We start from the raw sequence: 115,343 nt of genomic DNA on the forward strand, positions 1-115,343 counted from the left end.
TTATAGTGAACAGGGAAGTGAAAGAATGCTACAATGAACGTGGTGATGAAAATTGACAAAGAATATATTTTTGCAAATTTATCAGGATTATTCGGGACAGATTCAGACAGGCGAATTGGCTCCAGGTACGAAAATGCCATCTGAAAATGAACTGGCCCGGGAGTATAACACTTCTCGCGAAACCGTACGTAAGGCACTCCATTTGCTTGCACAAAATGGGTATATCCATAAAATAAAAGCTAAAGGATCTTTTGTTCTGGATATGGGACGGATGGATTTTCCTATAGGAGGTCTGGTCAGTTTTAAGGAAATGTCCGAACGGATTGGGCGTACATCACGAACCATTGTACATGAAAATCAACTACTTCCAGTTCCAGATGACATAGCCAATCATCTTGAGATTGACAAAGACAAATATTTGGTCTGGAAAGTCGTTCGTGCACGTGAAATTGAAGGTGAATGCGTCATATTGGACAAAGATTACTTTCGATCAGACATTGTATCTGTGCTTACTGAGGAAATTAGTCGTGGATCCATCTACGAATATTTGGAGGGAGAGCTCCATCTTCAAATCAGTTATGCAAAAAAAGTCGTTTCCGTAGAAAATGCAGACGAAGAAGATCATAGGCTGATGGACCTTCAGAACTACACTCATGTGGTCGTAGTACGTAACTATGTTTATCTGGAGGACACCACGTTGTTCCAGTATACCGAGTCAAGGCATCGGCTGGACAAATTCCAATTTGTCGACTTTGCCAGACGTTCCCACGGTGGAGACAAGAGAGCAGAATTTTTAAAATAACGATCAATAATATAGTTAAGAAACCCCGTCTTTTAAGACGAGGGTTTCTTTTTTACCTTGGATGCAACTGCTGAGCAGCTTGTATACTGGCATTTGAGGGATTTGAATTTGCGTTTTATCCAAAAGCTGTTTATAGAATATTAAAAGGTTATATACTGTTTAGAATACAATTCCATGATCAATGCAATGGAAACGAGGTGTATGTTATTTATGTATAGAGTGGCTATCTGCGATGATGAGCACAAGCAGAGAGAGCTTGTTAAAAATATGCTGATTACTTTGTCGATAAAGACCAGTATAGAATTTAAAGTTGAATTATTCGACTCCGGAGAACAGCTGGTATCTCATTATCAAAACCATGAGTCTCCATTCCATATCTTAATATTGGATGTTGAAATGAGTGGCATGAACGGAATCCAAACCGCCCAAAAAATAAGGAGTTTAAATCACCTGGATGAACAGATTGTTTTTTTAACGAGCTACCCTGAATATATGGTGGAAAGTTTTGACGTAGTCACATTTCAGTATTTAATAAAACCGATTGCTCCCCATATCTTTGAGGAAAAAATGATAAAGCTGTGTCAATATTTTCAATCTCTCGATAAAAAATTCGTTATCATCAAGTCAGCTTATGAGGAAGTGCTTTTAAAATATGATGATATCATTAGTATTGAAGTGGTCAAAAGCTTAACCATAAAAAACAAACTGCATTTTGTAACCTCTACTCAAACCTATGATAGCAAAGGGATTCTTTCGGACTATGCTTCAGCATTAAAAGAACATAATTTTCTACAAATTCATCGTTCGATTATTATAAACTTAATTCATGTGAAAAAATTTGCTGGCGGTGATGTTTTGATGTCAAATGATGTGAAGTTACCTATTGGGCGTTCTAAAATAAAAGAAGTTAAAGATCTATATACCAAATTTATGATCATGAAGATGCATTAATATGATGGAATATAACTCCCTGCTTCTTAATCTTTGCGTTGTCCTTGTTATGTGCTTCCAAGTGAATTTTTACTTTAACTCGGTTTTTGATAAGTCCAATCGAAAGCCGAACAGATTCGTGTACTTCATTATTTTTGGGTTGCTGGATTCCCTATATTTAAGTGTTTATTTGGCTCCTACGATATCTTCGATTTTAGCATTACTTGTCATATTTAGTTTAGCGCAATCGTATACAGTGGAAATAAAGACAAAGATCATCTTTTCTATCCTTTATGCTGTATTGATAACCATCGTTAATTTTATATCTCTTTATATTTTATATGCTGTAGGCTCTGTTAAAATTAGCAACTTTAGCCATTTGAGTGAACAAGATCACTTGATATACTCTAAGGTTATGTTACTCAGCTGCATTATCATGTTTGCTGTCATTCAGATTATACGGTTATTTGCCAAACGAAGAACCTTCCCTTTGCAGCATCGTTACTATATTTTATTTTTAATCGTTCCCATCATAAGTTTATACCAGGTCAATGTTTTATCTGTTTATAGTGAAAAGAATATGTATTATTTTGGTTCTATTATTGGCTTTATTTCCTTAAATGTTTTTATCATATATATTTTTGATAATGTCATTGAAAAATTTCAATTAATGCATGAAAATGCTCAATTACAACATCAGATGGACTACCAAGATGCTAACTACGAAAAAACGGTTCACAGCTTCAAAAATATAAAAAGAATCATTCATGATACACACCAACAGTTTTTGTATATTGAAGAATGTATCAAGAGAAATGAATTGGCTGAGGCGAGTGAACATATTAAGGTTACCTTAGATAAAATCGAAGGAGCATATCAAAGGATTAATACCGGTAATCTGGTTATAGATGCTCTTGTCACGAATAGTCTTAATATTGGGCAAGCCAATGGCATAAAGATAGATACCCAACTTAACTTATATTCACAGAAAGTAAATATTGAACGTTATGATTTATGTGTAGTTCTAGGGAATATGCTGGATAATGCCATAGAAGCATCTAAAAAGGTCAAGATTGCTGATGACAGGTACATTCTTATTAAAATACATTCCAATGAGTCCGCGCTTTTCATTCACATCCTTAATCATGTGGAGAATGAAGTGGCTCATTTGCATAGTCAAAAATCAAACCCAGATGTTCATGGCATTGGCTTAACCAATATATCTAGAATATGTGACAAATATGGTGGGAATATGACCATTGAAACGAGAAATAAAGTATTCAATAATATGGTTTTATTGCCATTTTATAAGGACATTCCTTAGACATCATGTTGTTTAGGGATTGTTTTTTTCGTTTAAGGGTGTTTTTTTATATAGAATCCTCGTTCATTGTATGATCAGGTCAGTCATAAAATCTGGTGAAGCTATAAGAGGAGGAAATATGGAATGAAGAAAATAATAGCTGTGTTCGTTTCTGCTATGCTTTTTGTACTGCCGATGACGAATACTTTTGCTCAAGGCACTGATGAACCTATCAAGGAAAAGGCTCGCAGTCTGGCCTCGGAGCTGGTATCCAAATACGGTGTTAGCGGTGTGCAGTATGCCATTATGGATCATGGAAACATCGTATTATCGGATAGCGTGGGTGTAAAGAATAAAGCAACCAACGAGCCGATCACCAAAGATACGATGTTCGGTATAGGCTCTACAAGCAAAATGTATGTATCTGCTGCAACGATGATGCTGGTGGATGCCCATAAGGTAGATATTGATCAGCCATTAACAACATACATTAAGGACTTTAAAATGTCTGATGAAAGATACAAACAAATTACACCGCGTATGCTGTTAAATCATTCGTCAGGTCTTTATGGTGCTCACTATAAAAATAGTATGTTATTTAATAACAATGATACAGAAAATCATGATGAGCTCTTGCTAAGGTTGCAATCAGAAACTTTAAAATCAAACCCTGGCGAATATTCCGTATATACCAATGATGGATTTCAATTGCTTGAAATATTAGTTGAGCGGGTGAGCGGTCTAAGTTACACCGATTTCCTGGCAAAGCATATGAGTACCCCTTTGGGTTTGAAATCTACCAAAACACCTCTCGATCAATTTGATAGACAAAAGCTGTCCAAAACTTATTTTCCTGCGATTGAGGGGGCCTTACCGGTTGAAAATGCCAATGTCATCGGGACAGGGGGCTTATACTCCACCGCAGAAGAGGTGGCTATGTTTTCAGAAGTGTTAACGGGGAACAGACCCGATATTCTATCTGCCCAATCGGCGAAGTCCATGCAAAGTCATGAATATCGAAAAGGAATATGGGTACCTGAAGAGACAAACAGCTTTAATTATGGACTTGGTTGGGATGCGGTTCAGTTGGCACCGTTTAGTGATTACGGAATAACTGCGTTATCCAAGGGTGGGGATACTGTTTTGTATCACTCTACTTTGATCACCATACCAGAGCATCATATTTCTATGGCTGTGCTTTCATCTGGAGGGTCTTCCATCTTAGATAGTATTTTTGCTTCTAACATTTTATTGGAACTTTTAAAAGATAAGGGCATCATTAAAGACATCATACCTGAGAAAACATTTGAGCCTCCTGTAAAAGTGGAAATGCCATCTGATTTACTTTCTTATTCGGGATTATACGGTTCTGTGGGTACAACCATCAATGTAGAGATTAAAAACGGTGAGTTTGATTTACCTGCTTTCTTGGATGGATTCGTCCCGGCGCAAAAATATGTGTATACAGGCAATGGACAATTCAAAAGCAGTGATGGCAGTGTAGCCATAAGCTTTGACAAACAAAAAAACGGGAAAACGTATATTAAGGCTAACCTATATTTAGACTTTCCGGGATTAGGTCAAATGGTTATGGTGACTTATGAATATCAAAAGCTAGATGCCAATCCTGTAAATCCCACAGTTAAAAAGGCATGGGAAAACAGAAACGGGAGAATTTATTATGCTTTGGATGAAAAGATATCTTCCATATTTTATCTGGCCCCCTCATTTATAACGAAAAAAATATCCGTTGATCATGATGGATACGCAAGTGGTACTAAAATTGTGAATGAGAATAAAGCAGTAAATGCCGTTGAGATTCCAGTTATGAGTGGAAGAGATGCATTTGATCTGAATTTTTATACCAAGGATGGTTCGGAGTATTTAACCATAGATGGACAATCCTATATCAGTGAAGATGCTGCTAAACCTATCTTGGGAGGAAAATCAGTGCACACTGTACCATCTAATGGCCAAGCCACATGGTATAAAATAGATAAAAACTCAGCCAATAAAACGATGACCGTTGATTTTCCAACAAGCGGAGGGTTCGCTGTCTATGATGAAAACGGAGCAGTTGTACAATTTTCAACTGCTAGCAATAACAATTCGGTTGTACTGCCCAAAGGTGGCTTGATCGTTTTGGGTGGCAATGCAGGGGATGTATTTAAAATCAATTTGAATTAAGTGTGTAGTCGCTTCTGTAAATTCAGGAGCGACTATTTCATTCAGCAGATGAACCTAAATCCGTAATGGATAATTTTATATCAAAGGTTACGGGTGTTTTGCTGAATTTGTAATCCCAATCATCCTTTACTTTTTTCCACACCTGCGGTTCCTCAATATGCAAATGATCACCAAAACCGGCAACATCGACTTTATATTCTGACTGTAATTTGTGCATAAGAGACTTAATCCTGCTAGTCACTTGTTCTTCAAACTCTTTCTCAGCCTCCTTCATGTTTTGTGTCTCAGTCGGGTCGGCTTTATCATCCCAGTTTTCGATTAAACGTCCTTTGGATTCAATTTCTACGTGAAACGAGATATCGTTACTCTCAGTCACCTTCGTTGTTATTTTGCTTTTTACCGATTTGATTTCGTAAGTGATAGCTTCATTCCGCTTGTCATATGTTTTTACAGCTCCGCCCTTAACATCACCTGTAATCCAGCCAATACTCTCCACGTCTTGTTGGTCCAAACTGCCTATCCAGTGACCGGTATCTCCTTTAATAATACCAGCACCTGAAAATTCCAATTCCCCATCGGATTCAGTGATGTTTTGCAATATATAGCTTTTTTTGGAATGCATCATCCCATCCAATTCAGACAAATTGACCCCCCTCATTACCTTGCTGGTTCTGAAATGGTTACGAAGCATATACAGAATATGAATGGATGGGACTTCTTCCTTATATTTGGTAACTAAAGTACTAGCTGCTCGTCCCTTGCTTAAGAAGACCAAGCAACTCGGGCGAATATCATTATCACGAAGCGCAAAATCCATCAATTGCTGCATCGTCTGTTCTTTCGCCAAATCGGTAGCAACCACCATGACCTTTAGATGGTGGCCAATAACGGGGCGATCCAAACGGAGAGAGAGCTGCCGGAAGATTTCAAGCAAAGAATCTCCTGTGCCAGTTATGTTGTTATAGTTTGGCTCTTGTCCCCCTCCTCCGCCTTGTTGGTTTGGGCTTCCAGATGATTTTTTGGGGACGATTTGTACGCTGGCCGTAATTTTATTTTTCTTGAAGTAACGGCTACCTTTCTTCTCCAGATCCTGTTCCAATGGAGTGAGCTCCCCCTTATCCAGAGAAAGTCCTGTATATATGCTAAGTTCCTCTACTTCTTTGCTGCTCCAACAACCGACTTGAGTCACCAGAAGAATAAAGGCAAGCAGTACAGATAGGATAGGTCGTCTACACATTTTGCTTCATTCCCTTCTTCCTGATCATGAACACAATGGAGAGAAATACCGGAATCAAAATAAATAATAGGATTCCCATATATCCGATCGCATCGCCCAGGCTAAACACTTCCATCATACGAACAGGAGTCATTGTGGAGATAAAGATTAGCGGGATTAAACCGAAAACCGCATAACGATATTTAAAACCAAACACCTGTGAAACACCTAAGGATGCATTGAAGAAAAAACTGCAGGAATTACAAAACATTTGCATCATCCAGATCACTAGCAGTGGAAACTCTAGACGTTCAAAAAGAAATCCGGGGATTTCAAAACTGCGCATCAAATTAATGGTAGGCCAAGTACTTGTCACAGTGGAATCTACCGATAGCCCGCCGATGACCATAACTACGGTCAAAAAGTACAAAATTAAAGGGATACTGATCCCCACTACCATGGCCTTAAATGCTTTCTCGGGGTGTTGCATAAAAGCGACCAGTGTCATGACGACTTCACATCCACTGAAAACAAGGATAGTTGATTTCAGTCCCTTGATGACGGGTAAAACCCCTTCACTCAATACGGGACGAAGATGATCAATTTCAAAAATCCTTAAGCTAAAGAGAAAACAAAAAAGCAGAAAGAAAAGACTGATTGGAAGTACAATCTGGTACAGTCGCACGATGGGATTAATGCCTCCAAAAACTAAATAACTCCCTACCCAGATAAATGGAATCACAATCGCCCAGATGGGTGTGCCTTCGAGTAGAAAAAACATGGTCACTTCAGCTAACACACGTATTTCAAAGCCGGCAATGATTATAAAGTATATAATCAATAGCACGCTTAAGATTCCTCCCGGAACAGTGCCTACAATTCTTCTGGAGTATTGGTATATGGTGTTTCCGGGAAACTGTTGACTTAATTTCACCATGACCCAGACGACGAATATGACAATACCTCCACCGATGAGGACAGAAAGCCATGCATCAGGAGTCTGTACTTGTTCAGTTACACCCCTCGGCAGTGTCAAAATCCCTGCGCCCAATACGGTATTGGTCAGGAATACAGCCGCCTGCTTCGTTGTGATCTTGTCATCAGAGCGTCTAAACACAGTAGCTCCTCCTTCGTCTTGGCATCATGGTCTACGCCTTTTTTGCTGCGTTTTCATCATAACAGGTCTTCGTTTCATTAGAGATATAGGAGCTCGGATGTACATATCTTTCAAGTCGCTTAGACGCATCGGGGAAAAGGGAGTCACATATGGGACGCCGAAGCTTTTCAATTTCGTCAGATGGATACAAATCAACAGAAAGAACAATATGGTTCCGAGCATCCCCAGGATTGCTGCAAAGAGCATGCCGACGAAACGCAGTAGGCGCAAGGTAATGCCCGCACTGTATGTCGGTATCGAAAATGAAGAAATGGCAGTTACCGCAACCACAATCACCAGGAAGGGGCTGACGATGCCCGCATTTACAGCAGCGTCGCCGATGACCAAGCCTCCCACAATGCCCATTGCAGGACCAATGGGTTTGGGCAATCGGATGCCGGCTTCCCGCAGGATTTCGATCGAAATTTCCAGAATCATGACTTCAATGACGGAAGGAAAAGGGACGCCTTGACGGGTCTGAATGATGCTAATGACCAGCTTGGTCGGAATCAAACCGGGATGAAATGAAATAAAAGAGATATACAAAGCAGGGCCCATCAGCGCTATGAAAGCTCCAAAAAATCTCAGCAAACGTAAAAGTGAACCTGGAATCCAGCGTTCATAATAATCCTCGGGAGATTGAAGCAGCATACTGAAGGTCACCGGGACAATAAGTGCAAAGGGAGTCCCGTCCAGAAGAATGGCTATTCTTCCTTCCAGTAATGCATTAATGACACGGTCGGGTCGCTCTGTGTTGTGAACCTGCTGGAACGGACTTAAGTAATTGTCTTCAATGAGTTGCTCCACATAACCGGATTCAGCCAAAAAATCCATATCTATTTTTGATATTCTGCGGTTTACTTCTTCAAGAAGATCCGGATTCACAATATCCTTGATGTACGCGACAACCAGATCCTTTTTGATTCGGCTTCCCACTTGAAATTTCTTCATTTCCAGACTTTTATTTAAGCCCTGGCGTCGAAGCATCGAAGTATTTTCACTTAATACTTCCGTAAAACCGATTCTGGGACCCCGAAGTAGTGCTTCAGAGGTTGGTTCATTGACGGAGCGAATGGCGCCATTAGGCGAGCCTACCAGTAGTGCTTCCTTCATTCCTTCAATTAATAAGGCAGTATGACCTAAAAGGATGAACTCGTGCAGTTCCTCCATACTGGTAACTTCACTAATTTGCGTAAGTGGCATCAAGCTATCTTTTATAAAAGAGCTACTTATACTTTCCGGCTGTTCCTGTTGGTCCTGCTGGCCCTCAAACATCAAGACCTCCAATACCTGATTGCTCATAAGCTTTTCATCCTGCATGCCTTCTATGAAGACTAATACGGACCGAGCATGAAATTTTTTCAACATAAACTCACGAAAATGCACATCACTATTTCCGCCTATAGACTCTCGGATCGAATTTAAATCGGAATCGTAATTCCCTGTAATTTTAGAGTTTGGTTTATTCTGTTGATCAAGGTGCTCTTCGTTATTTTCATCGGAGAGCGGCCGACCGGAAGAATGTTTGGATTTCGCTCCCTTACTACCGACAAACGAATAAATCGAGGTGTTTATATAATAAATCCCTAAAGGAATAATCAACGCGAGGCCTGCTTGAAAGAGTATACTCCAGCTCGGAATATAAGAAATTATTTTAGACCACAAGATGACCACCTCCAAACGATTCAATTCTAAGATACAAGTTGTCCCTAAAGTATTCCTTATAAAGGTTGTATTTACACATGAACTGGAAAGATTCGTTCGATGACCAGAGCAAATGATCATCAACTACACTATTTTTAAATCTAATCATTACGGCAGATCTCACACCAAACACTTCTGTTTTTGTTTTAGGGCTATCTAGCACTGAGAGTCAGCGTAGGGAATGGTGCAAAACCCCTTGAAACGGAATAGGGAAATCCCTAAACATTCTTAATGCGAACCACATTGTGATTATAATCACATATAGCTCTATCTGCTGTATTAAAATAGAAGCATAAACAATATTCATTAGAAACGTAGAGATGTCGTCGGATAGGAAGTAGCGTCGAATGAATGGAGGAACCGGTATATGATAAACAGTAAAAAGAAGCTTGTGGTTATAGGGAACGGGATGGCTGGTATCAATACGGTCGAACAAATTTTAAAATTAACAGATAAATATGAAATTACAGTCCTGGGAAGTGAGCCGCATCCGAACTATAACAGGATCATGCTCTCTTATGTGTTGGAAGGTAGTAAAACAATAGATGATATCATACTGAACGATTTGCAATGGTATGCGGATCAAGGGATTACTTTATATACAGGAAAAATGGTTAAAAGTATCGACGGTGAGAACAAGAAGATTCTCACCGAAGACGGACTGGAAATTGATTACGATGTGGCTTTGGTGGCTACTGGTTCACAATCGTTTATTCTGCCTATTCCGGGTAAAGAATTACCGGGAGTTATTGGTTTCCGAGATATCGCCGATTGCTCGGCAATGCTGGAAGCGGCAAAGACCTATAAAAAGGCCGCTGTCATTGGTGGAGGTCTGTTGGGGCTGGAGGCAGCTAAAGGCCTGGTCAATCTGGGGATGGATGTTACGGTCGTTCATTTAATGGAAGATTTGATGGAACGTCAGCTAGACCGGGAAGCCTCTGCGATGCTAAAAGCAGAACTAGAACGCCAGGGAATCAAGTTTGCTATGCAAATGCAAACTTCGGAGGTGTACGGTCAAGATCGGGTACAAGGACTGCGGTTTTCTGACGGAAGCGAGCTGGAAGCGGATTTGGTCGTTATGGCGGTTGGGATCAAGCCTAATATTCAGGTAGCTGTGCAAAGTGGTATGGAAACGAACCGTGGTATTGTAGTCGATGATTTGATGAGAACCTCTGTGCCGGATGTATATGCTGTAGGGGAATGTGTTGAACACCGCGGAATCTGTTATGGTCTGGTAGCTCCGCTGTTTGAGCAGGGAAGTGTCATTGCCAAACATTTGGCAGGCGCGGAAACTGAAGGTTATATGGGATCGGTGGTTTCCACCAAGCTCAAAATTTCAGGGGTGGATGTTTTCTCAGCTGGCGAATTCATAACCCAGCCTGAACATACGGTGATTGTAGCAAAAGATGAGTGGAAGCGGACCTACAAAAAAGTGCTGCTTCGTGAAAATAAGATTGTTGGAACTGTACTGTTTGGCGATGTGAGTGAATCTGCTAGCCTGCAAAAATATGTACGTCAGCAAACATTGATGACAGATGAAATATATGGACAGCTCATGGGTACTGGATGCAGCAATCACGGGTCGAAAACATCATCCGCTGAAACGATGGCCGATGATGAAATTGTGTGTGGCTGTAACGGTGTAACTAAAAAGGCCATTGTTGATGCAATTAATGACAATGGATTGACTACAGTCGATGAAATTAAGGCATGTACCGGAGCAACTCGTTCTTGTGGAGGATGTAAGCCGGTCGTGGAGCAGATTCTACAATATGTTCTTGGAGACAGCTTCAAGACGTCAGCCAAGCAAGGAATATGTAGCTGCACAACATTGAGCCGGGACGAGATTGTGGAAGCGATCAAAACCAAAGGGCTGACAACTACGCGTGAAGTGATGAATGTACTGGGTTGGCATAATGATGAAGGTTGCTCCAAATGCCGGCCAGCGCTGAATTACTATCTGGGAATGATTAACCCGGATACCTATGAAAATGAGGGAGATTCCCGTTTTGTAAATGAGCGATTGCACGCAAACATTCAAAAGGATGGAACGTTTACAGTTGTTCCTAGAATGTACGGCGGTGTAACGACCCCAGAAGATTTGAAGAAGATAGCAGATGTTTCTCTTAAATACAACGTTAAGGTCGTTAAAGTAACAGGAGGACAGCGGCTTGATTTGATCGGTGTCCGTAAAGAGGATCTGCCTAAAGTATGGGAAGAACTCGATATGCCGTCGGGGTATGCCTACGCGAAGTCACTTCGTACGGTTAAAACCTGTGTTGGATCGCAATTTTGCCGGTTTGGCACACAGGACTCGATGGGAATGGGAGAAGTGTTGGAACGGAAATTCGAACGACTGGACTTCCCGGCAAAATTCAAATTAGCGGTTAATGGATGTCCACGCAACTGTGCGGAATCATGTACCAAAGATATCGGAATCGTAGGTAATGATGGAGGCTGGGAGATCTTTATCGGTGGTAATGGCGGTATTAAAGCACGGTTGGCTGATTCACTCTGTAAAGTGAAAACCGACGCCGAGCTGATTGATATTGTAGGCAGCGTAATGCAATTCTACCGGGAAACAGGGCAATACCTGGAACGTACTTCGGAGTGGGTGGAACGGATCGGTCTGGAAGAGATTCAGAAAGCAGTCGTTCATGATACAGCTAATCGCCAAGCTTTAGTAGAACGTATCGAATTTGCACTGCAACAGGTCGAAGACCCTTGGAAAAAGATCATCAATGATGAGGATTCACGCAAGAATTTATTCGAGGTTGTCACCCCGTCTATTGTGTAATTGTATCTAAAATGCCTGAGGAAGGGAGCAATCAAGCAAATGATCAAAAATGCCGAATGGCTTGTCGTCGGTCACAGTAAGGATTTTCCGATCAGAATAGGACGTACCATCCACATCAAAGGTGTCGAAATTGCTGTTTTTCGCACTTCGGAGAATGAGCTTTATGCTGTTGAAAATATCAATCCTCATCCCAAAAGAGGTCCTCTTACAGAGGCGATAGTATCTGGTCATTATATCTATGATCCTTTATATGACTGGAAAATTGACCTGCAGACAGGCATCGTTCAAGAGCCTGATCACGGACAAGTTAAAACGTTCGCTGTTTGTGAAGAGGGAGAAGAAGTAAAAATATCGCTCGAAACGGTTTAGTTCATCTGATGGAATACAAATAAAAAGGGCTCAACAGGACAATCCTGTTGGGCCCTTTTCGGCTTGGATCAGGTAATGGTAATGCCTGCACTCGCATAACCCACCACGGTGTTGAGGAGGGAGGCTCCTGTAGCCGTTGCTGAGAAGACCATAAGTAGACGGGTCTGCGCGGTTACGGGTATAGCCAATTCGGTAGTAATACCACTAGAGATCGTTCCCAAAGCAACAATGTCAGTCAGTGGGGGAGTCAATATAACGGTAGCTCCGGGAATCGCTGTGAAGGAATTATTAGGTGTTGGGGAACTAAACAACTGGGCAGTAATGCTAACGGATGATGCTAAGAGGGTCAGAGCAGCTGTTGTACTGAAGTAACCAGCAATAGAGGTAATTACGCCATCCCGTGGTACGGAAAAAGCAAAGTTAATAAGCGGTCCTACAAGCGTACCTGTGAGGTCAATGGTATCGCCTACGAGGCCAATACCTGTAGCTGAGCTTCCGAAGCCGATCAAACTTGTGGTTCCTACCAGCCCACCAAGAACAGTTGTCAGTGTAGCAGGCCCTCCGGAAGCAAACGGGATGATGGCTCCCGAGCCGGTGGCTCCGGTAATCCCTGTAACGCCCGTAACACCCGTGGCCCCAGCGGGTCCGACAGCGCCAACCGCGCCCGGTAGACCATCGGCTCCCGTAGCACCCGTAGCGCCGACTGGTCCGGCAGGGCCTTCCGGTCCAGCGGCCCCGATAGGCCCAGCGGGCCCAGCGGCGCCCACAGGTCCCGCAGGCCCGTCAAGGCCCACAGGTCCGGCCGCTCCGATAGGTCCGGGAGCCCCTTGTGGCCCTGGTCCACCTGCTGGTCCAGGCGCACCGCCGGGTCCCACCGGTCCTGGAGGTCCTGGAGGCCCTGGAACCCCTGGAGGCCCTGGGGGTCCTTGTGCACCGGGCTCCCCTGACAAGTATGTTTCACCTAATACGTTGCTAACCATCGTTCCAGCGATTCTGATCGCGTTGATTAAGCTGTCTTTAAGAGCAGGATCGAGGGATTCTTGTAAAACGATGGACAATAGCGCATCCAGCAATTGTTGCAGTGCAGTACCTACGCCGATCGGCGAGAAAGGTGTAGCTTCTAACGCAACAATAGCAAGCTCCAGCGCTGCCAGTAAGTCTGCCTTGGCCCCGCCGCGAAGCCTTAAGCTTTTCGCCAGAGACAACAGACGTCTTAAAACCTGTTGCAAGGAAGATACATTAGCCGCAGAAGGGTTTGCGAACACAATGGGGATAATCGCGGTTATTTCATTAATCAGCCTGAGAAGATCTTCGATACTTCTATTTACTCTTGTTGGTTTACAGTCTTCATCTTTTTTTGATGCACCACTGAACCTGAACGGTTTTTTATGTTTCATGCTCAAATATCTCCTCCTGATCGTTCTTCCTACAGTAGAGGTGACAGGTGGTTCATCGCCCCGTTTCGCAGATACTCATAATATATTTTCTGAAGCGAAAAGGGTGAATGACCAAGCAAAAATGATTGTTGAAGGCTCCTACATAAAATACACATAAAAAATACGGCCCCCCGAAAAGCTTGGAGGCCGCGTTGTATTGGCTATACTCATCTGATCTATGAAACTTGAAAATTCTTATTTAAGCATACGTACTAACAGTTCAGCCATCTCACCTCTGCTGATAGCCGCTTTTGGCTTGAGCGTTCCATCTGGATAACCGCTGATCCAGCCGGAGGATACTGCATTTTGGAATGCTGTGGAGGCCCACGCTGAAATCTGCTGCTCATCCTTGTAGGATTGCAGTGCAGTAGTGCTGGAAATGGATGTCTGATTCTGCATCGCGTGTGACAGGATCACCATCGCCTGTTCACGGGTAAGGCTTTCATCAGGTCCGAAAGTTTGAGCGGTTAGCCCTTGAATCCATCCCTGACGGTAAGCAGAATTCACAGCTGATCCAGCCCAGTGTCCCTTCATATCTGTAAATGAGGTAGAAGGGCTCTCATCTCCAGCAGTTCCCAATGCTCTGGTCAGTATGGCTACAAATTCTGCACGGCTTACAGCGCGCTCAGGACGTATGTTGCCGTCTTTATAGCCTTGTATCCAGCCTTTGTCTGCAAGAGATTGCAAGGACTTCGCAGCCCAATGGCCTTGTACATCTGGCCATACTTGAGCTAGCTCTTGCGAATCTGACGAATTGATTGGGGCATTTTGCACACGGGTATGACCGGTTTGAGGCTTTGCATCTGTGGCGATGGCAAAGGTACCTAACCCGGTCGTATTCAGACTCACACCCGACAAAATCCCTTTTGAATCCATTACAGCAGTACCTTTTAGAATCTCACGCTCGCCATTCTCATGAATAACAAGAATGGAGAACTGGGGCTCTGCATTGTGTAACTCACCTAAGGATTCGTTATCCAGCGGTAGAATGATGGTCGATGTCCCTGTCACATTAGCTTTGATGTCTGTAACCGGACCCATCAGCGTCAGGCTGGATTGTTGCTCAGCCCAATCACGGATCTGCTGTGCACGCTGTACATCTACCTGCTGGAATGACAATGTAACGTCCTGCTGACCTGAGGCCATGCTGGTTAAGGTGTCACTGGATATCCTCAGTGTTCCATATCGGGATATTACCGATGCACCCATCTTATCCCACTTATTCAGTAAAGAATGAGGAAGGAGAACACGACTCATTTGTTTTTCCTGCTCCAAACGAATGTCTGCGTATGCTTTGCCCTCACGAAGTGCTTGCTGTATCTGCTCATCCAGAAATGCCGGCGAAGGAACAAAGAGGGAGAACTCTTTCCCTTGTTCAGAAAATCCGATCTGTGGCACGAAAGTAGATAGATCCTCAGTCTTATCTTTGTTAGATTTGCCTGTATTCGCAATTACCTTGGCAGGAACGGTGACTTCTATGGCTTGCGTCAAAGCATGAGAACCATCACTTACCCTCATAACATCCAGCATGATAGTTACAACGGAAGGAGTACCTGCTTGAACAATAGTTCCGTCTGTACGCACGATGTCTGGCTGGCTACTGCTGCTGATGGTCACACGGAAACCATCAGGTACAACAGGCAACCTGAGCAATGTATCACTTGTTGTAGGAGGTGTTATGCTTGTGATGGAATCGGCAACGCGCTGCGCGGTTAACCCTTGCGGATACACTAGCCCTGACGGAGCGCTCTTCATGCCATTTACGTTCTGTAGCACATAGTAGGTGGCTCCTTCAGGAACGGGTATAAATGTATATCTACCCTCTCCGGAAGCAATTCCTTCCGCTATAAGCTCCTGCTGAGCATTGTACAGCTCAAGCCGTGCGTTCGGTAAGGCGCCTGTAACGATCACAGAGGCTATATCCTCATTGCCTGCTGCGGCTGTAACAGCACGAGGCAGCACGTTTATATGGCGTTCTGCAGGCTCTGCCGTCCAACCCCCGTTGTCGCTATAAGCATAGTTCAATACATATACACCAGGTACATTTGTATCAACATTCCCGCTACCTGAAAGCTCAGGGAGCAGGATATTGCCGTAAACACTGTCCAGTACGCTGGCTCCTGGATCAGTGAAGCTGTCGCCGGTTTCCAGAACAATTGGATTACTGCCGTTCAATCGTACGTAAGGTGTATTCGGCAATGCCTTCAGCACTGTGATCGTGAATGTTCTTTGTACAGAAGCTGCACCTTTAGAAATAATGGCAACTAATTGTACATTCGCATCACCGTCTGTATATTTAGGCCGATTCACCTGACCGCTGTTGCTGAGGATATCTGGTTGATCCGAAGACCAGTCAATCTGGGTGTCAAATGCTCCTGTACGAGGCAGAGCAATAGAATCCTTAATCCCTTGCGGATAATCCAAATTTAGAGTATTTGCTGCCAAATTTACGGCTTCATCAGCACTTACGGGCAGTGCGGGCACGAGCAGGCTGAATGTTTTTCGCAGATCAACCCCGCCTCGTGACACAACTGCTTCCAGCGTGATGGTCTGATCGCCTTGCACATAGCTTGGGAATGTTACATGCCCCGTATGATCCAGGAACTGGGGCTGAGTCGATGACCATGACACCTGAACACCATTCAATGCGTCTTTTGGCAAATATACGTCTCCGGTTACTGTAGTCATTGGCAACTCAAGCGCCCTGTATGCTGCGTCAACGGCTTCTGTATCGCTCATGGGCAGACGGAATACATGCGCAGTAAAATTCTTTGTTTTCGTTAAGCCTGCAAGTTGCAGGGTAGCCGTTAGGATAACGTCAGTATCTCCACTACTATAAGAGGGTCTGGTGAGTGTTCCATCTGATGCAATGACAAGAGGTTTGGACGAGGACCATTCGATCTGCGTACCACCATAACCGGATAATGGGAGAGATATATTTTCTGTCAGCGCAGACAAATCGCCAAGCGAGAGGGCACCTGCTGCTTGATCCAATGTATCATGTGCAGTTATCTTCGGTACGGTAACTTCGAAAGTTTGAGTATCCGAGGCGGTTCCTTTTGCAATCGTAGCTGTAAGTTTTACTTTTCGGTCACCCAGATCGTACCGCGGGCGTGTGACAGCCCCCTCATTCGTAATGACGTCAGGAGTATCCGAACTCCAGCTCACCGTCGTATCATTCAATCCAGTGAGGGGTAGTGTCAGATTTTGAGATACCGAATCAGCTGTATCTCCAGATGCAAAGCCTAAAGCAAGAGCGGCTTTTGCCTGTGCAACTCTCTCGGCATCGGTAAGTATAATCACTTTAACCTCTGAGGGAGTGCTCTCCCCTTTAGCATTCACAGCCTGAACCGTATAAATTGCTTCACCTGGCGGCAAGGCTGAAGTGTCTATGAATTGGGTTAAGCTGCCTGTATAGAGCGTTACGCTATCTCGTATGACTTTGTATGATGTTGCATAAGGAACAGCATCCCAGCTTAACTCCACTGTATTTCCATTTTTGGTTCCTGCAAAATGGCCCGGAGCCTGTGGAATAGGCAATTGCTCCCCATAAGCTGCGAATTCCATGATGGAAGTCCATTGATTGTTTCTTGCATTTCCTTGATCAATAGTTAATCGCAAGTATCGTGTAGTTACAGGGGCAATGCTCTTTTCAACATTAGAGCTTTCATTATTCTGGACGGTATCTACAGTCACCCAATTAATTCCGTTGCTGCTTGTCTGCAATCGGAAACTGTATGGATCACGTTGATCGTTCCATCCATAATGGACACCCATACCTGTAACAACATATCGATCTACGGTATACCAATCTCTCAGATCTACCTGGATCCATTTTTCACCATTGCTTGCCTGATACCAGCGGCTTGTTGGCTCGATTGACCCATCTACCGCTCTGGAGGGATCATAGGGTTGCGTGTAACCGCTTGAGCTTACAGGCTTGTGCAACACTACATTTTCCCAACCGGCAGCATGTGCCTCATTCGTCCCTATGAGCAGGAACGCACCGCCGATGAATGGCAGCAATGGAACCAGCAACCGATAGGGTTTCAATTTGTTGCGTGTGAAGTTATTGCCTTCGAGCACGCTATCACCTCTTCTTTATTAAATAGCACACTATTGAGCGTATTCATCTTATGGGCGGGACGGGTATGCCCCTTCGGTTGCGATGTAGTAGTTTACATTTGGCAACGGGGAAGCTCCGCGCAAGTCAGGCAATGCAAATGTGCTCACTCCATCGCCGCCAAAATTAGTGCCCAGCAGGCTAAATAATGCTGAATTCTGAGCAATGCTCAAGATCTGGCCCTCGCATTTTAGCCAACCTTTAGGAGCGAACATGTACGGGTACACCGTAATTTCCCCAATATAAGGCTCATAACCTGCATGTGCCTGTTTGGGACTGATTGCCGTTCCACCTAACAAAATGACCGCTAACAAACTCAACACAGCGGTTTTCTTCCAAAAATGATTCTTCATACCTACAACTCCTTTTTAGATTCGAATAATGGACCACGAATTCAACAAATTTGTGACATTAGTCATAGAATGAATAGATATTATCATGGATTTCTACATTTGACACTACAGTTCATCTATCAAATTCACCTTTTTATTCCTTTTGTGAGCAAAGAAATTTATTCCATCCCACCTATCGTCCATGCATCTTTTTTCTAATCCAGGTAAATCTATATACAAATCCTATGGAAGTAAAGGAGGAAAGAACGTGTGGCAGGTCATCGGAACTCATATACCCAAATGGAACGTATGGATAGAAGCTGTCTTTTTGTTCATCATACCTTTGATTATTTTTCTGACGGTACGACAAATTAAAGCGATGGATGGTCGAGAGAGCAGACGTATGGAACGATTAAAGCTTCTAGAAGAAGAAGACCGTTCGGAGCAGGCAGATCGCAACCCGTCTGTAAGTGAGGCAGAGAAGGAAAAGGGAACCTTTACCGAAGATTATGAGGCGAATATAGAAAAAGTCAGACAAGCCGTCTCGGAAATGTCGGATGTAAACGAACGATCTTTTTTTCTGGAAAAACTGAACGCTGTAGGCACGCTTTTTTTTGTGGATGGCTTAACAGATAAGGTTGGCATGGATCAGAACATTTTAAAGCCACTGATGGATTGGGGGAGTTCCGGGCAAGGGGGGGAAGATCTTCCGAGAGGAGAAGAGCTTCGGAATATGTTTATTCGTCAGGTCATGCTGGTATCGGAAACAGAGTATACGTTAGAGGTGCAGTTCTCCTTGCAAAAGGTGCTGTTCGGTTCTGTCATACTCATGATTCAGGGCATACCAGGGGCTTTTGTGTTGGGTACACCCAAAGGGAATACACGAGGGGTGGAAGACCCTATATCGGAATCGGTGCTGCGAGGACCACGAGTCGGTTTTACCGAGACCCTCAGCGATAATACCGCAATGCTGCGCAGACATGGAGAAAGTACGGAACTGGCCATGTCGTCCTTCAAAGTTGGAAAAAGAGTGGAAAAACAGCTAATGGTGGTGTATTTCAGAGACATTGCCGACCCGGAGCTTGTGGATGAGGTGAAGCGGCGGGTCAAAACCATTGATATGGATGAGGTATTGGAGTCGGGCTATGTGGAGCAGCTTATTGAGGATAATTTTCTTAGCCCCTTTCTGCAAATTCAAAATACGGAGAGACCGGATCGGGTCATGGCTGCATTGCTGGAGGGACGTGTGGCGATTCTGCTGGACGGTACACCTTTTGCGCTTCTTATGCCTGTAACGTATGGGATGATGCTCCAGTCCCCCGAAGATTATTATGAACGATGGATACCGGGTTCGCTTATACGATTTCTTCGTTTTATGGCAACTTTCATATCGTTGTTCGCCCCGGCGCTCTATATCTCCTTTATCTCGTTTCATCCCGGATTGATTCCAACCAAGCTGGTCATTTCCATTATCAGTGCGAGACAAGGGGTTCCGTTTTCGACGCTGGTTGAGGCCCTGATTATGGAGATTTCTATCGAAATTTTACGTGAGGCGGGACTTCGGCTCCCCAAACCCATCGGTCCAGCGATGGGCATCGTCGGCGGTTTGATTATTGGACAGGCCGCTGTTAACGCCGGGATTGTAAGCCCGATTCTCGTAATTGTGGTGGCCGTTACAGCGATTTCTTCCTTTTCAGCCCCTGTATACAGCGCTGGGATTTCCATGCGTGTCATGCGCTTTGGAGCCATGTTTACGGCGGCCACCTTCGGGTTGTATGGCGTAATCATGTTTTTCCTAATGCTGAGTATTCATATGGTTAAATTACACAGCTTCGGTGTGCCGTTCCTGAGTCTAACGGTCCCCCGTTCGTTGAAGGACTGGAAAGATTACTTCATACGAGCACCGCTGCAATTTATGAAAAATAGACCCATTCTTTTGAAGCATAAAGACCCTAAGCGACAAGGATGAGCTCAACACAGGAGGGAGCAAGATGGCCCGTGGGAAAAAAGCGGATAAAATTACAACGTTGCAGACAACGGCAATTGTGGTTTCCTTTATGCTGGCTGCCGGGTTGCTTACCCTTCCCAGAGTAGCAACTGAAGTTGCAAAAACACCGGATGCGTGGATATCTGTCATTTTAGCAGGGGGGGGCACTTTCCTGCTCGGATGGATTATGATCAAACTAAGTTCAAGGTTTCCAGAAAGTACCTTTTACCAGTATGTTCAGCGGATAACAGGCAAAGTCATTGGCAAAGGGATTGGTATGCTGATTGTTATTTATTTTGTTTGTATAGCCGCATTTGAAATCCGATCTGTGGAGGAAGTAACGTCGTTCTTTCTGCTTGAAGGCACTCCGGCGTGGGCAATTTCAGCACCTTTTATGTGGCTCTCTCTGTACCTATGCATGGGAGGAGTAAGCTCGTTAGGGAAAATATGCCAATTAATATTCCCGATTACGACGGCTATCTTTTTGTTGATATGCTTGCTGAGTTTAAATATTTTCGAATTGAATAATTTGCGTCCTGTCTTGTCGGAGGGGGTGATGCCAGTGGTTAGAACGCTCAAGACTACAATCCTGACATTAACGGGGACAGAGTCCTTGCTGATTATTTTTTGTCGGATGGAAAAACCCGAGAAAGCAACCAAGGCAATCGGACTGGCGATCGGGATCGCGGTCGCTTTTTATACAGCAACGCTGATCCTGTGCATTGGCGCTTTTTCGTTCGAAGGAGTCTTGAGCAGAACCTGGCCATTTTTAGATTTGGCTCGCAGTTTTGAAGTGGAGTACCTGTTATTGGAACGGTTCGAATCCTTGTTGTTGACCATTTGGATCATGCAAATTTTTTCCACATTTAGTATTGCTTTTTATTGCGCTTCGCTCGGAGTTTCTCAAATTTTGAATAGCTCTTATTCCAAGACGCTGTTCATTTTGCTTCCGATCATCTACTTCCTATCCCAAATTCCCAAAAATCTGAATGAGTTATTTTCTTTTGGAACGATCCTGGGGAATGGAGCTTTTGTTTTATTCGCTCTGCTTCCACTGCCACTTCTGCTTATTTCTCGCTGGAGGAAGGTGCGGTCATGATGAGGGCACGGTCGGGATTACTCGGAATGACCGCACTCCTAGTATGTTGTACACTTTCAGGTTGTTGGAGCAGCTCGCCGGTGGAGGATCTAAATCTGATGACAGGTATTGCTATGGATGTAGAGGCAGAATCTTCGCAAGAAGAGCAAATTAATCGAAAAGGAGGAGATTATCCAAAAAAAGAGTTAATCACTGGAACCTTCCAATTTGTCATCCCAGAGGAAAGCGGAGGCTCCAATAGCTCCTCCCCGCAAGCTAAAAAATTTTTTAATATTACGGAAACGGGGGATTCCGTTTTTGAAATGCTCAGAGAAATTTCATTGCGGACCAATCGACCTCCCATCGGGCAACATTTGAAAACGATTATTATCAGCTCCAGTCTGCTTCGCAAGATTCCGTTGTATGAGCTGCTGGACTTTTTCTTGGGGGATAATGACATTCGGCCCAGCGTACAGCTACTGATTAGTACAGACAAGGCGGGGAATGCGCTTCAGGAGAAAATTCCTGGTCAGATTCCTGCTTATATATTAAAGGATATATTCCAAAACCGTAAACGGAACGCGCGGTTGATAAAGCCCATGGCTTTGGCTAAAGTGATCGGACCCATGAAGGGTGAAAGAAGCTTTATATTACCTAATGTCATTACGGCGGAGAATGAAATCAAGCTCGCAGGTGCGGGAATCATCAAGGGAAAGACACAAACCTACGGTGGTTATCTGAATGAGTCGGAGGTCGAGGGTCTTATGTGGATCAAAGGCCAATTGGATGGAGGCGTGCTGAAAAGCAGCGATCCGAAAACCGGTAAAAATATAGCATATGAGATCAAAGCGGTGAAAAGCAAGATCAAGGCCATCGTTCAGGGGGATGACATTTCCTTTCAGGTAAAAATGACCTCAGAGGGACGCATTTCGGAGGTGCATATAAAGAATGAAAATTTGCGTAGCAACAATGTGCTTGGACAAGAAGAGAGTCTCTTTCAGGAGAAAGTGAATTCATTAGCTGAACAAACGTTAGCTAAAATGCAAAAGCTGAAGGTTGACGTCGGAGGTTTCGGAGAGGCCTTGAGGATTCAGCATCCTAAAGTTTGGCGTAAGGTCAAAGAGGATTGGGATACCACTTTTAGTACCATTCCTGTACGGTTTAGCACAGATATCCATATTGAAGATTACGGCTCTTCGATTACGACGGCAGACTAGTTTGCACGTACTTATTTTAGAAAAACCTTCAATACCACGAATCTACGTGACGTTGAAGGTTTTTTAGGCTATTCAAACAGGGACAGTGTTTCTTCCAGCCACGTAATATAGCTTTCTTCCCGATTAATGGCACGGCTCAGCACCAGATAATGCCCGAATTGGTTAGAGCCGGGGGATTGAAGATTCTCGTCCAGCTGTTGGAGGGATTTTTTACTTTCGTACAGATACTCCAGCTTTTCTTTACGTTTGGCAATCTGGTCCTCGAACAATCGCTTGTTCTCTTCCTTGGGGATGGCCGCTGAGAAATACAGCATAAGCATAAACTCATCTTTTTCCGTTTCCGGTAACTCCTTGGGGCTTAGCAGCCATTCGGTCAGCTCTTGGGTTCCTTTGGGGGTAATGCAGTACAATTTTTTTTCCAGCTTGGCTCCTGTAATGGAGGTCCGATATTCAATGAGTCCCTCTTCGGTCAGCCTTTTGAGCTCGGGATAAATCTGACTGTGCTTGGCGCTCCAAAATTGTCCGATTTCCTGCTTGAATTGGCTCGTAATATCGTAGCCGCTCATTTCCTCTTTGTGAACCAGGCCCAAAATGGCATATTTTAAAGTGCGTTTCAACGTAGCTCTCCTCGTAAAACGGTATTTGACACTAGTATACCACAGTGCTACAATTTATATGTAGTTAAAAACATGTTTATATTTACATGTTTGAATTGAATATTTATTATCTTTGGTATCCCATTCAATTCATGAAAAATTATAATTTAGGAAAGAAGGATGCAAGATGGACAAGTTTATCGGCAGCCACATGATTTACACCTATGAGAATGGTTGGGAGTATGAAATATATATTAAAAATGAAGATACGATCGATTATCGCATTCATAGTGGTATGGTAGGTGGCCGCTGGGTACGTGATCAGAAGGTCAATCTGGCGAAACTGGTGGAAAACGTGTATAAAGTATCGTGGACCGAACCGACAGGCACTGACGTGTCTCTGAATTTTATGCCTGAAGAAAAACGTATGCACGGCATTATTTTCTTCCCTAAATGGGTTCATGAGCATCCGGAAATCACTGTGCGCTACCAAAACGATTTTATTCCGCTAATGGAAGAATCGCGTGAAAAGTATGAAACGTATCCAAAGTATGTGGTGCCTGAATTTGCAGATATTACATTCATCGAAAATGCGGGTGTGAACAACGAACAATTAATTTCCCAAGCACCTTATGAAGGAATGACAGACGATATTCGTGCAGGTAAACTGCAAGTGTGATCAACTCTGTGCTGAAAGTGTAAAAGCCTGGCCTGTGATAAACAGTCTCAGGCTTTTTTGCATGAACTGGAAAGTAGATTGCTAATGGAGTGGTGGACGATATTTAGAATGAATAGTAGACCAGGCCATGCTCGATGAGATACGAACGACTAATCCGAGGGGGGAGGATGGTCGCTAATGGGGAGAGAATGTGCAGGTTCGCATGGGCAGTCAGATCGGATAAGGCAGATAGAGCCAGCTCTGTTTTATCAGGCCCCCAGTGATCAGCGTGGTGCTGAATATATTGCTCAGCCTCGGTTAAGGACAGACCCTTGAGTGAGGTAAACACGGAAGCCCAGCGGACGAGGTCAAAGGCGCCTTTAATTTCAGGTAACTCATATTCTGCCAGACCTTGAGCGCCGTTACACGACATAGTAAGCAAGCCACAGCAATGGTGTTGATAGGGTTTCGAGTCAGGAAATTGACGATAATCGTATTGAATCATTTCCATGGAACCAATGCGTAATTGGGTCGCTTGGGACGTTGTGGGCTGGGCAAGCGTCATGCTCATGCTAGAATGGCCTCCTTCTCGAGTTCACTGTAAATAGGGATGGAAGAATCATACGTCACAGCGGATGTAATGTAAATCACGAATACAAGTGTAAAATGAGGATATGTAGCGGAAAACGAGCTTTAATGCCAATGGAAACGGATACTTGCATCCATATCTCTTATTATCTTGGGGAACGTCTTTATATCACAAAAAACAACCCCAGATCTCCCGAGGCTGTTTCTACGTGAAATATAGTTCAGCATTTCGCAAAATGCTTGTTTGCTGGTCACACGGGTGTGACGTCTTGAACCGCTTCTTCTTCTTTCCAAATCACGTTCTCGCGATAGTTTGATCCCCAATCGTACATTGCTCTCAGTACCGGAATCAGGCTTTCGCCATGCTCTGTCAGTGAATATTCCACATGCGGAGGGACGACAGGATAGACTTTACGTAGAATGAGTTTATCTTCTTCCAGCTCGCGCAATTGGTTGGTCAGCATTTTTTGCGTAATATGGGGAATCAGCTTCTTCAATTCACCAAACCGCTTGGTGCCTTCCATACCGAGATGCCACAAAATAATCAGCTTCCATTTTCCACCGATGACGGCGAGAGTCAATTCCTTATCACAATTAATCAGCTTCAAATCAATCCGGTCTTTTACAGTAGTGATATTCATCGACCTCCTGTCCGTAGTTATTCCAAGTATACTATTTATAGTTACTATACGCAAAAGGATATACATCCATTTTGGAAACTATGCATACGTATATGGATACAGATCGACTGGACAGTGAAGCATGATGATTACGTAGGACCGGAAAACAGGAACGTAATATTCCTAATATATGCATAATTCCAGAAAACTGCGGCGTTAAGAAGGAATCACGATCGTATTAAAGGACTCTGGCTCCAGTTCCAAACGGTGTGTTGTTTCTCTGATAGACAGGTTCAGTACCCGAGATTCCCTGAAGGGGTTGGCGATGACTAGCACCTTTTGCCCGTCTGTATTTTGAAAAGCGACTGCATCTCCAGTCCATGAGCCGCGAAGTCCGATGCGTTGGGCACCCGGTAATACAAAATGAGAAAAATGCTTCATGACATAATACTCTGGATTCAGGACAGGTTTTCGATCCGTTGGATCAACGGTAATCATCGAATTTTGCTCCCAGCCCCATGTGCTCTTGCCTTTCGGTTCCAAAACCATATTCCAGTAAATATAAGCATTCACACCATTGGTGAAGTAGTGCTGGTACAGATTATATACATATTTGGCGTAGTCCCATGAGTTCTCTCCGTTACCGCATTCATTTTCGGTTTGCATGTAACGAAGCTCAGGATAACTGGCAACGGTGCGCTGAATGGCATTTTTGCCTGCCCACTGGTAGCCTACACCTTTAATATATTTGTAGGCTTCGGGGTCACTTAACACGGTATGGGCATACTCATCGAATCCGGTCGAAGTCTTTTTCATTAATTCCTCCCACGGATCGGGTGCGTTAATGGTGCCCAGCCAAATTTCCGTATCCAGTCCGTGTTCCTCAAAAGCAGGACCCAAATAGTCGCGAATAAATTCACGCAGTTGCTCTCCGGTCCATACACAGGAAGGAAACTTCTGATCGGCAATGACTTCATTTTGAACATGAATCTGATGGATCGTAATCCCTGCCTCCCGGTAAGCCTGAACAAATTTGACAAAGTACAATGCATACGCTTTCAAAATATCCTTTTCCCAGCGCAACGTGCCGTAATTGTAGGCTTTCGGTGATTTCATCCATGTCGGCGGACTCCAGGGTGAAGCGAACAACTTTAAGTCCGGATTGAGTTGTAACGCTTCTCGAATAAAAGGAATGAGATACTGCTGATCGCGCTCGATGGAAAAATGCTTCATCTCCACGTCGCCGTCTGTTTCATTGTGGCTATACCATTCCAGCGCGTAGTCACTCGCTCCAATAGGAAGTCGGCATATCGTGAATTTGTGCTCGCCCTCTGGGTGAAAGAGAGAATGAAGCACCCGATCTCGGTCGTCCTTTTCCAAATGATTCAGGGCCACATAACCTAATTCATTAAAACAGCCACCAAAGCCTTCTACAAGCTGATATGTTTCTCCTGTAAGGATTAGGTTGGCACTCTCTTGGGTATCGGTCAAATGGTGAGCTTGGGATTGCCAAGCTTTAGCTTTGGAAGTGGAAAACCACTGAATGGTTTGATTGCTCATGTGTTACCCTCCTGTCAGGCTTTTTGTATCTCAACTTATTATAGGGTAGGATCTTAGAGGAAGAGATGGTCTGAGCGATGACAAATTTGCCCTAATCCAAGGTTGAATTTGCGGATGGGAAGTTTCAGTAAATAAGAAGTGGTGAGAACACATAAAGTACACATGTTTTTGATATACTGGTGTCCTAGAATGACCGAAAGAGGGAAGTCGATTGAAGAAAAGAGTTCTTCTTGTCGAGGATGAAATACGTATTCGTGAAGTGATTGCGGATTATTTTAAACAAAATAATTGGGAAGTCTATGAAGCAGGCAATGGAAAAGATGCACTTATCTGGTTTGATTCGGTGCAGCCTGACCTGATTATACTCGATATTATGATGCCGGAACTGGATGGTTGGGAGGTATGCCGCCAGGTGCGCAGCCGTTCAGGTGTGCCGATCATTTTGTTGACAGCCAAATCCGGTGATGATGATAAAATATTAGGCTTTGAACTGGGAGCCGATGATTACGTGACCAAACCTTTCAGCCCCAAGGTGCTGATCGCCCGCGCCAACGCGCTGATGAAACGGGTGGAAGGACATGTGCAGCCAGAGTCGCATATCTTGCGGTTCGGTAGTGCCATTCTCAACACGATGGCTCATCGGCTTGAGGTGGATCAGGCAGAAGTCGAACTGACGCCCAAGGAGTATGAGCTGCTGCGGCTACTTATACATAATAAAGGCATCGTTATTTCACGGGATGCGATACTGAACCGAGTGTGGGGCATCGACTTTGAAGGAGATACACGAGTTGTCGATACGCATATCAAAAAGCTGAGAAGTAAGCTGGGCCGTGAATCACGCCATATCCGCACTATTTTTGGTACTGGCTACAGGTTTGAGGAGGAAGAATGAACAAACGGGGAGTTACCTTTAAGTTGTTCATTATGACGGTTGTGTTTTTCCTGTGTTTTTACGGTATGGTGATTTTAAGTCAATTGTTGTTTTTTGAAAATTTTTATCAGAAACAGAAGATTGGGCGTGTGGAAAGTCGTTTGCATAGCTTCGGTCAAAGTTATGTCCAGGAGGCTTGGGGATCGGGCAGGGTTTCGCGTGAGGCAGCTCGTTTTATGCTTCAGAATAAAAACCAGTTGGCGATTGTAACGCTGGACGGCAAAGTAAAGCTGGATGATGCGTTTCATATCAATGTAAGAAAAGCAGATGGTAAAATCGTTAAAATATCGCTGTCTCTGTTTATGAGTGAGTATGGAGATGAGCTGAGAGCTGCCCGGCTTCAGCCTGGCGATACGGTAACGGTTGAAGGTGAGGGATTGGGAACGGAAGGCATATCCTCCGCCAATTTAATTTATCCAACCGGCATACAGAAGCTTGGCTTCAAAAGTATAGGATCAACTTTGGAAGAGGCAAGCACAGGTGGCAGTGTAAGGTTTTCCGGTACGGTGACAGAGATTGTACTGCCGGATCTGAAAACATGGAGTCAGCGACAAGGTTTACTGTTTAGTGCGCTGGAGGAATGGTTTCCTTTATCACAGTCGCATCTGGAGAAGCTTAAGAATTTCGAAGTGTTGGAGGAAGATTGGACGGAACCTTGGACAGGGGTACGCAATGCAGTTATAGTCCATCCTGTTCGTCAGAGCACAGGCGAGATCGACCTCCTGTTCACTGTGACATCGTTGCAGGAAATCAGTGAGACGAATGAGGCTTTGCGCTGGTTTTATCTGTACTTAGGGATCGGAGGATTTGCACTCATTCTAATTTTGTCTCTGTTCTATTCTCGGATGGTGACCCGCCCGCTCATTGCTTTGAATAATACCGCCAAGCGGATGGCTAAGCTCGATTTTACAGCCCATACACCAATCCGGCAGAATGATGAACTGGGCAGCTTGTCCTACAGCATGTATACCCTGTCCCAGAACCTGGACACCGCTTTGCGCGAGCTTCAGGAGGCCAATCAGCAATTAGTGGAGGATATGGAACAGAAGCAGAGGATGGAGGCTGTGCAACAAGACTTTTTTGCCAACGCTTCTCATGAACTGAAAACTCCGCTGAGTATCATTAAAGGCTTCGCAGAAGGATTACAAGATGGGGTTAGCGCCGGGAAGCAGGATCATTATATGAAAGTCATTGTAGAGGAAGCGGACAAAATGGAGCGATTGGTCAAAGATATGCTGGACCTCGCCAAATTGGAATCGGGTACTCTCAAGCTTCGCAAGATGACCTTTATCTTGAGTGAGCTGGTGGAGGAGGTCGTGGACAAGCTATTCCATTTGTTGAAGGAGAAAAAGCTGGAAGTAGTCATTATCCCCGCCAATGAGATGCCGATCCATGCCGATGTAGGATGGATGGAACAGGTGATTATCAACTTTGTTGTCAATGCCATACGACATGCTGAGGAAGGAAGCTCAATCACGATTCGTATCGAAGGTGCTGGGGATATCAGTTTTTTTTCCATTGAAAATAAAGGTGAGACCATTCCTGATGATCAACTGGAGCAGATATGGGATCGCTTTTACCGGGCTGAGCTGTCCCGAAGCCGCCAGACAGGTGGGACAGGGCTCGGGCTGTCGATCGTCAAACGAATTTTGGATTTGCACGAATTCCACTTTAAGGTGGAGAATACCAAGGACGGCGTCCGTTTTGTTGTTATATTCGGAGGCTAAGTTATGGCAAAGGAGTTAAGAGTATGAAATGGAATTGGTTGCCCTCACTATGCACGATTGCAAACCTGGGGGCAGGGGTCTTATCCCTGTATTTCACGATTCATGAGCAATACATGACCGCTTTTATTCTCGTGGTGGTGGCTGCTTTATGGGATGTATTAGACGGTTTGCTGGCAAGGCTGCTGCATTGTTCCAGTGATTTTGGCAAACAGCTCGATTCGCTGGCGGATGTTGTCTCATTTGGGGTTGCCCCTGCTTTTTTGATCTTGTTATACAAGCTGGGAGATACCCATTGGGTAGGACCACTTGTGGCTGTTTTGTTTGTCATATGTGGTGCGGTAAGATTGGCAAGATTCAACCTAATGGCTTTTAGTAAAGGCTTTGTGGGTATGCCGATTACGGCGGCGGGAGTGATCTTGTCCTTTATGTTTTTATGGAGTGAGCATTTGAAGCCGGGGTTGTTGCTTGCGTTAATGGTAGTGCTGTCGTTCCTGATGGTTAGCCGTATTCCCTTCCCGTCCTTCAAAAAATAATCGGTCAGGAGGTGGCGCTCCTATGGAATGGGCCATCAGCATGATTACACAATACGGATATATCGCTATTTTTGCTCTTCTTGCTCTTGGGATTATTGGCCTACCGGTTCCAGATGAAATTATTATGGTGTTTGTCGGCTATTTATCTTCTATTATGGTACTGAATTATTCGGTGTCTATCTTAGTCAGCTTCATCGGTGCAATGACAGGGATGATGATCAGCTACACGCTAGGCAAAAAGCTGGGTCAGCCCTTGGTGGATAAGCACGGCAAGTGGGTTGGATTGACACCGAAGCGATTTGCAAGAGTTAAGGGGTGGTTTGCGCGCTTTGGGTTGTGGACCATTTTGTTTGGTTATTTTATCCCAGGAGTCAGACATGCAACAAGCTATTTGTCAGGGCTTAGTGCGATGCCTGTCCGAAAATATATGCTGGTGGCAAGCGCAGGTTCTCTGATATGGACGCTTATTTTTATCTCCATTGGTTATATTGCAGGGGCGAATATAAACTTTCATTAAGGTGACCCCAAAAGTAATGTAGCATTTTTCACGTATACCACCGATAATATAAATAAAGATGATATTGTACAACCAGTGAGGGGATCTGTATTGAATGCATTAATGAAGTATATTGAGAAGTTACCTGGTTTTCTGCAAATGATCTTAAATATCTCGCTATTTCTGGTCGGGCTGATTTTAAGCTTCTTACTTCTAAAAGAAACATGGTCCATTTTTTCTTATGTTTTTTTGTACACAGAGGCCGACAAAAATTACTATGAATTCACGGAAGAGCTGCTTGTATTTTTCTTGTATTTTGAATTCATAGCATTAATAGTTAAGTACTTTAAAACCAATTTTCATTTTCCATTACGTTATTTCATCTATATTGGGATTACGGCCGTCATCAGGCTCATTATTGTGGACCATGATGATGCTAAAAATACATTCTGGTGGTCCATTGCTATTCTAGTCATGGTAGGTTCTCTATTGATCGCTAACAGTAAATTGTTAAAAAGAGAAAGTTAATGCCGGGAAAGATTGCAAAGGGTGACAGTCAAGTGGGAGAGAGGGAATAAAGACGAATGGTAAGAAACTGGATGAATCATGCGGGCGTCAGGCGGATAGCCGTCCTTGCGATAATCGTTTTGCTGTTGTTTATGTTAAGAAGCATGATGAATATTATGTTGTTAACACTGCTTCTTACGATCTTGATTGGCAGTATATATAACGGAGTGAATAAGCTGGTCAAGCGGTTTGTCAATGTACCGTCAATGGTCGTACTGCTACTGGTGTATGGTCTGCTGATCCTGATTATGGTGTGGGGCGTTTACCGAATGGTGCCGCTAATCATTGTACAGGTCAAGCAGGTGTATCTCATGATTCAGCAAGCGTATATGTATCCTGATCGTAATCAATGGAACGAAACGATTATCGAATTTATGGACACACTGAATGTTCAGCGGCTATTTGAGCCTGGCCTGAGTGCAGTAATGAAGGTCAGTCAATTGGGAACACAGCTTCTGGTGTCAATTATTTTGAGCTTGTTCTTCCTGATGGAAAAATCCTATATTACACGCTTTACAGCTACGTTTGTAGATAGCAAGCTGGGCTGGTTTTTCAAGGAAGTGGGTCATTTTGGCCGTATGTTTCTGGGTACGTTCGGGAAGGTATTGGAGGCTCAACTGCTGATTTCACTTATTAACTGTATATTGACCACGATTGCGCTCTGGATTATGGGCTTCCCTAATCTGCTCGGTCTTGCGCTCATCATTTTCGTACTGGGATTGGTTCCGGTGGCAGGTGTGTTTATCTCACTGGCACCGCTCGGCCTGATCGCTTTCAGTGTCGGTGGCATTCAATATGTAATTTATCTGGTTATATTGATCGTGGTGATTCATGCGATTGAGGCCTATTTCTTAAATCCGAAGCTGATGTCATCCAAAACGAATTTACCGATTTTCTTTACCTTTGTCGTACTTATTTTCTCTGAGCATCTGATTGGAATTTGGGGCTTGATTGTAGGTATTCCGTTGTTTGTTTTCTTCCTTGATCTGATTGGGATAAAACGCAAGCAAGAGAAGGATACTTGATTCAGCAATACAGATTCCGCCCTAGTATAGTGACTATTGATATATCACAAATGCCTGCGAAACCGCAGGCATTTTTTTATTGCCCTTTTGTTCACAGGAAAAATCGCTGACGCTCATCCACTTTTTAATTCTCTTGTTAGCTATAGTACACTGAATATGCAAGATCAGATCAAGTTCGGAGAAATGAGATGATACGGTTGGAACAGAAAATTAAGGTATTGGCTATATCGGGTAGCCTTCGTCATAAGTCCTCCAATACAGCACTTATGAAGGCTACTATGGGGCTGGCTTCTGAAAATATGATGTTCACAGTCTATGATGGGTTGGAAGATCTCCCGCATTTTAACCCTGACTTGGATGTAGATGAGGGGCCAGCTTCCGTAAGAGGGCTACGGGAACAATTGAAACAAGTGGATGGAGTGCTGATCTGTACACCGGAATATGGAAATGGGGTACCGGGTGCTTTGAAAAATGCCTTGGATTGGCTTGTATCTTCAGGTGAATTTGTAAATAAACCAACAGCGGTCATTAGCGCGTCACCGTCTCCTATGGGCGGCCATCTGGCGCATGCCTCGCTGCTGCTCACATTGCAAATGATCAACGCAGAGATTGTGGAGAATGGAAAGGTCATTATTCCGCATATCACATTAAAGCTGAACTCAGAAGGCATCATTACAAACGCTGAAACTAGACAGGAAATGGAGGCATTACTTCAAGGGCTTGAGCAAGCATGCAGAGGACAGGTATAGGAAAATCCAAAGCAGATCCTTCATCATAGAAGGATCTGCTTATTTGAATGGCCACCTACTACATATTCAACGGCAGGAATTCACCAGTTATCTAATATTAGTTGTGTCCAGCAAACGCTCATAGACCTTTAATCGGGCATACACCGTTTCAAGTATCGGATATGACATATTACGATTAGCCAATGCCAGAAGTGTTCCGCTCATGCTGGCAACAAATATATACTTTTGCCAAATTTCACGCTGAATGTCATGGCTGTGTGTAACCGTGAAACCTGCTAGCACTTTTTCAGCTGTAAGAAAAAATCATTTCGGCCACGACCTTTTTGATACCCGCAGCATTACGGGTAAACGTACCTAAAAGCGATACTCATATCGCTACTTCGGAAGCATAAGCTCTAATAAGACGCCGTCAGACGTTTCTTCTTATTGCAGACCCAAGCATTAATGCGGCGCGAGAGCAAGATAATAGCGCATATCCTTATTCTCACAAGTTATCTTAAGATAAAAAGAACTGGTATCTAATTATAGGGAGATGAGGGAACGGAAATGATTAATGTAACGAAACTACTTACCGGTATGAAGGGAGAAGGCGATGATCTTCGTTATACCATTAAGCCGGGCCACAAACCTCATGGCGTTTCCGCGGGCAGAGGGCCTGTCGTCGTATGGAATTCGACACGGGCTTGCAACTTAACCTGTAAACATTGTTATGCGAATGCCTGTCCTGCCCATGATCCCGATGAAATGTCGACGGAGGAAGCTAAGGTATTTATTGATAATCTGGCCGCCTTCCAAGTGCCGGTACTGCTTTTTTCCGGTGGAGAGCCTCTGATCCGCAAAGATATTTATGAGCTGATTTCTTATGCGTCAAGCAAAGGGCTTCGGCCGGTAGTATCGACCAATGGCACATTGATTACCATGGACAGAGCGAAGATGCTAAAAGAAGCAGGGGTTAAATATGTCGGTGTAAGCCTGGATGGGCTGGAAGAGCGCCATGATGAATTTCGCGGGCGAAAAGGAGCCTTTAAGCAGGCGCTTCAGGGTATCCGAAACTGCTTGGTCATCGGCCAGAAGGTAGGGGTCCGGTTCACGATCAGCAGACATACATATGAAGACTTGGATGGTGTCCTTGATTTGATCGAGCGGGAAAATATTCCTCGGGCCTGCTTCTACCATCTCGTCTATTCCGGCCGCGGGAGCGCCCTGCAGCAAGAGGATGTTACCCATGAACAATCCCGGCATGCTCTTGACCGGATTATGGCTAAAACGGTGGACCTGCATGGCAAAGGCAAACCGGTGGAATTGCTCACCGTTGATAACCATGCGGATGGCGTTTACTTATACCAGCGGATGATGGAGCGCGACCCGGAGCGCGCAGCTGAACTGCTTGGCTTGCTTCAGAGAAACGGCGGCAACCGTTCCGGAATAGCCATCGGCTGCGTGGATTGGCACGGCAACGTCTATCCCGATCAGTTCACGAGAGATATCGAAATCGGTAATATCCGCAAGCAGAAATTCAGCGAGATTTGGCGTGATGCCGCTCATCCGCTAATGGTCGGCCTGCGCGACCGTAAACCGCTGCTAAAGGGACGCTGCAGAGAATGCAATTGGCTGGATATCTGTAACGGGAATTTCCGGGCCCGGGCTTCGGTAAGCGGTGATTTCTGGGCGGAGGACCCATCCTGTTATTTAAGTGACCGTGAAATTGGAATCGTATAACACTGGAAAGGAAGGCTGAATACGCATGCTCGTTTCCTGGAATGTGACCAAGAAATGCAATTTATACTGCGAACACTGCTATCGTGACTCGGGGCCGACATCGTCTGTAGAAGACCAGCTAACCACGGAGGAAGGCATCCGGCTCATTGATCAGATCAAGCAGGCTGGATTCAAGCTTCTCATATTCAGCGGCGGCGAGCCCTTGATCCGTGAAGATCTCTGCGAATTGATCGCGTATGCCTCGTCTATCGGCCTTCGTCCCGCACTTGGCAGCAACGGCACGCTTCTGACCGCCGCCAAAGCTGCGGAGCTGAAAAAAGCAGGGCTGGGGGGCATTGCGATCAGCATAGACAGCGCCACGCCTGAGTATCACAACCGGTTCAGGAATGCGCCAGAAGGCTGGCAGCAAGCATTGGAGGGCATTCGTTATGCCCGGGAAGCCGGGCTGAGAGTGCAGATTAACATGACGCTGACCGAGGGAAATATGGATGACTTCGTGCAGGTTGCCCAGCTTGCCGAGGAGCTTCATGTGTCCTCTCTGCACCCGTTCTTTCTCGTCCCGACCGGACGGGCCGTCCATATCGAAGAAGACGGGCTGAAGCGGGAACGGTATTACTCGGTTCTGCGCAGTGTTCTGTCCAAACAGAAGTCAACATCCCTTGAAATCAAACCGACATGCGCTCCCCAGTTCATGCCGCTTGCCAAGAGCATGGGGCTGGAAATGCGGTACACGCGCGGTTGTCTGGCCGGGGTCTCCTATTGTTCTGTGCTGCCGAATGGCGAGGTGCATATTTGTCCGTACCTGCCGGTCAAGGTGGGGAATGTTCGCGAGCAGCCTTTTGATGAAATATGGCGGGATAATCCGGTGTTTCGGGATTTAAGGGACTTCAAGAAATATGAAGGAGAATGCGGCTCCTGCCCCGATGTGGGCATTTGTGGCGGCTGCCGGGCGAGATCGTACTATTACAGCGGCGGCAACTTCATGGCCGAAGAGCCGTGGTGTTACAAAAGATCGGCGGCGCTGTAAGCTGGGGAGGTGGGAATAGTGGACCTGGATTCGAACGACCGGAAGCTGCTGAATCGGCTGCAAATCGGGCTTCCTCTGGTCAGACGCCCTTGGAATGCCATTGCGGAGGAACTGGAATTACGCCAGGAAGATGTGCTTCAAAGGCTTGAAAGGATGAAGAAAGAGGGATTCATCCGGCGGATCGGCGGGGTGTTTAATCCGGCGGGACTGGGATTTAGAGGCTGTTTGTATGCGATGGCAGTCAGGGAGGAGCTTTTTTACCAGACCGCTGCTGTCATCAACAGGTATAGAGGCGTAACCCATAACTACCGCCGGCGCAGCAGGCTCAATATGTGGTTCACGCTGACTTCCCGGACCGAGGAAGAACGGGGGGCTATTCTTGAAACGATCCGTGAAGCGGCGGGAGGGCCGCTGCTATATGAGTTTCCCTCCGAGCAATTATTCAAACTAAAGGTCTTTCTGAATATGGAAGAAACGGCTGATGCATCAGCCATTACACCCAGCCCGAACTTGAATGGAGTCGCAACCTCCAAACAGGAACCATGCAAAATAGAAATAACGGATGTGCAGCTGATCCGCGAACTGCAGGGAGATCTTCCGTTGTCAACTGAACCGTATACCGAGATTGCCAATAAGACAGGTTGCAGCTTGGAAGAGGTGTTTCTGCGCTTGCAGGCACTGCAGGCAGGAGGAGCACTCAAACGAATCGGAGCCGTTCTAAAGCATAGGGAAGCGGGATTTTCAGCAAATGGCCTGTTCATCTGCGTACTTCCTGAGGAGCATATACCTGAGGCAGGAAAAAGGCTGGCCGATTATTCGGAAGTCAGCCACTGCTACAAGCGCCGGACGCACCCCGATTGGCCGTATAATTTATACGCCATGATTCATGGACCCGATGAAGCGTCTGTTCGGAAAGTTGCGGAGCAATTTGTTCGGCGGGAAGACATCAAGGATTACGATATTCTGTTCAGCACGGAAGAATTGAAGAAAACGAGCTTTTCGATCTAAAGCGCTTCTTATATTCACACGGATGCCGTCTCTTCAAGGACAGCGTCCGTTTTTCGTGTTGGCAGGTTAACGCTCTTTGACTATATTGAGTTTAATTCGTAATGCTTACAATTTTACATAGATCGGAAGTATCGAGCGTGCAGTCTGAAAGCATCGGCAAAGGCCCCGCTAATCTTAATGAACTGACCCCTAGATCCTGTGCAATTTGTGGCAGTAATCCAGCAGGCAGGCTTTCTGTAAGAATGCAGATGAATCCCGCCATGGCTAAAGCCAGCAACCCGACCCACGGGAGACGTTTGGAAGACGACACATTTGCACCGCCTTTTCTTATAAGAGCAGTGTTTGAGTTCACGAAAAAAATCTCCTTTATTTATTTTTTGCCGCTTAAAAAAGCTTTCGCTTCCGTATAAGCTTATATAAATAAAACACTTTTTTACATGGATGATTAAAGGGGGATGAAGTGAATTAAGAGGAAAATAGGCGCTACCTTATTGCGCCTAACAGTAGTCATTATTATTTTTCGCGAACCAGCTATCCTGTCCCATATAGAGCCAATCCGAACAGTGTGTGCGACGGTATCCGTAGTGGTTCACCTTTAGCACAGTTCCCCTAAATGTAGCACGGACTTAGTGTATATGTAGCGTATGAAGGTGATATAATAGGGCGCAAATAGGTAGGTTCGTAGAACAAATAACTCGGAACAGAGGAGAGAAGGCTGGTGTTTGAGCAAATTGTAGCATATGGTTTGAGCCAAAAAGAGGCCGTTAAGGATTACCCGTTTGGTGCTGATCCCCTGGTACTCAAAGTAGGGGGCAAGATGTTTGCTCTCCTGACTGAAAAGGATGGTATTAGCCATGTATCCTTGAAATGTGATCCAGTCATTGCGGTAAATTTGCGTGAACAAAACAAGGCGATTAAGCCAGGCTATCATTTAAATAAAAAGCATTGGAATACGATTGAGGTTGATGCTACCTTCCCACTGGAGGATTTGTACAGCATGATCGACCATTCGTATGAGCTGGTCTTCAAGAGCTTAACCAAAGCGCAACGTGAAGCGATTACGATGAGAATACGGGCAACGGATCTGTAAAGGGCTGAGTGAAGCCCTTTTTTTGTATCCAAAAATACTTATAGTTTTACTTGACAGAAATCACAAATAGATATATTCTTAATTTAAAGATAATTCATTTGAAAATAATATCAAGGAGTGGAACTTAACATGAGCGAACTGGTGAATATTATTCAAGAGAGAAGATCAGCTTCTAAATTTATTCCTGATGTTACTATAGATGCAAAAGAACTAGAAGAAATATTTCAGTTGGTGAAGTTTGCTCCATCGGCTTTTAATTTACAGCATGCGCGTTATATCGTAGTGCAGGATGCGGATACCAAACAAAGACTGCATGATGAGGCAAGTAAGCAGTATAAAATATTAACGGCTTCGGCGACCATTGTAGTGTTGGGGGATACAGAAGCTTATACCAAGGTAGCTGACCTCAACGAAGGATTCCTGAATTTAGGTGTCCTGAGCAAGCAGGAATATGATAGTACAGTGGAATCGGTAACTCAGTTTTATCGCGAGCGGGGACCTGTCTTCCAGAGAGAAGAAGCGATCCGTAATGCCAGCCTGTCGGCTATGCAATTTATGCTGATTGCCAAGGACAAAGGCTGGGATACATGCCCGATGATCGGTTTTGATCCGGCGAAGGTGCAGGAAGTACTGAATATTCCAGAGCAATTTGTACCGGTGATGATGATTACCTTGGGTAAAGAGGACGAATCGGGTCAGCGGGCACGGGGATACCGCAAGCCGGTTGGACAATTTGTCAGCTACAATGGATTTTGAAATTTGTAAATCATTTGTGTAAATAAATCAACATGTTAATGAAGGAGTGATAAAGATGTCATTGAAAACCGCTGGAATTCACCATATCACGTCCTTTGCAGGCGACCCGCAGGGCAACGTTGATTTTTACGCAGGCGTACTTGGTCTGCGATTGATTAAAAAGACGATCAACTTTGATGCTCCAGAAGTATACCATTTGTACTTTGGTAATGAAGAGGGCAGCCCGGGAACAATCATTACTTTTTTTCCAGCTCCGGGTACACGCAAGGGTAAGATTGGAGGCGGACAGGTTGGGATTACGACGTATGTCGTGCCATCCGGTGCTTTGGAATACTGGGAAAACCGTCTGCACAGCTTGAAGGTATCTTTCACGAAGGCTAATCGTTTTGGCGAGTCATTCATCCAGTTCCGAGACAACGAGGGCTTACATCTGGAGTTGGTGGAGCGGGAAGGTGGCCCGTTGAACACGTGGACAGCCGGGGGTGTGCCTACGGATAAAGCGATCAAGGGCTTTGGCGGGGCGGTACTGTACAGTGCGGATTCCAAACATACGCAAGGGGTGTTGGAGAACGTCCTGGGGATGACTCTCATCGGAGAAGACGCAAATGCAGGCTACATCCGCTATCAGACGACAGGTGATCTGGGCAACCTGATCGATATTCCGGTCAAAGATGTCCCGTGGGGGAATGGCGGTGCCGGTACGGTTCACCATATTGCCTGGCGCGCGCAGGATGATACGGAGCATCAAGCGTGGAACGAATGGGTTCACCAGCAGGGTTTTGGGACTATTGGCATTGTAGATCGCCAATACTTCAATGCCGTATACTTCCGCGAGCAAGGCGGTATTCTATTCGAGATCGCAACCGATCCGCCCGGATTTACGGTGGATGAGGAATTGAATGAGTTGGGGCACAAGCTGATGCTGCCTGAATGGTATGAGCCTCAGCGCACCCAGATTGAGTCTAACCTGGTTCCCATTGAACCTAGAGTATTAAAACAGGATTAATCTGCTCGATCCAAACAATCATATTAGAAGCAAAAAGGTCCAATACGGGAAGATTTCTACCGTGATTGGACCTTTTTGTGCATGTGGAATTAGCTAGATCATGAGCAGTTCGCGAATCTCCAGCTCGGTCAGTGCCGAAAGGGTTTCTTGCCCCGGCTGAATGACCTGGTCGATCATGTTTTTCTTTTTTTGTTGCAGTTCATACATTTTATCCTCTACTGTGCCTTGGGCGACGAGACGAATAACCTGCACGACTTTTTTCTGGCCCATTCGGTGTGCACGGTTGGTAGCCTGCTCCTCTACAGCGGGATTCCACCATAGATCATACAGTATGACTGTATCTGCGCCGGTGAGGTTCAGGCCAGTACCTCCTGCCTTTAGGGAAATCAGGAACAGCTCGCGTTCTCCTTCGTTGAAGCGATCGCACAGTTCGACTCGTTCCAGAGCGGGAGTCTGCCCATCCAGGTAAAAGTAGGACACTCCTTCTCGAGCAAGCTCGCGTCCGATCATTTGAAGCATCGTGGTGAACTGTGAAAAAATGAGCATCCGTTTCCCGGAGCTGAGACATTCCGTAATGATCTCCAACAGCTGTTCAAATTTGGCGGAGCTTCCCGTATATCCTTCGATGAACAAGCCAGGATGACAGCAGAGCTGACGAAGCCGGGTTAGACCTGCGAGAATTTTGATCCGATTTTTCTGAAATCCTTCCTCGTTGAGATGCTTTAACGTTTCATGCTGGAGCTTGGCCAGATAGGCCGTATACAGCTTTTTCTGATCTGGCAGAAGCCGGGATACCTGCACGGATTCGATTTTTTCCGGCAGCTCCTTGAGGACATCACTCTTGAGACGGCGCAGCAAAAAAGGACGAACCCGCTTGGCAATCACATTTCGAGGCAGGTTGTGAAACGCTCTTTTCCCGCCGGGAAATAACGCAGGAAATACAACGTCAAAGATGGACCACAGCTCTTCCAACGTATTTTCTACTGGCGTTCCTGTCAGGGCAAAACGGTAACGAGCTTTTACATCCTTAACAGCCTGTGCCGTCTGGGTGGCATGATTTTTGAAAGCCTGTGCCTCGTCCAGAATGAGCGTATGAAACGATGGCTTGCTGTACACATCTGCATCGCGTCGTAGCAGCGGGTAGGACGTAATGACGACGTCATAACTGGCGGCATCCCGTATGATCCGGCCGCGTTCTTCCGGGCTGCCATCTGCGATAGTAACGCGGATATGTGGAGCAAACTTCTCCAGCTCATTCCGCCAGTTGTACACCAGTGATGCAGGGGACACGATCATGGCTGGAAGCTGCTGGTTGCGGATTTCCGGCAATACTGAGACAAGGAAGGCGATACTTTGCAGCGTTTTACCCAGCCCCATATCATCTGCCAAAATGCCCCCAAAACGGTAATGCGCCAATGTCTTAAGCCATTGAAAGCCGTAAACCTGATAATCTCTTAAGATTGGGGCAAGCATGTCTGGAACTGGAAAGTCGAGATGGTCTGGGTTGCGTATATTTTCCAGTAGCTGGCGAAAGGTTTTACCCAAAGTCAGGTTTTTCCCATGATCGTGAGGATCAATTAAGTACAGTCCTTGCGTGACGGGAACACGAATTTGGGCTGCATCCAGATCACTTTTGCGGATACCTGTTTCATTCATGAACCGAATCAATTCCTTGTATTCCTCTGTTTCCAGCGGCAGCAAGGCACCATTCGGCAGACGGTGATATTTCTGTTTTTCCTCTAACGATTTGAGCAGTTTGCGAATTTCCGGTTCCGGTATGCCCTCCATATCAAATTTAAATTCAAGCCAATCTGTACGTTCATCCCACTCCGCGCGTATCCTTGGGGTAGGCAGAGTATTGTTTATTTTTGCTTTGACTGCACCTGTAGCATAGACGTCCAGCAGCTTTTCCAGTTGCGGAACCGTATGGTACAAAAAATCATACTCTGCATCTTCATCTTCCATAAAATATCCGCTGTCTGTTCTGGCAAAGGAGCTATGCTCCATCAGCTCCAAAATCCGTTGCTCCTGTTCTCCATCACGTATCAGAATTCGGTCGTTACCAGGCGTTCGTGCATCTGTTTCCAGCGGGTTGATGATGATATCCCCATATTGGAACTCCAGCCCTGCCAGCAGCTTGTCTCTTACTCGGTCCAGATACAGCTTGGCCTTCAATGGCTGCTGTGTGACCCGATCTGAGACGGAACGTGTTATATGAACACGTCCGAGCTTCATTAACCCGGGTACAACCTTGTCCATAAAAGATTCCATCTGCTCTGGCGCGATCTGAACTTTTCGCCTGTGATGTACTTCTACCATCCGTTTTAGCTCGGACAAACGCCGTAAGGGGTCGGCTTTCTGTTTGACAAGCTTGCCATCGGCAATGACGACACCATAGTCTTCCATGATGGTCAAGTCATCCAATCCTTGTATGCTTAGCTGGTAGCCTTCGGTTTCGGCCTCAGCCTCATCAAATTCAAATTGCAGCGGAAGCATCAGGTCGGACTGGGGAATACCCTCGTTCATGTTTCCGTGAATTTCAAAGTAGACGCCCTGTGCTGCTGTCAGCAAGGGGAGCAGCTTTTCCCAAGCCGCAGGCGGGATGAGGAGCATTCGCTCGCCGCTCATATGACTACTGGAAGATGAATACGTGCCTGAGGTTTCCCGAATCATACGCTCATGGTGGCACACCTGGGATAATTGCTGGAGAATAGCGTCATGTTCAGGTCGGAAGCGGTACAGCTCAGGCTCGTATGAGAAGCTTTTCGTGAACATGTAGCTATCCCCACGGTCGATACTCTGCAGAAACGGACGGATTTTCTGGACGATATATAATCGTTTGGGACCGGCCTTCATTTCCACACCAAACATATATTTTTGGTAACCGTAGGCAAAAGGTCGGATCACGAACTGAAAATCCAAGACCGCGCGAGTATCCAGTAGGGTTGGTGTGCTGCGAAGCGGTCGCTTGCGGCCAAATAGCTTTAACATGCTGTCGGTTAGCTGGAGATCGCCTTGTGTGATGTCAGAGGATCGTGCTGTTCTAGCAGTGTGATCATATGAAGCATCTGTAGATGTGTACATCCCGTCTGAATCCATGCTTCCTGCTGTATCTGGGGCAGTACCGGGATGAAGTCTGGAGGCATAGGAGCGCACAGACAGACTCTTTCCACGGCGTATATCATGGGCGTTAAGGAGAACAGCTGCGATATGTTTACAATATCGACCGGTGTTCTGAAATGTGCTACAGGTGCATTCTGCTCGGATACTTCCATTGGATCGGATCATCGCCGCAACAGCATAAAAGCTGCTTCCTTTGACCGTAGCTTCGTATACCCCTTCATCATGATCTATTTGTGTAAAGGCCACTCTTTTGGCCCGGTAATAGGCATCCCCGTCGTCATAAGCGGCTTGACTGCATAGTTGTCTGATGGCTCGTCGGGTAAGTTCAAAACTCATGGTTCGTAATCCTTTCCTGGGTTATTCCGTTTTCTTACATGATAACAGAACAGACAGGAGGATGGACATGTGGGGAATGTAATTGAAAAATATGGATGATATTATACGAGAAATAAAACTTATCAGCTAAGAACGGAAGGTTTCCACACCGATTTGATACCGTAGACTTAACCCTATCCCATGTCTTATGGCGTATTGATTGTCTTTGGAAAGAAAAGGTACAATTTATAAAAGGGATTTTGTGGATATAAAATGGATGTTACGCATATGAAAGGGATGATTAGGATCAGTCACCGATATCTAAAAGGAATGATGGTGTTGATAGCCCTTATTTTAATACTGGGAGGATGCCACAAGGTGAATAAAGACGAAGATGCTGAACTGATCAGTAAGGCGAAAGCTACGGCTGTTCAATATTTGAAGGAAAAATACGAACTAGACGTTGAAATCACATATGCAAAAAAATTTCCTCCTTATGTAACAAACAAGGTAGATATAAGTGGCAATGTAATAGGTCATGCAGAAGAGGATTTTACGATTTCTGTAAACTATGAAAATCAGGAAACTTCGAATTTTGCTATAAGTCCCGAGCTAAAAAAGGTGCTTATTGAAAATGGGACTTATCCAGGCTTTCAAGATAAAAAGAAAAATCACTAGATCAGAGGAGTGTAAATAGTATGAGTTCACTTCAAGTAAGTGACGAAACTTATAAAATAATGTCTGAAATGGCCTATAAAAAAATGAAAAAAGGTGCTGAACCATCAGAAGAACTCCCCGGCTGGAAAGTGTTAGACACGCTCGATCGCGAGGATTCGGGACTTGCCGCTGTCACATTTTACAACGAAGAAACGGAACAGGCCGTTATCGCCTATCGTGGGACGGAAACGGATGATCCACAGGATCTGTATAACGATGTGACTCTTGCACTTCCTGAAATTAACCGCAAAATTCACGGTAGCTTGAATATTCATTCAGATGAATATAATGAAAAAATGAAAAAAATGGACGACGCTTTAGGGTTCACGGCGTTTAACAACTGGATGGGAGAGAAAGAAAAAAGCGTAGATAAGGCTTTGTTCGGCAGCTCGAACCAGTTCTATCAGGCAGAGGACTATGCGAAGGATATACAAAACAAGTACAAAAACTACAACTTCTCGCTAACTGGACATTCGCTGGGAGGAGGGAATGCACAATATGTAGCTGCTTATACAGGGTTAAATGCGGTTACATTCTGTGCGCCTTCGGTCATTTCCAGTCTGACACCGGAGTACAGAGAGAAAGCAGAAAATGGTGAGTTTGACCATCAAATTACGAATTTTCTGCATCCCAGTGATATGATAGCTAGCTTTATTGGGGGAGGGTACGATCTTCACGTAGGAGCTTCCTACCATATTGACAATAATTATCAAACAGCTAATGAAGGCTTAGGACTAAAAGAGAGAGTGGACAACACGTTGGGTGGGCCTTCCTATCACTCACTCAATCATTATAAGTTTGATAAGAATGGCTATGTATCCAACCCGCTATATGATCCTGTAACAGGCGAACGAATCGCGGAATCTCCGCGTATTCCATCTGACTTTAACCTAATGGAAACGGTGGATGGCTGGATACATCAATTAGGACAGACCTTAACTCAATTCCAAAAGGCAGCGCTGGTAACGGCGGCAACATCTGCTTCAGCAGGTACGATTCAAGTCATGCCGGAGCATCTACTCGCTGTAGCTGAAAAATGGAAGGCGAATGCACAACAATGTGATGCAGATTTCCAACGTGTCAGAGCCAGGCTTTCACGCTATTTGCACAGTAGTCAGAGTCGGCGGTTGCAGCCGATTGTAACACAGCTTGACTCCTCCATGATGGAATTTAGTCAGTGGCATTTACGGACGACTAATGAATTTCTTTACAATCTCGAGTACAAAATAGAGCAGTTTATCCAGGCAGATATTAGCTAATAACGCTAATAACAAGGTACTAACGATATAGAAAAATGAATACATAGGAGGTGGCCAGTAATTTGAACGGACAATTACGGGTCGAACTGGAAGAGCTATTGCTTGCCGAAAAGGAGCTGACCTGGCTACTCGCCAAACTTCGCACAGATGAACAAGCGGCACGTGTATTATATGGGCGTCTGCATGAATGGACTGGGCATTCGGCCAATGCTATCAGAGACCAAATTGAAGCTTTTTTTGTCGGGTTAACGAACAGAATTCATACTTTAGAGCAACAAAAGGCAGAGTTAATTCAGTATGTTGAATTGATGAAACGTACAGACGCTGTACAGTAATGAAGGTAGAGAAGTTTTTACAAGCTGCACATAGCAGGATACAATGGAAGTGTTAGAGAAAGGAGACGGATACTTTTGCAAAATGAAGAGAAAAAGACCATTCCAAATCCGGCTCATCCAAATGGTACCTTGGTAGTGCAGCAGCATTGCTTCTTCTGAAAGGCAAGTCGTTACTTGCCCTTTTAAAATTCAGTAAATTTGGCGGTGCGCTGATATCTATGGCGATAACGATTAGCACATATGCGATCATTTACCCGTGGGGATTTGCGGTCGGCTTCGTGTTGCTGTTGTTTGTACATGAGCTGGGACATGTATTGGCCGCCAAGCGCAAGGGGCTTCCCGTATCAGCACCATTATTTATTCCTTTTCTCGGTGCGCTGATCACCATGAAACGTCAACCTTTGGATGCGCAGACAGAGGCTTATGTGGCCATGGGCGGCCCGTTACTGGGGACGATTGGGGCTATGGCAGTATACGCAGGAGCCTATGCAACAGACAGTCCCCTGTTGTATGCGCTCTCGTATGTCGGCTTTTTCCTGAACCTGATCAACCTGCTGCCGATTCATCCGCTCGACGGAGGACGGATTTCCACGGCAGTGACGCGTTGGCTGTGGCTGGTGGGTCTATTGGGTGGAATTGTAGTCGTAGTATATTTAAAATCCTTTTTATTTTTCTTGATATGGGCGTTCTTTGCCTACGATTTGTACAAAAAATATGTTAAACGCAATAAAGAAGAGGCTAAGGTCCAATCCTTTTTGCAAAAGCCACTGGTGAACGTACAGCATCTGTATGAACAAGGATATCCGCTGCCTGGACCGGAGCACACGCGCAGATTATCTTTTAATACCTACTCGGATTTAGAGGGGCAGCAATATGTGACGGTGTATATGGAAAGTCTGGATGTGGAGCAGACACTTCTGCTGCCACAGCAGTGTCTTGTCCAGGATGTATGGCTGAACGGTGTGGAACATATACCGACGCCGGATGCGTACCAGCTCAGATTGCTGTGTGGGATTGATTATATTCCGTTTGAAAATGATAAGTATTACGAAGTACCCGCATCATCGCGCTGGAAATTCGGCATCGGTTACTTGGCTTTGGCCGTATTCCTGATGGGGATGATGTATGTGGTGCACCAGCATATAGGGGATATTAGGCTGTGATCCGAATGATGAGAGCTTGGTGAAGATTTTAGATCATTAAGGCAACGGTACAGCTTGTAGAAAATAGAGACAAAAGAGCGCGACAGCCGCAATATTCGGTGTCACGCTCTTTTTTTGGGTTGAATAACACGGTGGAGCCTTTGCTATCCGTCCTTATATCTTAATCCTTTGTTCATTAGTAATCGGTTTTAACGTTTGGCGGTATTTAAGTGGGCTGGTGCCTGTCCAGCGCTTGAACTGTCTGCTGAAATGAGCCAGACTGGAGTATCCGAGCAGGGAAGCTACCTTGTTGAGTGGTAGATTGGGCTGCTGGATCAACACCTTAGCTTCATGCAACTTGGTTTCCGATAGATAGTGACGTGGTGAATAGCCGTATACCTTGCGGAATACTTCCTGGGCATAGCCAGGACTGATCCCGAGAGAAGCCGCCACATCTTCAAGTCGGAACGCTTGCTCGCCAGATTCATCTTCCCGATAAGGCTTAAACCTCGATTGAATAGCTTCCATGATGGCCTTGGCATATTGAACGGATGAAGGCGCAATTCTGGGCTCCAAACTGGTAGATATCATTTGCGAGAATATCCCGAATAGCTCAAATAAGGCAATCTGCATGCGAAAACGGTCTGCTGTCGTATATTCTCCGCTTTCCCGCACCATGCCAATCCAGCTATGGACAACCTTTTGCAGCTTGGCATTCGTTTCAGTACCCGCCGGAAAAAAGAGCTGATTGCTTTTAATCATTTCCTGACGGAATAATGGATCATCGACATTAAAATGAGAGCTAAAATAGTACATGCCGTTTGGGGAAACACACTGACTCACATGTTTAAAACCCGGCGGAATGATTAAAATATCACCTTCTCCAACCGAATATACGTTATTTTCCATAATCGTTTCCTGACGACCTTCTAAAATGAGTGCAATTTCAAAACCGATATGAGATTCCTCCGGCATGCACCAATCCGCTTGGACCCGGTGAATATGGGCGCCAAAAAATTTCACATTCCAGTCAATAATGGGCAGCCATTGGCAATCATGAAATAGAGATGGATCAACATCAGGATTTAATATCATCAGATCACCTTCGATTAGGGCAAATTTTACACCGCTTAGACAATCTCATTGTATCTAACATTTAACTATAATAAAAGAGCGCTTACAAATACTATTGTATAAGCTTTTATATAAAAGAAAGTGCTTATATATAGACATTTTGAAAGTGATGCGGATTATGTTGACATATCTGTTTCAATTATCAGTACTCTATTTGTACTAGCCCGTATATGGAATGCACTTAGTGCTCCGATCATCGGAGTGGCTGGAATCGAATTTTGCAAAATCCTGATGAACCTAATTGGAGGACGACTTGATGAAAAAGCTACTGTACGGTGTTGCCTATTATGATGAATATATGCCATATGACCGTTTGGACCAGGATATCCAAATGATGAAGGATGCGGGCATCAACGTGGTGCGGATTGCGGAATCCACCTGGAGTACGCATGAACCGCAAAATGGCGTGTTTGATTTTACTTCTGTGGATCGGGTGCTGGACGCCATGCATAAGGCGGGCATTGAAGCCATTGTGGGGACGCCCACCTATGCCGTACCCACGTGGCTGGTGAAGGAGCATCCTGATGTATTGGCGACAACGCCTCAAGGGCCGGGCAAATATGGTGCTCGCCAGATTATGGACATTACGAACCCGGTGTACCTGTTTCATGCCGAGCGAATCATACGCAAGCTGATCGGACGGGTGAGTCAGCATCCGGCGGTCATTGGCTTTCAGACGGATAATGAGACCAAGCATTACAACACGAGTGGGCCTAATGTGCAATTGCAATTTGTAAAGTACCTGCGAGAGCGGTTCGAATCGCTGGAGGAGCTAAACCGCAAATTTGGTCTGGACTATTGGAGTAATCGCATCAATAGCTGGGAGGACTTTCCTTCAGTGGTCGGAACGATTAATGGAAGTTTGGGCGCAGCCTTTTCCCAATTCCAGCGCAAGCTGGTGACGGACTTTCTGGCATGGCAGGTCGCGCTGGTGAAGGAATATAAGCGGGAGGACCAATTTATTACGCAAAACTTTGATTTTGAATGGAGAGGTCATTCCTTTGGTGTTCAGCCAGACGTGGATCACTTTGCGGCATCGCAAGCCTTTGATGTGACTGGGGTGGATATTTACCATCCATCACAGGATGACCTGACTGGTATTGAAATTTCCTTCGGTGGCGATGTGGCACGTTCGACGAAAAATAACAACTATCTAGTGCTAGAAACGGAAGCGCAGGCTTTTACCCACTGGGTTCCCTATCCGGGGCAATTGCGTCTGCAAGCGTTCAGCCATCTGGCTTCAGGGGCCAATATGGTGGCATACTGGCACTGGCATTCCATCCATAATTCCTTCGAAACCTACTGGAAGGGTCTGCTGAGCCATGATTTTGAGCCGAATCCAGTGTATGAGGAAGCACAGACCATAGGGAAGGATTTTGCAAGATTGTCTCCGCATTTGGTCAACTTGAAAAAAAAAAATAAAACGGCGATTCTGGTCAGCAACGAAGCATTGACGTCAATTGACTGGTTTAAATTTAATATGAGTAGTCCGTTGAATTACAATGACATCGTACGTCGTTTGTATGACGAGTTGTATAAACTGAATATCGGGACAGATATTGTTCATCCAGGTACAGAATCGTTTGACGACTATGATCTCTTGATCGTCCCGGTTCTCTATTCTGCCCCAGATGCACTACTGGAGAAGCTGAACCGATATGTGGAAAAAGGTGGTCATGTAGTATACACATTCCGAAGCGGATTTACCAACGAGCATGTGCAGGTGAGAACGTCCCGACAGCCGGGCGTGATTAGCGAAGCCTGCGGCATTCATTACAGCTTGTTCGTGGAGCCGAAGAAAGTGACGCTTAAGAATAATCCTTTTGGGGTGGCACCAGAGGACAATCAGGTAGATACGTGGATGGAGCTGATTACCCCGACGACCGCCGAAGTATTGGCCTATTACGATCACCCGCATTGGGGCAAATATGCAGCAATTACGCAAAACCGCTATGGTCAGGGAACAGCGACCTATATCGGCTGTATCGTCAGCCCGGCGGTCATCCGCGAACTATTCAGCTCTGTAGCCAAAAAGGCAGGAGTATGGGGACTGGATCAGGAAACGTCTTATCCGATCATTGTTAAATCCGGCACGAATGAGCTAGGACGGACAATCCGGTACTATTTTAACTATTCTGAACAAGCAGGCTCGGTGGTCTATCCGCATGGAGACGGCAAGGAGCTGATTGGGGAGCATGCGGTTACCCAAGGAGAAACGCTTCCATTAGAGCCTTGGGGTGTTATAATTATCGAAGAAGCGTAAATGATGAATAATGAGCTGAAACCAACTTACGAATAATATCATATAGGTTTTCCCCGGGAGTATCCGGTACATGAAGCGCCCCTGCGAATTGCGGGGCGTTTTCGCATATGGCTGAAAGAGGAGTGCATCGCTATGCCAACCCGAGCAGTTCGCTGGTTCCGGGCGCTGACGGCCCCGTATCGACGTAGCATTCAGCTCAAGCTGATCTTGACGATGGTTGTTTTGTCTGTGCTGCCGGTCATTGCTGTCACGGTGCTGGCTGCGGAGAAAAGCAGAGCTTCCATGGAAACGGAAGTGGTAGAGACGAACATGTCCAATATGAAATGGACGGGGATCTATATCAGCGATCAGCTAGATCGTCTGAATCATCTGATTTACAGCATTCAGATCAGTCCTGATCTGAGCGATTATTTGAATGAGCGCGAGCCTGACAATCTTTCAAGCCAATTTAATGCCCAGCGAAAAATGCTGAATACGATGGCGAATGTGTATTATTCGGCCGGAAGTCATGTGATCGGCATCCAGCTTTATTCGAAGCAATCGCAAACCTTGTTTACCTTCAATAGCATGCAAAATGAAATTACGACGGTGAGCGGTATTCCCCCACAGTATGCCGAGATGTGGCAAGCGAATAAGGATTATTTGATTCGCCCAAGCTCTACTGACCCGGAACGCTTTACTCTGACGCGCAGTATTCGGCGTTTTGAAGACCAAAAGCAGACGGGAGCTATTTCTTTGGATGTATTGTGGTCTCAATTCGATCAGACGCTGGGCCTGCTGGGACGAGGGGATCAGCATCAAGTGTTGATTACAGATGCAGATGGCAGGGTTATGTATCCAGCACAGGCTCTTCAGTCGCCTCCTCCTGCAGGAGTGCTGACAGCTCTGCGTGACGTTAAGCCGGGCCCCGGGATGATTCAAACTGCTGAACATTATGTGTTCTATAATGATCTGGATGTAGTTGGGCTGAAGCTGGTCAAAATCGTACCCACTTCCTCCATTAACCACAGCGCCTTTTCAACGATGCTGTATGGTATCATCGTCGGCGTGATTTCAATCCTGGTTTCCATCTGCATTGCCGTTTTCATCGCATGGCGGACTGCACGTCCGATTGTTCATTTGGCACGTTCCGTACAGGAGCTGGATATGATCAAAGGACCGGTTGGACAGCCAAGTACACGTCCGGATGAGATAGGACTGCTGGAAAGAAGTCTGCATGGGATGGCAGGCCGAATCCGCGAGCATATCCAGACGGAATACAGTATCAATTTGCAAAAAAAGACGGCTGAATTGAAAGCGCTCCAGGCACAGATTCATCCACATTTTCTGCAAAATACACTGCAAATGATCGGGAGTATGGTATTTTCTCAAAAGCCGGAGGACACCTATGAAGTTATTCGGTCGCTGAGTGAGATGTTCCGTTACGTGGTACGGGAGCCTCAGGATTTGGCCTCTTTACGCGCAGAGCTCGACCATGTAGGGCATTATATGCGCATCCAACAACGTCGATTTCCACAAAGATTAGTGTTTCAGGTGGATACGGAAGAACAGGCGATGGATATTCGTCTGCCTAAGCTATCGCTTCAGCCATTGTTAGAAAACGCGTTTCAGCACGGTCTTGACCGTAAGGCAGGGGCATGGCGAATGGGAATTCGAGTGGAGATTATGAGAGAAGATGTGTGTATTACGGTTTGCGATAATGGAAACGGCATGACCCCGGACAAGCTGGAAAAGGTACGGGCAAAGCTGGAAAAAGCGTCGGAGGAACCGATCTGGGCGCAGGGTAGTCATATCGGATTGAGCAATGTGTCTTCACGCATACGGATGAATTTTGGAGTGCACTACGGAGTGATGATAGATAGTGAGCAGGGTGTTGGTACACGTGTTACCATCCGCATTCCATTCATCTCAGCAGAGGAGGGAAAAGTATGATCAGAGTATTAATTGTGGACGATGAGCCGTGGAATCGCGATATTCTGAAGACATTTGGCACATGGGAAAAACTCGGAATGTTGGTAGTGGGTGAGGCTGAGGACGGAGACGAGGCGTTCAGACTAGTCGGGGAGTTAGCTCCCCATATTGTGATTACGGATATGCACATGCCGGGTGCGGACGGAGTGGAGCTGCTGCAAGCGCTAAATAACCATTGTCCTGATGTAAAAATCATTGTCGTGAGCGGATATGATGACTTTGCGTATGCCAAACATGCCATCCGTTACAAGGCCGTCGATTATTTGTTAAAGCCAGTCAATCCTGCCGAGCTGAATGCAGTGTTGCTCAAATGCAAAAACGATCTGGAGGTCAAGGCTGCTGAACAGCAGCAAGAAGCGACGGAGCTGGATTATGAGTTTTTTCACAAGCTGACCCGGTATAAGCAACTGCTGCGTCTTTATTTTAATGAGTTGAACTGTGACGGGGTGAACCTAACCTGCAGACAGGTTATGCAGGAGCTGGAGAGTTATGGAGCGCCGAGTCCACCTATGCTAGGCAGGCTAGTGCAGGAGCTTCTTTCCCTGCTGAAAGAGCTGGCAGCGGATAACGGGCTGGATACTTCTACGGCAAAGGCAGGATCTCTACTGTCGCAGGATGCCGTATCCTCTGTAGAACATGCGTTGGAATTCGTATCGTCGTGCTATGTTCAGGAACTGGATCAGCTCATTCGGCAGCGGAAATACAAAAACAAGCTGAATTTAGAAGAGGTACGGCGATATATCGACAGTCACTTTGCTGGGCCGATTACACTGGAGCAGTTGGCGAAAAACTTTTTTGTGAGCAAGGAGTATATGAGCAAGGTATTTAAGCAGGAGTATGGTCAAAATGTAACGGACTATATTGTAGCGCGAAGAATGGAAAAGGCGCGAGAATGGCTGGTCAATAAACAGGTTTCAATTAAAGCAGTTGCGGAGATGGCAGGATATGAGGATGTGTCTTATTTCTATCGGGTATTTAAAAAGCATTTTGGCATGGCACCCGGTGAAATGAGGAAGGAAGTTTAAAAAAGTCCAATCCAATAAGCTAAGGGTGTCCAATGGCAGAAGTGACCTCCTATTCTATAATGAAAGCGTATACAAAACAAGCAGTACAAAGGAATTTGGCCTTTAGGAAGTTCGCACAGAGCTGAATAGAGGTTGAAGACCGGCGGCATAGCTGCTTTGAATAACAACTGATTTGCCGGTGGGTAGCAGTTATTTTCAAAATAGGGGAGGTCATTTTTTATGAAAATGTGGAAAGGTGTATTGAGCACAATGCTGGTTGGCACGTTATTGGCCGGGTGTGGAGCGAATTCTTCAGGCAGTGACAGCAGCGGTTCCGGTGGAGACGGCAAAACGGTGAATCTCAAAATGTTTATTGCTCAGCCCCGTTTGAAGGAGCACTACGATAAATACATTAATGCGTTCGTAGCGAAAGAGAAGAAAGATAAAAATATCGACGTTACGGTTCAACTGGAGATGCCGCCTGCGGACAACGCTGCACAAATTTTGAAGACAAGACTCGCATCCAACGATGCGCCGGACGTATTTGCATTGCACGCGGTGAATGAAATCCCTCCGTTTTATAAAGCGGGCTATTTGGAGGATTTGTCCGGTCAGCCTTTTGTTAACAAATTGATGGATAGTGTGAAGCCTTCGGTAACAACCAAAGACGGAAAGGTCGTAGCGGTTCCTTTGGAGACGATCTCATGGGGCTACTTGTACAATAAAAAGATATTTAAGGATTTGGATTTGCAGCCGCCGGGAACGTTAACCGAAATGAAGGCAGTGGTCGAGAAGCTGAAAGCGAATAATGTGAAACCGTTCCTGTTGTCCTACAAGGAATCCTGGATTCCACAGCTGTTCGTGCCGCTGACAGCGGGTGCGATGATGAACACACAGAATAAGGATTTTATCGACCGGATGAATCAGGATAAAGGCTCTTTTTCCGAAATGAAGAGCATGTTCGATATTATTGATCTGGTGAATAGCAACGGTACGGACAAGGCGCTGGAAATCGGTGGGGATGATGGATCGGCTGCGTTTGCCTCGGGTAAAGCGGCGATGTGGATTCAGGGACCGTGGTTTGCAGAAACGATTTTAAAATCGGATCCGAAGATGGATTTTGGGGTAGCACCGTTGCCGATCAATGACGATCCGAATGCGACATTGATCAATTTGTCCACTTCGACTTCGCTGGCTGTATCCTCTACAAGCAAGAATAAGGAGGTTGCGCTCGATTTTGTTAACTATGTGCTGGATGACAAGGATTCCAGTGCGTTCTATGAAGCATTGAAATTTAACCCGATCTCCAAAGTGCATACGTTTAAAAGCTATCCTTGGGTTAACGACGCTACCGAATATGTAAAAGCGGGCAAGTCGTACCAAGATCCATCGATCCCGCAAGCGGTCAAGGACGAGGCAGGGAAATCGCTACAATCCTATTATGCTGGTCAGCTCTCGCAGGATGACGTCATTAAGGCGCTGGATAAGGCATGGAAATCGTATAACAAAGTGAATAAGTAACGGTAACCTACAGAATTACACCAGGAGGGAGAGACTCCATGCCTTTTAAAATCTATAAAAAATACGTCATGCTACTGGCGTTTACAGCCCCGGCGCTGATCTTTTACGCCATCTTCCTGCTCATTCCAACGATCAGCGGCATGTACTACAGCTTTACAGACTGGAACGGATTGAATCCCAATTACAGCTTTATCGGCTTGGGGAACTTTGTGGAATCGTTGAAAGAAGACCCCGATTTTCTCAATTCCCTTTGGTTTACCCTTAAATACGTATTCGTCATGATTGTGCTGCAAAATGTACTGGCGTTGGCACTGGCAGTGTTGATTGAGTCGCGTACACGTACCAAAGGATTTTTCCGGACGATATTTTTTATGCCCAATATGATCAGTACCATTATTAGCGCATTTATGTGGACATTCGTTTTTTCCTCCGTGCTGCCACAGATCGCCGAAAAGACGGCTATCGCCTTTTTGGGCCAATCGTGGCTGGGCGATCCGAAAGTATCTTTCTTCGCTATTATTATCGTGTCGCTCTGGAATGGTGTCGGTTATATGATGATCATCTATCTGGCTGCGCTTCAAGGCGTGCCACAAAGCTTGAAGGAAGCTGCGATTATTGACGGGGCGAACGCATTTCAGACATTGCGAAGTGTGACGATGCCGATGATTACTCATGCGATTACGATCTGTTTCTTCCTGACGCTGAATGGTGCCTTCAAGGTGTATGAGGTCGTATACGGACTGACTGGCGGGGGGCCGGGGCGCAGTACACAGGTGATTACAATGAACATTTATGAGGAGGCGTTCTCCAACAACTTCCGTTATGGTTATGCGAGTGCCAAATCTGTTATTTTGTTCGCGATTGTTCTCATTTTCACCCTGATTCAACTGCGTGTCATGAAGAAGAGGGAGGTGGAGGCATGAGGTTGAAGAAAGCCAATTCCTTGCTGATTACGCTGATTTTGTGCGTGGGCGCAGTCGTGTCCTTCTTCCCGATCTACATGGCGGTAATTAATTCGTTTAAAACACAGGGTGAGATGTTTGCATCCTTTACAGTGCTGCCAACAAAGCTTCATTTTGAAAATTACAGTCAGGCTTTTCATCAGACTCATTTGCTGAACAGCGCTCTGAATTCCACGATTATTTCTTTTATCGGCATTGGTGGCATTGTGATCTGTTCGGCGCTGGCAGGCTACAAGCTGTCTCGTACACAGGGGAAACTGAGCAGTGCGATTTTCTTCCTATTTGTCGCATCGATGCTGGTGCCGTTTCACTCCATTATGATACCGCTTACACGAATGGCAAAAGATTTGTCCGTTCAGGGCAGTACGTACGGCTTGGCCCTGATCTATATCGGCTTGGGTGTGAATATGGCGATCTTTTTGTATCATGGATTTGTCAAATCCATCCCGCGTGAGCTGGAAGAATCCGCACAAATGGACGGTTGTAATGAGTTTCAGACGTTCTTTCGCATTATATTTCCTTTGCTGCTGCCGATTACAGTTACTATCGCGATTTTGGATTTCTTGTGGATTTGGAATGACTTTTTACTTCCATTGTTGATGTTGACGGATGTGAACCATTACACCCTGATTCTCTCGACCAATATGCTGTTTGGAGAGTACAACAAGGAATGGTCGCTTATTCTGGCCGCACTCGTGCTGACCTCCATCCCGGTTATCCTAATCTATGCATTCTTTCAGAAATTCATTATGGAAGGAATCGCGGAGGGAGCGGTTAAGGGATAAGGTGGAAAGCCTTCCTATCAATAAGGAAGGCTTTTTCTCTGATTCAGCTTTTTTCGCGCCAACGTTTCAATAAAAAGATAGGAAGGGTTACAAACAAAATTGCAAAGGCTACAATGATCCACCACTGAGGGTCAATGATATACAACACGACTCCGATCAGCAGAACTGTTGTTATTATGGAAATTCTCACTTTCAACATTGTTCTCTTACTCACCCTAGCTTCTAATTTTGGCAGCGTTATGAGGGTGATTGCAGTTAACGCAGCAAAAAATGTTGAGGTAAATGAATTATAGATAATATCAGCTCCTTAATCTAATTACCCACCCAGGAATGTTCGGAATTAATGTGATAAAACAGAAACCCTCCGCTGAGAAAGGCTTTTGTTTTGGAACGACGCACATCCAACGTTACTTCGAGAAAATACTTATAATAAAAAATAAAAGCGAAATGATGATCAAAGTTAGATATATACTAGAAACCCGTTTTCCGATTGTAGCTCCAAACTCTTTAGGATTTTTATATCCAATGATTAAACTGGGAATAAAAAAAATACTGGATAGATAAATGGTGTAGTGAAACCTAGTATTATCGACAGGATTGGACCATGCGGACAATCCAAAAAAGGAAAGCAACTGGTCTCCCAATATGTAATCGCCAAATTCAAAAGAAACAGCCATGCCAAGAAGAGATAACAGCAGTGAAAGTGATCCCCAGCCTACTTTTTTTCTGTTTTTTCTCAACAATTCAAAGATAATTAGTAAAATTGCAATTGCTTGTATGCTGTATGTCAACATGATTGAAAACATAAAGTACCTCCTTGAACATCAGAATCAAATGATAAGATGTCAATTTCGGAAATAAGTGTACCATTTTATGGTATGTTTTCATATGCTTTTCAATACAGCGATCGTAGATCAAATGGAACGCGAAGCGGCCTTAGCCATACAATATTTCATCTGAATGTAAAAGGAGATGATCATGTTGGCTACCTTCTCGGCCGCGCTTCAAGTGAAAAAGCGGATGGCCAAGCGAGTCTTAAAAATGTCCGGTGTCCACGGCATTGGCGTAGGATACAGGGACCCTGCCCATCCCAAAAGGGGAGCCGCTGTCATTGTGTACACGGACCGTTTAGCGTCGGCCTCTACTGGACTCCTGTCGGCCACCGCATTAGGAAAGAAAACAAACGTTCCAGTCCGAATTGTAAAGACTGGAAAGATCAGAGCCAATGCTACGGACTACAGAGTGCGCATACGCCCGGTCATCGCCGGCTACAGTGTCGGGACGATTGAAGGCTCCGGTACAACCGGACTCATCGTCGCCCCAACTGGAGCGCCGGCTACACGTTATCTTTTTAGCAACAACCATGTCCTCAATCCCTCCAATACAGACAATCGGGAGGCTACAATTCAGCCAGGCGGAGCCGATGGGGGGACGGTTGCTCAGGATCGTATAGGACGGCTATATCGTTACGTGCGCTTGAATCCTACCGGAACGAACCTGATTGATGGGGCGCTTTCGCTTCCGACCCGTAACAACCTGCTCAATCCGCGTTATGCCACAGTAGGAGCGATTCCGGGTCATGTGACCGCTTATCGCATAGGGGATAGGTTGAAGAAGGTAGGGCGTACGACCGGGCGGGTCAATGGCACGGTAGAGTCCGTCTATACGGACCTGCAAATCAATTATGGTGGAGAGTTGGGCTTACTGACCTTCGAAGATCAGACAGTTATTAGAGGTACGACTCCTGTATCACTACCCGGGGATTCTGGCTCTGTATGGCTCAGACAGTCTGATAATTATGCAGCTGCGGTTAATTATGCAGGCACGGCAGATGGTCGCTTATCCATAGCCTTTCCAGTGCAGTGGGCCATGCAGGTATTCAACACACGAGTAGCCCGACCCAGCGGGGCAGGCAGGGTGCTGAGGGTAGATACAGGGTCTTCCCCTCGCTCCTATACTAGACAACTCACCAGTGAGGAACTCGCTCGCTTAAGACCAAGAACGACACGTATTAGACGAAGCTAATTGATCTATAGATGGAATAGCTGCCGCTGATTACTTTGGTAAAGTGGTCGCTTTAAGAGATTTCCACAGGAAGGCTCACTTCGGAAGCATCACCTCCCCGGATTTCTCCCCTGATTACAGAATTAATATAAGAAATCCGGGGCGGAGGCAATGAGAAGCACCAGCAGAAATAATTCACGATCCCAATCATTTACGATGCAAATGTTTCACGATACAAATCATTCATAATACAAATCATTCACAATCTAAAACGTTAACGGCATGAATGAATGCATAATGCATTCTAATCTGCCCCCTCAGCATATGCTTGGACTCCCACATCAGGGGCTGTAATGATGCTACTTGCCGAGGCCAAGCCCCGGATTTCCTGAGCGGTCAGGGCTCTGTTGTAAATGATCAGTTCATCTACTGCGCCGTTCAGATAGGGATCATCAAACTGGGATTTCCCAATATAGTTCCGGTTTGTCAGTCCAAGACTGGAAGGATTCAGCGTCATGTTCGTGTTACGCGTCGCCTCTACACCGTCCACATACATCATTCCAGTATTGCCTGACAAAGTCACGGCGACATGCTTCCAAACCCCTGTTGCTAGCTCCGGCGCATTCAACTGTTGTTCCTTTCCGTTCCCCGCGATAGTGATAGCGAAGCGCATACCAGTTCCCTCGGCCTTAGGTGTCAAAAACATATACCGATCCGTGCTTGCTCCAAAATCAAACAGGCGTGCCCAGCCATTATGCGTGTTCACTCGTACCCATGCGGCAATGGTAAAGTCATTGAGGCTGCTAACTATTCCGCCGGGCAGGCTGGCATAGGCGTCTGTACCGTTAAGGCGCAGAGCATTGCCATTCCGTCCCGCGCCCCACGAGCCTCCATTTACACTGGCCTGTTGTCCATAACCGGAAGAATCGACTGCGGTAGATCCGGCCGTTTCGTCAAATTCATAATGGGCTATAATGTCTCCAGCGGGAGACGGATTACCTGTACTCGATTGAATACGGATATCATAGTTGGCTGCCGTACCGATATTCAGTCTGACCGTGATCGCAGAGCTGTTAGCAGCCGTGACTGATCCGGTTTTGGTACCGTCTACGAGCACGTCATACGTACCTGCCGCGAGTCCGGTCAAGCTCATAACGGTAGTATGAGTCGTGCCTGGGGTCATATTTTTCAGTGTCAGGCGCATGTTGTTCTTGGACTTGGACACGATGGCCAAGCTATATTGATCCCGGTTCAACTCCAGACTCAGCTTCTGGGTGATCAGATGCAGACGTTGGAATACGCCGTCTTTTGGAGTAACCGTATAGCTGTTATTGCTTTCTGTAACGTCACAGCCATAACCGAACAAACCGAATATGGGATCGACAGCAACATCCGAGCTTAGAATTTTAATGGCTCCAAACAGCCCTAGATCGGCTTCCCCGGACATGCCACGCCATCCGTTAAAGAGAGGGCCGCCGTCCAGACCCAGGGCGCCGTAATTGCCCTTGCCTGCCTGATATGTCCACGATACCGCCCCGATATTGGCAGGATCAGAGCTGATCTGTCCCGAGTTAATCGCCCCGATGTTCGCCAGCTTGGCGGCATAGGATAGACGCTGATCCACTTCAGGCTTGGACGAATAACGACGTGTCCAGTCATCCATCGCATAGCCGGCCAGTGAGGTCGTGTACTGGAAGTTCCACCAATTCTCTCCGGTAATGGTGACCGGATCGGCGTAATAGTACCAGACAGGCATATGACCGCGTGCAGCACGCGTTTTGGCGTTGATTTTGCTCATCATCGTCGTGTTGTTGTTCATTTTGGCGAGTGTATATACGGCTTCTTCGCCTGTATTGTCATAGTTATACTCAGAGCCATAAGGATAGGTGGTATTCTTGAAATTGTTGTACTTGGTAGCCATTTTGGCAATCAGGTCGTTAGCCTCGGTGGTCAAGCCTTCTTCCTGAAGCGCTTTAATAATATCAGGTGTAGTTAGCTCACCCATGAGTCCCGTGTTCCAGTTATAGGCAACAGGGCCTTCATACAACGCTTTAAAAATATGATAAGCACGTAGCAAATATGTGTTTTTGCTATTGCGATAGCTGATCAGGTTGGGATACAGCTTGGCAAGTTTATACATGCTAAAAAACGTATTATAAATGTGCGGATAGGCATAGCCCCGGTACGTTGGTGTCGTATTAGGCTGCGGCATCAGGAAATCAGGAACCAGATAATCGCTATGATGGCCTTCCATCAAATTCGTCCAGATGGCCACTTCCAAATAATCATCGACTGCCTTGATCTCAGATGCCACGGGCTTCTGAACGTTTTTCTCCGCCAGAAACTGACCGTGAGTTAGCCCCCAATCGTCACCCCAGCCCCAGTAACCAGCAAAGCTGTTGCGTTTGGCCTTGTACTGCATCATCCAGTCATCAAAGACCTTATCCCTCAGGTCGCCCGGAACGTTCCATTGGGTGCTGTTGACCATGAAGGTAGAGTGACGCTGAAGTGCAGCTTCGATTGGCTCGATGGCATAGAACTGGAGAACGGTTTTTTCGCCGTTACCATAGTTAACCGTAATATTGTTATGTCCCAGTCGTCCCAGTGTAAGTTCATATATTTTATGGTTTGTAGGGGCTGTTTCCAGATAGCTGATGGTCGTTTCCGACGGATATTGCGCGGTGACAGAGGTAATGGATTTGCTGGTATGCAGATCGAATTTAGCCTTGAGATTGGTTGGGAAGATCATACCCGGAACCACGGTCACATCCACATGTCCCTCACTGTACAGCCTGTCCTTTACGGCCTGCTCGTCCGCTACCTTGTAAAATTTAAAAGCATACGTTTTGCTTTCACCAGGAGCCAGCGACAGACTGGTGCTTCCAAGATAGCCACGGTTGGTGCTCTTGATGACATTGGAGTGGATATAGAACACATTCAGTCCTTCGGACCAGCCCCCTTGCTCCATAGCCCATGTGCTGCCGGGATGCTCCTCAGTTCTCCAATGGTCCTGATATTCGAGACCAGCCCCCGTTGAGGCATCAGGGATTAGTAGTACATACGGTCCGATGCCGCTAGGTCGTCCAGCGGTAATAAAGGAACTGTTATGGCCTACAAAGGAGTGTGAGAGTACTCTGGTTTCATAAATTTGTTCATTATTGCCACCCGACCAGTACTCGTTAAACGGAAGTGGCAGTCCCCAATCTCCGATCTCCAGCGTTTGATTAGAGCTGTTCGTTACTTTCATTTGCCAGTGCAAATAATCGTTAACCAACGAATAAGTTTCATGTAAAATGAAATTACGTATTCCCTGATGGTTTGATGAATTCTGATAGGCTACCTGGACACTGTTTCCAGAAGAGGTGATCTGGCGCGCATCAGCAGAATTGCTTGTCCATGCCCGAGTCCACGCTCCGTTGCCGAGACGATAGGTGAACATGAGTTCACCCAGCCATTGATGATCCGACGTATTCTGTTTAGGTGCGTTGGAGCTGTTCATAACATAGTTGGTATTAAAAGTGTCCCCTACCAGTCGCAAGGAAGAGAGATCCCCGTAATCTCCGACAGAGATGGAGAACACTTGATTAGATAGCTGTACTGCCATGTTATCAACCTCCTAACAAAGGTTCGTGAGCGTGCTCACTACGTTAATATATGTGTGAGAAATACTTTTGCTACCCTATGTATGAGAATTGATAGAAAATAGATTCATATAGATATCCTAGAGGGCTCTCAATCGTGGAGGTAGAGATATAATGAAAAATAAAATGGAGTTGCCAAAGATTCCTGCGGATTTACCCGTATTAAATGAAGAAATGCGCTCCATACGATCCAAAGACGAACTCAGTATAGGGTCTGTAGAGGATATCATTTTGGACAATATGGAAGCGGTTAAGGTTTCATTAGAGAAGATGACTTTTAAAAATGTAACGATCATGGAATCGTCATTGCCGGAAAGTGAATGGACAGACGTTATTTTTGATAAATGCGATCTATCGAATGTTAATTTTTCAGGTTCCTTTATCCATCGGGTAGAGTTCAGAAACTGCAAATTGCTCGGAACGGATTTTTCGAGAAGCAGGTTCCAAAACGTTCGTTTTTCGGATTGTTTAGGGGATTATTCGATGTTCCGTTTTGCTAATTTCAAGCAAGTTGGTTTTGAGGATTGTTCTTTGATAAGTGCAGATCTGTATCATTTAACACTACAAAAAACCTCTTTTGCCCGTTGCAATCTGGATCAAGCCACCCTGTCGGGGTCCAAGCTCAAGGGAATTGATCTCAGTGATTGCGAATTTGATGGATTACAAGTAGAGATAGAAGACTTGAATGGCTGCATCATCTCACCGCATCAGGCTTCATCCTTTGTGGGCCTTTTGGGGCTAGTAATTAAATAAGGGGATATATTCGAGTCATCCGCCGCAAATGACGAACGAGTCTCAGGCTACTCTTCATATTCTTCATATCGTTGCCGTCTTAACTTTCGAGCGCGTATATTTTTATCCAGCAGCTTTAATTGTCGTGCTATGGTATATCCTATCAGGTATGCAGCAGCGGATGTGTTACCATCGACCGTGAAGGGGATGATGGAAGCATCGGCAACGATTAAATTTTTGACTCCATGCACGTTACCTCTACGATCCACGACGCCTCCTTTATTTAAGGGGGCCATGCGAAGAGAACCTTGCTGGTGATGATTATGATCAAAATTTTGCTTGATAAACTCCTCCAAGCTGGAATCGTCGTCAATAACCTTAAGCGTAGGAGAAACGAGTTGATATGATGGGTCAATGGCCGTTAGCTCTGCCGCTATGTTTTTGACATAATTTTTATATATGTTTTTCACCGCTTCCATGTCCTCGGGATTCGAGAGAAAGCCTTCATCTGCAAGCACGATTTTCAGAGGGTCGTTGTTTTGCAGTTTGATCGATCCCCGGCTTGCAGGGCGTAAGTAAATCAAACCTAAGGTAAGCATGCCTTCCGAACCTATACCTAGCATTTGAACCGCCCGACGATGGTCCTCCGTTCCATTGGGATCAGGCAAGAAGGCTCCACCCGTATATAGAGCACTTGGATCATTAGAAGGCAGTGCGCGATCCTTGGGATTGGTTGAGAAGGAGGCAAAGTTCAGAGTATGGTTACGCAGGCGTTTGCCTACATTGGGATTATTAAATACTACATGAATCCCTTTGTCTTTAAGCGATTTTTCAGGTCCGATTCCGGATAGCATTAATAACTGGGCGCTGTTAATGCCTGCTGAGACGATAACCTTCTTCCGCGCATAAGCTCGTGTACATATTCCTTCACGGAGGAATTCCACTCCTACAGCGCGCTTGTTAGTAAAAAGAACGCGCAAAGTTGTTGATTTAAAGAAAACCCTCAACTTCCGGCCGTTTACGCCCTGTCCGGAAGAAGTCATGATGCCTGGCGAGAGAAAAGCGGTTGAAGAGCTTTCCCTGTGTCCATTTGGTTTTTGGAACAACTGCCATCGGGTAAAGGGACCAAGGGGAGTTTTAGGATCGTTATAATCGAGGATTTCCGGAAAACCTGTAGCACGTTCAATGGCCAAGGTTAGTTTCTGCGCCATAGACGTAGGGTTAACAGGGGCTTGCCTAATATCAATCCGTCCGCTATATCCGTGAACCCTTGGATTATTCGTTTCTCCATTATATTTTTCTAGTTTTTTGAATCGGCGAATGGCTCTTCTAGGTGACCATAATGGGCCTAAAAGTTTTTCCCATTCTCTAAATACAGCCGAAGTAGGCCGTACATACTGCTCGCCGTTAATTGAAGAGCCACCGCCTAGCAGCCGTCCTGTGGTCCATTCGAATGACCGATCGTCTACTCCATTTTGTGGAATGCCTTCCCCTTGCCAAAAGTATTCAGGGAAAAATTGTTCCTCCAGCTCCGGGGCAAAGGTAGAGTCCCTAATGGGTTTATCTTTATCGTTATTTTCCCCTGCTTCCAGCACAAGAACCGATGTTTGCTTATCATCCGTAAGGGTTTTCGCTATTACAGCACCCGCAGGACCTGTTCCTACGACAATATAATCAAAGATTAATTTGTTTTTCATAAAGCTCTCCTTTTAGATAAATGGGCTAATGTAGAATATTAATCTGTTTTGTCCTATGTTCCGCCCATAACACAAAAAGACCCGCCAAAGCGGATCTTTGCATTTATTGATAGCTTACTTTTTCTTAATAACCGGCCGTACAGGCTTCGTTGTCAAGACATTAAGCGCGTCACGCACTTCTGTGGCGAAAACAAGCGGTTTTTCTACTTTTTCGAAGTGGATGTACCAGAGATTGGGGTTATCAAATAGCCAGTGATTGTGCAGTGCCGTCACTTTGATATCGTGTTTACGAAGTCGAGAAATAAACGGATTAATTTCTGCGGTCAAAATCACGGTTTCACCAAGACATAATCCTTTTCCGTTACGGCCAATACTTTCGAAAGAAAAAGCTTGGGGTATGGCAAGAAAGGATCTGGCCCTTTTCCCTAAAATGATCGGCTTGATGTTATTTCTGACTGTAGATGCAGTACAAACTCCGTTGATGATTTGAGGTGTTGCTTTTAATATAGCTGCAAACTGTCTACAAAGCGGACTAATTGCCATTTCTCTCACTCCAATTCTTTTAAGTTACTAGCATCATATGAAAAAGTAAGGGAATGGAAAGGGCAATTCTTCTTTATCGTTAGTCTAATTTGCTATATACAAAGCGCGAATGGAGTACCTTTTTAAAGCCTCAGCTTTGCTCCGTGATACTCATGTTTGATACTGTCCCATGCCTGGCGCAGACGGTTAAACCCTTCAATAATTTGTTGCTCCGATAGATGGGCAAAGATAAAGCAAGCTGATGGAGGTCCCGGTGTCAGTTGGTAATCAGCGGCATCACGCCATGTGACTCCGTAAAATCGTGCTGTCTGCATCAAATGATGATACTGGGCAGAATCATGCTTCCAGATGGCATAGGCATGTAGTCCGCAATTGTTCTGATGCCAGTGAAACAGTTCATTCAACTGCTGTATTTCCCGCTGGAACACGTCGTAGCGAGACCTGTATATGCGAGTCATCCGACGCACATGGCGAACGTAGTCGCCGCGCATCATAAAACGTGCCAGTGCGCGCTGTTCCAAGCGGGCAGGCGGCAGGGGATCGTATAGTCGTTTGGCAGCTGTCAGCGCTTGGGCTAATTCAACGGGCAGGATTGCAAACCCGAGCCGAAGGCTGCTGAACATGCTTTTGGAAAAGGAACCGACATAGATGACACATTCTGCGCAATCCAGTGCTTTTAACGGTTCAATGGGTCGTCCTGCCCAGCGGAATTCACTGTCATAATCGTCCTCAATGATCCACGCTCCCTTGGATGCTGCCCATTGCAAAATATGTTGACGTCGTGTTAATGGCAACACTGCACCGGTTGGAAACTGTCGTCCAGGTGTAACAAACAGCAATTTGGAATCCCAATCCTGTGGGACAATTCCGTGTTGATCCATTTCGGCAGCGAGTATCTGTCCGCCTGAGGCAGTAACTGCACGGTAGATGCCGGAATAACAAGGATTCTCCAATACAATTCGATCTTGTTCATGAATAAGCAACTGACTTAATAACGTGATTACTTCCATGGAACCACTGCATAATACGACTTGATCCGGGCTGGCCGTAATTCCGCGTGTTCTGCCAACATGATGGCAAATCGCTTCACGTAGCCATTCATCACCGCTCACTGGCGCAGTAGTTTCGTCAGCCGAGGGCTTTTGCAGATCTTTTCCAGCGGCAGTCAGTGCGCTTTTCCATGCGATCTGTGAATTGCCCTCCAATACAACTTCTCCTGCCTGAAAAGAAATCAAAGGCTGTTGTGCACGGTCTCTATCTGTAGCAGAAACAGGAGACGACTGTAAGTTTCGTTCCCTTTCGATCTGCATGATTCGTTGTCCCCATGCTGACAGCGTAGGGGATTTTTGCTTGGAAACGGGTGGATTCTGATTCTGCAGGCCGATTTGAGATGGGTTTGGTAGCACCGCTGTCTGTTGCATAACAAAGGTTCCTCTGCCTACTGCCGAGTCTACATATCCTTCTGCCAGCAGCATATCGTATGCTTCTTTAACACTCCCTCGCGAAATTCCATACATCACAGCCAGATCACGAGTGGAAGGCAGACGCGTACCACTCGCAAGGGAACCATTGAGGATTCCCTCACGAAGAGCATGATACAATGCCAAGTATTTTAGATGATATTTTTGAAGCGCGCGCTGATATGCAATCGTAATATCCATACTCTTCTCCTTCGATTGGGCCACTCACTTTCGTTCATATTGGGTCTTTTTATGAATCCATTTTCAACATAATCTGAAATGTATCATTGGTCAATAGATGGAGGGAGAGTTCTCTATGAGAAGGAAAGAATTTGCGGTGGCAGAACTAGAGGAAATAGAGCAGTTTCTAAGCGAGGTCAGTTTCGGATTTTTAGGCATGAACAGCGAGGATGGTTTTCCGCGTGTGGTTCCCTTGAATTTCGCTTATGGAAATGGCGTTTTTTATATTCATGGCAGCCGTGCTGGAGAAAAGATGGAACAGATGAAAGAGGATAATCGGGTTACTTTTTCAGCCGCCAAAGAATATGCGCTCATTCCATCTTATTTTACGGATGAACATATGGCATGTCCGGCGACTTCATTTTTTAAAAGCATTACCGTTCGTGGTCATGCGGAGCATGTAGTGGATTTGGAAGAAAAAGCATCGGCCTTTTCCATTTTTATGAGTAAGCTGCAACCGGAAGGCGGGTATGACACGATTGATGCTAGCGATTCTCGGTATGCTTCACGTTTGAAAGGGGTCGCTCTGATCAAAATTGTACCGGAGGATTGGACCGCCAAGTTTAAATTCGGTCAAAATGTCAAAGATCAGGAACGTCAGCAAATTATCGACGGCTTGCAACAACGGGGGCTGGATGATGATCTGACGACGATTGAGATGATGCGCAAATATTGTCCTCATCACTGAGCGTAATAAATCCTGCTCGCTCGCCATCAGATTGGTTAATTATACCTTGTAGGGAGATGCCCTTGATTTTCCGAAACTTTCAGTCCTTCCGTATTAGGACTTTTGAAGGAAAGGTATATATCATCCTCAAGCCCGTTGTTCTTACTGCAAAGGAACTTTATAATACGATAGATTTGTGGCGTAAGGGGGCAAGACCGTGATGGGAGCAGGAGTCAGAAGTCGGGAGAGTCGACGGTTGTTACTGGAAGCAGGGGCTGAAGAGTTCGCTCAGACGGGGTTTTATCAGACAAAGGTAAGTTCGATCGCGGCACGCGCAGGATTGACGCAGCCGGATTTTTATATTCATTTTGAAAGCAAGGAACAGATGTATGATGAGCTTGTGGAGAGCTTTCGTACTTTGGTGAATGAAACGGTTCAAAGCATGAAGATAGGTCCGGATCAAAGCGAAGCTGAAATTTTGCAACGGGGACAAGTGTTTCTGGAGGCTATTTTTCGCGTGTTGTCTAACAATCCGGCGATCACCCGTGTCGGATTTTACCAGGCGGCAGACTCGGTGCGCATTAAGGCGGAAATGGCCGAGCATATCAAAAAGCATCTGCTGGCTGCGCAACGATGGGGCTCGTGCCGTGAGGAACTGGACCCTGAACTGATAGCAGAATGCGTGATCGGCTTGATTGAACGGCTGACGTTAACGAAATTGTTGCCTGGACGTGAAAGTCCGTCTGTACTTGCCAAGCAGGCACGAAACCTCCTCTATCACGGCATGCTCGGGTCCGAAGAATAACAGGACTATACAATACCAAACCTAGATTTGGGCGGCAGGCGCGGCATTTGTCCCTATCATGAATGATGGCATAAGCATAAGATGCTCTTGTAAACCATGAAGGGAGGAATCACCATGTCTGGAGTAGGCGCTGGTTATGGAGCTTTTACATCTACAGGAGCGATTCTGGTACTTTTCATTCTGCTCGTTATTATTTCCAAAGCATTCGTCATCTAATTCGTAGCTCATGAATCTGATTTCGGGCGATTTGTTGTAATCGACAGAGGGAGGAGGAACTTAAGATGGGTGAAGTAGAAAGAGGTTGCGGTGGTGGCGGCTACAACATGTTTACTTCCACTGGTGTTATTCTGGTACTCTTCATTTTGCTGGTTATCATCACACGTACCATTTTCATCTAAAGCTATATTCATGGGCTTGAGCGCCGATGCTTCGGGTCTATGACCGTGCTAGTCAAAACAGGAACCGTCTCCAATAGAGGCGGTTTCTTTTTATATCAAAGTTTACGTTGACGTTAACGTTATATAGGCGTAGTATTTATATATAATCTTTTTCATAAGGTGGGTGTCATGGTTACGTATAAAATTGATGAGGTCGCCAAGCAAAGTGGTCTGACGAAGCGAACTATTCGTTATTATGAGGAGATCGGATTATTGCCCTCCCCGCAACGCAGTGAAGGAAATATGCGCCTGTATACGCAGGAGGATGTGGATTTACTAAAAAAAATAGTGAGTGCCAAGGAAGTACTTGGATTCTCCTTGCAAGAGCTTCAGCGTTACATGTCCGCAGCGGAAATGCTCAAGGGTCAGCGGGAGGAATATCGCGAGCGAACGGAGCATTTGCAACCGAACGAGCGACGGGCCATGTTGGAGGATATGGAAGGTACACTGAACGAACAGTTGGAATTAATGGAGGGAAAAATCAACAGCATCCGTTTGCTCCAGACTGAGTTGGAGGAGTTGCGGGTCAGGGTTCGTGAACGCAAAACCCTTTTGGATGAGGAACTTGATCACAACCCATCATAACAAGAACATTTACATTCAGATGTGGAGGTAACATCATAATATGAGTTCACAACATGCATTACCTGAAGAGCTAAAAGAACGCTCAGGCTTGCTGTCTCAACCTAAAGCGGTATGGGCGGTCGCCTTTGCTTGTGTTATTTCATTTATGGGCCTGGGATTGGTCGATCCGATTCTTCCGGCCATTGCCGATCAGCTTCATGCTACGAAAAGCCAAGTGTCATTGCTGTTCACCAGCTATAACCTGGTAACAGGCGTTGCGATGCTGATTACGGGCGTCGTATCTAGTCGATTGGGTGTCAAATGGACGTTACTAACCGGGATTTTGTTTATTATTGTGTTTGCTGGACTTGGCGGCACGGCCAATACAGTTGGCGGAATTGTGGGCTACCGGGCAGGCTGGGGCTTGGGGAACGCTTTGTTTATCGCAACAGCGTTATCTGCGATTGTAGGTCTGTCTACTTCTGGAACAGCTAAAGCAATTATTTTGTATGAAGCGGCCTTGGGCCTCGGGATTTCAGTGGGTCCGCTGCTGGGCGGTGAGTTAGGCTCCATTTCCTGGCGTGGTCCGTTTTTCGGTGTAGCCGGACTAATGGTCGTGGGATTTTTGTTCATTACGTTTATGCTGCCTTCGATTCCAAAGCCCAAAAAACGCGGTTCCATTGCCGATCCGTTCAAAGCGCTTAGTTATCCAGCTTTACTCACGCTCGGTATTGTAGCGTTGTTATATAACTTTGGATTTTTTACGTTGATGGCGTATTCTCCATATGTAATGCATCTGGACGAGCATGGTTTGGGTTATGTATTTTTTGGCTGGGGAATTATGCTAGCCTTTACCTCGGTGTTTGTAGCACCAAAGATTCAAGCACGCTTGAGCGTGGTATCTTCCATTAGTATCATGCTGACGCTATTTGCCATTGATTTAGGTGTTATGGCGATTGGGACGGTAGCTGGCTCGCCAACGACTGTCATTGTCGCCGTCATTGTAGCTGGTATTTTTCTGGGGATTAACAATACATTGATTACAACTGCTGTTATGCAGGCTGCTCCAGTGGAGCGCTCGACAGCATCTGCGGCCTACAGCTTCATGCGTTTTTTGGGTGGGGCCATTTCGCCGTGGCTTGCAGGGAAGCTGTCAGAGTGGTACTCAGCAGAAACCCCGTTTTATTTTGGAGCATTGATGGTACTGATTGGTGTAGCTGTGCTGATCGTACGTCGTCGACATATGCAGGATATTCAGGTGGATGCACACTAATATCGAACTTCTGAGGAGGAAAAGAGTATGAACGAATACAAACATATTCTGGTCGCGATTGATGGTTCGGAACACGCGATGAAGGCGTTGGAGACAGCCAAAACGTTGTCTAAACAGCTTCAGGGGAATCCGCATCTGACTGTATTGCATGTAAACCCAGCTCTATCCATGAATGAGCCCCCGATTGGGGTGGATGTGGATGAACGGATCGAAGAGGAGGGGCGTCATATCTTAGAACCTGCATCCGACTATTTAAAGAACGCGGACATCCCTTGCCGTATGCTAGCGGGTCATGGTAATCCAGCGAGTATCATTTGTGAAATTGCAGATCAGGAAAAGGTGGATCTGATCATTATGGGAACACGGGGAAAAGGACTTGTTTCTGAAATGATACTGGGCAGCGTGAGCCATCATGTGATTCAGCATGCACCTTGTCCGGTGCTGACGGTAAAATAGATGGTAAAAGAGACGTTAATATAGAGAAAAGGAGGAAAAAGCATGCAGCAGCATTTATTTATTGGAGGAGAATGGAAGGTAGCTTCAACGTACACGACGTTGAAATCACCGTATTCCGGGGAAATCATTGCTGAGGTGGCAGAGGCCACGCCAGAAGATGTCAAGGCTGCTATTCAGGCGGCCTCTGATGCACGCTCGGAGATGCGAGCCATGCCAGCGCACCAGCGGTCAGCCATTTTGGAGAAACTGGCTGACCTGCTGGAAGAGCGGCGTGAGGATGCAGCGCGCCTCATTGCACGCGAAGCGTCAAAACCATGGAAAGCTGCGCTGGCGGAGGTTGATCGGACGGTGCAAACCTACAAGTTCGCAGCTGAAGAAGCCAAACGGATTCACGGGGAAACCATTCCGCTGGATGCCGCACCGGGCGGCGAGGGCCGTATGGCCTACACGCTCAAAGAACCTGTCGGAGTAGTAGGAGCTATTACACCATTTAACTTCCCGATGAATCTGGTCGCTCATAAAGTGGGTCCCGCGCTGGCAGCAGGCAATACAGTCGTATTAAAGCCTGCGGAGCAGACGCCGTTGTCGGCTTACCTAATCGCGGAGCTGTTGGAGCATGCTGGAATGCCTGCGGGCGCTCTTAACGTGATCAGCGGCGATGGTAAAACCATTGGCGACGTACTTGTCACTGATCCGCGCGTCAGCTATATCACTTTTACCGGTAGCCCGGCGGTCGGTACAGAAATTCGCTCCAAGGCTGGCTTGAAGCGGGTCACGCTGGAGCTGGGTTCCAACGCGGCCGTTATTATCGACCGTGATACGGATGTGGAAGCGGTCATCGACCGTTGTGTGAGTGGAGCCTTTGCCAATCAAGGGCAGGTGTGCATATCCGTTCAACGTATTTACGTTGTCGATGAACTGTATGATACCTTTGTATCCCGATTTATAGAAGCAACTCAACGTTTAAAAATGGGAGATCCGCTAGAGCCGGACACGGATGTATCCGCGCTTATTTCAGCCAAGGACGTCGAACGTGTCCGTGAATGGTTGGAAGAAGCGGTTCGAGCAGGTGCGAGAATCGCTCTGGGTGGCCAAGTCAAGGGAGGTATTTTGGAGCCGACGGTTTTGCTTAATGTGGACCCGACTTCCAAGGTATCCTGTCGTGAAGTGTTTGCCCCGCTCGTGCTGATTCATTCTGTTAGCTCTATAGATGAAGCCGTAAACCATGTGAATGATTCGATCTATGGCCTGCAGGCGGGAATTTACACACGTAATATCACGACCGCGCTGGATGCAGCAGACAAGCTTGAGGTTGGCGGCGTGGTGATCAATGACATTCCAAGCTTCCGTGTCGACCATATGCCGTATGGTGGTGTGAAGCAAAGTGGCACCGGACGCGAAGGCGTAAAGTATGCCATGGAAGAAATGCTGGAAACAAAGCTGATCGTTATTAAACGGTAGTAGTTATATAAAAGCCTATCTGATGGACATAGATAATACGTTTTGCGTATGTCTGTTCATTAGATAGGCTTTTTTGGCACCTTCTACGTGATTGTCAGATGAAAATAAAGTGTTTTCTTAGTGCTAGATTAAGATAAGGCTCTTTTAAATCACTACTGCTACCCGCGTATGTTCTTTAATTAATATTTAAAAATGGAATATAATGAAGGATGGTCGTAGCCCCAAAAAGACAATAACAAAATAGACCTAGCCAAATGATTTTTTAAAAAAGGCAGTGCCTGAGAAGGGTTATGAAATTAAAGTATCAAAGATCTTTCAAGGCTAAACGTAAAATGAGGATGGTGCAGCAACCAGAGTAGGCTTAATCTCCCATGAGTGCTTCCCAAAAGGGAGCGACAAGCCACTAACTTTTTGAAAATGCACGTTTCTCCTTGGAAGTTTACAGCAACAAGGAATTCACCCCAAAAAAGGTTGTTTTAGTTCATTCAAATGATTAAACTAACGGTTAACAGTAGGTTCAAGTAATCGATGAGATGAAGAGGGGGAAACCGAAATGAAGACGATCAAGTGCATGATGGACCACCTGTACTGGGCGGACGGACGCATCTTGGACGCGCTCGAGGAGAGTGAGACGAAGAACAAGGACCTTCTGAAGCTGGTTCGGCACGTCGCGGTCGCGGAACGAGTCTGGCTGTCCCGATTGCAGGGCAAGGGCAGCGCGCAATATTCGGTGTGGGAGGAAGCTGAAGACCTGTCGGCGATCCGGACGATGTTCGAAGAAAACGCCGAACAATATCGTGTCTATATCGAAGGGCTCGAGGAATCCGAGTTGGATGAGATGATCGACTATGCGAACCAGAGCGGGGTTCCGTTCCGAACGTCCGTCCGGGACATCCTGTTGCAGGTCCTCTTACATGGGCAATATCACCGGGGACAGATCAACCGGGCACTTCGGATCGAATCGGCAGAGCCTGTCCAAGTCGATTACATCACGTTCGCGAGGCTCTGAAAAGTTCCGCAATGAGAAGGAATGGAAACGCAGTAAAACCGAAATATCCTACTGCACAAGAAATGGCAAAGGTAACTCAGGATGAACTTAGGCAAACTCTAATTGCGATTGGAGCAAAATCGGCTGCTACAAAGCCTCCACGGTTTTAGCAGAGCTGTTTAGGATCAAAGAGAGCCCACACCCTTATAAATTGGAAAATTAATTTGCTTCCAAATACGGTTATGGGCTTATTGATAAAGCGTATTTAGCTTGAGTTTTAGACCGTTGGTACTGTTCCGCCGTCAATATTATATTCACTTCCTGTAATAGAAGCGGCCCGGTCAGATACCAGAAAAGCAACAAGCTCAGCGACTTCTTCTGGTAGTCCTGGACGACCAATTGGAATTCCTCCCAACGAGTCCATCAGTTGCTTTAATGCACTTTCTCGGTCACCTGTCGTCTCAGCAATCCGATCAATCAAACTTTGTGCTGCCTTCGTTTCGATAAAGCCTGGCGCAACTGTATTAATACGAATGCCTTGAGGCGAAAACTGCTTGGCTAACCCTTTGCTGTAAGTAGTTAAAGCTGCTTTGGCTGCAGCATAAGCCAATGTTGCATCATATAGCGGCAAGCGACGTTGAATGGATGAAATATGAATAATAACACCGGCTTCCTTTTCAACCATAGCCGGCAGCAGTCCACGGTCTAAACGGACAGCAGCAAACAGATTGGCGTTAAAAGTTTGCTGCCAATGCTCGTCTGTCAAGATAAGGGCTCCCCCGGATGGGGCTGACGAGCCTCCAACATTGTTGACAAGAATATCTACACCGCCTAGGCGCTCAAGAACGCTGGTTACCACTTTATCTACACCTGCAGGCGTACTAATATCGGCTGGAATAAATAGATCCGGATTTTCTAAATTAACTGGAGTAGTTCGAGCCGTAGTAATTACAGTAGCACCTGCAGCCGTAAGTCTCTTAGCAATAGCCTCTCCCATTCCTTTGGTACCGCCTGTGACCAAGGCCTTTTTACCTTTAAACTCACTTACAATGTTTTCTAATTGAAAACTCATGCGAATAATTCCTCCTGATTTTCACAATGTGGTTGAGAACTACCTCTAGGTATCTTCACTCCGAGTTCACTTGTTTTGCGAACCTTACACACTATCGACAATGATACCTCGGTACCGCCCTCCGCGCAGTCGATGCTTTAGGGCTTTTTGATAGGCTGGACTAAAGTACCAAGCTTGTGCTTCCTCAAAAGTGGGGAATTCCAGGATGGCCAACCCTTCAATATCGGGTCCTTCGAGGACCAGGTATGCGCCATACATTGCTAGGGGTTTGACGGAATGTCCCGCCAAACCTGCCGGTGCCAACTGAGAATAGAGTTGGAGTTCAGTTTGATCGGTACTCTGTTCACGTATAAAAACAACATAAGCGGACATATACGGTTTTCCCTTTCTTGTTTTTTCAGGATTTTGCAAAATTCGATTCCAGTCGCTCCGAAGTGCAAGATATAGACGAACTAAACCATCTCGATCTATATCTTGTTCATTGGAAGTCGCTTATGGGATTTTTACAAAATCCTCTTTTAATTACTTTATGGGAGTGTAATAATCAGTTCTTTAATTTTATTGTTGTTTACTAGAAATTGATGTTTAAGTAGGAGTGGGTCGGGAAGATTCGATTTATCAAAGTCTCCGTCTACTTTCGCAGTTACGACGACGGTATTATTTGTGTCATCCATATCCATGATCTCGAAGGTGACATTCGGCTCCAATATTTCTGCTTCACACCATGATTTTATGGCTTCCATACCTTTGATTTCGCGATGATTATCCAAGATCAACGCATCTTTATCGAAAGCGGAAGTAAATGTTTCAAGCCGGGATTTGTTGGCTGATGTAAAGTAAGTTTCTACTGCTGGTGGCATGGGTCTATGTGGATTCATTGATTCTTCAACCTCCTATGGTGAGTATGTTGTGAGCGATAACTTCAAACTCATCATAGCAGTGATAATATGACTACATGGTGTCATATTATAGAGGATCATTTAAATTTCTTTTCATCGTTTCTAAATGAGACAATATTCTTGTACGTACTTGTTCGGGGCTAACCTTTATAAGGAGGGGACCAAAGGACAGCAGATAACTGTCCAGCCAATTGCCTACGGGAAATTGTGCCGTGACGGTATAAGAGCCGTCTTCCTTCTGAGTAATTGTTTTCTCGGCAAATTCATCGTATACGCGGTAAGCACCTTGAGCAGAAATGTGAAGAGTTACTTCAATGGTATCAAGCAAATTGTTCATTTTTGTATCTGTAGATGCTACGACCGTTCTTGGCTCATAACTAATTTCGGAAACTGTAATCTCTTTCATTCGGCTAATCTTAAATACACGATGACTTTCGGTATTTAAACAGTAACCTTCCACATACCAGGATTTATCTTTAAACAATAGCTTGGCAGGTTCGACGCTACGATAACTCTGTTCCCCGGCGACGTTATAATAGCGGAACTTTATAACATGGTTTATAATTATTGCGTTGCGAATGAGTGTAAATAGCTGTCTTTGACTGTTTTGGCTTCCCCATGGCGAAAAATCTACCTCGATCCAGTTACCCATGTCTTTTTTAAAAAGCCTACTCAATTTGTTCAGCACTTCTTCTACCTGTGGGATGGTAGCGGTGGCCACACTCTGAAGGGCCATTAAGATATCATCTTGTTCCTGCTCGGACAGTAAAGAGGTGTTAAAGACATAACCCTCCATCAATGATATTCCGCCACCCTTGCCTCTACTGCTGTAGATGGGAATCCCAGCTGCGCTTAAGACATCTATGTCCCGATAAATGGTTCGTGTGGAAACCTCAAAATGTTCTGCCAATTCATCAGCAGTCACTTTTTTCTTATGGAGTAACATATAAATAATTTCAAAATGTCTGCTTAGTGGCATACGCTTCACCTCTCTAGGAGCATACACCTAATAACATGGCATTATAAAGTCATATTAAGTGATTGTTTGACACCACACCCTAATGGACATCAACTGGGGGACCAATCTTTTATATAAAGTTGAACAAAAAGCACTTGCAAAGTAAAAAGGAATAAACTATACTGAGGCCAATCATTAGTGATTGATCAATCACTAACTAAATTAACAAGCAATGGAGGTGCTATTCATGAGCAGGATACCGCTCAAGGTTACTCAAACGTATCTTTATTGGAACTATGGATTGAGCATATTCAGTTAGTTGAAGGTGTACAAAATTTAGTAATTGATCAATCACTTACTTTGAAGTAAATGGAGGAAAACCAATGAAACATCTTATTATTTACGCACATCCATCTGAGGGAAGTTTTAATCATGCGATTTTGAACACAGCAGTCGAGGGGCTAAAGCAAAAAGGACATGATGTGGTTGTTCGTGATCTATATGCAATCAATTTTCAACCTGTGGTTAGCAGTAGCGAGGTCATTGGAGACATTGGAGAAGATGTTGTACGGGAGCAGGAGTATTTGCAATGGGCAGAGGTAATCACCTTTATTTATCCTATTTGGTGGACGGGGATGCCAGCTATTATGAAGGGATATATTGACCGCGTATTCTCCTACGGATTTGCTTATAAATATGTAAATGGAGTGCAGATGGGACTGCTCAAGGGAAAGAAGGCTATTATTCTCAATACGCAGGGAAAATCACGTGCGGAATATGCCAGCATTGGTATGGATCAAGCACTTCGCTTGACGTCCGACAAAGGCATATTTGAATATTGTGGACTTGATGTCATGTATCATCTATTTTTTGAGTCGGTACCCCAATCTGATGAAGATACGCGTAAAGAGTGGCTTAACCAGATTGCAGACATGGCTAGCAGATCCTAATATTTATGTTCAGAGCCAGTGGCTAACCCAAAAGGCAACGCGTGCATTTGCAGGCGACGCCTTTTGGTTGGTCCAACATTGAATGTGTTCCAATCGACAACTCGCTTATGACAAGTGGCAATTGCTACAATAAGGGTTGAATATTAGTTTTTCCGATTTTTCCGATTGGCGCTACGAGATCCACTGGAAGGCCACTGTGATCCACTACCTTGACCATGTTGAGGCCACCACTGTGGTCCGCCGCTCTGACCGCCGCCTTGACCATGAGGATGCCAATGCGATCCACCGCCTTGGCTCCCACCCTGACCACCGCTTTGTCCTGGAACAGAAGGCATGCTTGGATAAGGGCCTTGAGCCTGACTGATTTGAGTAACATCAATATAAGACTGTGTGCCATTAGGATATAGCACTAACATAGATTTGTTAGCGGGATCTACGCTTTTTACAAAAGCAACGATCTGTTGACCGTTCACAGTAAATATTCCCCATAAATTAACAAAATTGCTCACTTCAGTAGTGGTCGCGAAATGTGGTTGTTACGGCCCCATCGAACGATGAGAAGAATGTTTTGACAAGGCATCATATGTGCAAACGTACTCGTTGGAATGGGCAATGTTGCTACAAATCGAGATAATGCATCTTAGAGAATTTAGTTAATCAATTGAAACAATTTGCCATGCGCCATCTTTATCTTTTTCAAAGTAGAAGGTATATCGTATATCGGGTGAATATCCTTCTTCATTATTCAGCCGTTCCCCTACAACGGGTATCAATGTCCGATTATTTTCTTTTATAGCTCCAGCAATACCAGTAAACTTCACCGGATGATCGAAGAGGTAATCGTGACCTGTTCCAACGTCTGGACCGAGCGCAGCATGGAATTGTTCCAAATCTTTTGACACGAAGGCAGCTATTACTGCTTTGAGTTTTGTTATCATGGCATCTTCAATTAGAGGATCTTTAACATCATTCCATTTGATCTCGTCTAAGCTTTGCAGGGCGGCTGGTTGATCTGTTCCTTCTTTGACTACCGTTTCTGAGGTTGTTGGTACTGTTTCATTGGTAGATGTATCTGTTGTTTCCTGCTTTCCACAACCAGCAAACACACTTACACTTACGGAAAGTATAAGAATAGAAAAAATTTGAGCAGGTTTGTTCATATTAGGTTCACACATCCTTTCTCTATCTATAAAACGAATACTATTTTTTTATGAGGAGAAGATGTAATGAAATGACGAAAAACTGACGAAAAGAAAAAGTATAGGATGTTTTACTACAGAAAAATGAATAAATAAATGAAATGACCTTCTCTAATTAAAGAAGGCCATTTTTTAATTCAGGAACCAATATTAAATGTAGCACTGCCTTTTGCTATAGGCGTTCTCGCTTGTAAGTCATTCAGTGGGTCTTTATACCTGGTTTGGAATTTTCGCATGAACGTTTTTGCATTTTGTCGGTTAGCTATGCTGCTGCGTATCACGGTTCAAAAGTGCTGTACATGATGAAATCACTGGTGTATATCTATGTAGGGTATCAAGCTGTGGTTATAGCATTTTTTTGAGCTGGGATATACGGGCTTGGGAAACCTCAAGTATTTTGGCATATTCGTGCTGTGCTGCATTGGGGTGTTTTTGCATTAATTCTTTTAGACTTTCGATCATCTGTTGTGTCGATCGCCGCAGACGTTTGGACTCTTTATTAGATCGTTGTGAGTTGGATAAAGCTGATTTGGCTGGTCTTAGGACTGGGCTGAAATTTACCCCCTTCTTTAAACTCTCAATACATTCCCCGCAAATAAAGCTGTCTCTAAAATAAGTTAATTGTTCTGTTGAACCACACATTTTACACGTCACCCCAGTATATTTTCGAAAGGCGAGAATACCGGTTTCCTCATCTGCAAAAATCTCAACAGGATCACCCACATTATAATCCATGGAAATTCGCATTTCTTTGGGAATAACGATACGGCCTAACGCATCTAGGGGACGTGTCATACCTGTACTTTTCAAATGATAACCTCCTTTTTTATATCCTTATAATACTAAATAGTTATGATAAAAAAGAATAGGCTTAGAGAAGCAATCGCATATATTTAGTAAACTGTTGAAAAGTATACAAGTAATTACTAATATATGTTTATTTATTGAGGGGTGTGTGAGGATAATTATAAAGAATTACCGATATATATTCATAAATCATATTCTAGTTGGCAATAAAATTTTTAGTAATACGGGATAAGGAGCAAGCTGTGGAGGCAATCGATTCCCATGCTGTATGAGGTGGCGTTTGGTGTGTAGAATTGGATGCAATATAAGGCGGTGCGGGTATGAACTCGATTAGCACGTGAAGGTCTTCAGACCGACCAGATTGTGGACGATATTATCAGCCATGTTGACGATTTTGGTTATGAGGCACAAATGCCCACGTTCTATTTTCTGTCCGGACTGACGGGCAATAAGAAGGTTGCCTCGCTGCTGTAAGGTAGTAGGAATCTTAATTTTGCACTCTTTACTATGAAAACTTATACTTATCGTTAAAGCTGACTTGAAGAGAAAATTTAAGAATGAGGAGGGGAATAACCATGTACTCCATTAAAGAAGTTCAAATCAAGAGCGGATTACCCGCATCTACCCTTCGTTATTATGAAAAAGAAGGTATATTACCTGATGTCGGTCGGGATGAAGGGGGAAGAAGGGTATATACCGAAAAACAAATCGATTGGATCAGGTTCCTTATGGCCATGAAAGATACAGGGATGACCATTGAAGAAATTAAGGCATACCTTGAGCTAAATGTAAAAGGAGAAGCCACAATCCAAGAGAGAAGAGATTTCCTTGTAGCCCACAAAAAGAAGGTGGAAGAACATGTGGCACAAACGCAGCACAATTTGGAGAAAATTATTCAAAAGATAGCTTTTTATGATCGTGTGGTTATGGGAAAAAGCCTCTCTTAGGTATCGTTTGATCTGTAAATAGTGGTTAAGTCAAATCGAATATATGGAGCCCCCAGCATATTTGAAAATGCTCGTTGGTGGGCTTTTTTTTGCATAGTTATCTAAAGATGCCGATTGTAGGTCGCAAGTATGAAAAATGGTTGGTAAATGAGCGGTTCACAATGCGCTTATAGGGTAAAAGTGTAGTACCAAGGTGGGCAAGTGGGGGCGTTAACTCTCACGCCACGTGAGACTGTAGACTGTCAAGTAAGGGAGGTGAAGCGGAATGGCTTATACGGTGAAGGAAGTATCTAATCTGTCGGGAATCAGCGTACGAACCTTGCATTATTATGATGAAATAGGATTGCTGAAACCGCATCATATTGGAAATAATGGATATCGCTATTACGAACAGGAACAACTGTTGAGGCTTCAGCAAATCATGGTATATAGGGAACTGGATTTGCCTTTATCTGAAATTGGAAATATGCTGGAGCAAACCAAGGAACAAAAGGCCGAGGTTTTGCAAGAGCATCGAGCCAAGGTCGAGGCCAAAGTCTTCCGCTTGCATACTCTCCTACAAACCATCGACGAAACGGTGGCTTATTTGAAAGGGGAACAAGCAATGAAACCAGAGCAAATGTACCAAGGGTTTAACCCGGAAAAGCAGGAAATGTATGAACATGATTTGACAGACCGTTATGGTCAAGAGGCTCAGAAAACAATTCAGGAGAGCAAGACGGCGACGGAGAACTGGAGCAAAGAGGATTATTTGGATTCGCAGGCAGAGGCTGACCAGATTCATCGACGGCTGGCTGAAGCCATGAATAAAGGATTGAAGCATAACAGTGAAGAAGTACAGGCGCTGATCCGCCGTCATCTTCAATGGGTAAGCCGATTTTATACTCCTACCGCAGAAATTTATAGCGGGCTGGGAGACTTGTATGTCGAGCATGAGGATTTCAATAAAATGTATGAAGGCTATCGCCCCGGGCTGGCTGAGTATTTGCGAGACGGAATGAAGGTGCTGGCCGAACGGGAATTAAACTAGCAACAGCTGATGAAAGGGCTTAAATGATATGAAAAAGACGTGAACAACAAGCCGATTTGACGGCCTGCTGTTCACCCTTTTTTTGTGTAAAACAGCTTACATGCTGCTTGGTACTGTTCTCATGCCTTGCTGACTGCTGTTTCCGAACTGCTGCATGTTACCACTGCCTGCAAAATGCTGTCCAGTCGTTCCCATATGCTGCGGAAAGCTGTGATTCATGTGGCTTCCTGCACTAAAGGTGGATGGTTGCATACTACGGGAAGCATAGTTATCGCCAAATCCAGGCTGAGTCATTTGGCTGCTCGAGCGGATAGTGTTTTCCAGCTGACTACACAGTTGAATAACTTGTTGGTATTGTTGCATAGCTTTTTGGTGGTCCTGGATTGCGGTTTGGATCATTTGAGCTGCATTACGTTCACGTTGCATCAGGTTTTCAAGGCTGGATGCATTTTGTTGCTCTTGTTGCAGCAACTGCTGATACATGGCGGTTCCTTGTTGTGTTTGTTGTGCCAATTGCTGAATAATTTGTTCACATTGATGAAGTTGTTGTTGTGGAGCCATGTTGTTGAACATTGATCATCAATCTCCTTCGCCGGATAGTTTTGGGTTTCAGACCCTCCTATATTGTGGCGAAGGAAGACGATATATATGCGTTATTTTTGGTTATAGGCTGGCTAACAGAATAGCCGTAAATTCCTCTAGGAATACACGATCTTCGTGATCAAAACGACCTTTAAGTGGGCTGTCAATGTCCAGCACTCCTATCAGCTCCCCATTCTTGACAAGGGGAATAACGATTTCACTATTGGAAGCAGCGTCACAGGCAATATGTCCTGGAAACGCATGTACATCATCTATAACAAGCGTTCGTTGTTCTGCTGCTGCGGTACCGCATACGCCACGTCCCAACGGAATCCGTATACATGCAGGTAAGCCCTGGAAAGGACCAAGTACAAGCTCAGTGCCATCATAAAGATAGAAACCGCTCCAGTTAATATTTGGAAGGAAGTGACCGAGTAATGCTGAAGCATTTGCCAGATTAGCAATGGTATTGGATTCATCATGAATCAGTGCCCGGAGTTGCCCGAGAACGGATTCGAATTGTTCATGACGTGTGCCTTCGTAAGGTATAGTTTGAAACATGTAGAGTTCACGCTCCTAACATTAAATTTTCACATGAAGTGCTGTATAAATTGCCGAAAATAGGTAATTATGCAATTCGCTTTTACCATTGGTTAATTAATTTAAGATATAACGATTGTGTATATTCAGTCAAGTGGAAAACTATACGTTTTAGCGAGGCAAACAATATCGAAAGTAATTCAGCAAGGGTTGCCCTCATCTGTTTCCAGCTTATCCTCTATGGGTAAAAACAGTGTAACATGGTTGGCCTAGGCCAGAGAGGAGTTACAATTATGCATGCAGATGTTCAGAACTTGTTTATCCGTATACAGATGCTTTCTTATGCACATCAGAACGATCTCACGATAAGAGATATTCAACCTGTGTTGGAAGAGCGCGGTTACCGTGTAGGAGAACGTGAGGTCAAGCAGGAGCTTGAAAACCTGACGCAGGAAAACTTTCTGACACCGCATGATGATATGTACAGCATTACCGGTGCAGGGATCGATGAATTACAGGAAATTCAGTCGATGCTGGACGTACTGTACAAGGATGTTGTGAAGAAAGCGACACGCACCACTACCCGTGTCTCTTCTTAAAAGGCTTAGATGCTCAATACTTTTGATTCGGAAGACAAGCTCTCAAACGGTTTAATCTCTTATAAAATAGAAGATGCCCTTCTAATTCCTAATCCTAGGAACAGAAGGGCATCTTCTATATATAAGCTTCTCAGCTTTAAATAAGGTTGTGTTTGTTGAAGGTGTGTGCTTAAATGTAGCGTATATTTATTGTCATTTTAAATGCTGGAAGGATGATTGAACATGTGTGCATATGCATGTAAGGGGCATATACCACCGCAGGAAAGTTCGCGTCTTCGGCTGCGAAGGATGGAAAGCGGGGATGCGGCTACGATGTTCGCTTGCTGGTCTGACCCGGAGGTTCACCGTTATATGAACCTTTCTGGTATGTCAGGGCGTGAGGACGCAGAGGATATGATTGAGCTGTTGAATGAGCTGGCGAAGACGGAGGATGCGCTGCGCTGGGGAATAGAGCTGAAGGAGAACGGGAAGTTGATTGGAAGCTGTGGTTTTAATTATTGGCAGACAGAGGGAGCTTATAAAGCTGAGATTGGTTATGAGATAGCCAAGCCTTATTGGCGACAGGGTTACATGACCGAGGCGCTACGCTTGGTGCTGTCATTCGGGTATAACACGATTCGGTTGAATCGGATCGAAGCGCTGGTGGACCCGCGCAATACAGGCTCGCAAGCTCTGCTGTCCTCGATGGGCTGGACACAGGAAGGACTGTTGCGGCAGGTACAGCATACATCTACAGGCTTTAAGGATATGCTGATGTATTCTTTACTGCATGAAGAATGGCTCAGACTGGAGGCACAACGAAATGCTGTTTCAGTATAACGGCGGTTCATCACCACTGCACAGACTAGGGCCGTTAAGTAAGCTAATATGGGTGGGATGCTTTAGCCTCCTGTCGATGGTTTGGGATTCGACGCTGCGGGAAGCAGTTCTCTTGGCTGTACTGATTGCTGTGGCTGGCTTGGGCGCACGTTTGACCTTAGCACGCCAGCTTCGGGCTATGTCATTCCTGATTGGGTTAGGCATCCCATATTTTATACTGTCTATCCTAGCGATTCGAGAAGGACATCCCGTGGCTTCATGGGGACCCATTGTCATTACAGCAGAGGGACTGGACATCGCAGGGGCGTTAACGTTGCGGATTTTTGTGTTGTTTTTGGCGTCTTATATCTATCTCTCGACGACCGATCCCCGAGATTTTGTGCAGGCATTGAATCTGCGCTTGCGTGTTCCTTATCGGTTTGCGTTCGGTATTTCAGTGGCACTGACGTTTCTCCCCTTATTGGAAGAAGAAGGGCGAACCATTATGGCAGCACGGCGTGTTCGTGGACAGGAACCACCACGAGGGTGGAGCCATCGGTTATCATGGTGGAGCGGGTATGCGGCTGCCGTGTTGGTGAATGCTGTAAGACGGGTTCAGCAGACGGCGCTGGCTATGGAGGGCAAAGGTTTCGGTGCTTATGCGGAACGGACTTATCTTCGTACACTGAAGAATGGGCGTTTAGGCAACTTATGTGCTGTGACTGCTGTAGTAGCTACGGCTGTTTTAGGGTGGAGCTTATAAAGTGAAGCCTCTTATTTTTAGTCTTATTGTCAACCTATGAAATATAATTAGGTTGACAATAAGACTGCAGATGAATACATTTATACAGTAGCAGCTTGTATAAGGATCAGAGCTGCAATCTTATAGATTAGATAGGGAGAGGAGTCAAGAATACATATGAAGGAATCTCGTATGTTTGCAAAGTTTACAACGCTGGATATCGTACTCATGGCGATGCTGGCCACGTTGAACGGCGTCATGACCGTGTATTTGTCGCTCATTAACAAAACATTAAACAGTCTGGGAGGGCCTATCGCAACTTCCACTATTGTCGGTCTGTACATGATATACGGTTTGTTGGCCTATTATATTATTCGTAAGCCGGGTACGGCGGTTATTGCTTATGCTTTTGGTGCGGTAGTGCAGTCTTTTATGGGCTCTGCCTATGGAATTGCTTCTATTATTGCGGCGGCTGTCTGCTATATGATTGCGGCTGAGTTGGTATTTGCCTTGTTGCGGTATCGGCGCTGGAACGCAGTTTCGCTGATGCTAGTGGGTGGGGCTATGGTTCCGCTGTGGTTTATTGTGGCAGCCAATATGTTTGGCTATATGCATTGGGGGTGGAAGGTGCTGACGATTGCACTGGTCGTTCGTATCCTGAGCGGCATTGTCCTGTGTGGTCTGCTGACGAAAGTGCTGGGCGATGCCTTAAATCGTACGGGACTGTTAAAACGGTTTGAACTAGGACGCGCTTCACGTGCATAGCCGTGGGTGGCTATGCATGTGGTTATATCTTCAACAATGGGGATCGAGGATATTTCAGTTATGAATGAACATAGCGATTATAATTCGAACAGTAAAATAGCCGTATCCTTGAAGAATTTTGGCTATCGGTATGATGATCAGGTGGAGCCAGCGTTACATGGCCTGACACTGGACATTGCGGTGGGCGAGCATGTAGCCATTGTCGGAGCCAGCGGAAGTGGAAAGTCTACGCTATGCCAGCTGCTTCATGGCGGGTTATCCCGTTCTGGCGAGGGCGAACGAACGGGTGAGTTGACCGTGTACGGGATGGACCCCGATACCGCTGATTTGGCTACTGTCGCCACCACTGTCGGCGTCGTGCTTCAGGACCCGGATGCCCAGCTGGTGCAGGGAATCGTCGAAGACGAGATTGCTTTTGGGCCGGAGAACCTGCGCGTGCCTCCGGCAGAAATAGCGCAGCGCATTGCCGCTGCGCTGGAGGCCGTCGGCCTAGCTCCCGAGCGCGACTCCTTCGTGCGGCGCCTCTCGGGAGGCCAGCGCCAACGCACCGCGATTGCTGCGGTACTGGCGTTGGAAGCGCCGCTGGTCGTGTTCGACGACGCAGCTGCGCAGTTAGACCCGCCGGCTGTCTGCGACTTCGTCCTGTTATGTCGGCGGCTCCATGCCGAAGGCCGGACGGTAGTTACCGCGTCCGGCCGCATAGACGATGGCGCGCGGGCAGCGCAGCGCATCATCGTCCTGAAGGGCGGGACCGTGCAGCTGCAGGGTCCGCCCGAAACGCTGCTGCGCGAACATGGTGCGCAGCTGGCCGCCTTGGGGCTGCTCCCCTCTTCCGCAGAGAGGGGAGACGTGCCGCGTGAGCCGGGCGCGAAGCCCGGGTCAGCGGCGGACCGCGCTGGACAGCCGTTGCTGGAGGTGAAGGGATTGCCCTTCACCTACCCCCGCAGCCAGCGCCCGGCGCTCAAGGGCGTGAGTCTTGCCCTTGCGCCTGGCGAACGAGCCGTGCTGTTGGGCGAGAACGGCTCAGGTAAAACCACGCTCGGCAAGCTGCTCATGGGCCTACTCCCCGCACCGAAGGGGTGCATGTGGTGGGAGGGGCAGGATATGGCGAAGCTGCCCATTCACCAGCTGGCTACCGAAATCGGCTATGTGTTCCAGCAGCCAGAGCATCAGTTTGCAGCTGCAACGGTGTGGGAAGAGTGCTTGTACAGCGTTCGCGCCAAGCTTGGTTTACGGACCCGGGAGCCAGTTCCCGCCGCATATGTGGAACGGGCGCATCACTTGCTGGCTGCCGCCAGGCTGGAGCACAGACTGGATGCCTCCCCGTATCTGCTAAGTGGAGGCGAAAAAAGGCTCTTGAGCGTTGCAGCACAGTTTATCTTGCCCAAAAAGCTCTACATTCTGGATGAGCCTACCGCAGGAACGGATTACGAAGGGGCGAATATTCTGCTCCGTATGTGCACAGAGCAGTCTACCGAAGGCGCGGCATTCCTGATCATCACCCACGATATACAGGTAGCTGAACGCTTTGCCAGCCATGTTCTTCGTATGGAAGAGGGGTATCTCTATAAAACGGAAAATAGCTGGAATGATCATACGATTACAGTTGACAAAAATTAAGGATATGTAGACAATAATATATATACATCGTACAAAACAGGCGGCCTATATAGGCCGCCTGTTTACGATTATACAGTGCGGGTAATCATCCATCTGAGAGGGAAAACTGCACAGATACAACACAGTTTTTATAAGGAAAGGATTTGTGATTTGCTTGGGAGACGATAAACCTATGAAGCGCGGACTCGTGCTGACAGGTGTTCTATTGGCCACTTTTTTGGCCGCAATTGAAGGAACGGTTATCGGTCCAGCGGGACCGACGATTGTTAGTGAACTGGGCAGCGTGAATTTGCTCAGCTGGATTTTTACGGCATATTTACTGACGATGGCTGTGACCACACCTATTTTCGGAAAGCTTAGCGATTTGTTTGGCCGAAAACCCATTTTTTTAATCGGCTGTTCGTTGTTTGTACTTGGCTCTTTACTTTGTATGATAGCTGGTACTATGGAGCAGCTTATTATCTACCGGGCCATTCAGGGGATTGGTGCGGGTGGTGTCATTCCTGTTACCTTTACCATCATCGGTGATATATACAAAATGGAGGAACGTGGCAAAGTCCAAGGCATGATCAGCTCAGTATGGGGAATTTCTTCCCTGATCGGGCCACTCTTGGGCGGTTATGTGGTCACCTATTTTGGTTGGGAGTGGATTTTCGGCTTTAACGTTCCTTTTGGATTGCTGGCTATGTACTTCATCGCCCGTTACTTGCGTGAACAGGTAAGCAAGCGTACCGCACGTATCGACGTACCCGGAGCGGTTACCTTTACCATCGGGATGACGGCTCTCTTGCTCGTATTGGCACTGGGCGGACAGTATATCGGTTGGGCTTCTCCTGAATTGCTGGCCTTGGCTGCCGTAGCCATTTTGTTCCTGATTCTGTTTTTGGTTATAGAAAAACGCGCTCAGGAACCGATGGTGCCACTAAAGTTATTTCGGATACGGGATATCGCTTTTTCCTGTGCCGCAGCCCTGTTAGTCAGCACCCTGCTGATCGGATTGACTAGCTATCTTCCACTATGGATTCAAGGTGTATACGGTGGGGATGCCGCTTCATCTGGTCTCGCATTGGCTCCAATGTCCATAGGCTGGCTATTTGGCTCTATGATCGGAGGACGCATTTTGCTGACGCTGGGCTCGCGTCGAACCTCATTGATTGGACTGACCCTGATTGTATTGGGAGCCTTCGTCATGACCTTGATGGGCCAAACGGCTCCTATCTGGCTGCTCTTCCTGTCTACATTGTTGTATGGACTGGGATTCGGTTTCTCGATAACTGTGTTTACGATTATTGCCCAGTCCTCGGTCGGGTTCCAGTTGCGTGGCGCGTCTACAGCTTTGAATACATTCCTGCGCACGTTGGGGCAAACGATCGGGGTTGCTGCCTTCGGTTCATGGCTGAATTATCGCATTGCTGCCCAGACAGCAGAAGGACAGCTTACACAGCAAGGGGTTACGCAGGAGGATATTAACGGTCTGCTTGCACCTCATGCTTCACAGAGTCTAAGTGACAAGGTTGCCGGATTGCTTCGTTCTGTACTGGAAAACAGTCTGCATTCCCTGTTCGTTATCATGGTCGTTATTGCAGTGATTAGCTGGTTTGTCGTGCTCGGACTGCGGAACCGTCCGCCGGGTACGGAAGAAGAGGCAGATCAGCGCGTAAAGACACCACAAAGAGAACACGCATAAAAAATAATATAAATCTTTCATTATAAAAGAGATAGCCCGGACCTTTGAATAAAAGTCCGGGCTATCTCTTTATTCAAAGGTCTCTCCTCCTAATGATTCAACAAAAAAACACCTCGCATAGGACCAATAAATTTCCCAGCATACAAAAAGGAAATAAAAATCCCCTTGAGACTGCGATATATTCATATGGTATAGGTAACAAAATAGTAAAAAAGTCTTAAGAAATTGTAACAAAAAATTTGTTTCTGGATGGAGCTGTAGGGTACTAAGGAACTATTTTTTTGAACCCGCTTACAAATTGGGCTTTGTATGATTTATTTTAGAATGATTTTGCATGTGAATGAAGCAACCAAGCTAGCAATATGAAACACGGAAAAAAATCAAGCAGCAAATTTTTCTGAATGTAATAAGAATGAAAAAAAAGGGATTTTCAGAAAATTACTAGGAAAATATGAGGATGAAATTCATAGAGTAACCTGTTTTCTTATCTCACATAATAGGGCTTTTCAGTCTATATCAATCGTTTGACATACCATATAAAATGGCCCTATCAACCAAAAAGTTGGTTTTCAAATCTAGAAGCATAATTAGATTAAGGGAGATGGAGTACTTGAAGTTTAACAAATGGTTCAGTAAAGCAGCCACTGCAACAGTAGCAACTACCTTGCTGTTAGGAGGCGGCGTTCAGGCTTTTGCCGAGGAAAATGATGCATCTGATCTCAAAACAGACAATGCATTTACGCAAATTACGCGTAATGACATGCTGAATATTTTCAAACAGCAAGGCAAAGAGAAATATGAGGTTCCGTCCTTCGATGCGTCTACAATTAAGAATATTCCTTCTGCTATTGGTCGCGACAGCTCAGGCAAGCTGACTGATTTTGATGTCTGGGACTCTTGGCCGTTACAAAATGCCGATGGCACAGTAGCCAATTACAAAGGGTATAATATCGTTTTTGGATTGGCAGGCGATCCTAAAAGAGCAGAGGATACATTTATATATCTGTTCTATCAAAAAGCGGGTAATACCTCGCTGAGCGGCTGGAAAAATGCCGGAAGAGTATTTAAAGACAATGATAAATTACTTGCCAACGATCCGATTCTAAAAAATCAGTCAGAAGAATGGTCCGGTTCTGCTACGTTAACCTCTGATGGACAAGTACGTTTATTTTATACCAGCAGACAGCCCTTTGAGCCAAATAACCAACTATACGGCAAACAAACCTTGAGCACGGCTCAAATTAATGTCTCTCAGCCTGATGACAAGACACTGAAAGTAGATGGAGTCGAGGATTTGAAATCGATCTATGACGGTGGAGATGGGAAAACCTATCAAAATGTACAGCAAAGCGTCGGAATAGATATGGACAACCATACGTTTAGAGACCCTCACTATGTCGAGGATCAAGGCCACAAATATATTATATTTGAAGCCAACACAGGAACAGAAACCGGCTACCAAGGCGAAGATTCGCTTCAAAACCCAGCTTATTATGGCGGCAATAAGAAATTCTTCACGGAAGAGCAACAAAATTTGTTGCAAAGTCCCAAGAAAAAGGGAGCTGAGCTGGCTAACGGCGCACTGGGCATCGTTGAATTGAATGATGATTATACGTTGAAAAATGTAATGCCTCCTTTGATTGCTTCCAATTTGGTAACAGATGAAATTGAACGGGCAAATGTGTTCAAAATGAACGGTTTGTGGTATTTATTTACGAGTACGAGAGGTTCCAAGGTGACTGTAGATGCGATCGGTGACGATGATATTTACATGCTGGGTTATGTTTCTACTTCCTTGACAGGGCCTTATAAACCCTTGAATGGAACCGGTCTCGTTCTTCATCAGGATCTGGATCGTGATGATATTACCTGGACGTATGCCCATTTTGCTATCCCGCAAGGCAAAGGCAATAACGTAGTCGTTTCGAGTTATATGACCAATCGCGGGCTTTTCCCGGATCACAAATCTACTTTCGCACCAAGCTTCCTGCTGAATATTAAAGGCTCGAAAACCTCTGTTGTGAAAAACGGTATTTTGGAGCAAGGGCAAATCACGATTGATCCAACGAATGACAAAAAAGAATCTCCAAATGAGTATGGAAAGAAATAAGTAGGTATATGTAATGCAGTATGTCCGAAGGCGGTAGATTGGTAGCAACCCGATCTGTCGTCCATCGGGCGGTACATAACGATGCAATGAGAGGTAAGGAGGATCGTCATAATGAAAAAAAAAACTCCCAAGAGCATTTGGATACGATCCGTTGTAATCATCACAGGCTTAACTATATTCATAGCTATGGGTTGGAGTATGTACCAACAGGATACAGCCGAACCCCCAAAATCTGCTGCAACTCCAAAAAGTCAAGCTAAACAAAGTAAGCATACAACACCGACCTATCGGTCAGCCTATCATTTTACCGTTCCGGATAAGTGGAAGAATGACCCCCAACGGCCCATTTATTTCGATGGAAAATATCATTATTACTATTTATACAATCGTGACTATCCCAAAAAGAACGGTACAGAATGGCGACATGCTACATCAACCGACCTGGTTCATTGGAAAGATGAAGGGGTGGCGATTCCCAAATATACGAACCGGAATGGAGATCCTTGGTCCGGTTCGGTCGTGATCGATGATAAGAATACCGCAGGTTTTGGAAAAGGGACGCTGGTAGCCATTGTGACACAGCCCTCCGCAGATGGCGGAAAGCAGGAACAATTTTTGTGGTACAGTAAGGATAACGGCAAGACGTTTACTTCTTACCGCAACAAGCCTGTGATGTCCAATCCCGGTACAAAGGACTTCAGAGATCCCAAAATCATCCGAGATACTGGGCGTAATCAATGGATGATGGTCATGGCAGAGGGAACGAAGATTGGCTTTTATAAGTCTAAAAATTTAAAGGATTGGCAGTTTACGAGTGGCTTTCAAACGGAAAATATCGGGCTTGTGGAATGTCCTGACCTTTACCAGATGCGTGCAGATGATGGAACCTATCAATGGGTTTTGGGCGCGAGCGCCAATAGCAAACCAACAGGCGGACCCAACACGTATGCCTACTGGACGGGAGATTTTAATGGAGAAGCATTTCTCCCTGATCACAGTGAACCTGAGTGGCTGGATTATGGGTTTGACTGGTATGGTGCAGTTACGTTCGAGGAAGGAAAAGACAAAGATAAATACAGTCACCGTTATGCTCTGGCCTGGATGAATAATTGGGATTATGCCAATAACACGCCTACCCTAAAGGAAGGCTTTAATGGAATGGATTCGATTGTTCGTCAAATTCGGTTGAAGCATACAGCAGATGCTGGGTATCGCTTGGTTTCACAGCCAGTAAAAACTTTGGATCGATTCCAAACTTCTACGAAATCATTTGGACAGATCAAAGTAGACGGTGTTTACTCGCTTCCGGTAGCAGGCGATACCTATCAGTTAGAGGCAGATGTATCTTGGTCAACGATCAAAAATGCGGGACTGAGGCTTCGAGAGTCAGCAGATGGCAAGCGCCATGTGGATGTCGGTGTTTCGGTGGATGGGCAATACTCCTACGTAAATAGAGCCAATACCGGACATCCGGATCAGAGTGGGAAATATGTAGAGAGCAAGGCGCCTTTTGATGCTAATAAGAAAAAGGTCCACCTAAACATTCTCGTCGATAAAACCAGCATTGAAGTGTTTGTAGATGATGGAGAAGTAGCTTATTCCTCCTTAATATTTCCACGATTAGAGGATCAGAAAATTACTCTTTTTTCCGATGGCGGTCCGGCTATGTTTAACAATGTAGTGGTCAAACATTTTAGTCGATAGCAGATACTTATGCTGCTCGTAAGCTTGGGCATATTTCGCTCTATTCAGGTATATAAAAAGTCCACCCATGAATATAAGGGTGGACTTTTCTAGTATAAATCTAATCTACGTTTAGCACAGCTAAAGATTGTTCATTTCTTCACAAATGTTTGTTTGCTAAAATTACTATACATTCTATTTGTGATAAGGTGACAGGTTATCAGCGCTACGACCCAATTTTTTAAGCAAGCCGATGAGTTGATCTCTTTCTGTTTCACTGATTCCGCTAAAGGCACGTTCAATCTGACGTGTATAATCAGGATAAATTTCGTCCATGACACGTTGTCCCTCGTCCGTCAATTCTGCATATATAATCCGACGATCTTGGTCGCACGGGTGACGGTGCAAATAACCGCGACTTTCCAGCTTGTCAATAACATAAGTGACATTTCCGCTTTGCAGAAGCAGCTTTGCTCCAATTTGTTGGATTGGCTGCGCGCCCTTGTGATATAAAACTTCCATCACGGCAAAGGCCGTTGGGTTGAAGCCCACCGTTTTGATGCCAGCAACCGCATGTTCGTTTACACTTTTGAATGACTTGGCAAACACGCTATACAAATGCATGGATTGCTGTGTCACCAATGTTCGGTAATCTATCATCTTCATTCCGCCTTTATGTATGGATTTGGGCATCCTTTGACCGCTCGGCTCGGATGACCGGGCAACCATACCCTTGTTACTAGCATAAAGGGATTTACATAGCGAAAACATGCGATTTGTCACAGTAGCTGCTTTTTTAACTATTTAATTTCAAAGCATTAAAGTAAATTTTTGAAAAATAAAGGATTTGAATGTAAAAATACTGTTCTGGTTGGTTATATTAAAAAAGAACATACCTAACCTAATGAACAAATTAACAAAATAAGCTAATTTAGAGGAGATGAAACACATGGATACGGGTTCTTTCCGTTTTCAATTTCGTGATCCGCAGCAAGCTGCTCAAGCCTGTGAAACATTAAAGGAAATTGGATACTCTGCCAGCACGAACGGTGACACAGGTCTCAATGTACATATTGAGAACCAAGATGTACTGTCTGCATTGGAAATTTGCCAAGCCTATGAAGGAAGCATGATTGAGGTAGGGACTCTTTTCTCTAAACCGGATGAATATCCCGGTTTGCAAGGAAATATAGGTGTACATAATCCAGGTTATAGCCCGGAAGACTGGATTATCCCAGCACATACGATCAACGAAGACTGGAGCGAAGCTTATAAAAATGGCTCCTCTCAAACGTACACTAATACGACGGAGGAGCACAACGTCAGCTCTGATCCTCAACCCGAGGACGATGTGGATGGATTTTCTGGAAGCATCCATACCTAATTTTATCCTAAAAATCATGATTAGAAATTTGAGTCTTCACTGTCCAGCACATTTTAAGGAAAAGTTCCTATAAGACCATGGATTATTGTGGCTTTGAAGGAGCTTTTTTTTGTGTGAGAAAAACTCAGTTAGAGCTTTTGCCAGAACTGAAACTCTGCAGGATTTGCATAAATAGCAGCGATAGCAGGGAATAACAATTTCAGAAAGGAGGTCTTGACCATGCAAAAATTAGGAGTTCACGAAAAATTGGAATTACATGAGCTGCTTACATTTAAAACAACTTGTCTCACAAAAGCCCAAACCATGATTCCTTTAGTGTCAGACACAAACTTAAAAAACATTTTGCAGCAGGATGTCAACGGTGGTACACAAGATATTCAACAGCTTAGAAATCTACTTGTGTAATTTTAAAGGAGGATTAACGTGAACTCTTTTGTTGAGAATATGACTGGAACGAGTCCCATGAACGATCAGGTGATTGCTTCTGATTTATTAATTTCAGCTAAAAGCGGAATTAAGAACTATGCTCTTGCGCTGACAGAGTCAACCAGTTCGGAAGTTCGCAATGTTCTTTGTGACCAATTGAGCAAAGCGGTTAATCTTCATGAACAAATCTTTAATTACATGAAGAACAACGGTTACTATAACGCTTATGATCCGGAGCAGCAAATACAAATGGATATTCAAAATGCCGATAAGGCCCTTTCTTTATCTAAAGTTTGATCGTTTGAGTTTCACTTAACCCCTCGGACAATTTTATACATTTACAAAGCACCAGTAAACCTTAACGGGGTTCTGGTGCTTCTTTATTCATAAATAAAGCCAAGTCATGCTTCACATGAAATATGGTGAAATAGGCAATCTTAAAATAGAGAACTCGGTCTCAAATTCAGGAATAGGGTGATTCTCTTTTATGGGTAAGTCTTCGGATCGTATGCAAAAAGAAAAAAAACTAAAATGGTGGCAACTAAGCTTGTTAGGAGTTGCAGGTACCATCGGTACAGGATATTTCCTCGGGTCCGGCTTAGCGATTTCCATCGGTGGCCCAGCCGTACTCATTGCATACTTTTTGGCAGCGGTGGGAACGTATGTGGTGTTTGACGCCCTTTCGCGCATGACGGCAGATCATCCAGAACAGGGCTCTTTCCGTTCCTATGCCCAAAAAGCATTTGGTAATTGGGCAGGCTTCGGTAGTGGCTGGGTGTATTGGTTCTCAGAATTGCTTATCAATGGGAGCCAACTAACGGCGCTATCTATATTCTCACGCTTCTGGTTTCCTCAGGTACCGATGTGGATTTTTGCGGCAGGCTTCGGGATTTTAGGACTTGTGATTGTTTTTTTTGGTAACAAGGGTTTTGATCGAGTTGAAAATGTATTGGCTATTATTAAAATGGCAGCTATTGTTATGTTTCTGGTCTTGGCCGTTGCTCTTTTGGCAGGCTGGATCGGAGGAGGAAAATATAATCCAAAGTTCCCCATCAGTTACAAAGACTTTTTTCCTACCGGCGGTATGGGATTATGGTCATCTTTTATTTTTGCCTTTTATGCATACGGAGGTATTGAAGTGCTCGGAATAATGTCTAATCGGCTTCAAAAACCGGAGGATGCACCTAAAGCAGGAAAAGTAATGTTGATGACGCTCGTTGTAGTATATGTGCTTTCGATTGGTCTGGCTGTGTCTATGGTACCCTTAAGTGCCTTTAACCCGAAAGAAAGTCCATTTGTGCTTGCGCTGAGCAGCGATCATCTGGTTTTTGTACCTCATTTATTTAATGGAGTGCTTATTATTGCAGGGTTCTCAACAATGACAGCCTCCCTATATGCAGAGACATCTATGATGATTACACTTGCACAGGAGGGAGATGCGCCCACATTGTTTTCACGGAAGTGGAAGGGCAAATATCCTCTGTATGCACTTAGTTTGATCTCCGTTGGATTAATCTCAGCCATCGTAATGTCGTTGCTGCTGCCGGGAAAAGTGTATGAATATATTACAACAGCTGCAGGGTTAATGCTGTTGTATAACTGGTGCTTTATTTTGCTGTCTTCAGGTAAGTTACTGAAATCGAGCACATCTAGCAACATTAAACGCTGGGTTGGATTATTGTTGATAGCTATGGCTGTGGTCGGATCCTTTTTTCATAAGCTTAGCCGTCCTGGGGTTTACATCAGCTTACTTCTGGTCTTGTTCATTGCAATATGTGACCTCATTGTACAATGGGTTCGCCGAAAGCACGCCAAGGAATCTCGTTAACTTTGTCAGGGAGTTAATCGTCAGTGTAAAAAAAGTAATTGAAATGCCTGTACACCAAAATAAAAACCAAAACCGATAAGAGATAATCCAGACATCCAAGAGATGGTTTTAAGTAATCCGGTTTTTAGAAACCTCCGGAAAATACTTGAAGCGGCTGCCATGGTTACGTCCCAGAGTAACACACCTAATACAATCGCTCCGCTAAAGATCATTAGCTGTTGTACTGGATATGTATTAGCGACGTTGGCCAGTATGGACCCGTAAATGCCAAGCCAGAAAAGGATGGAGAGAGGATTAAATAATGACATCAGGAAGCCTGCCAAAAATGAATTGGTTAAGGTATTGCCATTTCCCCTTAATTCAGATTCTGAAATCACACCTGCATTTTTGATGCTTTCAACACCTGTATACACAAGTACGAAAAAACCAAATAACCATAAAAAAGCTTTAACAAACGGGGCATTGAGAAGGTGGATCATTCCCAAATAGACAAGCAGCATATAGATTATATCTGCGGTTATTGCCCCAAGCCCGATAAACCAAGCATGCCAAAATCCATTCTTAATACCTCGATCCAACTGTGCAGCATTAATCGGCCCAATGGGGGCCGAAAGTGACAGACCGAGAAAAATATAACTGATAAATGTATTAATGGTGTTTTCCTCCTTGATTTTTTATGGGCTGTTATGTACTTGTCTACTTTAGTTTATTCGGACAAACCCATGGGTAAGACCAATTTTTTGCGTATTTTGTAGGTGTAATCTCGTTATGACCAAACACTCAATAAATCAAATCCCAATAGGAGCTCTAATTCTTCGACAAAAGGATTAGAGCTTTTTGAATGCAGAGTATTAAAAGTTCATTGAATAAATGGGCTTGACACTTTTGGTGAAAGCGCTTATATTTATCCCATAAACAATACGTTATATAACGTTATATAAAAAGGAGAGGTAAAAATGATGAATGTACAACAGACGGTTCAGACGATTTATGAACAATCAAGTGGAGAGATTTCTGAGGTTTATTTAGTAGCTTGCGGGGGCTCATTAGTCGATATGTATCCCTCAAAATATTTCTTGGATAGTGAAGCGAAGAAGCTGGTAGCAGGCATGTATACAGCAAATGAGTTTGTGCACGCGCTGCCAAGACGATTAGGTAAAAACTCAGTTGTCATCGTGTGTTCCCATGGAGGAAACACGCCGGAATCGGTTGCGGCTGCTAAATCAGCCAAAGAGAAAGGCGCTTACACCATCGGCTTAACCCACAATAGTGAAGCGACACTGCTCAATTACTCTGATTATTCATTCCTCTACGAGTGGGGAGATGAGAGCGATGTCAAAAATAACCCGATGGCTATTATTTTGGAGCTTACTGTTGAGCTGCTTCAAGTCGCTGATGGCTATATGCATTATCAAGCTTTCCAGAACGGCTTGGGAGCAATCAATGGAATTATTAACAGGGCCAAAATACAAGTCGAACCGCGTGCCACTGTATTCGCTGACAAATACCGCAATGAAGATCTCTTCTATATCCTGACCAGCGGAGCTTCTTATGGACATGCCTACGGATTTGCTATCTGTTCTCTAATGGAAATGCAATGGCTTCATGCGGCTTCAATCCATTCCGGTGAATTTTTCCACGGTCCGTTTGAAGTAACGGATAAAGAAACTCCATTTATTCTGATGATCAACGAAGGACGCACACGGGCATTGGATGAGCGGGCACAGACTTTCCTGAATCAATATGCCGAGAAAGTAGAAGTAATCGATGCGAAGGAGCTTGGAATCGGAACCATTGCTGACGAGGTTGTCGAGTTCTTTAACCCGGTTTTATTTTATAGCATTGTATGTGTTTATCGTGAAGCACTCGCAAATGTACGCAATCACCCACTGGAAACTCGCCGTTATATGGGCAAAGTAGCTTACTAAGCGCACTTACCAACAGGAGGAAACCATCATGAAAGTTCTAGGCATTGGCGATAATGTGGTAGATAAATATGTTCATCTGCGCATGATGTATCCTGGCGGCAATGCGCTTAATTTCAGTGTGTTTGCCAAAAAAGCGGGAGTAGATGCAGCCTTTATTGGAGTATTCGGGGATGATAACGAAGCACAGCATGTAGAACACATTCTCCGTGAGCTGGAAATCGACATTTCACGGTGCAGATATCACAGCGGTGAGAACGGCTGCGCACGTGTAACCCTGGAAGACGGGGACAGAGTATTTCTGGGCAGCAATGAGGGAGGAGTTACACGTCTCCACCCGCTGAAGCTGAGTGAAGATGACAAGGCCTATGTTGGCGGGTTCGACCTTATTCACACGGGCTTGTACAGTCATACAGGGCACTTGCTGCCTGAATTGGAGACGTTGGGAATCCCTCTTTCTTTTGACTTTTCAGATGATTTCGTAGATGAACAGGTCGAGAGATATATTGCGTACGCCGATTTTGCATTCTTCTCTTGCAGCCATATGACGGATGAAGAGACACAGAACTATATCCGCTCCAATCGAAAAAAAGAGGGGCAAATTCTGGTAGCCACACGCGGCGGAGATAGATCTATTGCCTATGATGGTACCAAGTTCTATTTTCAAACGCCTGATTCCGTGGACGCTGTGGATACGATGGGGGCAGGAGACTCCTATATCACCGCCTTTTTACTGAGTTTTTTGAAAAAGGGTAATATTCAGGACGCTATGGCAGAAGGATCGAGGGTTGCCGCCCAGAGCTGTCTGGTAGAAGGTTCATTCGGATACGGCGTCCGTTACTAATTATTTTTTTCAAATATCTTCACTTGTAAGAATATGTAACATTTGATACTCTAAGTGGGAGTAATATAACGTTATATGACAAGTGAGGGTACATTATGTTGAATTCAGATCAAGCAGAGCCATTATATATTCAATTACAAAAAGCGGTCAAAACTGCTATTCATAATGGAACATATACGCAGGGAAGTCGTATACCGACTGAAACTGAGCTAAGCGAGACCTACAATGTAAGTCGAATTACCGTAAGAAAAGCGATTGCCGAATTGGTTCATGAAGGTTATCTGACCAAACGTCAAGGAAAAGGGACCTTTGTCAATGTACCCAAAATTGGGCGGAAGATTGAACATGTGATCAGCTTTACGGCTGCCTGCAAATCCAACGGCCTCTCTTCACACAGTGTGGTCACAAAACGTGAAATCATAGAAGCAGATGAGGAAATTGCACATCAGTTGCAGCTGCTACAAGGAGAAAAAGTGTTATATATTCAGCGCCAAAGATACGCCGGTGATCGACCGCTCATGCTGGAGAATAATTTTTATCCTTATGACCGATTTTCTTTTCTAATGGAAGAGCAGTTAGAGGGCTCTGTATATGAGCTATTGCGTCATAAATACAGCATCGATCCTAACCAACCGGGAGAAACGATATTACAAATCGCCTTGGCGGATGAATACCAGGCAAAGCTGCTAGAGACGGCCATCGGACAGGCGTTGTTCTACATGCATACGATTATTTATGATCAGCATGGAAGCCCCGTTCATGTAGGTAAGCAGTACATCATTGGGGACCGTTATCAATTCTCAATATAAATCCGTTGCCTGTTACGTAATGTTATTCAGGTACGGCGCAGCTTCTGCTTCCACTCCATGAGAGAAGCAGAAGCAATGTTATAACGTTATATTACGTTATGTTATGAAGCGGATAAATAATGAGGAGGTGAAACTGTGCAAGGGAAGAAGGACACATTAGCGGACAAGGTTCTACTGTCAAATGCTATTTTTAATGGCTTAGAAAATGAAGCTTCGCCTGGGTTTATTGCACTGCGGGGAGAATGTATTGCAGCAGTGGGGCGTCCCGAGGAAGCACAAGCTTGGATAGGAACTGAAACGGTTGTCTGTGATTTGGGTGATGCTTTTATCATGCCAGGAGTTCATGACAATCATGTATTTTTTACCGGATATATGTCGATGCATCGGGGCGTGGATTTGACTCATGCAGCCTCGATTGGAGAAGCAGTGGAATCCATGCTGCAAGCGGCAAACAACCTTCCGCCAGGGAAAGATGTAACCGCTTACGGTTGGAGCGAGGAAAGATGGGGCAAGCTGCCGGAACAAAGCTTGTTGGACGAGATGTTCCCTGATCGGGCGGTAATTGCCATTAACCTAAATAAAAGCTACTGCTGGATGAACCGACTGGCTCAGGAGAAATATCAATTTTTGCCGGATCAATGCAGTGCTGAGGCACGCGCTTTGCTACTCCAAGCCATGATGCAGGATCGCAGCCTTGTCAAACAAGAGTTTGTGGAGTTTTGCCGCCTGCTGGCTGCACGAGGAGTTACTTCCATAAAGGATATTGGCTTTGACCGACATAGCGAGCTACTGCCGATTCTAGAAGAATTGAAAGAAGCAGGAGAACTGCCACTCCGATTTCATTTTTCGCTTGAACCCGTTGTTGAACCGTTGGATGTTGGCACCGGTATCAAGTATAAAGCACTTTATAATGGAGACCTTATTCGTTTCCAAGGATACAAGCTGATGCTTGACGGCGTTGTAGCCGATCATACAGGGGATATGTTGGAGCCTTACGCAGATATGCCTGAAGTCACGAATTTAAGAACGGTTGATTATGAAAAAATTGAAGCCTCAGTTCTGGAAGCAGACAGCCAAGGTATCAAATGCTGCCTAACTGCAGAAGGGGATGCTGCAATTCGCCAGGCAGTATCGATGATTGAAAAATGCCGCGAACAACAAGGTAATCACCTTATTAGACATTCGATCAGTGATCTAGAGTATCCTCATCCAGATGATCTGATTAGAATGGGCGAGAACGAAATTTTTGCCGAAGTCTACGCCCAAATCCTGCTACTGAATCCTTCTTACGAGGATGCTTATATGTCTGCTGTGGTAGGTAAAGACAATGAAAACCGCTTTTATAATTATAAATCCATGCTGGAGGCTAACGTGCCAATAACCATTGGGACTGATCTGCCTTTATTTATCACTAGTGTCCCTGATTCACTGTATGCAGCCTCTCACCGATTATTCCCGGATGGCTCGCCTGCAGGAGGCTGGTATCCTGACCAAGGGATGCCGCCATCCGAAGTTTTAAGGGCATGGACCATTAATGGAGCCAAACATTGTTATATGGAAGAGGTTACAGGTACGCTGGAGGCTGGAAAATATGCTGACATCGCCGTTTTTGATCGCGACCTCCTTAACGCATCCGCTGGGGACATCAGGGATGCCCAAGTGATATTGACCATTATGGGAGGGAAGGTTACGTATAACCATTCTTGGAATGAGGGATAAACATGAACATCAAGAATAAGAAATGGAAATTATCCTTGCCCCATAGTTATACTTTAATATTTTTGATTATTATTACGGTCGCTACGTTGACATGGATTGTACCCAGCGGACAGTTTGAGCGTCATGAAGTGACAGTGAACGGTGTGACCAAAACGGCAATCGTTTCGGGAACCTATCACACTGTACCCAAAACGGGTGAGAATGGTGATTTAAGACAGGGAATCCCCCAAATCCTTAGCGCCCCGATTGAAGGGATTATCAATGCCGCCGATGTGGTCTCTTTTGTCCTTATTGTAGGCGGCTCCTTCGGGATTATACTGCAGACGGGAGCCATCGATCGTGCCCTGACAGCCCTTGCCAGACGTCTGAAGAATAAGGGGATTTTGCTTATTCCAATTGCCATGGTTATATTCAGTCTCGGAGGCTCTACCTTTGGGATGAGCGAAGAAATTATTCCGCTTTATGCAATTTTTATTCCGTTAATGTTTGCCCTAGGCTTCGATTCTATGACTGCTATTCTCATTCTATTTCTGGGAACGCAAATTGGCTATGTTGGTTCGACTGTGAATCCATTTTCAGTATTGATTGCCCAGGGAATCGCAGGAGTGGAGGGGAATCCTCAGCTCTGGCTGAGATTTATTGAATGGCTTGTATTTACTATGATTTCTATTGCCTTTACGATGTGGTATGCGCACCGGGTTAAGAGAAATCCGGAGAAATCCATTGTTTTTCAGAGTGATATTATAAATCGCGAGCAATTTATAAAAGAGAATACAGGTGAGGACGTCGTCTTCACGTTTCGGGACAAATTAATTATAGGTGGATTTATTGTAACGCTGGGAGCCATTGTCTGGGGAATTTTGGCCAAAGGCTGGTATATGACTGAAATCGGCGCCCTTTTCTTCGCACTCGGTCTTTTTGTCGGGGTAGTCACCAAAATGAGCCAGAAGGAGATAGCTGAGAATTTTGTAAAAGGGTGTGGAGAATTCATCTACGCTGCAGTGATTATAGGTCTCGCTCGCGGAATTCTGATCATCGCCGAGCAGGGTATGATCATTGATACCGTATTGAATGCACTCGCAGGCATCCTGGAAGGATTGCCAAATTACTTGTTCACAACCATTATGTTGGTTGCACATAATATTATTACTTTCCTGGTCCCATCTTCTTCGGGGGAAGCAGCACTAACTATGCCTGTACTTGCACCGCTTGGAGATCTTGTAGGCATCAATCGTGAAGCCGTCGTCACAGCGTACCAGTTTGGTAACGGGTTAACCAATCTCATTTCACCGACAGGTGGAGTTCTGCTAGCAGGATTGGCCATTGCCCGGATCAGCTTTGGACAGTGGCTGAAGGTAATCTTCAAGCTATTCCCCATCCTGTGGTTAGTTGCTGCTATTTTCGCTGCTATTTCGGCTGCGGTGGGTATCTAATATATCAAGTGAGAACCCCTGTCTTTTAGAGACAAGGGTTTCTTTTTGTGTATAAGTTTACGTGGAAAATGAATAATATGGATAGCATTTTTCTAAGGAGGAAATAAACTTGATGTTTGATGATAATAGATTACTCATTGCTGCTCTAGGCGGTGTGAATGAAATCGGGAAAAACATGTATTTCATCCAATACGATCAGGATATCGTCGTAATTGATTGTGGTTCGAAGTTTCCTGATGAGAACTTGCCTGGTATTGACCTTATTGTGCCCGATGTCACCTATCTGCTGGAAAATCAGGATAAAGTCAGAGCGCTCATTGTGACTCATGGGCATGAGGATCACATCGGAGGTATTCCCTATCTGCTCAAGCAGATTAACATGCCCGTTTATGGGACAAAGCTCACCATCGAATTAATTAAGATTAAGTTAAGGGAACATAACCTTTTGCGTGATGCCGAGCTTCATCTTATAGATGCGGATTCAACCGTTCAAGCGGGAACGATTCAGGCATCCTTTTTCACCACGGTTCACAGTATCCCGGATTGCCTGGGTGTCTTTTTTCAGACACCGGAAGGAAATGTGGTCCATACCGGCGATTTCAAATTCGATATGTCTCCCGTAAGCGGACCTTTTCCCGATCTTCATCGAATGGCTGAAATAGGAAAGAAGGGGGTGAAAGTGCTGCTCTCCGAAAGTACAAATGCGGAAAGGCCAGGATTTACCCCTTCAGAACGTTTGGTTGGCGGGCATATTCTAGATGCATTTGCCAGAGCCAAACAGCAGGTGTTTATCTCCACGTTCGCTTCTAATGTTAACCGTGTCCAGCAAGTCATTGACGCGGCTGTGGAAACAGGCAGGAAACTGGTTTTACTCGGACGCAGTATGATAAATGTGGTGTCAGTGGCCAAGGAGCTGGGCTTCTTGCATATGCCTGAGGATTTGCTGATTGAGGCGGGAGAAACAGAGCGGTTTCCCGCAGAAGAAATTGCAGTTTTATGTACCGGAAGCCAGGGAGAGCCGATGGCCGCATTGTCACGTTTAGCCAATTCCCTGCATCCCAAAATCGAAATTTTGCCTGGTGATACGGTCATCATTGCTGCGGGAGCCATACCGGGGAATGAGCGAAACCTATCCCAGGTCATTGACAACCTGTATGTGCTGGGTGCCCAGGTTATTTATGGATCAGGCAGCTCTACAGGAATGCACGTATCCGGTCATGGTAGCCAGGAAGAACTGAAATTAATGATGACTTTGATGAAACCACAGTATTTGATTCCTATACATGGTGAATTCAGAATGCTGTATCAGCATCGTCAACTAGCGGAGTCTGTGGGGATTCCGATGGAGAATGTATTTATCGTCCATAACGGTGACACGATTCAAATTGAAGAGGGAAGGGCATCCCTGGGCCCTAAAGTACCAGCCGGCAATAGCTTGGTAGACGGGTTGGTAACCGGTGACGTAGGTAATATTGTCCTGCGTGACCGTAAAAAACTTTCTTCAGACGGAATGCTGATTATTGTGATGACGTTGAGTAAAAATGAGAAGCAAATGCTCGCAGCGCCAGAGGTCATTTCAAGAGGCTTTGTATATGTTAAGGATTCCGAAGAGCTCATGAGTCAGATCCACGACACGATTATGTCCACAGTGAACGAGCTAACAGAAATCGAAATGAGTCAGTGGGGACTGATTAAGCAGATGTTAAAAGATGATGTTGGTCGGTTCATTTACAATCAGACGAAGAGAAGACCCATGATTTTACCTATCATTATTGAGGTTTAAGATAGCGGCAAATGTCAAAACAAGATGGATATTGTTCTTTACGCCATTTACAAAAAAAGACTTAAATCAGAAATACAACTGATTTAAGTCTTTTTCATTTCCTTTTCCTATCTCCCCCAAAAAATGAGGATGCAGTGGTGGTATGCAGCGCAGCGTCTTAATCGCTTACGGCCGCTTGTGTCCCTGCTGTATGCCCTGTCGTAAACGCCGCTGTAATATTATAACCACCTGTGTAACCGTGAATATCGAGAATCTCACCGCAGAAGAACAATCCAGGCATCAGCTTGGACTCCATCGTTTTCGGATTAATTTCCTTCAAATTCACACCGCCCCCGGTAACAAATGCTTCCTTCAGAGAGAGCGTACCGTTCACACGGATTGGAAACGCCTTAATGCGATGAGCAAGTTCTTGCCATTGCTGCTTGGGAATATGATCATAGGTCAAGTCCTCACGCAGTTCGGCTTGCTGGAGCAACAATGGAATCAAGCGTTCCGGTAAATAAGGCTTAAGCACGTTTTTGATCGCTTTTTTAGCATCGACCGATGCCAACTCCAGCGTCTCACGGTAGACTTCATCGGCATGTTTATGAGGCTGCAAATCGAGAGTCAATAACACCGTGTTTACCTTATCTTTTTTCATTCCCTTGACGACAAATTGACTGCACCGCAAAGCAGTTGGGCCAGATAGACCGAAATGTGTAAAAATCATATCTCCTTCATGGACGACAACTTTCTTTTGCTTCGCATTCCATACGGTCAGACTGATGTCGCGTAAGGATAGTCCCTGAAGCTCTTTCGTCTGGATGAACGTTTCGCCTGAGGTCAATGGCACCTCTGTTGGATACAGCTCCGTAATGGTATGCCCCGCTTGTTCTGCCCATGCATAGCCGTCACCTTCCGAGCCGGTATGCGGGACGGACTTGCCACCGACGGCTACAATGACATTACGGCTATGTAGGATTTCACCGGAACGCAGCCGTACCCCAGCTGTATGACCTTCTTTGTAAATAACCTCTTGAACAGGACGACTTGTCCGAATTTCGACTCCTTGAGAGCGTACCTTGTTAATCAAAGCATCGACTACTGTTTTGGCTTTGTCCGTCACTGGAAACATACGCCCATTGTCTTCTTCCTTTAAGGCTATACCCAGCTGTTCAAAAAAGGCGATGATATCCCGATTGCCAAAAGTCGCCAGTGCACTGTGCAGAAAACGGCCATTGCCGGGGATGTGCCGAATGAGTTCGTCCAGCTCTTTGGCATTCGTGACATTGCAACGGCCTCCACCAGAGATCCCCAGCTTTCGCCCGAGTTTATTTCCTTTTTCAAGTAAAAGCACCTTGGCGCCCTCACTGCTGGCAGCGGCAGCAGCCATTAATCCGGCTGAGCCGCCTCCGATCACAATAACGTCGTAAGTCATAAACCTCTTCCTTTTCGTCGACAAATTTTCAAAAAATTCAGAACGGCGTAACCAATTTTTCATCATATCGCAATACCGTCATTTTAGATAACCTAAGGGCACGGTAAACGTGTATATTTTTCAATTTACAGGATTTTAAAACGCGTAAAAACGATCTTCTTATATACATCTGGTATTTAGCAGATTTTGTCGTTCTATACCGGAATTTTAACACATATATTGTAATATATTGTAGCCTGTGCTTTAATTCAACTAACGGCGTCAAGGAAAGATGATGAGGGGGAGAAGTCCTTGTTAATTGCGTTGAAGGAAAGTGTGCTCCAAGTTCTCCTTGCCGTTATATCGGCGGGTTTTTTCTCTATATTAACGGATTATGGGGATAAGAAAAAGGTTTGGGGCGGCAATCTGCTTCCTGGACCCACTCAAGGAATACTGTATTTGTGTTGCTTACCAGCCATATTGCTATGTACACTCTTTCAATATCAGTCTCCGTATGGTCTACCTTCTAATCTCGGTATTATTCCCCTTGCTGTTGGCATCATGTACGGTAGACGTCGCACTGCCTTTGTGCTCGCTGCTTCCGCACTGATGGGTGTCCTGATTATAGCCCAGTCGACAGAAATGTCCCCAATGTATGTGGGCACTGGTTTTATCCTTTTTCCTTTTATGCTCCTGCATGTCAAGTTTTTTCAAAGAGGAACATTGCTGGACAAAAAGCTCCTGATCTCTGCATATGTTGTGGCTGATATGCTGTTTAAGGCGATATTTCCGCTACTGTGGGGCAAACAGGATGTTTCTGTATACATTCCTGACTTACTTACAACGTTTTGGAATATGGGTGCAGGGGTGCTGGCAAGTTTTACGGTCGTGAGTCTAATGCATAATGCCTTTGAGAAACTGACGCTTCGGCGTGATGTGACTGAGTTTACGAGCAAATACTTAATTGAAGTGGATAAGCTGCGTCAAGTTATGGATTTGATGCCGTTATCTCTTGTTACTCTGGACAGCGAAGAACGAGTTATACATATGAACAAAACGATGCTGGAACTCTATCGAAACTACGATCCCTACATTACACTGCCTGAGATAGTGGGTCGTCCATTGAGCACGTTATATGGTTTTGACACTTTACCTGTGGTTAACGAACGAGTTGCGAAAGCATTGGAAGGAGAGGCGGGTGCTGATTTTATAAATGTTACTCCCAAAGTATTCTTCTCCAGTTTCCTTCCTATTCGGGATAAACATGTAAACCAAACGACAGGCGTCATTATCGCCCTGCAAGATATTACAGAGCTTGAGACGCTGCGCAGTGAGCTGGGCAATTTCGAGAGGCTCAGCCTGGTTGGACAGATGGCAGCGGGCATTACTCATGAAATACGTAATCCGATGGCGGTTGTGCGTGGTTTTTTACAGCTTATGCGTGAGAAAAGCCCAGAATCCCTCAACCATTATTACCGCATTGTGATGGAGGAACTTGACCGGGCGAACGGGATTATTAACGATTTTCTTTCACTGGCCCAGAATCGAATTGTCGAGAAGGAGCAATGTCATCTGCATGATATTATTCGCGAACTGACGCCTTTATTGTGGGCAGATGCGAATCTGAGGGGGCAGACGATTGATCTAAAGCTGGAGGATCATGTGACGATGCTGCATTTGAACCCTAAGGAAATAAAGCAATTGCTGCTTAATTTATCGCGTAATGCGATGGAAGCCATGGGGGAAAAGGGAGTGCTGACCATTTCTACTCATGAGGAAGGGGATTTCGTGGAACTGGAAGTAAAGGATACAGGGCCTGGAATTTCGCAAAAACAGCTTGAAAAGCTGTTCCAACCTTTTTACACCACCAAAACGAAAGGTACAGGTCTGGGTCTGGCCTTATGTCAAAGTATAGTGGAGCGTCATCACGGTACGATTGCCGTAGATTCGGTGGAGGGAATGGGCACGCAGTTTAAAGTTCGATTGCGCAGAACCGTCCCGACTTACCGGGATCATTCTGAGCCTCCTGTCATGAGTCCGATACAGAAATAATCGTTCAAAAATATAGCCGGATTTTTGCAAATTACGTGAAAAAGATTGTATAATGAAATTTAGATGTCCATGCCTTTACTACGGCAAAGGATGAAATTAGAAACGTACTATACATGATTTTCGGAAAAGGAGTGAAAGAATATGTCTATGTCTTTCGATCAATATATGAGAGATTCAGTTCAGCCGATGCGCGATGAACTGACGAATCTTGGGATTCAGGAACTGCGTACCTCTGAAGATGTGGAGGCCAAGCTGCCTAATAGTAAAGGAACAGTGCTGGTGGTTGTGAACTCGGTATGTGGTTGTGCCGCAGGCCAATGCCGCCCGGGTGTGGGTGAAGCACTGAAGCATGATATTACGCCAGATCATCTGTATTCGGTTTTTGCCGGACAGGACAAGGAAGCAACGGCAAAGGCTCGCGAATTTTTCGCACCTTACCCACCGTCTTCCCCTTCTATCGCGCTGTTGAAAGACGGCGAGCTGGTTCACTTCATCGAGCGTCATCAGGTGGAGGATCGTTCGGCAGATCAGATTGCTGCTGATTTGACCAGTGCATTTGATCGTTTTTGCCGGTAAGACTGCTCAAGCTATGCCCCGCATTTTTCGCCTGCGAAACTTGCCGGGGCTTTTGCATGTTGGCTTGTGAAGGAAATTCCTAAAAAAGAGGTGCTTATCTGATGAGTTTGCAGGAACAGATTATTGCTGAATTGGGAGTACAGCCTACGATTAACGTAGAGGCAGAGGTCCGTAAGCGTGTGGATTTCCTCAAGTCGTATGTAACGAAAACGGGAAGCAAAGGGCTGTTGATCGCCATCAGTGGCGGGATTGACAGTGCCGTAGCAGCTGCTTTGTGCAAGCGCGCTACAGATGAATTGACGCAGGAACAAGGAGACGAATACAAAACGTTGGGTGTATTCCAGCCATACGGCCAACAGGAAGATATCGAGCATAGCTACGCGGTTGCCAAAGCGTTCGACCTGAAATATGCCGGGGAAACGAACATTAAGGAAGCCGTGGACAAGGTTGCCGTGGAAGTGGAGCATACGTTAAAGGATATTGGTCTTGAGCGTTCGATTACTCCGCAAGTGAGAGGGAATGTAAAGGCAAGAACACGGATGGTGGTTCAGTACGCACTTGCGAATGAGCTGAATTTGCTCGTCGTTGGCACAGATCACGCTTCCGAAGCCATCACAGGCTTTTATACCAAATGGGGCGATGGTGCGGTCGATATTACGCCACTTAGCACGCTGAACAAACGTCAGGTGCGCTTGCTCGCCAGCTATCTCGGAGTTCCGCAGGCCATTTTGGACAAAGCGCCTACAGCTGGATTGTGGGAAGGCCAGACGGATGAAAAAGAACTGGGGATCTCCTACGAAGCAAACAGTGACTATCTGGAAGGCAAGGAAATTGACCCGGCGGCACGCGAAAAGCTGGAAAGCTTCTTTACACGTACTGCGCATAAGCGGACAAGCATCCCAGGAGTCTAAGCATTAATCATTATGTAATTTTAAAATGCTCAAGCGAGGATTTTGCAAAATTCTGAAGTAAATAAATGCGGCGATCCGCCCGGCGGATCGCCGTTTGTATTGAAGGGGTAATAATTAATTGGCGATCCACTCAATGAAGCGGCGGGTTTCGGTAATCGCCTGATCCAGTGGAAGACTGCCTCCCTGGAATGGATGAACGGTATTAAAGGTATGATTGCCGCCTTGAATTTGTACCCATTCGATGTCGGGACGAACGGATGTGAGCAGGGCAGAGCCTTCTCGTAGACGTTTGGAATCTTCGGTTCCCTGGATCAGTACAGCTGGGAGCTGGCTGTTGGCAAGTCTGTCTACAATGGCAAAACGCTGGCGATTTTGTTCCAGGTCTTCCAGAATGATAGCATCCAGCGGGAGCTGTTGCCCGGTTCTGGCGTTCTCCACATAGCTGCGTCCCTTGGCGCGCATTTCTTCTTTTTGCGGTAAAGTAAACAGATCAAGATCTGTCACGCCATTCCATGAAATGACGCCAGCAATCTCGCCGGGATGATCTAGAGCATATACAAAGCAGCTTCCCGCGCCTCGGCTATGACCTAACAGAAACAACGGCAATTCTCTGAACTCATGACGGGCTCTCAGATTGGATAGCAATAGTTCCAAATCCTCTTGTTCGCGGCTATAGGTGTTGCGTGCGAACTTTTCCAGCTCGGTAAAATTCTCCAGATCCTCACCTATGCCATTATGTGAAAAGTTGAAGGTCACAACATGGTTATCCATACTCAATGCTTCTGCTATATAGGGGAACATGCCCCAATCCTTAAATCCTTTGTAGCCATGAGCGATGATGAGCAGGCTTTTGGCTGTATTTTTAGAGGGAAACCAGGAAGCCCGGATCACCGCATCTGTTCCTGCTTCGGTACCTGCTTCAACAATAATGGTTTCTGACATCCTATCCTTCCTTTCTACGGGGATTTTTTTAAAATGGGCATATCAGCTGAATTTCAAACATTCATCTATAGCCTTTCTTATTTTAACATATTTTGGTGCTGTTTTTACGCCTTTGTGACTCGCCAGGGTGTGGACGCACTGTTACAATAGATCCAGTAAAGTATAAAGGACGGAGAATACCCAAATGATCTACGGAATTGGACATGATGTGCTGGAAATAAGCCGTATGGCTCATATTTTGGCAGGTAAATATGCAGATGCGTTTTTGAATCGAGTGCTGACCCCGGCAGAACGCGAGCTTGCTGTGGAACGCAAGGGTAGACTAACGGAGTTCGTAGCAGGGCGCTTTGCTGCCAAGGAAGCGATAACCAAAGCCTTCGGTTGCGGAATTGGGCAAATCATCGGGTTTGGCGATATGGATATTTTACCGGAACCTGGGGGGAAGCCAGTAGTTTATTTGTCTTCATCCGCGTGGGATCGACTGAGATTGCCGAATACAGGTGACTCAAATTACAGCATTCACTTGAGTATTACACATCAGCCTAACATTGCCTCTGCTTTTGTGATTGTCGAATATAAGGAGACGTGATGTGATGACTACAAATACATTGGAACAAAAGCGTTATTTCAGCTTTGAACTGTTGAATTGGTATACGCGTAACAAACGCGATTTGCCGTGGCGACGTCATCGGAATCCTTTTTATATCTGGATCTCGGAAATTATGCTTCAGCAGACGCGTGTCGATACGGTCATTCCGTATTTTAATCGCTTTATTGCACGCTTTCCTACGATTGAAGCGCTGGCGGAAGCACCCGAGGAGGATGTGCTTAAGCTATGGGAAGGACTGGGCTATTATTCACGGGCTCGGAATTTACAAACTGCGGCAAAACAAGTAGTTGAGCTTCACGGAGGGCAGGTGCCAGATGATACACAAGCTGTTGCTGCACTGAAAGGAGTAGGCCCGTATACGACGGGGGCGATTATGAGTATCGCCTTCAATCGACCAGAGCCTGCTGTGGACGGGAATGTGATGCGTGTGCTGTCGCGTTATTTTCTCATTGAAGAGGATATTATGAAGGGCAGCACGCGGGCGCATATGGAAAGTCTGGTACGGGAGCTGATTCCCGAAGGAAGAGCTTCTGATTTTAATCAGGCTCTAATGGAGCTGGGCGCACTGGTCTGTACGCCGAAGTCGCCTCATTGTCTGACCTGCCCGGTCATGGAGCATTGCTCGGGCAGGCTGGCAGGTCGCGAGGAGACACTGCCAGTCAAGACCAAGGCAAAGCCGCCGCGGCTGGAGCCGCGCTCCGTCGCTCTCATCGAGGGCAGCGGAGCGAACACCGGCCGTCTGCTCGTACGGCAGCGCCCGGCCAAGGGCCTGTTGGCCCGCATGTGGGAGCTGCCGCATGAGCTTGCCGGACCGGAGGGGTACAACGGTCCGGTGCCAGATGAGCCAGCCATGGACCATCTGGCGGCTCATTTGCTGGCAGAGGGCGTGCTTGCGCGCCCGGTGCGGTTTGTACGTGAGGCGGAGCACACGTTCAGCCACATTCACTGGAACCTGCGTGTGTTCCAGTGTGAGGAGGTCGCCGCCCCTGCCGGGGAGGCGGGAGGCCCCCCGCTGGCTGCCGAGCAGCGGGCCAGCTACAGCACCGGAGCGAAGCCAGGTGCGTTAATTGCGCTGGCTGAGCAGGCGGAGCACGCGCATAATGCGCTGCCAGCGGGGTACCGCTGGATCAGCGAAGCGGATATGGCCACCTTGGCGTTTCCCAAGGTGTTCCTCGATCTGATCACCGAGTATTATGCGAAGCAAAAAGAGAACTGATGTTAATGAAATAACTGTCAGTAAAAGACAAAGTGTTTAATTTATCCTATAAAATGGAAACGGCGACAACTAAGGACGAGAAAATAAAGTCCTAGACTGTCGCTGTTTCCCTTGAACTAACGTTTCCCGTTAGCGGAATGCTCGCTAACCGTAACAACATTAGACGTACCTTTCTCGCGTATTGTTCTCTCCACCCCTAGAGTCTTCGCTCTTGTCCCCAATAGGGTTAGATTTGATTTCACATAACAAGCTATCTCCCCCTACCTGAATAAATAATATTCCTTAACTGGATGACCTGACTTTTAAGCTCTTTCTCTCTCTCCAAAAAGTAGAGCGAAGCTTGCAGCAACGGGAAGTTCGGTTCCGCTTTACGAGTTTCGTTCTGGATAAAATGGTAAACCTCTTTCAACTCCGAACGATGTTTTGCGCCGGATGGAAGAACATTAAGGGCCGAATCCATCTCCCGGAACAGCTCGGTAAGGAACTGCTCTCTCTCCCCTTGGCGGTCCTCGAGCCCCCAGCTTAAATACCTCTCGAACGAAGCCTGTTTCAGCAGAGGCTTCAGGTTAGAGGCCATCATATGCTTAACGAGCACATTGAGCTTATCCAAAATGAACCTTGCCGTTTCCTCAAGCGATAGAGACTTTTCTTCATAAACGATCCAAAATAAGTACTCCTTCAGAATCGCACGATAGATGGAAACCAAATCCCACAGGAACGGATAAATTTCTTCGCCATAAACCTGTATCAAGCACTCTTTATGCCATCGGATGAGCCGCCCTCTAACCTTGTGTCTAAGCGGCTGGAACTTGGGATCCTGTTGGATGGGGAGCTCCGTGAATTCGATCAGAATATGCTTGTATTCCATAAAATAACGGAATCGCAGAATGATCTGCTGCAGAAACTGCTCTTCTGGCGAGAGTTCGGGAAAGCGTTTCAGTTCATCGACTTGATCAAAATAGGCGTTATGGCATTGATCAAACACCTCGCTGAAGAGGTCTTCCTTGGAAGGGAAATATTTATAGACTGATCCTTTGGCAATACCGCAATCCTCGGCAATATCCTGTATCGTCGTCGAAAGAAACCCATGTTCCTTAAAAAGCTTCATCGCCGATTTTAAAACCTCTTCCCTTGTCACACTCATAAGAAAAATCTCCCCCTTGACTATTCATGAATGATAGTACAAAATACGGAACATGAAGTCAAATGACTATATGTTCGCGTAATTAGACATACGGTCAAATCGAAGAGATGAGGAGAACATACAGAATGGAACGATTATGGGATCCACAAAAAACAGCGTTGGTTGTTATTGACTTGCAAAAGTGGATAGGAAATCAATACGCCCCTTATTCTGCTGAGCAGGTAGTGTCTAACGCCGCAGCCTTGGCAGATACTTTCCGTGAGCAAAGCTCAATGGTTGCACTGGTCCGGGTATCTAGTAAAGATTTGAAGGATATCCCGCGTCCTAAGTTGGATTCGCCTGGACCACCCCTGAATCTGCCTGAAGGATGGGATCAAATCGTCCCGGAAATGCGGGTCACCGAGACAGACCATATCATCACGAAGAAGCAATGGGGGGCTTTTTACGGAACGGAGCTCGACCTTCAGTTGCGCCGCCGAGGAATTGATACCATCGTCTTATGCGGCATCGCTACTGAGTTGGGCGTTGATACGACTGCGCGGGAAGCGTTTATGCATGGGTATCAGCTGATTTTGGCGATTGATGCTATGACTGGATTTTCCGAAACCGGGCATGATTACGTAAAAAATTTCATTTTTCCACGCATCGGGCGTACCCGGACAACACAGGAAATCCTCTCTGCCCTTTCAGGCAACTGTTTATAGTTGAAAAAATGACTTTCCCATTTCCCGTGTATTATTTGACCGAATACACGAAGAACGCCACAGCTTGAAACTCGCTTTGCGTTTGCTGGGAATCTCATCTGGCCATACTTAAAGGACGATTATGTGTTCCCAGGGTGCACATATTGGCTGACGGCATGGGATACGACCTGCTGCACCAAATATACAAAGTAACCGCTGAATGATATAGAGCGAACGGCTCGTCGCAATTGGCACGCGCTTCTTGTATAGCAACCAGCATGAGTTCCGCAGTGCCCAATGGGACGAGTACGCCTAGTGGCGCAGCGCTAATGCTAATAAATTTGCATAATTGCCAGTGGAATTGGTGGTGCTCTTTTAAACGGTCTTTTCCAATCATGAGCTGCGCTTTTATTGTCTTTCGTAAGGCCATACGATTTATCGAAAGCTTTAAACTATCCTGCCCGTTAGTTAAACAAAGGCAGCCGATCACTATGATCGGCTGCCTTCTTGTCTTTTATGAGCTATCGTTTTCCGTTAGCATAATGACTTACTGTGATACGGTTCACCGTGCTGTTTGTAACGGCAAGTTTAATGGTCATCTACACGGAGGGCCTTCTTAGCGTTATAAGCTACAAACTTTACAACGATTACTCAGATAACGGACGACAGCATCAATAAGAGCAAGTCGGGAGAAACGAACGCGTTCACGAAATGGTTTGTAAAATACGAATGATTTCTTTTTCGATAACGGAATCGTCAACAGTATCCAGATACTCAGGACTAATCACTTGATACTGTTTCATCTTATAAAATTCCATAACGGCTTGTTTCAAGGTGAGATCATACCATTGAATACTAAAGGTCGGTTCCATAATGCGCCGAAGCGTAGCATCGTCTTGAACTAAGGACAGCGCAACGTGCATTCTGTTAAAAATCTTTTTATCCATACCGGATTGAAAAAAAGATTGTAAATTTTTAATTCTATTTTGTTGAGCAACGGAAATATTTTCAAAAAGTCGTGGATAAAATTCCTTAAGGTCTTGCAGGAACAAATCGGATAAATAAATAACACCTATTAACGATTCCAGAAACGTTTTTTGAAAGCGATCAATATATGAAACGGAATCATCATATACAACGGTGTCAGCCTGCTGCAAGTACTGAATTCCATACTCTACAACCTGTTCGATGATTTCATCTTTGGATGAAAAATGCTTGTAAAGCGTCACTTTACTAATATCCATATGTTTTGCGATATCGTCAATTTTCAGTTGGCTGAATCTGGTTCTTCTAATTACAGGTTTGATTTTATTAAGATATTGATCTGCGCTCATGGGTTTTCTCACGATTGAAGCCTCCTCTACCGCTCGTCAAATCATATTATATCAAAATAGAGGTATCAATAAACAATGTTTAAAAAGATTATTAAATTAACTAATTTTATTAAATTAGTTTACTTAGTTTATTTATCCGATGTATAATCTCTCTTGTAATGAATATCCAATCAAGGAAGGGATAACGGTCCCAATAAGCGATATCCATTTCTCGAAATCACATTAAAAAAGGAGATTACACAATGAAAATCACAGTTCTCGGCTCACTCGGCAATATTAACCGCAACTACCTCCCATCCCTAATCGCAGACGGCCACGATGTTACCGTCATCACAAGCTCCAAAGATCGTATCGCCGACATCAAAGCGCTCGGTGCCAAACCAGCGGTCGGCTCAAACCTCGACGTCGAATTCCTCGCGCAGGCTTTTGCAGGTAGCGACGTCGTCTACCTCATGATATCAGGTATCAATTATGCCTCTGGCACCGACATGTGGCAGACCGCCATTGATCTTTCTGAAAATTATAAGGCCGCTGTGCTAAAATCAGGC

The 115,343-nt window shown here is 45.4% G+C and carries 105 protein-coding genes and 1 pseudogene (1 of these 106 only partly in view); 72 read left to right on the forward strand and 34 right to left on the reverse strand.

What is annotated here, in order from left to right; genetic code table 11:
- Nucleotides 1–52: 52 nt before the first annotated feature.
- The 4 genes from treR (at nucleotide 53) to JOD82_RS12715 (ending at nucleotide 5,222) form a co-directional block, all read left to right on the forward strand.
- Nucleotides 53–802, forward strand: coding sequence for a trehalose operon repressor (treR, locus tag JOD82_RS12700; RefSeq protein WP_209949387.1), 750 nt, complete (start codon nucleotides 53–55; stop codon nucleotides 800–802).
- A 210-nt stretch (nucleotides 803–1,012) separates the two neighbouring features.
- Entirely contained in the window at nucleotides 1,013–1,753 is a 741-nt protein-coding gene (locus JOD82_RS12705; RefSeq protein ID WP_165148237.1) for a LytR/AlgR family response regulator transcription factor, read from the forward strand.
- Between the two features lies 1 nt (nucleotide 1,754).
- Entirely contained in the window at nucleotides 1,755–3,056 is a 1,302-nt protein-coding gene (locus JOD82_RS12710; protein ID WP_209949389.1) for a sensor histidine kinase, read from the forward strand.
- 123 nt (nucleotides 3,057–3,179) lie between these two features.
- A complete protein-coding gene (locus JOD82_RS12715; RefSeq protein WP_209949391.1) occupies nucleotides 3,180–5,222 on the forward strand; it encodes a serine hydrolase domain-containing protein in 2,043 nt (680 codons plus the stop codon).
- A gap of 37 nt (nucleotides 5,223–5,259) precedes the next feature.
- Here the strand turns inward: JOD82_RS12715 and JOD82_RS12720 are convergent, their stop codons facing one another.
- Genes JOD82_RS12720 through JOD82_RS12730 form a run of 3 tightly spaced genes read right to left on the reverse strand, consistent with a single transcriptional unit; the run spans nucleotide 5,260 to nucleotide 9,259 of the window.
- On the reverse strand, nucleotides 5,260–6,459 hold the full coding sequence (locus JOD82_RS12720) for a Ger(x)C family spore germination protein (RefSeq protein ID WP_209949393.1): 1,200 nt from the start codon (nucleotides 6,457–6,459) through the stop codon (nucleotides 5,260–5,262).
- Entirely contained in the window at nucleotides 6,452–7,555 is a 1,104-nt protein-coding gene (locus JOD82_RS12725; RefSeq protein ID WP_029515883.1) for a GerAB/ArcD/ProY family transporter, read from the reverse strand. The genes JOD82_RS12720 and JOD82_RS12725 overlap by 8 nt, the downstream gene beginning before the upstream one ends.
- A 24-nt stretch (nucleotides 7,556–7,579) precedes the next feature.
- Nucleotides 7,580–9,259: a spore germination protein gene (locus JOD82_RS12730; RefSeq protein WP_209949395.1), complete on the reverse strand. Its 1,680-nt coding sequence runs from the start codon at nucleotides 9,257–9,259 to the stop codon at nucleotides 7,580–7,582.
- Nucleotides 9,260–9,665: 406 nt separating this feature from the next.
- Between JOD82_RS12730 and nirB the strand changes: the two genes are divergently transcribed.
- Both nirB and nirD read left to right on the forward strand, forming a co-directional pair.
- Complete coding sequence (gene nirB / locus JOD82_RS12735; protein ID WP_209949397.1) at nucleotides 9,666–12,095, forward strand: nitrite reductase large subunit NirB; 2,430 nt, start codon at nucleotides 9,666–9,668, stop codon at nucleotides 12,093–12,095.
- A gap of 39 nt (nucleotides 12,096–12,134) precedes the next feature.
- Complete coding sequence (gene nirD, locus JOD82_RS12740) at nucleotides 12,135–12,464, forward strand: nitrite reductase small subunit NirD (protein WP_029515880.1); 330 nt, start codon at nucleotides 12,135–12,137, stop codon at nucleotides 12,462–12,464.
- A gap of 68 nt (nucleotides 12,465–12,532) precedes the next feature.
- Here nirD and JOD82_RS12745 read toward each other — a convergent pair whose 3' ends face one another.
- The 3 genes from JOD82_RS12745 to JOD82_RS12755 form a co-directional block, all read right to left on the reverse strand.
- Nucleotides 12,533–13,861 carry an exosporium glycoprotein BclB-related protein gene (locus JOD82_RS12745; RefSeq protein ID WP_209949399.1) on the reverse strand — a complete coding sequence of 443 codons (1,329 nt, stop codon included), beginning with the start codon at nucleotides 13,859–13,861 and terminating at the stop codon, nucleotides 12,533–12,535.
- 234 nt (nucleotides 13,862–14,095) lie between these two features.
- Complete coding sequence (locus JOD82_RS12750) at nucleotides 14,096–17,986, reverse strand: immunoglobulin-like domain-containing protein (RefSeq protein ID WP_209949401.1); 3,891 nt, start codon at nucleotides 17,984–17,986, stop codon at nucleotides 14,096–14,098.
- A 48-nt stretch (nucleotides 17,987–18,034) separates the two neighbouring features.
- On the reverse strand, nucleotides 18,035–18,376 hold the full coding sequence (locus JOD82_RS12755; RefSeq protein ID WP_209949403.1) for a phage tail protein: 342 nt from the start codon (nucleotides 18,374–18,376) through the stop codon (nucleotides 18,035–18,037).
- Nucleotides 18,377–18,623: 247 nt separating this feature from the next.
- Between JOD82_RS12755 and JOD82_RS12760 the strand changes: the two genes are divergently transcribed.
- From JOD82_RS12760 to JOD82_RS12770, 3 genes are read left to right on the forward strand one after another with little or no spacing between them, the layout of a single operon-like run.
- Nucleotides 18,624–20,324: a spore germination protein gene (locus JOD82_RS12760; protein WP_209949405.1), complete on the forward strand. Its 1,701-nt coding sequence runs from the start codon at nucleotides 18,624–18,626 to the stop codon at nucleotides 20,322–20,324.
- 22 nt (nucleotides 20,325–20,346) lie between these two features.
- Nucleotides 20,347–21,441: a GerAB/ArcD/ProY family transporter gene (locus JOD82_RS12765; protein ID WP_029515875.1), complete on the forward strand. Its 1,095-nt coding sequence runs from the start codon at nucleotides 20,347–20,349 to the stop codon at nucleotides 21,439–21,441.
- Complete coding sequence (locus tag JOD82_RS12770) at nucleotides 21,438–22,637, forward strand: Ger(x)C family spore germination protein (RefSeq protein WP_029515874.1); 1,200 nt, start codon at nucleotides 21,438–21,440, stop codon at nucleotides 22,635–22,637. Before JOD82_RS12765 ends, JOD82_RS12770 begins: the two co-directional genes overlap by 4 nt.
- Nucleotides 22,638–22,705: 68 nt before the next feature.
- Here the strand turns inward: JOD82_RS12770 and JOD82_RS12775 are convergent, their stop codons facing one another.
- Nucleotides 22,706–23,254, reverse strand: coding sequence for a PadR family transcriptional regulator (locus JOD82_RS12775; RefSeq protein ID WP_069010937.1), 549 nt, complete (start codon nucleotides 23,252–23,254; stop codon nucleotides 22,706–22,708).
- Between the two features lie 166 nt (nucleotides 23,255–23,420).
- On the opposite strand from JOD82_RS12775, the gene JOD82_RS12780 reads away from it, so the two are divergent.
- Nucleotides 23,421–23,912: a phenolic acid decarboxylase gene (locus JOD82_RS12780; RefSeq protein ID WP_029515872.1), complete on the forward strand. Its 492-nt coding sequence runs from the start codon at nucleotides 23,421–23,423 to the stop codon at nucleotides 23,910–23,912.
- Nucleotides 23,913–24,015: 103 nt separating this feature from the next.
- Here JOD82_RS12780 and JOD82_RS12785 read toward each other — a convergent pair whose 3' ends face one another.
- From JOD82_RS12785 to JOD82_RS12795, 3 genes are all read right to left on the reverse strand, one after another.
- Nucleotides 24,016–24,462 (reverse strand): hypothetical protein, encoded by a 447-nt coding sequence (locus JOD82_RS12785; RefSeq protein WP_029515871.1) that lies wholly within the window; start codon nucleotides 24,460–24,462, stop codon nucleotides 24,016–24,018.
- Nucleotides 24,463–24,730: 268 nt separating this feature from the next.
- Nucleotides 24,731–25,120: a winged helix-turn-helix transcriptional regulator gene (locus tag JOD82_RS12790; RefSeq protein WP_029515870.1), complete on the reverse strand. Its 390-nt coding sequence runs from the start codon at nucleotides 25,118–25,120 to the stop codon at nucleotides 24,731–24,733.
- 195 nt (nucleotides 25,121–25,315) lie between these two features.
- Nucleotides 25,316–26,659, reverse strand: coding sequence for a glycoside hydrolase family 30 protein (locus JOD82_RS12795; protein ID WP_069010939.1), 1,344 nt, complete (start codon nucleotides 26,657–26,659; stop codon nucleotides 25,316–25,318).
- Nucleotides 26,660–26,870: 211 nt separating this feature from the next.
- Between JOD82_RS12795 and JOD82_RS12800 the strand changes: the two genes are divergently transcribed.
- The 10 genes from JOD82_RS12800 to ahbB all read left to right on the forward strand — a co-directional run bounded on the left by JOD82_RS12800 (nucleotide 26,871) and on the right by ahbB (nucleotide 36,441).
- Nucleotides 26,871–27,551, forward strand: coding sequence for a response regulator transcription factor (locus JOD82_RS12800; RefSeq protein WP_029515868.1), 681 nt, complete (start codon nucleotides 26,871–26,873; stop codon nucleotides 27,549–27,551).
- Nucleotides 27,548–29,317, forward strand: coding sequence for a sensor histidine kinase (locus JOD82_RS12805; protein WP_069010940.1), 1,770 nt, complete (start codon nucleotides 27,548–27,550; stop codon nucleotides 29,315–29,317). The genes JOD82_RS12800 and JOD82_RS12805 overlap by 4 nt, the downstream gene beginning before the upstream one ends.
- A gap of 23 nt (nucleotides 29,318–29,340) precedes the next feature.
- Nucleotides 29,341–29,850: a CDP-diacylglycerol--serine O-phosphatidyltransferase gene (pssA, locus tag JOD82_RS12810; RefSeq protein ID WP_029515866.1), complete on the forward strand. Its 510-nt coding sequence runs from the start codon at nucleotides 29,341–29,343 to the stop codon at nucleotides 29,848–29,850.
- A 22-nt stretch (nucleotides 29,851–29,872) separates the two neighbouring features.
- Entirely contained in the window at nucleotides 29,873–30,367 is a 495-nt protein-coding gene (locus JOD82_RS12815) for a DedA family protein (RefSeq protein WP_029515865.1), read from the forward strand.
- A 90-nt stretch (nucleotides 30,368–30,457) separates the two neighbouring features.
- A complete protein-coding gene (psiE, locus tag JOD82_RS12820) occupies nucleotides 30,458–30,874 on the forward strand; it encodes a phosphate-starvation-inducible protein PsiE (protein ID WP_029515864.1) in 417 nt (138 codons plus the stop codon).
- 56 nt (nucleotides 30,875–30,930) lie between these two features.
- Nucleotides 30,931–31,938, forward strand: a complete 1,008-nt coding sequence (locus JOD82_RS12825; RefSeq protein WP_029515863.1) for an AI-2E family transporter — start codon at nucleotides 30,931–30,933, stop codon at nucleotides 31,936–31,938.
- A 188-nt stretch (nucleotides 31,939–32,126) separates the two neighbouring features.
- Nucleotides 32,127–32,687: an NADPH-dependent FMN reductase gene (locus tag JOD82_RS12830; RefSeq protein WP_069010941.1), complete on the forward strand. Its 561-nt coding sequence runs from the start codon at nucleotides 32,127–32,129 to the stop codon at nucleotides 32,685–32,687.
- 546 nt (nucleotides 32,688–33,233) lie between these two features.
- Nucleotides 33,234–34,406: a radical SAM/SPASM domain-containing protein gene (locus JOD82_RS12835; RefSeq protein WP_029515861.1), complete on the forward strand. Its 1,173-nt coding sequence runs from the start codon at nucleotides 33,234–33,236 to the stop codon at nucleotides 34,404–34,406.
- 25 nt (nucleotides 34,407–34,431) lie between these two features.
- Nucleotides 34,432–35,433, forward strand: coding sequence for a radical SAM/SPASM domain-containing protein (locus tag JOD82_RS12840; protein ID WP_029515860.1), 1,002 nt, complete (start codon nucleotides 34,432–34,434; stop codon nucleotides 35,431–35,433).
- An 18-nt stretch (nucleotides 35,434–35,451) separates the two neighbouring features.
- Nucleotides 35,452–36,441 carry a siroheme decarboxylase subunit beta gene (gene ahbB / locus JOD82_RS12845; protein ID WP_176715701.1) on the forward strand — a complete coding sequence of 330 codons (990 nt, stop codon included), beginning with the start codon at nucleotides 35,452–35,454 and terminating at the stop codon, nucleotides 36,439–36,441.
- Nucleotides 36,442–36,589: 148 nt separating this feature from the next.
- On the opposite strand, the pseudogene JOD82_RS12850 reads toward ahbB, so the two are convergent.
- Nucleotides 36,590–36,793 (reverse strand): annotated as a pseudogene (locus JOD82_RS12850) (MFS transporter); the annotation flags it as partial.
- Nucleotides 36,794–37,159: 366 nt separating this feature from the next.
- Between JOD82_RS12850 and JOD82_RS12855 the strand changes: the two are divergent.
- The 3 genes from JOD82_RS12855 (at nucleotide 37,160) to JOD82_RS12865 (ending at nucleotide 39,293) form a co-directional block, all read left to right on the forward strand.
- On the forward strand, nucleotides 37,160–37,531 hold the full coding sequence (locus JOD82_RS12855) for an MmcQ/YjbR family DNA-binding protein (protein WP_029515857.1): 372 nt from the start codon (nucleotides 37,160–37,162) through the stop codon (nucleotides 37,529–37,531).
- A gap of 129 nt (nucleotides 37,532–37,660) precedes the next feature.
- Nucleotides 37,661–38,287 (forward strand): nitroreductase family protein, encoded by a 627-nt coding sequence (locus JOD82_RS12860; RefSeq protein ID WP_029515856.1) that lies wholly within the window; start codon nucleotides 37,661–37,663, stop codon nucleotides 38,285–38,287.
- Between the two features lie 55 nt (nucleotides 38,288–38,342).
- Complete coding sequence (locus JOD82_RS12865) at nucleotides 38,343–39,293, forward strand: ring-cleaving dioxygenase (RefSeq protein WP_069010943.1); 951 nt, start codon at nucleotides 38,343–38,345, stop codon at nucleotides 39,291–39,293.
- A 93-nt stretch (nucleotides 39,294–39,386) separates the two neighbouring features.
- Here JOD82_RS12865 and JOD82_RS12870 read toward each other — a convergent pair whose 3' ends face one another.
- Entirely contained in the window at nucleotides 39,387–42,752 is a 3,366-nt protein-coding gene (locus tag JOD82_RS12870) for a DEAD/DEAH box helicase (protein ID WP_069010944.1), read from the reverse strand.
- Nucleotides 42,753–43,109: 357 nt separating this feature from the next.
- Between JOD82_RS12870 and JOD82_RS12875 the strand changes: the two genes are divergently transcribed.
- From JOD82_RS12875 to JOD82_RS12890, 4 genes are all read left to right on the forward strand, one after another.
- A complete protein-coding gene (locus tag JOD82_RS12875; RefSeq protein WP_029515853.1) occupies nucleotides 43,110–43,409 on the forward strand; it encodes a hypothetical protein in 300 nt (99 codons plus the stop codon).
- A gap of 20 nt (nucleotides 43,410–43,429) precedes the next feature.
- A complete protein-coding gene (locus tag JOD82_RS12880) occupies nucleotides 43,430–44,707 on the forward strand; it encodes a Tle-like phospholipase domain-containing protein (protein WP_069010945.1) in 1,278 nt (425 codons plus the stop codon).
- A 62-nt stretch (nucleotides 44,708–44,769) separates the two neighbouring features.
- A complete protein-coding gene (locus JOD82_RS12885; RefSeq protein ID WP_029515851.1) occupies nucleotides 44,770–45,042 on the forward strand; it encodes a hypothetical protein in 273 nt (90 codons plus the stop codon).
- Between the two features lie 146 nt (nucleotides 45,043–45,188).
- Complete coding sequence (locus tag JOD82_RS12890) at nucleotides 45,189–46,205, forward strand: site-2 protease family protein (protein WP_245249032.1); 1,017 nt, start codon at nucleotides 45,189–45,191, stop codon at nucleotides 46,203–46,205.
- A 153-nt stretch (nucleotides 46,206–46,358) separates the two neighbouring features.
- On the opposite strand, the gene JOD82_RS12895 is transcribed toward JOD82_RS12890, so the two are convergent.
- Nucleotides 46,359–47,279: an AraC family transcriptional regulator gene (locus JOD82_RS12895; RefSeq protein ID WP_209949407.1), complete on the reverse strand. Its 921-nt coding sequence runs from the start codon at nucleotides 47,277–47,279 to the stop codon at nucleotides 46,359–46,361.
- A gap of 295 nt (nucleotides 47,280–47,574) precedes the next feature.
- Between JOD82_RS12895 and JOD82_RS12900 the strand changes: the two genes are divergently transcribed.
- The 6 genes from JOD82_RS12900 (at nucleotide 47,575) to JOD82_RS12925 (ending at nucleotide 55,824) form a co-directional block, all read left to right on the forward strand.
- Complete coding sequence (locus JOD82_RS12900) at nucleotides 47,575–49,581, forward strand: beta-galactosidase (protein ID WP_165148306.1); 2,007 nt, start codon at nucleotides 47,575–47,577, stop codon at nucleotides 49,579–49,581.
- Between the two features lie 132 nt (nucleotides 49,582–49,713).
- Nucleotides 49,714–51,513, forward strand: a complete 1,800-nt coding sequence (locus JOD82_RS12905) for a sensor histidine kinase (protein ID WP_209949409.1) — start codon at nucleotides 49,714–49,716, stop codon at nucleotides 51,511–51,513.
- Nucleotides 51,510–52,577 (forward strand): response regulator transcription factor, encoded by a 1,068-nt coding sequence (locus JOD82_RS12910; protein ID WP_029515846.1) that lies wholly within the window; start codon nucleotides 51,510–51,512, stop codon nucleotides 52,575–52,577. Before JOD82_RS12905 ends, JOD82_RS12910 begins: the two co-directional genes overlap by 4 nt.
- 219 nt (nucleotides 52,578–52,796) lie before the next feature.
- On the forward strand, nucleotides 52,797–54,077 hold the full coding sequence (locus tag JOD82_RS12915; RefSeq protein ID WP_069010949.1) for an ABC transporter substrate-binding protein: 1,281 nt from the start codon (nucleotides 52,797–52,799) through the stop codon (nucleotides 54,075–54,077).
- Nucleotides 54,078–54,115: 38 nt separating this feature from the next.
- Nucleotides 54,116–55,000, forward strand: a complete 885-nt coding sequence (locus JOD82_RS12920) for a carbohydrate ABC transporter permease (RefSeq protein WP_029515844.1) — start codon at nucleotides 54,116–54,118, stop codon at nucleotides 54,998–55,000.
- Entirely contained in the window at nucleotides 54,997–55,824 is an 828-nt protein-coding gene (locus JOD82_RS12925; protein ID WP_209949411.1) for a carbohydrate ABC transporter permease, read from the forward strand. Before JOD82_RS12920 ends, JOD82_RS12925 begins: the two co-directional genes overlap by 4 nt.
- A 407-nt stretch (nucleotides 55,825–56,231) precedes the next feature.
- Here the strand turns inward: JOD82_RS12925 and JOD82_RS12930 are convergent, their stop codons facing one another.
- Nucleotides 56,232–56,630 (reverse strand): hypothetical protein, encoded by a 399-nt coding sequence (locus JOD82_RS12930; RefSeq protein WP_029515842.1) that lies wholly within the window; start codon nucleotides 56,628–56,630, stop codon nucleotides 56,232–56,234.
- 172 nt (nucleotides 56,631–56,802) lie between these two features.
- Between JOD82_RS12930 and JOD82_RS12935 the strand changes: the two genes are divergently transcribed.
- Nucleotides 56,803–57,849 (forward strand): hypothetical protein, encoded by a 1,047-nt coding sequence (locus JOD82_RS12935; RefSeq protein ID WP_069010951.1) that lies wholly within the window; start codon nucleotides 56,803–56,805, stop codon nucleotides 57,847–57,849.
- Between the two features lie 283 nt (nucleotides 57,850–58,132).
- On the opposite strand, the gene JOD82_RS12940 is transcribed toward JOD82_RS12935, so the two are convergent.
- Nucleotides 58,133–61,432: a DUF5695 domain-containing protein gene (locus JOD82_RS12940; protein WP_069010952.1), complete on the reverse strand. Its 3,300-nt coding sequence runs from the start codon at nucleotides 61,430–61,432 to the stop codon at nucleotides 58,133–58,135.
- A 151-nt stretch (nucleotides 61,433–61,583) separates the two neighbouring features.
- Here JOD82_RS12940 and JOD82_RS12945 point away from each other — a divergent pair, with 151 nt between their 5' ends.
- Nucleotides 61,584–62,222 (forward strand): pentapeptide repeat-containing protein, encoded by a 639-nt coding sequence (locus tag JOD82_RS12945; RefSeq protein WP_029515839.1) that lies wholly within the window; start codon nucleotides 61,584–61,586, stop codon nucleotides 62,220–62,222.
- Nucleotides 62,223–62,269: 47 nt separating this feature from the next.
- Here the strand turns inward: JOD82_RS12945 and JOD82_RS12950 are convergent, their stop codons facing one another.
- From JOD82_RS12950 to pdxR, 3 genes are all read right to left on the reverse strand, one after another.
- Complete coding sequence (locus tag JOD82_RS12950) at nucleotides 62,270–63,898, reverse strand: GMC family oxidoreductase (RefSeq protein WP_208332376.1); 1,629 nt, start codon at nucleotides 63,896–63,898, stop codon at nucleotides 62,270–62,272.
- 114 nt (nucleotides 63,899–64,012) lie between these two features.
- Nucleotides 64,013–64,441 carry a DUF1259 domain-containing protein gene (locus JOD82_RS12955; protein ID WP_039270545.1) on the reverse strand — a complete coding sequence of 143 codons (429 nt, stop codon included), beginning with the start codon at nucleotides 64,439–64,441 and terminating at the stop codon, nucleotides 64,013–64,015.
- A gap of 122 nt (nucleotides 64,442–64,563) precedes the next feature.
- Complete coding sequence (gene pdxR, locus JOD82_RS12960; protein WP_069010954.1) at nucleotides 64,564–66,102, reverse strand: MocR-like pyridoxine biosynthesis transcription factor PdxR; 1,539 nt, start codon at nucleotides 66,100–66,102, stop codon at nucleotides 64,564–64,566.
- Between the two features lie 115 nt (nucleotides 66,103–66,217).
- Here pdxR and JOD82_RS12965 point away from each other — a divergent pair, with 115 nt between their 5' ends.
- The 8 genes from JOD82_RS12965 to JOD82_RS13000 all read left to right on the forward strand — a co-directional run bounded on the left by JOD82_RS12965 (nucleotide 66,218) and on the right by JOD82_RS13000 (nucleotide 72,813).
- Nucleotides 66,218–66,829, forward strand: a complete 612-nt coding sequence (locus JOD82_RS12965) for a pyridoxamine 5'-phosphate oxidase family protein (protein WP_069010955.1) — start codon at nucleotides 66,218–66,220, stop codon at nucleotides 66,827–66,829.
- A gap of 199 nt (nucleotides 66,830–67,028) precedes the next feature.
- Nucleotides 67,029–67,613 carry a TetR/AcrR family transcriptional regulator gene (locus JOD82_RS12970; protein ID WP_069010956.1) on the forward strand — a complete coding sequence of 195 codons (585 nt, stop codon included), beginning with the start codon at nucleotides 67,029–67,031 and terminating at the stop codon, nucleotides 67,611–67,613.
- Nucleotides 67,614–67,727: 114 nt separating this feature from the next.
- Nucleotides 67,728–67,829 (forward strand): hypothetical protein, encoded by a 102-nt coding sequence (locus tag JOD82_RS12975; RefSeq protein WP_014599460.1) that lies wholly within the window; start codon nucleotides 67,728–67,730, stop codon nucleotides 67,827–67,829.
- A gap of 350 nt (nucleotides 67,830–68,179) precedes the next feature.
- A complete protein-coding gene (locus JOD82_RS12980) occupies nucleotides 68,180–68,635 on the forward strand; it encodes a MerR family transcriptional regulator (protein WP_069010957.1) in 456 nt (151 codons plus the stop codon).
- A gap of 40 nt (nucleotides 68,636–68,675) precedes the next feature.
- Nucleotides 68,676–69,887 (forward strand): MFS transporter, encoded by a 1,212-nt coding sequence (locus tag JOD82_RS12985; protein ID WP_069010958.1) that lies wholly within the window; start codon nucleotides 68,676–68,678, stop codon nucleotides 69,885–69,887.
- A 27-nt stretch (nucleotides 69,888–69,914) separates the two neighbouring features.
- A complete protein-coding gene (locus JOD82_RS12990; RefSeq protein WP_069010959.1) occupies nucleotides 69,915–70,343 on the forward strand; it encodes a universal stress protein in 429 nt (142 codons plus the stop codon).
- A 42-nt stretch (nucleotides 70,344–70,385) separates the two neighbouring features.
- Nucleotides 70,386–71,804: an aldehyde dehydrogenase family protein gene (locus JOD82_RS12995; protein WP_069010960.1), complete on the forward strand. Its 1,419-nt coding sequence runs from the start codon at nucleotides 70,386–70,388 to the stop codon at nucleotides 71,802–71,804.
- A 553-nt stretch (nucleotides 71,805–72,357) separates the two neighbouring features.
- The gene (locus tag JOD82_RS13000; RefSeq protein ID WP_208332374.1) at nucleotides 72,358–72,813 is read left to right on the forward strand and encodes a DinB family protein; all 456 of its coding nucleotides are present in this window, start codon (nucleotides 72,358–72,360) and stop codon (nucleotides 72,811–72,813) included.
- Between the two features lie 256 nt (nucleotides 72,814–73,069).
- On the opposite strand, the gene JOD82_RS13005 is transcribed toward JOD82_RS13000, so the two are convergent.
- The 4 genes from JOD82_RS13005 to JOD82_RS13020 form a co-directional block, all read right to left on the reverse strand.
- A complete protein-coding gene (locus JOD82_RS13005; protein WP_069009978.1) occupies nucleotides 73,070–73,864 on the reverse strand; it encodes an SDR family oxidoreductase in 795 nt (264 codons plus the stop codon).
- A gap of 84 nt (nucleotides 73,865–73,948) precedes the next feature.
- Nucleotides 73,949–74,275 carry a DUF1330 domain-containing protein gene (locus tag JOD82_RS13010; protein ID WP_238437996.1) on the reverse strand — a complete coding sequence of 109 codons (327 nt, stop codon included), beginning with the start codon at nucleotides 74,273–74,275 and terminating at the stop codon, nucleotides 73,949–73,951.
- A gap of 116 nt (nucleotides 74,276–74,391) precedes the next feature.
- Entirely contained in the window at nucleotides 74,392–74,742 is a 351-nt protein-coding gene (locus tag JOD82_RS13015) for a nuclear transport factor 2 family protein (protein WP_069012151.1), read from the reverse strand.
- An 88-nt stretch (nucleotides 74,743–74,830) separates the two neighbouring features.
- Nucleotides 74,831–75,742: a helix-turn-helix transcriptional regulator gene (locus tag JOD82_RS13020; RefSeq protein ID WP_069012150.1), complete on the reverse strand. Its 912-nt coding sequence runs from the start codon at nucleotides 75,740–75,742 to the stop codon at nucleotides 74,831–74,833.
- Nucleotides 75,743–75,919: 177 nt separating this feature from the next.
- On the opposite strand from JOD82_RS13020, the gene JOD82_RS13025 reads away from it, so the two are divergent.
- Both JOD82_RS13025 and JOD82_RS13030 read left to right on the forward strand, forming a co-directional pair.
- Nucleotides 75,920–76,090 carry a hypothetical protein gene (locus JOD82_RS13025; protein WP_176715746.1) on the forward strand — a complete coding sequence of 57 codons (171 nt, stop codon included), beginning with the start codon at nucleotides 75,920–75,922 and terminating at the stop codon, nucleotides 76,088–76,090.
- Nucleotides 76,091–76,104: 14 nt separating this feature from the next.
- A complete protein-coding gene (locus JOD82_RS13030; RefSeq protein WP_069012149.1) occupies nucleotides 76,105–76,671 on the forward strand; it encodes an NAD(P)H-dependent oxidoreductase in 567 nt (188 codons plus the stop codon).
- A 143-nt stretch (nucleotides 76,672–76,814) separates the two neighbouring features.
- Here JOD82_RS13030 and JOD82_RS13035 read toward each other — a convergent pair whose 3' ends face one another.
- From JOD82_RS13035 to JOD82_RS13045, 3 genes are all read right to left on the reverse strand, one after another.
- Nucleotides 76,815–77,144: a hypothetical protein gene (locus tag JOD82_RS13035; RefSeq protein ID WP_176715745.1), complete on the reverse strand. Its 330-nt coding sequence runs from the start codon at nucleotides 77,142–77,144 to the stop codon at nucleotides 76,815–76,817.
- A 180-nt stretch (nucleotides 77,145–77,324) separates the two neighbouring features.
- A complete protein-coding gene (locus JOD82_RS13040; RefSeq protein WP_069012147.1) occupies nucleotides 77,325–77,831 on the reverse strand; it encodes a hypothetical protein in 507 nt (168 codons plus the stop codon).
- 384 nt (nucleotides 77,832–78,215) lie between these two features.
- Nucleotides 78,216–78,680 (reverse strand): AbrB/MazE/SpoVT family DNA-binding domain-containing protein, encoded by a 465-nt coding sequence (locus JOD82_RS13045; protein WP_029515828.1) that lies wholly within the window; start codon nucleotides 78,678–78,680, stop codon nucleotides 78,216–78,218.
- A gap of 572 nt (nucleotides 78,681–79,252) precedes the next feature.
- Between JOD82_RS13045 and JOD82_RS13050 the strand changes: the two genes are divergently transcribed.
- Together JOD82_RS13050 and JOD82_RS13055 are read left to right on the forward strand one after the other, a co-directional pair.
- Nucleotides 79,253–79,624, forward strand: coding sequence for a MerR family transcriptional regulator (locus tag JOD82_RS13050; RefSeq protein ID WP_029515827.1), 372 nt, complete (start codon nucleotides 79,253–79,255; stop codon nucleotides 79,622–79,624).
- Nucleotides 79,625–79,889: 265 nt separating this feature from the next.
- Nucleotides 79,890–80,654 (forward strand): MerR family transcriptional regulator, encoded by a 765-nt coding sequence (locus JOD82_RS13055; RefSeq protein WP_069012146.1) that lies wholly within the window; start codon nucleotides 79,890–79,892, stop codon nucleotides 80,652–80,654.
- Between the two features lie 96 nt (nucleotides 80,655–80,750).
- Here JOD82_RS13055 and JOD82_RS13060 read toward each other — a convergent pair whose 3' ends face one another.
- Together JOD82_RS13060 and JOD82_RS13065 are read right to left on the reverse strand one after the other, a co-directional pair.
- Nucleotides 80,751–81,227, reverse strand: coding sequence for a hypothetical protein (locus JOD82_RS13060; protein ID WP_069012145.1), 477 nt, complete (start codon nucleotides 81,225–81,227; stop codon nucleotides 80,751–80,753).
- Between the two features lie 90 nt (nucleotides 81,228–81,317).
- Complete coding sequence (locus JOD82_RS13065) at nucleotides 81,318–81,797, reverse strand: GAF domain-containing protein (protein ID WP_029515824.1); 480 nt, start codon at nucleotides 81,795–81,797, stop codon at nucleotides 81,318–81,320.
- Nucleotides 81,798–82,069: 272 nt separating this feature from the next.
- Between JOD82_RS13065 and JOD82_RS13070 the strand changes: the two genes are divergently transcribed.
- The 8 genes from JOD82_RS13070 to JOD82_RS13105 all read left to right on the forward strand — a co-directional run bounded on the left by JOD82_RS13070 (nucleotide 82,070) and on the right by JOD82_RS13105 (nucleotide 91,801).
- Nucleotides 82,070–82,375 carry a hypothetical protein gene (locus tag JOD82_RS13070; RefSeq protein WP_029515823.1) on the forward strand — a complete coding sequence of 102 codons (306 nt, stop codon included), beginning with the start codon at nucleotides 82,070–82,072 and terminating at the stop codon, nucleotides 82,373–82,375.
- Between the two features lie 222 nt (nucleotides 82,376–82,597).
- Nucleotides 82,598–83,194, forward strand: coding sequence for a GNAT family N-acetyltransferase (locus JOD82_RS13075; protein ID WP_069012144.1), 597 nt, complete (start codon nucleotides 82,598–82,600; stop codon nucleotides 83,192–83,194).
- Nucleotides 83,178–83,936, forward strand: coding sequence for an energy-coupling factor transporter transmembrane component T family protein (locus JOD82_RS13080; protein ID WP_029515821.1), 759 nt, complete (start codon nucleotides 83,178–83,180; stop codon nucleotides 83,934–83,936). Before JOD82_RS13075 ends, JOD82_RS13080 begins: the two co-directional genes overlap by 17 nt.
- A 156-nt stretch (nucleotides 83,937–84,092) precedes the next feature.
- The gene (locus JOD82_RS13085; RefSeq protein ID WP_029515820.1) at nucleotides 84,093–84,680 is read left to right on the forward strand and encodes an ECF transporter S component; all 588 of its coding nucleotides are present in this window, start codon (nucleotides 84,093–84,095) and stop codon (nucleotides 84,678–84,680) included.
- Nucleotides 84,681–84,740: 60 nt separating this feature from the next.
- Nucleotides 84,741–86,300 carry an ABC transporter ATP-binding protein gene (locus JOD82_RS29615; protein WP_069012142.1) on the forward strand — a complete coding sequence of 520 codons (1,560 nt, stop codon included), beginning with the start codon at nucleotides 84,741–84,743 and terminating at the stop codon, nucleotides 86,298–86,300.
- 172 nt (nucleotides 86,301–86,472) lie between these two features.
- A complete protein-coding gene (locus JOD82_RS13095) occupies nucleotides 86,473–87,987 on the forward strand; it encodes an MDR family MFS transporter (RefSeq protein ID WP_069012141.1) in 1,515 nt (504 codons plus the stop codon).
- A gap of 610 nt (nucleotides 87,988–88,597) precedes the next feature.
- Complete coding sequence (locus JOD82_RS13100) at nucleotides 88,598–90,097, forward strand: glycoside hydrolase family 68 protein (RefSeq protein WP_069012140.1); 1,500 nt, start codon at nucleotides 88,598–88,600, stop codon at nucleotides 90,095–90,097.
- Nucleotides 90,098–90,208: 111 nt separating this feature from the next.
- Nucleotides 90,209–91,801: a glycoside hydrolase family 32 protein gene (locus tag JOD82_RS13105; protein ID WP_069012139.1), complete on the forward strand. Its 1,593-nt coding sequence runs from the start codon at nucleotides 90,209–90,211 to the stop codon at nucleotides 91,799–91,801.
- Between the two features lie 174 nt (nucleotides 91,802–91,975).
- Here JOD82_RS13105 and JOD82_RS13110 read toward each other — a convergent pair whose 3' ends face one another.
- Nucleotides 91,976–92,440 carry a MarR family winged helix-turn-helix transcriptional regulator gene (locus tag JOD82_RS13110; protein WP_013369372.1) on the reverse strand — a complete coding sequence of 155 codons (465 nt, stop codon included), beginning with the start codon at nucleotides 92,438–92,440 and terminating at the stop codon, nucleotides 91,976–91,978.
- A 289-nt stretch (nucleotides 92,441–92,729) separates the two neighbouring features.
- Between JOD82_RS13110 and JOD82_RS13115 the strand changes: the two genes are divergently transcribed.
- The 4 genes from JOD82_RS13115 to JOD82_RS13130 all read left to right on the forward strand — a co-directional run bounded on the left by JOD82_RS13115 (nucleotide 92,730) and on the right by JOD82_RS13130 (nucleotide 95,418).
- On the forward strand, nucleotides 92,730–93,164 hold the full coding sequence (locus JOD82_RS13115; protein WP_029515814.1) for a hypothetical protein: 435 nt from the start codon (nucleotides 92,730–92,732) through the stop codon (nucleotides 93,162–93,164).
- Nucleotides 93,165–93,383: 219 nt separating this feature from the next.
- Entirely contained in the window at nucleotides 93,384–93,569 is a 186-nt protein-coding gene (locus tag JOD82_RS13120; RefSeq protein ID WP_029515813.1) for a hypothetical protein, read from the forward strand.
- 18 nt (nucleotides 93,570–93,587) lie between these two features.
- Entirely contained in the window at nucleotides 93,588–93,887 is a 300-nt protein-coding gene (locus tag JOD82_RS13125; RefSeq protein WP_165148387.1) for a spore coat protein, read from the forward strand.
- A gap of 190 nt (nucleotides 93,888–94,077) precedes the next feature.
- Nucleotides 94,078–95,418: an amino acid permease gene (locus tag JOD82_RS13130; RefSeq protein ID WP_029515811.1), complete on the forward strand. Its 1,341-nt coding sequence runs from the start codon at nucleotides 94,078–94,080 to the stop codon at nucleotides 95,416–95,418.
- A gap of 20 nt (nucleotides 95,419–95,438) precedes the next feature.
- On the opposite strand, the gene JOD82_RS13135 is transcribed toward JOD82_RS13130, so the two are convergent.
- The gene (locus JOD82_RS13135) at nucleotides 95,439–96,071 is read right to left on the reverse strand and encodes a LysE family transporter (RefSeq protein WP_029515810.1); all 633 of its coding nucleotides are present in this window, start codon (nucleotides 96,069–96,071) and stop codon (nucleotides 95,439–95,441) included.
- Between the two features lie 303 nt (nucleotides 96,072–96,374).
- Here JOD82_RS13135 and JOD82_RS13140 point away from each other — a divergent pair, with 303 nt between their 5' ends.
- The 6 genes from JOD82_RS13140 to JOD82_RS13165 all read left to right on the forward strand — a co-directional run bounded on the left by JOD82_RS13140 (nucleotide 96,375) and on the right by JOD82_RS13165 (nucleotide 103,931).
- Complete coding sequence (locus JOD82_RS13140; protein ID WP_245231471.1) at nucleotides 96,375–97,346, forward strand: SIS domain-containing protein; 972 nt, start codon at nucleotides 96,375–96,377, stop codon at nucleotides 97,344–97,346.
- A gap of 28 nt (nucleotides 97,347–97,374) precedes the next feature.
- Nucleotides 97,375–98,187, forward strand: a complete 813-nt coding sequence (locus tag JOD82_RS13145; RefSeq protein ID WP_029515808.1) for a PfkB family carbohydrate kinase — start codon at nucleotides 97,375–97,377, stop codon at nucleotides 98,185–98,187.
- Nucleotides 98,188–98,282: 95 nt separating this feature from the next.
- Entirely contained in the window at nucleotides 98,283–98,996 is a 714-nt protein-coding gene (locus JOD82_RS13150) for a GntR family transcriptional regulator (RefSeq protein ID WP_209949413.1), read from the forward strand.
- A gap of 135 nt (nucleotides 98,997–99,131) precedes the next feature.
- Nucleotides 99,132–100,715: an amidohydrolase gene (locus tag JOD82_RS13155; protein ID WP_209949415.1), complete on the forward strand. Its 1,584-nt coding sequence runs from the start codon at nucleotides 99,132–99,134 to the stop codon at nucleotides 100,713–100,715.
- Between the two features lie 2 nt (nucleotides 100,716–100,717).
- Nucleotides 100,718–102,148, forward strand: a complete 1,431-nt coding sequence (locus tag JOD82_RS13160; protein WP_209949417.1) for a YfcC family protein — start codon at nucleotides 100,718–100,720, stop codon at nucleotides 102,146–102,148.
- A gap of 112 nt (nucleotides 102,149–102,260) precedes the next feature.
- Entirely contained in the window at nucleotides 102,261–103,931 is a 1,671-nt protein-coding gene (locus tag JOD82_RS13165; RefSeq protein WP_069012134.1) for a ribonuclease J, read from the forward strand.
- Between the two features lie 157 nt (nucleotides 103,932–104,088).
- On the opposite strand, the gene JOD82_RS13170 is transcribed toward JOD82_RS13165, so the two are convergent.
- Nucleotides 104,089–105,348, reverse strand: coding sequence for a BaiN/RdsA family NAD(P)/FAD-dependent oxidoreductase (locus JOD82_RS13170; RefSeq protein WP_176715743.1), 1,260 nt, complete (start codon nucleotides 105,346–105,348; stop codon nucleotides 104,089–104,091).
- A gap of 291 nt (nucleotides 105,349–105,639) precedes the next feature.
- Between JOD82_RS13170 and JOD82_RS13175 the strand changes: the two genes are divergently transcribed.
- From JOD82_RS13175 to nadE, 3 genes are all read left to right on the forward strand, one after another.
- Entirely contained in the window at nucleotides 105,640–107,379 is a 1,740-nt protein-coding gene (locus JOD82_RS13175) for a two-component system sensor histidine kinase NtrB (RefSeq protein ID WP_039270619.1), read from the forward strand.
- A gap of 141 nt (nucleotides 107,380–107,520) precedes the next feature.
- The gene (locus tag JOD82_RS13180; protein WP_029515801.1) at nucleotides 107,521–107,955 is read left to right on the forward strand and encodes a BrxA/BrxB family bacilliredoxin; all 435 of its coding nucleotides are present in this window, start codon (nucleotides 107,521–107,523) and stop codon (nucleotides 107,953–107,955) included.
- A gap of 101 nt (nucleotides 107,956–108,056) precedes the next feature.
- Nucleotides 108,057–108,866 carry an ammonia-dependent NAD(+) synthetase gene (gene nadE / locus JOD82_RS13185; RefSeq protein ID WP_025722646.1) on the forward strand — a complete coding sequence of 270 codons (810 nt, stop codon included), beginning with the start codon at nucleotides 108,057–108,059 and terminating at the stop codon, nucleotides 108,864–108,866.
- 114 nt (nucleotides 108,867–108,980) lie between these two features.
- Here the strand turns inward: nadE and JOD82_RS13190 are convergent, their stop codons facing one another.
- Nucleotides 108,981–109,808 carry an alpha/beta hydrolase family protein gene (locus JOD82_RS13190; RefSeq protein ID WP_029515800.1) on the reverse strand — a complete coding sequence of 276 codons (828 nt, stop codon included), beginning with the start codon at nucleotides 109,806–109,808 and terminating at the stop codon, nucleotides 108,981–108,983.
- Nucleotides 109,809–109,992: 184 nt separating this feature from the next.
- On the opposite strand from JOD82_RS13190, the gene acpS reads away from it, so the two are divergent.
- Nucleotides 109,993–110,397, forward strand: coding sequence for a holo-ACP synthase (acpS, locus tag JOD82_RS13195; RefSeq protein ID WP_029515799.1), 405 nt, complete (start codon nucleotides 109,993–109,995; stop codon nucleotides 110,395–110,397).
- Nucleotides 110,398–110,401: 4 nt separating this feature from the next.
- Nucleotides 110,402–111,634 carry an A/G-specific adenine glycosylase gene (mutY, locus tag JOD82_RS13200; protein ID WP_069012132.1) on the forward strand — a complete coding sequence of 411 codons (1,233 nt, stop codon included), beginning with the start codon at nucleotides 110,402–110,404 and terminating at the stop codon, nucleotides 111,632–111,634.
- Between the two features lie 250 nt (nucleotides 111,635–111,884).
- On the opposite strand, the gene JOD82_RS13205 is transcribed toward mutY, so the two are convergent.
- Complete coding sequence (locus JOD82_RS13205; protein ID WP_165148399.1) at nucleotides 111,885–112,778, reverse strand: TetR/AcrR family transcriptional regulator; 894 nt, start codon at nucleotides 112,776–112,778, stop codon at nucleotides 111,885–111,887.
- A 125-nt stretch (nucleotides 112,779–112,903) separates the two neighbouring features.
- Here JOD82_RS13205 and JOD82_RS13210 point away from each other — a divergent pair, with 125 nt between their 5' ends.
- A complete protein-coding gene (locus tag JOD82_RS13210) occupies nucleotides 112,904–113,482 on the forward strand; it encodes a hydrolase (protein ID WP_029515795.1) in 579 nt (192 codons plus the stop codon).
- 94 nt (nucleotides 113,483–113,576) lie between these two features.
- On the opposite strand, the gene JOD82_RS13215 is transcribed toward JOD82_RS13210, so the two are convergent.
- Nucleotides 113,577–113,858 (reverse strand): hypothetical protein, encoded by a 282-nt coding sequence (locus JOD82_RS13215; protein ID WP_209949419.1) that lies wholly within the window; start codon nucleotides 113,856–113,858, stop codon nucleotides 113,577–113,579.
- Between the two features lie 307 nt (nucleotides 113,859–114,165).
- The gene (locus JOD82_RS13220) at nucleotides 114,166–114,807 is read right to left on the reverse strand and encodes a TetR/AcrR family transcriptional regulator (protein ID WP_029515793.1); all 642 of its coding nucleotides are present in this window, start codon (nucleotides 114,805–114,807) and stop codon (nucleotides 114,166–114,168) included.
- A gap of 230 nt (nucleotides 114,808–115,037) precedes the next feature.
- On the opposite strand from JOD82_RS13220, the gene JOD82_RS13225 reads away from it, so the two are divergent.
- On the forward strand, nucleotides 115,038–115,343 hold the 5' end (the start) of the coding sequence (locus JOD82_RS13225) for an NAD(P)H-binding protein (protein ID WP_069011272.1). The gene runs 582 nt beyond the window's last position; 306 of the gene's 888 nt are visible here — the first part of the coding sequence; the start codon lies at nucleotides 115,038–115,040; its stop codon lies beyond the right edge, outside the window.

Source organism: Paenibacillus sp. 1182, from assembly GCF_017833915.1.
Lineage (GTDB): Bacteria > Bacillota > Bacilli > Paenibacillales > Paenibacillaceae > Paenibacillus > Paenibacillus polymyxa_D.

What these genes read in the sequence shown, in the direction of transcription:
- JOD82_RS12705 (WP_165148237.1), top strand. Translation starts at nt 1,013, where the DNA reads ATGTATAGAGTGGCTATCTGCGATGATGAGCACAAGCAGAGAGAGCTT.
- JOD82_RS12710 (WP_209949389.1), top strand. Translation starts at nt 1,755, where the DNA reads ATGATGGAATATAACTCCCTGCTTCTTAATCTTTGCGTTGTCCTTGTT.
- JOD82_RS12715 (WP_209949391.1), top strand. Translation starts at nt 3,180, where the DNA reads ATGAAGAAAATAATAGCTGTGTTCGTTTCTGCTATGCTTTTTGTACTG.
- JOD82_RS12720 (WP_209949393.1), bottom strand. Translation starts at nt 6,459, where the DNA reads ATGTGTAGACGACCTATCCTATCTGTACTGCTTGCCTTTATTCTTCTG.
- nirB (WP_209949397.1), top strand. Translation starts at nt 9,666, where the DNA reads ATGATAAACAGTAAAAAGAAGCTTGTGGTTATAGGGAACGGGATGGCT.
- nirD (WP_029515880.1), top strand. Translation starts at nt 12,135, where the DNA reads ATGATCAAAAATGCCGAATGGCTTGTCGTCGGTCACAGTAAGGATTTT.
- JOD82_RS12745 (WP_209949399.1), bottom strand. Translation starts at nt 13,861, where the DNA reads ATGAAACATAAAAAACCGTTCAGGTTCAGTGGTGCATCAAAAAAAGAT.
- JOD82_RS12755 (WP_209949403.1), bottom strand. Translation starts at nt 18,376, where the DNA reads ATGAAGAATCATTTTTGGAAGAAAACCGCTGTGTTGAGTTTGTTAGCG.
- JOD82_RS12765 (WP_029515875.1), top strand. Translation starts at nt 20,347, where the DNA reads ATGGCCCGTGGGAAAAAAGCGGATAAAATTACAACGTTGCAGACAACG.
- JOD82_RS12770 (WP_029515874.1), top strand. Translation starts at nt 21,438, where the DNA reads ATGATGAGGGCACGGTCGGGATTACTCGGAATGACCGCACTCCTAGTA.
- JOD82_RS12780 (WP_029515872.1), top strand. Translation starts at nt 23,421, where the DNA reads ATGGACAAGTTTATCGGCAGCCACATGATTTACACCTATGAGAATGGT.
- JOD82_RS12785 (WP_029515871.1), bottom strand. Translation starts at nt 24,462, where the DNA reads ATGAGCATGACGCTTGCCCAGCCCACAACGTCCCAAGCGACCCAATTA.
- JOD82_RS12790 (WP_029515870.1), bottom strand. Translation starts at nt 25,120, where the DNA reads ATGAATATCACTACTGTAAAAGACCGGATTGATTTGAAGCTGATTAAT.
- JOD82_RS12795 (WP_069010939.1), bottom strand. Translation starts at nt 26,659, where the DNA reads ATGAGCAATCAAACCATTCAGTGGTTTTCCACTTCCAAAGCTAAAGCT.
- JOD82_RS12805 (WP_069010940.1), top strand. Translation starts at nt 27,548, where the DNA reads ATGAACAAACGGGGAGTTACCTTTAAGTTGTTCATTATGACGGTTGTG.
- pssA (WP_029515866.1), top strand. Translation starts at nt 29,341, where the DNA reads ATGAAATGGAATTGGTTGCCCTCACTATGCACGATTGCAAACCTGGGG.
- JOD82_RS12815 (WP_029515865.1), top strand. Translation starts at nt 29,873, where the DNA reads ATGGAATGGGCCATCAGCATGATTACACAATACGGATATATCGCTATT.
- JOD82_RS12825 (WP_029515863.1), top strand. Translation starts at nt 30,931, where the DNA reads ATGGTAAGAAACTGGATGAATCATGCGGGCGTCAGGCGGATAGCCGTC.
- JOD82_RS12830 (WP_069010941.1), top strand. Translation starts at nt 32,127, where the DNA reads ATGATACGGTTGGAACAGAAAATTAAGGTATTGGCTATATCGGGTAGC.
- JOD82_RS12835 (WP_029515861.1), top strand. Translation starts at nt 33,234, where the DNA reads ATGATTAATGTAACGAAACTACTTACCGGTATGAAGGGAGAAGGCGAT.
- JOD82_RS12840 (WP_029515860.1), top strand. Translation starts at nt 34,432, where the DNA reads ATGCTCGTTTCCTGGAATGTGACCAAGAAATGCAATTTATACTGCGAA.
- JOD82_RS12860 (WP_029515856.1), top strand. Translation starts at nt 37,661, where the DNA reads ATGAGCGAACTGGTGAATATTATTCAAGAGAGAAGATCAGCTTCTAAA.
- JOD82_RS12865 (WP_069010943.1), top strand. Translation starts at nt 38,343, where the DNA reads ATGTCATTGAAAACCGCTGGAATTCACCATATCACGTCCTTTGCAGGC.
- JOD82_RS12870 (WP_069010944.1), bottom strand. Translation starts at nt 42,752, where the DNA reads ATGAGTTTTGAACTTACCCGACGAGCCATCAGACAACTATGCAGTCAA.
- JOD82_RS12880 (WP_069010945.1), top strand. Translation starts at nt 43,430, where the DNA reads ATGAGTTCACTTCAAGTAAGTGACGAAACTTATAAAATAATGTCTGAA.
- JOD82_RS12895 (WP_209949407.1), bottom strand. Translation starts at nt 47,279, where the DNA reads ATGATATTAAATCCTGATGTTGATCCATCTCTATTTCATGATTGCCAA.
- JOD82_RS12900 (WP_165148306.1), top strand. Translation starts at nt 47,575, where the DNA reads ATGAAAAAGCTACTGTACGGTGTTGCCTATTATGATGAATATATGCCA.
- JOD82_RS12905 (WP_209949409.1), top strand. Translation starts at nt 49,714, where the DNA reads ATGCCAACCCGAGCAGTTCGCTGGTTCCGGGCGCTGACGGCCCCGTAT.
- JOD82_RS12910 (WP_029515846.1), top strand. Translation starts at nt 51,510, where the DNA reads ATGATCAGAGTATTAATTGTGGACGATGAGCCGTGGAATCGCGATATT.
- JOD82_RS12915 (WP_069010949.1), top strand. Translation starts at nt 52,797, where the DNA reads ATGAAAATGTGGAAAGGTGTATTGAGCACAATGCTGGTTGGCACGTTA.
- JOD82_RS12920 (WP_029515844.1), top strand. Translation starts at nt 54,116, where the DNA reads ATGCCTTTTAAAATCTATAAAAAATACGTCATGCTACTGGCGTTTACA.
- JOD82_RS12925 (WP_209949411.1), top strand. Translation starts at nt 54,997, where the DNA reads ATGAGGTTGAAGAAAGCCAATTCCTTGCTGATTACGCTGATTTTGTGC.
- JOD82_RS12930 (WP_029515842.1), bottom strand. Translation starts at nt 56,630, where the DNA reads ATGTTTTCAATCATGTTGACATACAGCATACAAGCAATTGCAATTTTA.
- JOD82_RS12935 (WP_069010951.1), top strand. Translation starts at nt 56,803, where the DNA reads ATGTTGGCTACCTTCTCGGCCGCGCTTCAAGTGAAAAAGCGGATGGCC.
- JOD82_RS12940 (WP_069010952.1), bottom strand. Translation starts at nt 61,432, where the DNA reads ATGGCAGTACAGCTATCTAATCAAGTGTTCTCCATCTCTGTCGGAGAT.
- JOD82_RS12945 (WP_029515839.1), top strand. Translation starts at nt 61,584, where the DNA reads ATGAAAAATAAAATGGAGTTGCCAAAGATTCCTGCGGATTTACCCGTA.
- JOD82_RS12950 (WP_208332376.1), bottom strand. Translation starts at nt 63,898, where the DNA reads ATGAAAAACAAATTAATCTTTGATTATATTGTCGTAGGAACAGGTCCT.
- JOD82_RS12955 (WP_039270545.1), bottom strand. Translation starts at nt 64,441, where the DNA reads ATGGCAATTAGTCCGCTTTGTAGACAGTTTGCAGCTATATTAAAAGCA.
- pdxR (WP_069010954.1), bottom strand. Translation starts at nt 66,102, where the DNA reads ATGGATATTACGATTGCATATCAGCGCGCGCTTCAAAAATATCATCTA.
- JOD82_RS12965 (WP_069010955.1), top strand. Translation starts at nt 66,218, where the DNA reads ATGAGAAGGAAAGAATTTGCGGTGGCAGAACTAGAGGAAATAGAGCAG.
- JOD82_RS12970 (WP_069010956.1), top strand. Translation starts at nt 67,029, where the DNA reads ATGGGAGCAGGAGTCAGAAGTCGGGAGAGTCGACGGTTGTTACTGGAA.
- JOD82_RS12975 (WP_014599460.1), top strand. Translation starts at nt 67,728, where the DNA reads ATGTCTGGAGTAGGCGCTGGTTATGGAGCTTTTACATCTACAGGAGCG.
- JOD82_RS12980 (WP_069010957.1), top strand. Translation starts at nt 68,180, where the DNA reads ATGGTTACGTATAAAATTGATGAGGTCGCCAAGCAAAGTGGTCTGACG.
- JOD82_RS12985 (WP_069010958.1), top strand. Translation starts at nt 68,676, where the DNA reads ATGAGTTCACAACATGCATTACCTGAAGAGCTAAAAGAACGCTCAGGC.
- JOD82_RS12990 (WP_069010959.1), top strand. Translation starts at nt 69,915, where the DNA reads ATGAACGAATACAAACATATTCTGGTCGCGATTGATGGTTCGGAACAC.
- JOD82_RS12995 (WP_069010960.1), top strand. Translation starts at nt 70,386, where the DNA reads ATGCAGCAGCATTTATTTATTGGAGGAGAATGGAAGGTAGCTTCAACG.
- JOD82_RS13000 (WP_208332374.1), top strand. Translation starts at nt 72,358, where the DNA reads ATGAAGACGATCAAGTGCATGATGGACCACCTGTACTGGGCGGACGGA.
- JOD82_RS13005 (WP_069009978.1), bottom strand. Translation starts at nt 73,864, where the DNA reads ATGAGTTTTCAATTAGAAAACATTGTAAGTGAGTTTAAAGGTAAAAAG.
- JOD82_RS13015 (WP_069012151.1), bottom strand. Translation starts at nt 74,742, where the DNA reads ATGAATCCACATAGACCCATGCCACCAGCAGTAGAAACTTACTTTACA.
- JOD82_RS13020 (WP_069012150.1), bottom strand. Translation starts at nt 75,742, where the DNA reads ATGCCACTAAGCAGACATTTTGAAATTATTTATATGTTACTCCATAAG.
- JOD82_RS13030 (WP_069012149.1), top strand. Translation starts at nt 76,105, where the DNA reads ATGAAACATCTTATTATTTACGCACATCCATCTGAGGGAAGTTTTAAT.
- JOD82_RS13040 (WP_069012147.1), bottom strand. Translation starts at nt 77,831, where the DNA reads ATGAACAAACCTGCTCAAATTTTTTCTATTCTTATACTTTCCGTAAGT.
- JOD82_RS13050 (WP_029515827.1), top strand. Translation starts at nt 79,253, where the DNA reads ATGTACTCCATTAAAGAAGTTCAAATCAAGAGCGGATTACCCGCATCT.
- JOD82_RS13055 (WP_069012146.1), top strand. Translation starts at nt 79,890, where the DNA reads ATGGCTTATACGGTGAAGGAAGTATCTAATCTGTCGGGAATCAGCGTA.
- JOD82_RS13060 (WP_069012145.1), bottom strand. Translation starts at nt 81,227, where the DNA reads ATGTTCAACAACATGGCTCCACAACAACAACTTCATCAATGTGAACAA.
- JOD82_RS13065 (WP_029515824.1), bottom strand. Translation starts at nt 81,797, where the DNA reads ATGTTTCAAACTATACCTTACGAAGGCACACGTCATGAACAATTCGAA.
- JOD82_RS13070 (WP_029515823.1), top strand. Translation starts at nt 82,070, where the DNA reads ATGCATGCAGATGTTCAGAACTTGTTTATCCGTATACAGATGCTTTCT.
- JOD82_RS13075 (WP_069012144.1), top strand. Translation starts at nt 82,598, where the DNA reads ATGTGTGCATATGCATGTAAGGGGCATATACCACCGCAGGAAAGTTCG.
- JOD82_RS13080 (WP_029515821.1), top strand. Translation starts at nt 83,178, where the DNA reads ATGCTGTTTCAGTATAACGGCGGTTCATCACCACTGCACAGACTAGGG.
- JOD82_RS13085 (WP_029515820.1), top strand. Translation starts at nt 84,093, where the DNA reads ATGAAGGAATCTCGTATGTTTGCAAAGTTTACAACGCTGGATATCGTA.
- JOD82_RS29615 (WP_069012142.1), top strand. Translation starts at nt 84,741, where the DNA reads ATGAATGAACATAGCGATTATAATTCGAACAGTAAAATAGCCGTATCC.
- JOD82_RS13095 (WP_069012141.1), top strand. Translation starts at nt 86,473, where the DNA reads ATGAAGCGCGGACTCGTGCTGACAGGTGTTCTATTGGCCACTTTTTTG.
- JOD82_RS13105 (WP_069012139.1), top strand. Translation starts at nt 90,209, where the DNA reads ATGAAAAAAAAAACTCCCAAGAGCATTTGGATACGATCCGTTGTAATC.
- JOD82_RS13110 (WP_013369372.1), bottom strand. Translation starts at nt 92,440, where the DNA reads ATGATAGATTACCGAACATTGGTGACACAGCAATCCATGCATTTGTAT.
- JOD82_RS13115 (WP_029515814.1), top strand. Translation starts at nt 92,730, where the DNA reads ATGGATACGGGTTCTTTCCGTTTTCAATTTCGTGATCCGCAGCAAGCT.
- JOD82_RS13120 (WP_029515813.1), top strand. Translation starts at nt 93,384, where the DNA reads ATGCAAAAATTAGGAGTTCACGAAAAATTGGAATTACATGAGCTGCTT.
- JOD82_RS13130 (WP_029515811.1), top strand. Translation starts at nt 94,078, where the DNA reads ATGGGTAAGTCTTCGGATCGTATGCAAAAAGAAAAAAAACTAAAATGG.
- JOD82_RS13140 (WP_245231471.1), top strand. Translation starts at nt 96,375, where the DNA reads ATGATGAATGTACAACAGACGGTTCAGACGATTTATGAACAATCAAGT.
- JOD82_RS13145 (WP_029515808.1), top strand. Translation starts at nt 97,375, where the DNA reads ATGAAAGTTCTAGGCATTGGCGATAATGTGGTAGATAAATATGTTCAT.
- JOD82_RS13150 (WP_209949413.1), top strand. Translation starts at nt 98,283, where the DNA reads ATGTTGAATTCAGATCAAGCAGAGCCATTATATATTCAATTACAAAAA.
- JOD82_RS13160 (WP_209949417.1), top strand. Translation starts at nt 100,718, where the DNA reads ATGAACATCAAGAATAAGAAATGGAAATTATCCTTGCCCCATAGTTAT.
- JOD82_RS13165 (WP_069012134.1), top strand. Translation starts at nt 102,261, where the DNA reads ATGTTTGATGATAATAGATTACTCATTGCTGCTCTAGGCGGTGTGAAT.
- JOD82_RS13170 (WP_176715743.1), bottom strand. Translation starts at nt 105,348, where the DNA reads ATGACTTACGACGTTATTGTGATCGGAGGCGGCTCAGCCGGATTAATG.
- JOD82_RS13180 (WP_029515801.1), top strand. Translation starts at nt 107,521, where the DNA reads ATGTCTATGTCTTTCGATCAATATATGAGAGATTCAGTTCAGCCGATG.
- nadE (WP_025722646.1), top strand. Translation starts at nt 108,057, where the DNA reads ATGAGTTTGCAGGAACAGATTATTGCTGAATTGGGAGTACAGCCTACG.
- JOD82_RS13190 (WP_029515800.1), bottom strand. Translation starts at nt 109,808, where the DNA reads ATGTCAGAAACCATTATTGTTGAAGCAGGTACCGAAGCAGGAACAGAT.
- acpS (WP_029515799.1), top strand. Translation starts at nt 109,993, where the DNA reads ATGATCTACGGAATTGGACATGATGTGCTGGAAATAAGCCGTATGGCT.
- mutY (WP_069012132.1), top strand. Translation starts at nt 110,402, where the DNA reads ATGACTACAAATACATTGGAACAAAAGCGTTATTTCAGCTTTGAACTG.
- JOD82_RS13205 (WP_165148399.1), bottom strand. Translation starts at nt 112,778, where the DNA reads ATGAGTGTGACAAGGGAAGAGGTTTTAAAATCGGCGATGAAGCTTTTT.
- JOD82_RS13210 (WP_029515795.1), top strand. Translation starts at nt 112,904, where the DNA reads ATGGAACGATTATGGGATCCACAAAAAACAGCGTTGGTTGTTATTGAC.
- JOD82_RS13215 (WP_209949419.1), bottom strand. Translation starts at nt 113,858, where the DNA reads ATGATTGGAAAAGACCGTTTAAAAGAGCACCACCAATTCCACTGGCAA.